The 110,344-nt window shown below is 70.2% G+C and carries 119 protein-coding genes and 1 tRNA gene (1 of these 120 cut by a window edge); 38 read left to right on the forward strand and 82 right to left on the reverse strand.

The genetic code is table 11. From position 1 onward, the window contains the following. Positions 1-36: 36 nt before the first annotated feature. The 4 genes from IE311_RS11705 to IE311_RS11720 all read right to left on the reverse strand — a co-directional run bounded on the left by IE311_RS11705 (position 37) and on the right by IE311_RS11720 (position 4,419). Complete coding sequence (locus IE311_RS11705; RefSeq protein ID WP_189831586.1) at positions 37-1,161, reverse strand: GuaB3 family IMP dehydrogenase-related protein; 1,125 nt, start codon at positions 1,159-1,161, stop codon at positions 37-39. Between the two features lie 106 nt (positions 1,162-1,267). Then, a complete protein-coding gene (gene guaB, locus IE311_RS11710; protein ID WP_189831587.1) occupies positions 1,268-2,770 on the reverse strand; it encodes an IMP dehydrogenase in 1,503 nt (500 codons plus the stop codon). 191 nt (positions 2,771-2,961) lie between these two features. Continuing rightward, entirely contained in the window at positions 2,962-3,564 is a 603-nt protein-coding gene (locus IE311_RS11715; protein ID WP_308439803.1) for a sigma-70 family RNA polymerase sigma factor, read from the reverse strand. Between the two features lie 243 nt (positions 3,565-3,807). Continuing rightward, positions 3,808-4,419 (reverse strand): response regulator transcription factor, encoded by a 612-nt coding sequence (locus IE311_RS11720; protein WP_003948568.1) that lies wholly within the window; start codon positions 4,417-4,419, stop codon positions 3,808-3,810. Positions 4,420-4,852: 433 nt separating this feature from the next. On the opposite strand from IE311_RS11720, the gene IE311_RS11725 reads away from it, so the two are divergent. Beyond that, positions 4,853-5,233, forward strand: a complete 381-nt coding sequence (locus IE311_RS11725; protein WP_189831588.1) for a WhiB family transcriptional regulator — start codon at positions 4,853-4,855, stop codon at positions 5,231-5,233. Between the two features lie 336 nt (positions 5,234-5,569). On the opposite strand, the gene IE311_RS11730 is transcribed toward IE311_RS11725, so the two are convergent. Next, positions 5,570-6,481, reverse strand: coding sequence for a LysR family transcriptional regulator (locus tag IE311_RS11730; RefSeq protein ID WP_189831589.1), 912 nt, complete (start codon positions 6,479-6,481; stop codon positions 5,570-5,572). An 81-nt stretch (positions 6,482-6,562) separates the two neighbouring features. Between IE311_RS11730 and IE311_RS11735 the strand changes: the two genes are divergently transcribed. Both IE311_RS11735 and IE311_RS11740 read left to right on the forward strand, forming a co-directional pair. Continuing rightward, the gene (locus tag IE311_RS11735; RefSeq protein ID WP_189831590.1) at positions 6,563-7,237 is read left to right on the forward strand and encodes an MOSC domain-containing protein; all 675 of its coding nucleotides are present in this window, start codon (positions 6,563-6,565) and stop codon (positions 7,235-7,237) included. A gap of 150 nt (positions 7,238-7,387) precedes the next feature. Beyond that, the gene (locus tag IE311_RS11740; protein WP_189831591.1) at positions 7,388-8,161 is read left to right on the forward strand and encodes an SDR family NAD(P)-dependent oxidoreductase; all 774 of its coding nucleotides are present in this window, start codon (positions 7,388-7,390) and stop codon (positions 8,159-8,161) included. Positions 8,162-8,174: 13 nt separating this feature from the next. On the opposite strand, the gene IE311_RS11745 is transcribed toward IE311_RS11740, so the two are convergent. Together IE311_RS11745 and IE311_RS11750 are read right to left on the reverse strand one after the other, a co-directional pair. Further along, complete coding sequence (locus IE311_RS11745; RefSeq protein ID WP_189831592.1) at positions 8,175-9,698, reverse strand: right-handed parallel beta-helix repeat-containing protein; 1,524 nt, start codon at positions 9,696-9,698, stop codon at positions 8,175-8,177. Further along, positions 9,695-11,581, reverse strand: coding sequence for a DUF2264 domain-containing protein (locus IE311_RS11750; RefSeq protein WP_189831593.1), 1,887 nt, complete (start codon positions 11,579-11,581; stop codon positions 9,695-9,697). Before IE311_RS11750 ends, IE311_RS11745 begins: the two co-directional genes overlap by 4 nt. A 175-nt stretch (positions 11,582-11,756) precedes the next feature. Here IE311_RS11750 and IE311_RS11755 point away from each other — a divergent pair, with 175 nt between their 5' ends. The 5 genes from IE311_RS11755 (at position 11,757) to IE311_RS11775 (ending at position 17,134) form a co-directional block, all read left to right on the forward strand. Continuing rightward, positions 11,757-12,854 carry a LacI family DNA-binding transcriptional regulator gene (locus IE311_RS11755; RefSeq protein ID WP_189831594.1) on the forward strand — a complete coding sequence of 366 codons (1,098 nt, stop codon included), beginning with the start codon at positions 11,757-11,759 and terminating at the stop codon, positions 12,852-12,854. 123 nt (positions 12,855-12,977) lie between these two features. Beyond that, positions 12,978-14,294, forward strand: coding sequence for an ABC transporter substrate-binding protein (locus IE311_RS11760; protein WP_189831595.1), 1,317 nt, complete (start codon positions 12,978-12,980; stop codon positions 14,292-14,294). A gap of 4 nt (positions 14,295-14,298) precedes the next feature. Continuing rightward, positions 14,299-15,243: a carbohydrate ABC transporter permease gene (locus IE311_RS11765; protein WP_189831596.1), complete on the forward strand. Its 945-nt coding sequence runs from the start codon at positions 14,299-14,301 to the stop codon at positions 15,241-15,243. Then, the gene (locus tag IE311_RS11770) at positions 15,240-16,094 is read left to right on the forward strand and encodes a carbohydrate ABC transporter permease (RefSeq protein WP_189831597.1); all 855 of its coding nucleotides are present in this window, start codon (positions 15,240-15,242) and stop codon (positions 16,092-16,094) included. The genes IE311_RS11765 and IE311_RS11770 overlap by 4 nt, the downstream gene beginning before the upstream one ends. A 17-nt stretch (positions 16,095-16,111) precedes the next feature. Further along, entirely contained in the window at positions 16,112-17,134 is a 1,023-nt protein-coding gene (locus IE311_RS11775) for a hydroxyacid dehydrogenase (RefSeq protein WP_189831598.1), read from the forward strand. Here the strand turns inward: IE311_RS11775 and IE311_RS11780 are convergent. Continuing rightward, positions 17,111-20,581, reverse strand: coding sequence for a hypothetical protein (locus IE311_RS11780; RefSeq protein WP_189831599.1), 3,471 nt, complete (start codon positions 20,579-20,581; stop codon positions 17,111-17,113). The genes IE311_RS11775 and IE311_RS11780 overlap by 24 nt on opposite strands. Positions 20,582-20,627: 46 nt before the next feature. Here IE311_RS11780 and IE311_RS11785 point away from each other — a divergent pair, with 46 nt between their 5' ends. Further along, positions 20,628-21,326: an ester cyclase gene (locus IE311_RS11785; protein ID WP_189831600.1), complete on the forward strand. Its 699-nt coding sequence runs from the start codon at positions 20,628-20,630 to the stop codon at positions 21,324-21,326. A gap of 89 nt (positions 21,327-21,415) precedes the next feature. On the opposite strand, the gene groL is transcribed toward IE311_RS11785, so the two are convergent. The 3 genes from groL to IE311_RS11800 all read right to left on the reverse strand — a co-directional run bounded on the left by groL (position 21,416) and on the right by IE311_RS11800 (position 24,813). After that, entirely contained in the window at positions 21,416-23,044 is a 1,629-nt protein-coding gene (gene groL / locus IE311_RS11790) for a chaperonin GroEL (RefSeq protein ID WP_189831601.1), read from the reverse strand. A gap of 132 nt (positions 23,045-23,176) precedes the next feature. Further along, positions 23,177-23,485 (reverse strand): co-chaperone GroES, encoded by a 309-nt coding sequence (gene groES, locus IE311_RS11795; protein WP_017239619.1) that lies wholly within the window; start codon positions 23,483-23,485, stop codon positions 23,177-23,179. 395 nt (positions 23,486-23,880) lie between these two features. Continuing rightward, positions 23,881-24,813: a polysaccharide deacetylase family protein gene (locus IE311_RS11800; protein ID WP_189831602.1), complete on the reverse strand. Its 933-nt coding sequence runs from the start codon at positions 24,811-24,813 to the stop codon at positions 23,881-23,883. Between the two features lie 129 nt (positions 24,814-24,942). On the opposite strand from IE311_RS11800, the gene IE311_RS11805 reads away from it, so the two are divergent. Then, complete coding sequence (locus IE311_RS11805) at positions 24,943-26,130, forward strand: class I SAM-dependent methyltransferase (protein WP_229901864.1); 1,188 nt, start codon at positions 24,943-24,945, stop codon at positions 26,128-26,130. On the opposite strand, the gene IE311_RS11810 is transcribed toward IE311_RS11805, so the two are convergent. From IE311_RS11810 to tsaB, 8 genes are all read right to left on the reverse strand, one after another. Continuing rightward, positions 26,072-26,734, reverse strand: a complete 663-nt coding sequence (locus IE311_RS11810) for a hypothetical protein (RefSeq protein WP_189831604.1) — start codon at positions 26,732-26,734, stop codon at positions 26,072-26,074. The two genes, IE311_RS11805 and IE311_RS11810, sit on opposite strands and share 59 nt — an antisense overlap. A gap of 258 nt (positions 26,735-26,992) precedes the next feature. Continuing rightward, positions 26,993-28,204, reverse strand: a complete 1,212-nt coding sequence (locus IE311_RS11815; protein ID WP_189831786.1) for an RNA polymerase sigma factor — start codon at positions 28,202-28,204, stop codon at positions 26,993-26,995. Positions 28,205-28,285: 81 nt separating this feature from the next. Beyond that, positions 28,286-28,651 (reverse strand): YciI family protein, encoded by a 366-nt coding sequence (locus IE311_RS11820; protein WP_189831605.1) that lies wholly within the window; start codon positions 28,649-28,651, stop codon positions 28,286-28,288. A 98-nt stretch (positions 28,652-28,749) separates the two neighbouring features. Beyond that, the gene (locus IE311_RS11825) at positions 28,750-29,610 is read right to left on the reverse strand and encodes a polysaccharide deacetylase family protein (RefSeq protein ID WP_189831606.1); all 861 of its coding nucleotides are present in this window, start codon (positions 29,608-29,610) and stop codon (positions 28,750-28,752) included. A 65-nt stretch (positions 29,611-29,675) separates the two neighbouring features. Beyond that, positions 29,676-29,915 carry a hypothetical protein gene (locus tag IE311_RS11830; RefSeq protein WP_189831788.1) on the reverse strand — a complete coding sequence of 80 codons (240 nt, stop codon included), beginning with the start codon at positions 29,913-29,915 and terminating at the stop codon, positions 29,676-29,678. Positions 29,916-29,926: 11 nt separating this feature from the next. After that, entirely contained in the window at positions 29,927-31,054 is a 1,128-nt protein-coding gene (tsaD, locus tag IE311_RS11835; RefSeq protein ID WP_189831607.1) for a tRNA (adenosine(37)-N6)-threonylcarbamoyltransferase complex transferase subunit TsaD, read from the reverse strand. Further along, complete coding sequence (rimI, locus tag IE311_RS11840) at positions 31,044-31,514, reverse strand: ribosomal protein S18-alanine N-acetyltransferase (protein ID WP_189831787.1); 471 nt, start codon at positions 31,512-31,514, stop codon at positions 31,044-31,046. Before rimI ends, tsaD begins: the two co-directional genes overlap by 11 nt. A gap of 23 nt (positions 31,515-31,537) precedes the next feature. Then, entirely contained in the window at positions 31,538-32,194 is a 657-nt protein-coding gene (gene tsaB, locus IE311_RS11845; RefSeq protein WP_189831608.1) for a tRNA (adenosine(37)-N6)-threonylcarbamoyltransferase complex dimerization subunit type 1 TsaB, read from the reverse strand. Between the two features lie 96 nt (positions 32,195-32,290). Here tsaB and IE311_RS11850 point away from each other — a divergent pair, with 96 nt between their 5' ends. After that, the gene (locus IE311_RS11850) at positions 32,291-32,857 is read left to right on the forward strand and encodes a L,D-transpeptidase (RefSeq protein ID WP_229901865.1); all 567 of its coding nucleotides are present in this window, start codon (positions 32,291-32,293) and stop codon (positions 32,855-32,857) included. Positions 32,858-32,969: 112 nt separating this feature from the next. Here the strand turns inward: IE311_RS11850 and IE311_RS11855 are convergent, their stop codons facing one another. From IE311_RS11855 to IE311_RS11895, 9 genes are all read right to left on the reverse strand, one after another. After that, the gene (locus tag IE311_RS11855; protein ID WP_037638328.1) at positions 32,970-33,161 is read right to left on the reverse strand and encodes a hypothetical protein; all 192 of its coding nucleotides are present in this window, start codon (positions 33,159-33,161) and stop codon (positions 32,970-32,972) included. Positions 33,162-33,324: 163 nt separating this feature from the next. Continuing rightward, complete coding sequence (gene tsaE, locus IE311_RS11860) at positions 33,325-33,825, reverse strand: tRNA (adenosine(37)-N6)-threonylcarbamoyltransferase complex ATPase subunit type 1 TsaE (protein ID WP_189831609.1); 501 nt, start codon at positions 33,823-33,825, stop codon at positions 33,325-33,327. A 10-nt stretch (positions 33,826-33,835) separates the two neighbouring features. Then, positions 33,836-35,014 carry an alpha/beta fold hydrolase gene (locus IE311_RS11865; RefSeq protein WP_189831610.1) on the reverse strand — a complete coding sequence of 393 codons (1,179 nt, stop codon included), beginning with the start codon at positions 35,012-35,014 and terminating at the stop codon, positions 33,836-33,838. Positions 35,015-35,024: 10 nt separating this feature from the next. Then, positions 35,025-36,173 carry an alanine racemase gene (gene alr / locus IE311_RS11870; protein WP_189831611.1) on the reverse strand — a complete coding sequence of 383 codons (1,149 nt, stop codon included), beginning with the start codon at positions 36,171-36,173 and terminating at the stop codon, positions 35,025-35,027. A 20-nt stretch (positions 36,174-36,193) separates the two neighbouring features. Further along, complete coding sequence (locus tag IE311_RS11875) at positions 36,194-37,075, reverse strand: L,D-transpeptidase family protein (RefSeq protein ID WP_229901866.1); 882 nt, start codon at positions 37,073-37,075, stop codon at positions 36,194-36,196. Positions 37,076-37,299: 224 nt separating this feature from the next. Next, positions 37,300-38,748 (reverse strand): NAD(P)H-hydrate dehydratase, encoded by a 1,449-nt coding sequence (locus tag IE311_RS11880; protein WP_189831613.1) that lies wholly within the window; start codon positions 38,746-38,748, stop codon positions 37,300-37,302. 293 nt (positions 38,749-39,041) lie between these two features. Further along, positions 39,042-39,410 carry a holo-ACP synthase gene (locus tag IE311_RS11885; RefSeq protein ID WP_189831614.1) on the reverse strand — a complete coding sequence of 123 codons (369 nt, stop codon included), beginning with the start codon at positions 39,408-39,410 and terminating at the stop codon, positions 39,042-39,044. 18 nt (positions 39,411-39,428) lie between these two features. Then, complete coding sequence (gene glmS, locus IE311_RS11890) at positions 39,429-41,276, reverse strand: glutamine--fructose-6-phosphate transaminase (isomerizing) (protein WP_189831615.1); 1,848 nt, start codon at positions 41,274-41,276, stop codon at positions 39,429-39,431. Between the two features lie 39 nt (positions 41,277-41,315). Next, entirely contained in the window at positions 41,316-42,065 is a 750-nt protein-coding gene (locus IE311_RS11895) for a hypothetical protein (RefSeq protein WP_229901867.1), read from the reverse strand. Between the two features lie 204 nt (positions 42,066-42,269). On the opposite strand from IE311_RS11895, the gene coaA reads away from it, so the two are divergent. Beyond that, positions 42,270-43,343, forward strand: a complete 1,074-nt coding sequence (gene coaA / locus IE311_RS11900) for a type I pantothenate kinase (RefSeq protein WP_189831617.1) — start codon at positions 42,270-42,272, stop codon at positions 43,341-43,343. 25 nt (positions 43,344-43,368) lie between these two features. After that, positions 43,369-44,319 (forward strand): DUF389 domain-containing protein, encoded by a 951-nt coding sequence (locus IE311_RS11905; protein ID WP_189831618.1) that lies wholly within the window; start codon positions 43,369-43,371, stop codon positions 44,317-44,319. A 79-nt stretch (positions 44,320-44,398) separates the two neighbouring features. Here the strand turns inward: IE311_RS11905 and glmM are convergent, their stop codons facing one another. The 4 genes from glmM to IE311_RS11925 all read right to left on the reverse strand — a co-directional run bounded on the left by glmM (position 44,399) and on the right by IE311_RS11925 (position 48,885). Further along, complete coding sequence (gene glmM, locus IE311_RS11910) at positions 44,399-45,757, reverse strand: phosphoglucosamine mutase (protein WP_189831619.1); 1,359 nt, start codon at positions 45,755-45,757, stop codon at positions 44,399-44,401. Positions 45,758-45,876: 119 nt separating this feature from the next. Beyond that, on the reverse strand, positions 45,877-46,389 hold the full coding sequence (gene rpsI, locus IE311_RS11915; RefSeq protein WP_015035601.1) for a 30S ribosomal protein S9: 513 nt from the start codon (positions 46,387-46,389) through the stop codon (positions 45,877-45,879). Between the two features lie 44 nt (positions 46,390-46,433). Next, positions 46,434-46,877 carry a 50S ribosomal protein L13 gene (gene rplM / locus IE311_RS11920; RefSeq protein ID WP_030318630.1) on the reverse strand — a complete coding sequence of 148 codons (444 nt, stop codon included), beginning with the start codon at positions 46,875-46,877 and terminating at the stop codon, positions 46,434-46,436. Between the two features lie 385 nt (positions 46,878-47,262). Further along, positions 47,263-48,885, reverse strand: a complete 1,623-nt coding sequence (locus IE311_RS11925) for an ABC-F family ATP-binding cassette domain-containing protein (protein ID WP_189831620.1) — start codon at positions 48,883-48,885, stop codon at positions 47,263-47,265. A 56-nt stretch (positions 48,886-48,941) separates the two neighbouring features. Between IE311_RS11925 and IE311_RS11930 the strand changes: the two genes are divergently transcribed. Then, complete coding sequence (locus tag IE311_RS11930; protein ID WP_189831621.1) at positions 48,942-49,946, forward strand: hypothetical protein; 1,005 nt, start codon at positions 48,942-48,944, stop codon at positions 49,944-49,946. On the opposite strand, the gene truA is transcribed toward IE311_RS11930, so the two are convergent. From truA to IE311_RS12095, 33 genes are all read right to left on the reverse strand, one after another. After that, positions 49,917-50,774, reverse strand: a complete 858-nt coding sequence (gene truA / locus IE311_RS11935; RefSeq protein ID WP_189831622.1) for a tRNA pseudouridine(38-40) synthase TruA — start codon at positions 50,772-50,774, stop codon at positions 49,917-49,919. The genes IE311_RS11930 and truA overlap by 30 nt on opposite strands. Positions 50,775-50,854: 80 nt before the next feature. After that, positions 50,855-51,322, reverse strand: coding sequence for a 50S ribosomal protein L17 (gene rplQ, locus IE311_RS11940; RefSeq protein ID WP_189831623.1), 468 nt, complete (start codon positions 51,320-51,322; stop codon positions 50,855-50,857). A 162-nt stretch (positions 51,323-51,484) separates the two neighbouring features. Continuing rightward, positions 51,485-52,507 (reverse strand): DNA-directed RNA polymerase subunit alpha, encoded by a 1,023-nt coding sequence (locus tag IE311_RS11945; RefSeq protein ID WP_024755423.1) that lies wholly within the window; start codon positions 52,505-52,507, stop codon positions 51,485-51,487. A gap of 126 nt (positions 52,508-52,633) precedes the next feature. Then, complete coding sequence (gene rpsK, locus IE311_RS11950; protein WP_003956432.1) at positions 52,634-53,038, reverse strand: 30S ribosomal protein S11; 405 nt, start codon at positions 53,036-53,038, stop codon at positions 52,634-52,636. Between the two features lie 66 nt (positions 53,039-53,104). Next, positions 53,105-53,485 carry a 30S ribosomal protein S13 gene (gene rpsM, locus IE311_RS11955; protein WP_132912418.1) on the reverse strand — a complete coding sequence of 127 codons (381 nt, stop codon included), beginning with the start codon at positions 53,483-53,485 and terminating at the stop codon, positions 53,105-53,107. Positions 53,486-53,689: 204 nt separating this feature from the next. Next, on the reverse strand, positions 53,690-53,803 hold the full coding sequence (gene rpmJ, locus IE311_RS11960) for a 50S ribosomal protein L36 (protein ID WP_003956441.1): 114 nt from the start codon (positions 53,801-53,803) through the stop codon (positions 53,690-53,692). A 63-nt stretch (positions 53,804-53,866) separates the two neighbouring features. Next, entirely contained in the window at positions 53,867-54,088 is a 222-nt protein-coding gene (gene infA / locus IE311_RS11965) for a translation initiation factor IF-1 (protein WP_003956442.1), read from the reverse strand. A 183-nt stretch (positions 54,089-54,271) separates the two neighbouring features. Beyond that, positions 54,272-55,123: a type I methionyl aminopeptidase gene (map, locus tag IE311_RS11970; protein ID WP_189831624.1), complete on the reverse strand. Its 852-nt coding sequence runs from the start codon at positions 55,121-55,123 to the stop codon at positions 54,272-54,274. Positions 55,124-55,219: 96 nt separating this feature from the next. Beyond that, complete coding sequence (locus IE311_RS11975) at positions 55,220-55,867, reverse strand: adenylate kinase (protein ID WP_030318642.1); 648 nt, start codon at positions 55,865-55,867, stop codon at positions 55,220-55,222. Then, on the reverse strand, positions 55,867-57,186 hold the full coding sequence (gene secY, locus IE311_RS11980) for a preprotein translocase subunit SecY (RefSeq protein WP_030318644.1): 1,320 nt from the start codon (positions 57,184-57,186) through the stop codon (positions 55,867-55,869). Before secY ends, IE311_RS11975 begins: the two co-directional genes overlap by 1 nt. A 213-nt stretch (positions 57,187-57,399) precedes the next feature. After that, entirely contained in the window at positions 57,400-57,855 is a 456-nt protein-coding gene (gene rplO, locus IE311_RS11985) for a 50S ribosomal protein L15 (RefSeq protein ID WP_030318646.1), read from the reverse strand. A 1-nt stretch (position 57,856) separates the two neighbouring features. Then, positions 57,857-58,039, reverse strand: coding sequence for a 50S ribosomal protein L30 (rpmD, locus tag IE311_RS11990; protein ID WP_015035589.1), 183 nt, complete (start codon positions 58,037-58,039; stop codon positions 57,857-57,859). After that, entirely contained in the window at positions 58,039-58,641 is a 603-nt protein-coding gene (rpsE, locus tag IE311_RS11995; protein ID WP_017239585.1) for a 30S ribosomal protein S5, read from the reverse strand. The genes rpmD and rpsE overlap by 1 nt, the downstream gene beginning before the upstream one ends. Before the next feature lie 46 nt (positions 58,642-58,687). Beyond that, a complete protein-coding gene (gene rplR / locus IE311_RS12000; protein ID WP_015035587.1) occupies positions 58,688-59,071 on the reverse strand; it encodes a 50S ribosomal protein L18 in 384 nt (127 codons plus the stop codon). 3 nt (positions 59,072-59,074) lie between these two features. Further along, entirely contained in the window at positions 59,075-59,614 is a 540-nt protein-coding gene (gene rplF / locus IE311_RS12005) for a 50S ribosomal protein L6 (RefSeq protein WP_148005764.1), read from the reverse strand. 21 nt (positions 59,615-59,635) lie between these two features. Continuing rightward, positions 59,636-60,034, reverse strand: coding sequence for a 30S ribosomal protein S8 (gene rpsH / locus IE311_RS12010; protein WP_015035585.1), 399 nt, complete (start codon positions 60,032-60,034; stop codon positions 59,636-59,638). Positions 60,035-60,240: 206 nt separating this feature from the next. Beyond that, positions 60,241-60,426, reverse strand: a complete 186-nt coding sequence (locus tag IE311_RS12015) for a type Z 30S ribosomal protein S14 (protein ID WP_003948630.1) — start codon at positions 60,424-60,426, stop codon at positions 60,241-60,243. Between the two features lie 5 nt (positions 60,427-60,431). Further along, on the reverse strand, positions 60,432-60,989 hold the full coding sequence (gene rplE, locus IE311_RS12020; RefSeq protein ID WP_106975815.1) for a 50S ribosomal protein L5: 558 nt from the start codon (positions 60,987-60,989) through the stop codon (positions 60,432-60,434). After that, the gene (rplX, locus tag IE311_RS12025) at positions 60,986-61,297 is read right to left on the reverse strand and encodes a 50S ribosomal protein L24 (RefSeq protein WP_024755412.1); all 312 of its coding nucleotides are present in this window, start codon (positions 61,295-61,297) and stop codon (positions 60,986-60,988) included. Before rplX ends, rplE begins: the two co-directional genes overlap by 4 nt. Before the next feature lie 2 nt (positions 61,298-61,299). Then, positions 61,300-61,668: a 50S ribosomal protein L14 gene (gene rplN, locus IE311_RS12030; RefSeq protein ID WP_003956455.1), complete on the reverse strand. Its 369-nt coding sequence runs from the start codon at positions 61,666-61,668 to the stop codon at positions 61,300-61,302. Between the two features lie 154 nt (positions 61,669-61,822). Then, a complete protein-coding gene (rpsQ, locus tag IE311_RS12035; RefSeq protein WP_030318650.1) occupies positions 61,823-62,104 on the reverse strand; it encodes a 30S ribosomal protein S17 in 282 nt (93 codons plus the stop codon). Further along, the gene (gene rpmC, locus IE311_RS12040; protein ID WP_017239580.1) at positions 62,104-62,328 is read right to left on the reverse strand and encodes a 50S ribosomal protein L29; all 225 of its coding nucleotides are present in this window, start codon (positions 62,326-62,328) and stop codon (positions 62,104-62,106) included. The genes rpsQ and rpmC overlap by 1 nt, the downstream gene beginning before the upstream one ends. Next, entirely contained in the window at positions 62,328-62,747 is a 420-nt protein-coding gene (gene rplP / locus IE311_RS12045; RefSeq protein WP_015035580.1) for a 50S ribosomal protein L16, read from the reverse strand. Before rplP ends, rpmC begins: the two co-directional genes overlap by 1 nt. A gap of 5 nt (positions 62,748-62,752) precedes the next feature. Continuing rightward, complete coding sequence (gene rpsC / locus IE311_RS12050; RefSeq protein ID WP_017239578.1) at positions 62,753-63,601, reverse strand: 30S ribosomal protein S3; 849 nt, start codon at positions 63,599-63,601, stop codon at positions 62,753-62,755. Then, positions 63,601-63,948 carry a 50S ribosomal protein L22 gene (gene rplV / locus IE311_RS12055; protein ID WP_056552397.1) on the reverse strand — a complete coding sequence of 116 codons (348 nt, stop codon included), beginning with the start codon at positions 63,946-63,948 and terminating at the stop codon, positions 63,601-63,603. Before rplV ends, rpsC begins: the two co-directional genes overlap by 1 nt. A 42-nt stretch (positions 63,949-63,990) precedes the next feature. After that, positions 63,991-64,272, reverse strand: a complete 282-nt coding sequence (rpsS, locus tag IE311_RS12060) for a 30S ribosomal protein S19 (RefSeq protein ID WP_024755409.1) — start codon at positions 64,270-64,272, stop codon at positions 63,991-63,993. A gap of 12 nt (positions 64,273-64,284) precedes the next feature. Next, on the reverse strand, positions 64,285-65,121 hold the full coding sequence (gene rplB / locus IE311_RS12065; protein ID WP_030318653.1) for a 50S ribosomal protein L2: 837 nt from the start codon (positions 65,119-65,121) through the stop codon (positions 64,285-64,287). Between the two features lie 40 nt (positions 65,122-65,161). Continuing rightward, the gene (gene rplW, locus IE311_RS12070; RefSeq protein WP_015035575.1) at positions 65,162-65,485 is read right to left on the reverse strand and encodes a 50S ribosomal protein L23; all 324 of its coding nucleotides are present in this window, start codon (positions 65,483-65,485) and stop codon (positions 65,162-65,164) included. Further along, the gene (rplD, locus tag IE311_RS12075; RefSeq protein WP_189831625.1) at positions 65,485-66,135 is read right to left on the reverse strand and encodes a 50S ribosomal protein L4; all 651 of its coding nucleotides are present in this window, start codon (positions 66,133-66,135) and stop codon (positions 65,485-65,487) included. The genes rplW and rplD overlap by 1 nt, the downstream gene beginning before the upstream one ends. A 7-nt stretch (positions 66,136-66,142) precedes the next feature. Further along, complete coding sequence (gene rplC / locus IE311_RS12080; protein WP_024755405.1) at positions 66,143-66,787, reverse strand: 50S ribosomal protein L3; 645 nt, start codon at positions 66,785-66,787, stop codon at positions 66,143-66,145. Positions 66,788-66,798: 11 nt separating this feature from the next. Next, a complete protein-coding gene (rpsJ, locus tag IE311_RS12085) occupies positions 66,799-67,107 on the reverse strand; it encodes a 30S ribosomal protein S10 (protein WP_003948644.1) in 309 nt (102 codons plus the stop codon). 447 nt (positions 67,108-67,554) lie between these two features. Next, positions 67,555-68,796, reverse strand: coding sequence for an RNA polymerase sigma factor (locus IE311_RS12090; protein WP_189831626.1), 1,242 nt, complete (start codon positions 68,794-68,796; stop codon positions 67,555-67,557). Continuing rightward, entirely contained in the window at positions 68,793-69,155 is a 363-nt protein-coding gene (locus IE311_RS12095; protein WP_189831790.1) for a YciI family protein, read from the reverse strand. Before IE311_RS12095 ends, IE311_RS12090 begins: the two co-directional genes overlap by 4 nt. Positions 69,156-69,369: 214 nt before the next feature. Here IE311_RS12095 and IE311_RS12100 point away from each other — a divergent pair, with 214 nt between their 5' ends. Beyond that, positions 69,370-71,349 (forward strand): PIG-L family deacetylase, encoded by a 1,980-nt coding sequence (locus IE311_RS12100; RefSeq protein WP_189831627.1) that lies wholly within the window; start codon positions 69,370-69,372, stop codon positions 71,347-71,349. Positions 71,350-71,468: 119 nt separating this feature from the next. On the opposite strand, the gene tuf is transcribed toward IE311_RS12100, so the two are convergent. The 5 genes from tuf to IE311_RS12125 all read right to left on the reverse strand — a co-directional run bounded on the left by tuf (position 71,469) and on the right by IE311_RS12125 (position 76,786). Further along, positions 71,469-72,662 carry an elongation factor Tu gene (tuf, locus tag IE311_RS12105; protein ID WP_026058274.1) on the reverse strand — a complete coding sequence of 398 codons (1,194 nt, stop codon included), beginning with the start codon at positions 72,660-72,662 and terminating at the stop codon, positions 71,469-71,471. Between the two features lie 150 nt (positions 72,663-72,812). After that, positions 72,813-74,942 (reverse strand): elongation factor G, encoded by a 2,130-nt coding sequence (gene fusA, locus IE311_RS12110; protein WP_189831628.1) that lies wholly within the window; start codon positions 74,940-74,942, stop codon positions 72,813-72,815. A gap of 39 nt (positions 74,943-74,981) precedes the next feature. Continuing rightward, positions 74,982-75,452 (reverse strand): 30S ribosomal protein S7, encoded by a 471-nt coding sequence (gene rpsG, locus IE311_RS12115; RefSeq protein WP_015035567.1) that lies wholly within the window; start codon positions 75,450-75,452, stop codon positions 74,982-74,984. Between the two features lie 2 nt (positions 75,453-75,454). After that, positions 75,455-75,826, reverse strand: coding sequence for a 30S ribosomal protein S12 (rpsL, locus tag IE311_RS12120; RefSeq protein WP_003948652.1), 372 nt, complete (start codon positions 75,824-75,826; stop codon positions 75,455-75,457). 510 nt (positions 75,827-76,336) lie between these two features. Then, complete coding sequence (locus IE311_RS12125) at positions 76,337-76,786, reverse strand: helix-turn-helix domain-containing protein (protein ID WP_189831629.1); 450 nt, start codon at positions 76,784-76,786, stop codon at positions 76,337-76,339. A gap of 232 nt (positions 76,787-77,018) precedes the next feature. On the opposite strand from IE311_RS12125, the gene IE311_RS12130 reads away from it, so the two are divergent. The 3 genes from IE311_RS12130 to IE311_RS12140 are packed head-to-tail and all read left to right on the forward strand — an operon-like array spanning position 77,019 to position 78,377. Beyond that, positions 77,019-77,318 carry a WhiB family transcriptional regulator gene (locus tag IE311_RS12130; RefSeq protein ID WP_229901869.1) on the forward strand — a complete coding sequence of 100 codons (300 nt, stop codon included), beginning with the start codon at positions 77,019-77,021 and terminating at the stop codon, positions 77,316-77,318. After that, positions 77,311-78,180, forward strand: coding sequence for a hypothetical protein (locus IE311_RS12135; RefSeq protein WP_373313831.1), 870 nt, complete (start codon positions 77,311-77,313; stop codon positions 78,178-78,180). The genes IE311_RS12130 and IE311_RS12135 overlap by 8 nt, the downstream gene beginning before the upstream one ends. Further along, positions 78,174-78,377: a MerR family transcriptional regulator gene (locus tag IE311_RS12140; RefSeq protein WP_189831630.1), complete on the forward strand. Its 204-nt coding sequence runs from the start codon at positions 78,174-78,176 to the stop codon at positions 78,375-78,377. The genes IE311_RS12135 and IE311_RS12140 overlap by 7 nt, the downstream gene beginning before the upstream one ends. 68 nt (positions 78,378-78,445) lie before the next feature. Here IE311_RS12140 and IE311_RS12145 read toward each other — a convergent pair whose 3' ends face one another. Then, entirely contained in the window at positions 78,446-79,276 is an 831-nt protein-coding gene (locus IE311_RS12145) for an ATP-grasp domain-containing protein (RefSeq protein ID WP_189831631.1), read from the reverse strand. 305 nt (positions 79,277-79,581) lie between these two features. Between IE311_RS12145 and IE311_RS12150 the strand changes: the two genes are divergently transcribed. The 4 genes from IE311_RS12150 (at position 79,582) to IE311_RS12165 (ending at position 81,535) form a co-directional block, all read left to right on the forward strand. Continuing rightward, positions 79,582-79,992: a hypothetical protein gene (locus tag IE311_RS12150; protein WP_189831632.1), complete on the forward strand. Its 411-nt coding sequence runs from the start codon at positions 79,582-79,584 to the stop codon at positions 79,990-79,992. Positions 79,993-80,128: 136 nt separating this feature from the next. After that, the gene (locus IE311_RS12155; protein ID WP_189831633.1) at positions 80,129-80,740 is read left to right on the forward strand and encodes a phage tail tube protein; all 612 of its coding nucleotides are present in this window, start codon (positions 80,129-80,131) and stop codon (positions 80,738-80,740) included. A gap of 88 nt (positions 80,741-80,828) precedes the next feature. Next, entirely contained in the window at positions 80,829-81,119 is a 291-nt protein-coding gene (locus tag IE311_RS12160; RefSeq protein ID WP_189831634.1) for a hypothetical protein, read from the forward strand. 110 nt (positions 81,120-81,229) lie between these two features. Further along, positions 81,230-81,535, forward strand: a complete 306-nt coding sequence (locus IE311_RS12165) for a hypothetical protein (RefSeq protein ID WP_373313832.1) — start codon at positions 81,230-81,232, stop codon at positions 81,533-81,535. Positions 81,536-81,571: 36 nt separating this feature from the next. Here the strand turns inward: IE311_RS12165 and IE311_RS12170 are convergent, their stop codons facing one another. After that, positions 81,572-82,369 (reverse strand): hypothetical protein, encoded by a 798-nt coding sequence (locus IE311_RS12170; RefSeq protein ID WP_189831635.1) that lies wholly within the window; start codon positions 82,367-82,369, stop codon positions 81,572-81,574. 301 nt (positions 82,370-82,670) lie between these two features. Here IE311_RS12170 and IE311_RS12175 point away from each other — a divergent pair, with 301 nt between their 5' ends. The 14 genes from IE311_RS12175 (at position 82,671) to IE311_RS12240 (ending at position 94,877) form a co-directional block, all read left to right on the forward strand. After that, the gene (locus IE311_RS12175) at positions 82,671-82,883 is read left to right on the forward strand and encodes a hypothetical protein (protein WP_189831636.1); all 213 of its coding nucleotides are present in this window, start codon (positions 82,671-82,673) and stop codon (positions 82,881-82,883) included. Positions 82,884-82,975: 92 nt separating this feature from the next. Then, positions 82,976-83,929, forward strand: coding sequence for a hypothetical protein (locus IE311_RS12180; RefSeq protein WP_189831637.1), 954 nt, complete (start codon positions 82,976-82,978; stop codon positions 83,927-83,929). Between the two features lie 29 nt (positions 83,930-83,958). Then, a complete protein-coding gene (locus IE311_RS12185; protein WP_189831638.1) occupies positions 83,959-85,167 on the forward strand; it encodes a phage tail protein in 1,209 nt (402 codons plus the stop codon). Then, on the forward strand, positions 85,164-86,417 hold the full coding sequence (locus IE311_RS12190) for a phage tail tape measure protein (protein WP_189831639.1): 1,254 nt from the start codon (positions 85,164-85,166) through the stop codon (positions 86,415-86,417). Before IE311_RS12185 ends, IE311_RS12190 begins: the two co-directional genes overlap by 4 nt. Before the next feature lie 105 nt (positions 86,418-86,522). Continuing rightward, entirely contained in the window at positions 86,523-87,446 is a 924-nt protein-coding gene (locus IE311_RS12195) for a phage distal tail protein (RefSeq protein ID WP_189831640.1), read from the forward strand. A 112-nt stretch (positions 87,447-87,558) separates the two neighbouring features. Continuing rightward, on the forward strand, positions 87,559-88,752 hold the full coding sequence (locus IE311_RS12200; protein ID WP_189831641.1) for a hypothetical protein: 1,194 nt from the start codon (positions 87,559-87,561) through the stop codon (positions 88,750-88,752). Between the two features lie 49 nt (positions 88,753-88,801). Beyond that, complete coding sequence (locus tag IE311_RS12205; protein WP_189831642.1) at positions 88,802-89,992, forward strand: hypothetical protein; 1,191 nt, start codon at positions 88,802-88,804, stop codon at positions 89,990-89,992. A 32-nt stretch (positions 89,993-90,024) separates the two neighbouring features. Next, positions 90,025-91,161, forward strand: coding sequence for a hypothetical protein (locus IE311_RS37080; RefSeq protein ID WP_189831643.1), 1,137 nt, complete (start codon positions 90,025-90,027; stop codon positions 91,159-91,161). Between the two features lie 13 nt (positions 91,162-91,174). Beyond that, positions 91,175-92,293 (forward strand): hypothetical protein, encoded by a 1,119-nt coding sequence (locus IE311_RS12215; RefSeq protein ID WP_189831644.1) that lies wholly within the window; start codon positions 91,175-91,177, stop codon positions 92,291-92,293. After that, on the forward strand, positions 92,293-92,874 hold the full coding sequence (locus IE311_RS12220) for a hypothetical protein (RefSeq protein WP_189831645.1): 582 nt from the start codon (positions 92,293-92,295) through the stop codon (positions 92,872-92,874). Before IE311_RS12215 ends, IE311_RS12220 begins: the two co-directional genes overlap by 1 nt. A 34-nt stretch (positions 92,875-92,908) precedes the next feature. Continuing rightward, positions 92,909-93,310, forward strand: a complete 402-nt coding sequence (locus IE311_RS12225) for an ATP-binding protein (RefSeq protein ID WP_189831646.1) — start codon at positions 92,909-92,911, stop codon at positions 93,308-93,310. Between the two features lie 87 nt (positions 93,311-93,397). Next, positions 93,398-94,309, forward strand: coding sequence for a peptidoglycan-binding protein (locus IE311_RS12230; RefSeq protein ID WP_189831647.1), 912 nt, complete (start codon positions 93,398-93,400; stop codon positions 94,307-94,309). A 78-nt stretch (positions 94,310-94,387) separates the two neighbouring features. Further along, entirely contained in the window at positions 94,388-94,627 is a 240-nt protein-coding gene (locus IE311_RS12235) for a hypothetical protein (protein ID WP_189831648.1), read from the forward strand. Next, positions 94,614-94,877, forward strand: coding sequence for a hypothetical protein (locus IE311_RS12240; RefSeq protein ID WP_189831649.1), 264 nt, complete (start codon positions 94,614-94,616; stop codon positions 94,875-94,877). The genes IE311_RS12235 and IE311_RS12240 overlap by 14 nt, the downstream gene beginning before the upstream one ends. A gap of 67 nt (positions 94,878-94,944) precedes the next feature. Here the strand turns inward: IE311_RS12240 and IE311_RS12245 are convergent, their stop codons facing one another. The 10 genes from IE311_RS12245 to IE311_RS12290 all read right to left on the reverse strand — a co-directional run bounded on the left by IE311_RS12245 (position 94,945) and on the right by IE311_RS12290 (position 108,002). Beyond that, a complete protein-coding gene (locus tag IE311_RS12245; protein WP_073910763.1) occupies positions 94,945-98,844 on the reverse strand; it encodes a DNA-directed RNA polymerase subunit beta' in 3,900 nt (1,299 codons plus the stop codon). Positions 98,845-98,953: 109 nt separating this feature from the next. Continuing rightward, a complete protein-coding gene (rpoB, locus tag IE311_RS12250) occupies positions 98,954-102,436 on the reverse strand; it encodes a DNA-directed RNA polymerase subunit beta (protein WP_189831650.1) in 3,483 nt (1,160 codons plus the stop codon). Between the two features lie 549 nt (positions 102,437-102,985). Then, positions 102,986-103,369, reverse strand: coding sequence for a 50S ribosomal protein L7/L12 (gene rplL, locus IE311_RS12255; RefSeq protein WP_189831651.1), 384 nt, complete (start codon positions 103,367-103,369; stop codon positions 102,986-102,988). 109 nt (positions 103,370-103,478) lie between these two features. Further along, positions 103,479-104,006, reverse strand: a complete 528-nt coding sequence (gene rplJ, locus IE311_RS12260) for a 50S ribosomal protein L10 (protein ID WP_189831652.1) — start codon at positions 104,004-104,006, stop codon at positions 103,479-103,481. Positions 104,007-104,254: 248 nt separating this feature from the next. After that, positions 104,255-105,085 carry a hypothetical protein gene (locus IE311_RS12265; RefSeq protein ID WP_189831653.1) on the reverse strand — a complete coding sequence of 277 codons (831 nt, stop codon included), beginning with the start codon at positions 105,083-105,085 and terminating at the stop codon, positions 104,255-104,257. A 112-nt stretch (positions 105,086-105,197) separates the two neighbouring features. Continuing rightward, the gene (gene rplA / locus IE311_RS12270; RefSeq protein ID WP_189831654.1) at positions 105,198-105,926 is read right to left on the reverse strand and encodes a 50S ribosomal protein L1; all 729 of its coding nucleotides are present in this window, start codon (positions 105,924-105,926) and stop codon (positions 105,198-105,200) included. A gap of 78 nt (positions 105,927-106,004) precedes the next feature. Further along, on the reverse strand, positions 106,005-106,439 hold the full coding sequence (gene rplK, locus IE311_RS12275) for a 50S ribosomal protein L11 (RefSeq protein WP_030318720.1): 435 nt from the start codon (positions 106,437-106,439) through the stop codon (positions 106,005-106,007). A gap of 158 nt (positions 106,440-106,597) precedes the next feature. Then, positions 106,598-107,494: a transcription termination/antitermination protein NusG gene (gene nusG / locus IE311_RS12280; RefSeq protein WP_189831655.1), complete on the reverse strand. Its 897-nt coding sequence runs from the start codon at positions 107,492-107,494 to the stop codon at positions 106,598-106,600. Between the two features lie 44 nt (positions 107,495-107,538). After that, entirely contained in the window at positions 107,539-107,826 is a 288-nt protein-coding gene (secE, locus tag IE311_RS12285; protein WP_189831656.1) for a preprotein translocase subunit SecE, read from the reverse strand. Between the two features lie 103 nt (positions 107,827-107,929). Continuing rightward, positions 107,930-108,002: transfer RNA gene (locus tag IE311_RS12290), tRNA-Trp, on the reverse strand. Positions 108,003-108,209: 207 nt separating this feature from the next. Between IE311_RS12290 and IE311_RS12295 the strand changes: the two genes are divergently transcribed. Together IE311_RS12295 and IE311_RS12300 are read left to right on the forward strand one after the other, a co-directional pair. Next, positions 108,210-109,436 carry a pyridoxal phosphate-dependent aminotransferase gene (locus IE311_RS12295; RefSeq protein WP_189831657.1) on the forward strand — a complete coding sequence of 409 codons (1,227 nt, stop codon included), beginning with the start codon at positions 108,210-108,212 and terminating at the stop codon, positions 109,434-109,436. Positions 109,437-109,576: 140 nt separating this feature from the next. Beyond that, positions 109,577-110,344 carry the 5' portion of an adenosine deaminase gene (locus tag IE311_RS12300; RefSeq protein ID WP_189831658.1) on the forward strand. It continues 252 nt past the right edge of the window, so the window shows 768 of its 1,020 coding nt (coding positions 1-768); the start codon lies at positions 109,577-109,579; its stop codon lies off the right edge, out of view.

The raw sequence follows: 110,344 nt of genomic DNA on the forward strand, positions 1-110,344 counted from the left end.
CGACCGGGCGGGGCCCCTTCGCGTACGTACGGAGGATCAGCGCTTGTGCTGGGCGTCCGCGACCGTGACCTCGACGCGCTGGAACTCCTTGAGCTCGCTGTAGCCCGTGGTGGCCATCGCGCGGCGCAGGGCGCCGAAGAAGTTCATCGAGCCGTCCGGGGTGTGCGACGGGCCCGCGAGGATCTCCTCGGTGGTGCCGACGATGCCCAGGTCGACCAGCTTGCCGCGCGGCACGTCCTCGTGGACGGCCTCCATGCCCCAGTGGTGGCCCTTGCCGGGCGCGTCCGTGGCACGGGCCAGCGGGGAGCCGATCATGACCGAGTCGGCGCCGCAGGCGATCGCCTTCGGCAGGTCGCCGGACCAGCCCACGCCGCCGTCGGCGATGACGTGCACGTACCGGCCGCCGGACTCGTCCATGTAGTCGCGGCGGGCCGCGGCCACGTCGGCGACCGCGGTCGCCATCGGGACCTGGATGCCGAGGACGTTGCGCGTGGTGTGCGCGGCGCCGCCGCCGAAGCCGACGAGGACACCCGCCGCGCCGGTGCGCATCAGGTGCAGGGCCGCGGTGTACGTGGCGCAGCCGCCGACGATGACCGGGACGTCGAGCTCGTAGATGAACTGCTTCAGGTTCAGCGGCTCGGACGCGCCCGAGACGTGCTCGGCCGAGACCGTCGTGCCGCGGATGACGAAGATGTCCACGCCGGCGTCGACGACGGCCTTGGAGAACTGCGCGGTGCGCTGCGGGGAGAGCGCGGCGGCGGTGACGACACCGGAGTCGCGCACCTCCTTGATGCGCTGCCCGATCAGCTCTTCCTTGATCGGGGCGGAGTAGATCTCCTGCAGACGGCGGGTCGCGGTCGCCTCGTCCAGCTCGGCGATCTCGTCGAGGAGCGGCTGCGGGTCCTCGTACCGGGTCCAGAGGCCCTCAAGGTTCAGGACGCCCAGGCCGCCCAGCTCGCCGATACGGATGGCGGTCTGCGGCGAGACGACCGAGTCCATCGGGGCGGCCAGGAACGGCAGCTCGAACCGGTAGGCGTCGATCTGCCAGGCGATCGAGACCTCCTTCGGGTCCCGGGTGCGCCGGCTCGGAACGACGGCGATGTCGTCGAACGCGTACGCCCTGCGGCCGCGCTTGCCGCGCCCGATCTCGATCTCAGTCACGATGTGTGGCCTTTCCCTCTACGTCTGCGCCTACCAGTATCCCCGACACAAGCGTGAGGGGCGGTTCCGGCCACATGCCGGAACCGCCCCCACGCGTCGCGCTGTGTTACTTCCTGCTGTAGTTCGGCGCCTCGACCGTCATCTGGATGTCGTGCGGGTGGCTCTCCTTGAGGCCCGCCGAGGTGATCCGGACGAACCGGCCGTGCGCCTGGAGCTCCGGAACCGTGCGGCCGCCGACGTAGAACATCGACTGACGCAGACCGCCCACCAGCTGGTGGACGACGGCCGAGAGCGGGCCGCGGTAGGGCACCTGGCCCTCGATGCCCTCGGGCACGAGCTTCTCGTCGGAGGCGACGCCCTCCTGGAAGTAGCGGTCCTTGGAGAAGGAGCGCTGCTCGCCACGGGTCTGCATGGCGCCGAGCGAGCCCATGCCGCGGTACGACTTGAACTGCTTGCCGTTGATGAAGAGCAGCTCGCCCGGGGACTCCTCGCAGCCCGCGAGGAGCGAGCCGAGCATCACCGTGTCGGCGCCGGCCACGAGGGCCTTGGCGATGTCACCGGAGTACTGCAGTCCGCCGTCGCCGATGACCGGGACACCGGCCGCCTTGGCGGCGAGCGAGGCCTCGTAGATCGCGGTGACCTGCGGGACGCCGATGCCGGCGACGACGCGGGTGGTGCAGATGGAGCCGGGTCCGACGCCCACCTTGATGCCGTCGACACCGGCGTCGATGAGCGCCTGGGCGCCGTCGCGGGTGGCGATGTTGCCGCCGATGACGTCGACGGAGGAGTTCGACTTGATCTTGGCGACCATGTCGCCGACCAGCCGGGAGTGGCCGTGGGCGGTGTCGACGACGATGAAGTCGACGCCCGCCTCGATCAGGGCCTGGGCACGCTCGTACGCGTCGCCGGCGACACCGACGGCCGCGCCGACGAGCAGGCGGCCCTCCTTGTCCTTGGCGGCGTTCGGGTACTTCTCGGCCTTGACGAAGTCCTTGACCGTGATGAGGCCCTTGAGGATGCCCGCCTCGTCGACCAGCGGCAGCTTCTCGATCTTGTGGCGGCGGAGCAGCTCCATGGCGTCCACGCCGGAGATGCCGACCTTGCCGGTGACCAGCGGCATCGGGGTCATGACCTCGCGCACCTGGCGGCTGCGGTCGGTCTCGAAGGCCATGTCGCGGTTGGTGACGATGCCGAGCAGCTTGCCCGCCGGGTCGGTCACCGGGACGCCGCTGATGCGGAACTTGGCGCAGATCGCGTCGGCCTCGCCGAGCGTCGCGTCCGGGTGGACCGTGATCGGGTCGGAGACCATGCCGGACTCGGAGCGCTTCACCAGATCGACCTGGTTGGCCTGGTCGGCGATGGAGAGGTTGCGGTGCAGAACACCGACACCGCCCTGTCGCGCCATGGCGATCGCCATGCGGGACTCGGTGACCTTGTCCATGGCGGCGGAGAGCAGCGGGATGTTCACCCGCACGTTCTTCGAGATGTACGAGGCGGTGTCGATCTGGTCGGGCGCCATGTCGGACGCGCCCGGCAGAAGCAGCACGTCGTCGTAGGTCAGCCCGAGTGTCGCGAATTTCTCGGGCACTCCGTCGACGTTTGCAGTCATGACACCTTCCCCAAATGGCCTTGATCGGTGCGGATGTCCATGCTAACGGGCCGAAGCGGTGTCTCATTCCACGATCAAGATCAGCCGCAAGCTTTGGACGTTCCCACGTGTACGAAAGGGCTCAAAGACCCCGGCAACACTTACTGGTCGGCCATCGCCCACCCTGGTCGGTGCGCGCGGCCCACCCGTCGCTACTGCTCCGCCAGCGCCCTGAGCCGGCTGAGCGCGCGGTGCTGCGCGACCCGGACGGCCCCCGGCGACATGCCGAGCATCTGCCCGGTCTCCTCGGCGGTCAGTCCGACCGCGACACGGAGCACGAGCAGTTCGCGCTGGTTCTCCGGGAGATTGGCGAGCAGCTTCTTGGCCCACTCGGCGTCGTCGCTGAGGAGCGCGCGCTCCTCGGGGCCGAGGGAGTCGTCGGGCCGCTCGGGCATCTCGTCGGAGGGCACGGCCGTGGACCCCGGGTGCCGCATGGCGGCCCGCTGGAGGTCGGCGACCTTGTGCCCGGCGATGGCGAAGACGAAGGCCTCGAAGGGCCTGCCCGTGTCCTTGTAGCGCGGCAGCGCCATCAGGACGGCGACGCAGACCTCCTGGGCCAGGTCCTCGACGAAGTGCCGGGCGTCGCCCGGCAGCCGGTTGAGCCGGGTGCGGCAGTACCGCAGGGCGAGCGGGTGAACCCGCGCGAGCAGGTCGTGCGTGGCCTGCGCGTCGCCTTCGACCGCGAGTCGGACGAGCGCGCCGATCTCCCCCTGCCCGGCAGGCATGGGGGAACCCACGGTCTCGTCGTCGCGCATCGCTCCATGGTGCCCCGACGCCTCGGCGTTCGTGGCACCGCGTCCGTAGTTGTGCACCGAAGCGTTATGAGCAGGTGCGCCGGAACTCATCTCCCGCGCCCTCCCCTCCCGCTCGATCGACTCGTCCCCGAGGAACTCCACATCTCAAGGATGCGGCATTCCGCGGGGAAGTGACACAAGCCCACCCCGTCCACCCCACGACGGGCGCGGACGAGGACGGGGATATGGCCGGTGACCTGCGACTCAGCGGACCAGGCCCCAGCGGAATCCGAGGGCGACGGCGTGCGCCCGGTCGGAGGCGCCCAGCTTCTTGAAGAGACGCCGGGCGTGTGTCTTGACCGTGTCCTCGGAGAGGAAGAGTTCGCGGCCGATCTCCGCGTTGGACCGGCCGTGGCTCATGCCTTCGAGAACCTGGATCTCGCGCGCGGTGAGGGTGGGCGCGGCGCCCATCTCGGCCGAACGGAGCCGGCGCGGGGCGAGCCGCCAGGTCGGGTCGGCCAGCGCCTGGGTGACGGTGGCCCGCAGTTCGGCGCGCGAGGCGTCCTTGTGCAGATAGCCACGGGCACCCGCGGCGACCGCGAGCGCGACGCCGTCGAGGTCCTCGGCGACCGTGAGCATGATGATGCGGGCGCCGGGGTCCGCGGAGAGCAGCCGGCGGACGGTCTCCACGCCGCCCAGACCGGGCATGCGTACGTCCATCAGAATCAGGTCCGAGCGGTCCGCGCCCCAGCGGCGGAGGACTTCCTCGCCGTTGGCCGCGGTGGTCACGCGCTCGACACCGGGCACGGTCGCGACCGCCCGGCGGAGCGCCTCTCGGGCAAGCGGGGAGTCGTCGCAGACGAGGACGGATGTCATGCCTGACCTCCGCGGCTCTCGCAGCTGTAGCGCGTCACCTTGAGCCTCCAGGGCTGTACGTAATCGTCACCTGTGCGATTGACGCTCTCGGACACCTGCCCGATCGCTTGTTCCTTCAACCGCCTCCGCACACTCAACGACGGTCACTCGAAAGAGTTACGGGTCGGACGGCAGCGTTCGGCACTCTACGTGAGGGGCCGCGCACGGAGGAGAGCGACGCGGCCCTTCTGCCCAGAAGCGAAAGCTATGCACCATTTAGCCGGTTTTCTTCCCTTTTCGCGGTGTCTGTGGCTAGATTCGCAATGAGTCATATTTACATCTACTTAGACAGTAGGTGTACCGACCCGGACCCGTCGGGGCCCGAGGAGCCCCGGCCATCAGCCATCCACCCGCCCACCTATCCGTTCGACACGGTTTCAAGGGGACAAGCGCAATGGCAGATTTCTCCCGCCTTCCCGGACCCAACGCCGATCTGTGGGACTGGCAACTGCTCGCGGCCTGCCGCGGAGTCGACAGCTCCCTGTTCTTCCACCCCGAGGGAGAGCGCGGCGCGGCACGGAGTGCGCGTGAGAACTCGGCGAAAGAGGTCTGCATGCGGTGCCCGGTGCGCGCGGAGTGCGCGGCACACGCACTCGCCGTGCGGGAGCCCTACGGCGTATGGGGCGGCCTCACCGAGGACGAACGCGAAGAGCTCATGGGACGCGCGCGCAATCGCCTGATCACAGCGGCGCCACCGACGGCGTCGGTCGCGTCCGTGACATCGATGACGACATCGGCGTCGGCAGCCGGCCGGCCGATTGTGGAGCGCATGTGAAGGAACGTTTCTTCAGCTAAGCGACGACCAGCGATCACCCGCGGGGCGCGCAGGACGCCGCCCCTCGGGCGAGCAGGACAGCATCGGCCGCGCACCGCGCGCGCCGCACGGCGACCACGCGCGCGTGGCGGCGCGGAGGAAACCGCCGCCCACGCGCGTGGCCGTGCGCGTGAGGACGGCCGCGCGCGCGGCCGTACCGGTGAAGGCGGCGGCGCGCCCGGCCGAACGGCTCAGACCTTGCGCGCGCGGCCGAACGACTCAGACCCTTGCGCGCGGGCTCGGACCTTGCGCGCCCGGCCGTACGGCTCGGACGCCTACGTGCGCGCGCCGAACGGCTCAGGCGCCCGCGCGCGTGGCCGTGCGGGTGGCCGTGCGGGTCAGCTCGTCGAGCGTGGCGGCGACCGCCGGGACCTGTGCGAGGTCGGGCAGCGTCAGGGCCACGATCTCCCGCTCCACGGCCGGCTCCACGGCCACGGTCCGCGCCCCCCTGGGCCGTACGGACTCGATGGCCAGCTCCGGCAGGACGGCCACGCCGAGCCCCGCGCCGACCAGGCCCACCACGGCCGGGTAGTCGTCGGTGGCGAAGTCGATACGGGGGGTGAAGCCCGCCTCCTCGCAGACGTCCACCAGCTGCCGGCGGCAGCGCGGGCAGCCCGCGATCCAGGACTCCTCGGCGAGTTCGGCGATGCCCACGGACCCGGCGCCGGCGAGCCGGTGCCCCTCGGGGACCAGGCCCACCAGCCGGTCGGCGAGGATCGGCCGGACGACCAGGTCGTCCCACTCGGCCTGCCCCGCCCCGTACCGGAAGGCGAGGGCCACGTCGCAGTCACCCTCGCGGAGCATCTCGATCGAGCGCGGCGGCTCGGCCTCGACGAGGGAGACACGGGTGCCGGGATGCGCGGCCCGCAGCGCGGCGAGCGCGGTGGGGACGAGCGTGGAACTGCCGCTGGGGAAGGAGACGAGCCGGACCCGGCCGGCCCGGAGCCCGGCGATCGCGGCGACCTCCTCCTCGGCGGCGGTGAGCCCGGCGAGGATGCCGGAGGCGTGGCGGACCAGGACCTCACCGGCCTGGGTGAGGCGCATCTCGCGTCCGGTGCGGATGAGCAGCGGGGTGCCCGCGGAGGCTTCGAGGGCCTTCATCTGCTGGCTGACGGCGGGCTGGGTGCAGCCGAGTTCGCGCGCGGCGGCCGAGAAGGAGCCGGTGGCGGCGACGGCCCGCAGGACGCGGAGGTGACGTGCCTCGATCATGCGCTCCAGCATAAGCGAATCTTGGATTCAGCGCCGAATATTCGCCTACGGCTTTGAGATGCCTGCCCGTAAAGTGCCTCCATGACCTTGCTCAGTGTGAACGTGGGCCGCGCCAGGGCCGTGGACTACACCGAAGCCGCCTCCGGCCTCACCGCCATCGACAAGCGCCCCGTCGACGGGCCCGTGCGGATCGAGGCCCCCGGGGTGCCCGGTGTCGGGACGAGCGGGCTCGCCGGGGACACGGTCTGCGACCTGCGGTTCCACGGCGGCAACGACCGCGCCGCGTACGCCTTCGCCCGCGAGGACCTGGACCGCTGGGAGCGGGAGCTCGGCCGGGAGCTCGCCAACGGCTCCTTCGGCGAGAACCTCACCACCCGCGGTCTCGACGTGAACGGCGCCCTGATCGGCGAGCGGTGGCGCATCGGCGAGGAGGTGGTCCTGGAGGTGACCGGCGGCCGTATCCCCTGCCGTACGTTCGCGGGCTTCCTCGAGGAGAAGGGCTGGGTCAAGCGGTTCACGCAGTCCGAGGCCGGTCCCGGCGCGCTGCTGCGGGTGATCGTGCCGGGCGAGATCCGCGCCGGGGACCCGATCACGGTCGTCCACCGGCCCGACCACGACATCACCGTCGCGCTGCTGCACCGCGCCGCGACCGTCGAACGCACTCTGCTGCCCGGCACCCTGGTCGCCGCCGAGTGGATGGAGTCGGGACTCCTCGCGCTCGCACGCCAGTACACGGAGAAGTACGCCCGCGCGTAGGCACCGGTACGCGGAGAAGTGCGTCCGGCGCGCCGCGCACGACGCCCTCGCGTAGTCGCCCGTACGCGGAGAATGACGCCCGCCCGCCCTCGTCGGCGGGCGGGGTGGCCGCCCGGGCGGGGCCGGTGGACGGGGCACTACCGTGCCCGTATGACGACTGCACTGATTACGGGCGCCACCGCGGGCATCGGGGCCGCCTTCGCACGGAGACTCGCGGCGGACGGCCACGATGTCGTGCTCGTGGCACGGGACATGAAGCGACTCCGGGAGCAGGCGACCGAGCTGCACGACCGGCACGGCGTCGAGGCCGAGGTGCTCGCGGCGGACCTCGCCGAGGAGAAGGGCATCGCCGCCGTCGAGGCCCGGCTCTCGGACCCGAAGCAGCCGGTGGACATGCTGGTGAACAACGCCGGCTTCGGCAACAAGGGCCGCTTCCTCGAAGTGTCCATGGCCGACGAGTTGAAGATGCTCACGGTGCACTGCGAGGCGGTGCTGCGGCTGACCTCGGCCGCCGCCGCCTCCATGAAGGACCGCCACCGGGGCTCCGTGGTGAACGTCGCCTCGGTGGCGGCCTTCGTGCCCCGCGGCACGTACGGCGCCTCGAAGGCCTGGGTCGTGCAGTTCACCCAGGGCGCCGCCCGGGATCTGGCGGGCAGCGGCGTACGGCTGATGGCGCTCTGCCCCGGCTTCGTACGCACCGAGTTCCACGAGCGGGCCGGGATGGGGACCGACAACATCCCGGGCTGGATGTGGCTCGACGCGGACAAGCTGGTGACGGCGGCCCTCGGGGACCTGGAGCGGGGGAAGACGCTGTCGATCCCCGACCCCCGCTACAAGGCCCTCATGGGTGTGGTGAAGCTCGCGCCGCGCGGGTTGCTCGGCGGGGTCTCCTCCCGGGCGGGCCGCAAGTACGGTCCGAAGTGACGGCCGCGGCGTGTTAGTTCACGCCCGGCCCCTCGTACGCCCCGATGTTCGGAACCGACGTCGCCGACACGGCGTTTCCGAACCAGTCCCTGCCGCCGTTGTCCGCGACGAGCGTCCCGGCGGACAGGGCCGGGGAGCCCGCGGAGAGCCGGAGGTCGGGGCGGAGCAGCGGATCGGCTTCGACGCCGCCGGGGTTGGGACGGGTCATGGTGATGCCGTGGAAGAGGTTGTGGGAGAAGGAGAGCCCGGCGGTGGGGTTCTTGAAGGCGTAGCCGCCGCTCTCGCCCTCGTTGACGAAGATGTTGTTGCTGATCGACAGCTCGTGCTGGGTGGTGGCGGGGCTGCCGGCGTCGTCCTGGACGAGATGGGCGGGCACGGTGGTCCGGTTGACGAACGTGTTGTTGTGGATCCGGGTGTTGAGGATGGGTCCCCAGCAGTTCTGGATGAGCCGGGCCCCGTCGTCGACGCTGAGGTTGTAACGGACCACCGTGTCTAGGGTCTTGGCGCCGCTGTAGGGGCAGATCAGCAGGAAGCCGCCCTGGTTGTCGTGGCTGTGGTTGTACTGGAAGACCGTGCCCTTCGAGGCTCCGTCGGCGTCGAAGGACATGCCGTCCTTGGTGCCGCCGCCGCCCGAGACCTCGTTGTACTCGACGACGGTGTCGTCGGTGTTGAAGGTCCAGATACCGGCGTTGGCGGCCTTGGAGCGGAGCTGGAAGCCGTCGAGGCGGTTGTGGTCGATCCGGGCGCCGCTGGTGGTGTCGATCTTGATGCCGTCACCGGCGAGCGAGGTCAGGGTGTTGTGGTGGATCCGCACGTTGCGGCTCGGGGTCCAGGCGCCGGGGTAGGCGTTCGGGTCCTGCTGGTTGCCGACCAGGTCGCGCTTGGAGAAGCGGGACTTGAAGTAGATGCCCTCGCGGTCGACGTCCCGGATGTCGTTGTGGTGGACGGTCAGGCCGTCGTACCAGCTGGGGACGGTGGTGCCCTCGACGGCGATGTGGATCGCGCTGGAGCCGGTGAGGGTCTTGAAGTCGCCGCCGCGCACGTCGTGGATCGACAGGTGGTCGAGGGTGATGCCCTTCGCGGCGCCGAAGTCGGCGAGCCGGAGGCGGACGCCGTTGCGCTCGCTGCCGGGGGCGGCCGCGTTGGTGATCTCCAGAGCGGTGAGGCGCAGGTACTGGGTGTTGGCGAGGAGGACGGCGTCGTGGGCGCCATTTCCGTCGATCACGGCACGGGTCGGGGCGGTCCCGTAGTCGGCGATGGTGAAGGGCCGGGCGGCCGAGCCTGAGCCCCGGGGCTGAAGGGTGCCGACGCAGGTGGTGCCGCGCTTGAGGAGGAGCCGGTCACCGGGGCCGTAGGCGTGGGCGTTGGCCTCGGCGAGGCTGGTCCAGGGGCGCCGGGCACTGCCGTCGCCGGGGTTGGTGGCCGAACAGTCGACGTGGTGGCGGTGACCGGGCGGGGGCGCGGCCTGGGCGGGGGCGGCCGCGAGGAGGGACAGGGTCAGGGCGGCGAGCGCGGTGTACGTACGGCGCTGGGTCACAGATCCTCCGGTTCGGGGGCGTCGCGGGGGTCGGGATCGTGGTGGGGGTCGGGATCCTCGTGGGGGTCGGGGGCGTCGAGCGCGTCCAGGTCCAGTCGGGCGGTGGTTCCGTTCCCCCAGGTCACCCGCAGGGTGCGGCCGGTGACCCGGACGTTCGCGAGCTCGGCCACGGGGGCCGGGTCGGGCTCGGCGGTCAGTGAGGCGAGGGCCACGAAGAGGGCGGCCGGGCCGCCGGTGACGCCGTGCAGGGCGAGGGTGCGACTGCCGGGGCCCTGAAGGGTTTCCCCGGTGGGGAGTTCGACGGCCCCGCCGTCCGCGGGATAGCCGTGGACCGGGTGGAGCTGGGCCGACGGCCCTTCGGGGGTGGTGGCCCAGCCGGTCTGCCGTACGGGGGTCCCCTCCGGGGCGCCGAGGACGAGATGGGCGCGGACCTCGGCGCGGCCGTGGGCGAGGGTCGCGGAGAGGACCCGGACGCCGGGGTGGGGAGTGTGCCGGGAGGCGGCCCAGCCGGGCCCGGTGCCGGCGGGGACGGCGGGTCCCCGGTGGGTGGGCCTCCCTTCGACGACCAGCGCGAAGTGGTTGTCGGCGGGGGTCTCGCCGGTGGTGGGTCCGGTGCGGGTGGAGTAGGCCTGCCGGGCGTAGCCGGGGTCGTCCTCGCCCGCCTCGGCGCTGTGCACATGGTTGCTGCCGTGGTTGTGGAGCCGTACGAGTCCGTCGGCGGCGGTGGTCTGGACGAGCAGCCCGGCCGGGGCGAAGGGGCGGACGGTGTCGGCGCGTTCGGCGGGCAGGGGTTCCTCGGGGTCGTTCCAGGCGGGGTGGTCCGCGGGCAGGAGGAGACCGAGGAACCCCTTGGACGCCCAGTAGGGGGAGCCGGGCCCCGAGTACTCCTGGACGAGCGGCGGGTACGGGCCGTGCCAGCCGAGGGTGAGGAGTCCGTTCGCGTCGGTGGCACCGCGGTCGAGGAAGTGCCGCAGGGTCCCGGAGGCGAGGCGGCGGGTGGCGCCGGGGGTGAGCGGGGTGTGCCCGGTGAGGGTGCCGAGCCAGGGTGCGGCGGCCGCGGCGAAGCGGTAGATCAGGGACCGCCCGTACGGGAGGGGGGCTCCGTCGGCGTCGAAGAGATGGACGTAGTCGTCGAGATGGGCGCGCAGCCGGGACCCGTAGCGGTCGAGGAGTTCCCGGTCGCCGGCGAGGTGGGCGTGGAGGACGGGGTAGAAGTGCAGGGCCCAGGCGTTGTAGTGGTCGAAGGCGCGGTTGTCGCCGTCGCTGTACCAGCCGTCGCCGAGGTACCAGTCGTCCACGCGGGCGAGGGAGCGGGCGATCGTGGCGGCGGCCCGGTCGGTGTCGATGCCGGCGTCCTGGAGGAAGCCGGCGACGGTGAGGCCGAAGAGCCACCAGTTGTTGTCGACGGGGGACGGGCCGAGGGCGGGGCGGAGCCAGTCGGCGACCTGTCGGCGGGTGCGGTCGTCGAGCCGGTCCCAGAGCCAGGGGCGGGTGAGGCGGAGGCCGAGGGCGACGGAGGCCGCCTCGACGATCGCCTGGCGGGTGTCGGTGGTGAGGGGCCAGGAGTCGGGGCCTTCGGTGCCGGGCTTCGCCGTGCCCGCCGCGAGGCCCTCGGCGTAGCGGTCGAGGTGCCCGTACGGGTCCTCCCCCTTGGCGCCGGCGACGCGGAGGGCGGCGAGGAGGAAGGTGCGGGCCCAGCCCTCCAGGCCGTCGGAGCGCGCTCCGGACCAGCTGGGGCGGGGTCCCGGCAGGTCGATCAGTCCGTGCCGCGGCGAGGCGAACGGCCGTACCGCCAGAAGGAGTCGGTCGGCCGTGGTCTCCCAGTGGGCACGGGTCCAGCCGGTGTACGGGCTGAGCTCACGGTTCTCGGGCGGCGTGGGCATGATGCTCCCTGAGGCTCCCTGCGGTGACGTCTGCGTCGCCGGGAATCCTGAACAGGCTCCGATCGAACGTCAAGAGAATCGGAGCGAATGATCGAAACTCCTACCGTTCGATCATTCGGGGCCGGATGTGAACTAGGGTCGGGGAACCACCACCACCGCGAGGGGGAACTGCGCCGTGCGCGAGAGTGCTGCCGAACGACACGACCGACTGCTGGCCCTGGTGCGCGAGCGCGGCACCGCCCGCGTCGCCGAGCTGGCCGAGCGGCTCGGGGTCTCCCCCGTCACCGCCCGCCGGGACGTCGAGCTGCTGGCCGGCCGGGGCCTGCTCGACCGGGTGCACGGTCAGGTGTCCTGGCCCCGGTCACAGGGCGCGCCGGGCGGCGGACGGAGCGGCGAGGGCCTGGTGCTCGGCCTGCTCGCCCCCTCCGCCACGTACTACTTCGCCGAGGTCATCCGGGGCGCCCACGAGGCGGCCGCCCGCGCCGGGGCCCGCCTGGTCCTGCGCGTCTCGGACTACCGCCCGGAGGAGGACCGGGCCCGCACCGAGGGGCTGCTCGCGGCCGGCGCCGAGGGCGTGCTCGTCGCGCCCGGCTGGCGGGGGCCCGAGGACCTGCTCGCGTACGGGGACTGGCTGGCGGAACTCCCCGTACCGGCGGTGCTCCTGGAGCGCCGGGCCGAGCCGGGCAGCCCGCTCGACGGCCTCGACCGGGTCGCCTCCGACCACGGCCACGGCGTCCTGCTCGCCCTGCGCCATCTGCTCTCCCTCGGCCACGCGACGCCGCTGCTCGTGGCCCGCAGGGACTCCCCGACCGCGCTCGCGGTGCGCACCGGCTACGCCGAGGCGCTGGGGACGCTCGGCCTGGAGGAGCCGCGGCCGGTGATCGACTCCGTGCCCGCCGAGGCGGACCCGGAGGGCTTCGAGCGGGCGGTGCGCGCGCTGCACGAGGCGGTCGGTTCGGGGCTGGCGAGCGCGGCCCTGGTGCACAACGACGTGGACGCGATCGAGATCGTGCAGCGCCTCGCCGAGCTGGGCGTACGGGTGCCGCAGGACCTGGCCCTGATCGCCTACGACGACGAGGTCGCGGCGCTCGCCGACACCCCGCTGACGGCGGTGGCGCCGCCCAAGCGGCAGGTGGGGCGGCATGCCACCGAACTCCTGGTGGAGCGGCTGACCGAGGGTCCCGACGAGGACGCGGCGCGTCGCCATCTGGGCCTGCTGCCCCGGCTGCGGGTGCGGGACTCGTGCGGGGCGCGCACGACGCCGTCCGCCTGAGCCCCCGTCGGCTCGTTTCTGATCTTTTTTCGATCAATCAATCTTTCGCTCTTGACTTCGGTCATGAACGGTCACAGGATCACGGCCACAACCTCCCAGCCGCCCGCCCCCAGGAGTCGTGCCGTGACCCGTAGTTGGAGCAGAACGTCCCGTGTCATAGCCGGCACCGCCACCGCCCTCGCCGTACTCACGGCGTGCGGCGGCAGCGGTGACGACACCGCGAACAAGCCCTCCGGGCCCGTGACCATCACCTTCTGGGGCTGGGCCAAGGGCTCCAAGGACGTCGTGGACGCCTTCAACGCCTCCCACACCGACATCCAGGTGAAGTTCGAGGAGATCCCCTCCGGCACCGCCGGCGGCTACGCCAAGATCTCCAACGCCGTGAAGGCCGGCAACGCCCCCGACCTCGTCTCCATCGAGTACTCCTCGCTCCCCGAGTTCGTGAGCTCCGGCGCCCTCCAGGACATCGGCGGCGAGTTCACCGAGGCCGACCGCGCCAAGCTCCTCCCGCAGACCGTCGAACTCACCACCCTCGGCGGCAAGTCCTGGGCCGTCCCGTTCGACGCCGCCCCGCAGGCCTTCTTCTACCGCAAGGACCTCTTCGCGAAGTACAAGGTCCAGGTCCCCACCACCTGGGACGAGTTCAGGAAGGCCGCCGAACAGGTCAAGAAGGCCGACGCCAAGGCCCGTATCGGCACCTTCTTCCCGGACGACCCCACCACCTTCGAGGCGATGGCCTGGCAGGCCGGCGCCCAGTGGTTCAAGGCCGAGAACGACACCTGGAAGATCGACACCACCGACGCGGCCACCACCAAGGTCACCGACTACTGGCAGGGCCTCCTCGACGCCGGGCTCGTCCACAAGAACGCCTCCTTCAGCCCCGAGTGGACCGGCTCCCTCAAGAACGGCACCACCATCGGCTACCTCGGCGCCTCCTGGGGCGCGGGCGTCCTCAAGGGCACCCTGCCCGAGCAGAACGGCAAGTGGGCCGTCGCCCCCATGCCCAGCTGGGACGGCAAGCCCGCCAGCGGCATGCTCGGCGGCACCTCCTTCGCCGTGACCAAGGACAGCAAGCAGAAGGCCGCCGCCGTCACCTTCGCCGAATGGATGTCCACCACCGAGGACGGGGTCAAGGCCCGGATCGCCTCCGGCACCTCCTCCGCCTTCCCGGCCGCCGCCGCACTGCGCCCCGTCGCCAAGAAGGCCTTCGACGCGCGCTACTACGGCGGCCAGGACATCTACGCCCTCTTCGAGGCCGCGGGCGCGTCCATCAGCCCCAACTGGGCCTGGGGGCCGACCACCGGCACCACCAACACCACCATCAAGGACAACTTCGGCAAGATCACCCAGGGCGGCCCCGGCATCGCCGACGCCGTCAAGGCCGGTCACGACGCCACCGTCGCCGAACTCACCAAGCGCGGCCTGAAGGTCGAGGGCTGACCGGATGAAGGCCCGCACCCGCGCCGCCACGATCCTGCTGACCCCCTTCTTCCTGCTGTTCACCGCGGTGATGGTGGTGCCGATCGGATACGCGGTCTGGCTCAGCCTCTTCACCGAGAAGCAGTCCGGACTGGGCTTCGGCGGCACCGAGACCGTCTTCACCGGCCTCGACAACTACACCGCGGCGCTGGGTGACCGGGCCTTCCGCGAGGGCTTCGGCGTCCTGCTCGGATACTGCCTGCTCTACATCCCGCTGCTGCTCGCCGGGGCCCTCGGCCTCGCCCTCCTGCTCGACTCGGCGCTCGCCCGCGCCCGCCGCTTCTTCCAGCTCGCGCTGTTCCTGCCGCACGCGGTGCCCGGCATCATCGCCGCACTGATCTGGGTCTACCTCTACACGCCCCAGCTCAGCCCGGTCGTCCAGGCCATGGAGGCCGGCGGCATCGGCTTCGACTTCTTCTCCCCCGAAGGCGCCCTGCCCTCCGTCGTCAACATCGCCCTGTGGGAGTGGCTCGGCTACAACATGGTCATCTTCTACGCGGCCCTCCAGGCCATCGACCGCTCCGTCCTCGAAGCGGCCACCGTCGACGGGGCCGGCGCCTGGCGCATCGCCTTCTCCGTCAAGATCCCGCTCGTCAAGGCCTCGCTCGCGATGGTCGGCCTCTTCACGATCATCGGCTCCCTGCAGCTCTTCACCGAGCCGCTGATCCTCAACAAGGGCACCGGCTCCGCCGTCACCTCCACCTGGACGCCGAACATGTACGCCTACACCGCGGCCTTCGACCGCAACGACTACGGGCTCGCCGCCGCGGCGTCCGTACTCCTCGCCCTGACGGCGGCGCTGCTCTCCTTCGCCGTGACACGGCTGACCGGCCGCCGCAAGGCGGGAACGGCCCGGAAACCCGCGCCGGCCCGGAAGCCCGTGACCGCGCGGAAGGAGCGCACGGCATGAGCGGCACCCGCTCCCCCAACCGCTGGCTCTCGAAGACGGCCGTCAACGGCGCCCTCGTCCTCGCCGTCGTCTACATGCTCTTCCCACTGGTCTGGCTGCTCACCGCCGCCACCAAGGACGCCGGAGGGCTCCTCGCCGGAAACGCCTTCTCCTTCGAGGGCTTCGACCTCGGCGGCAACCTCTCCCGGCTCGCCGAGTACAACGACGGCATCTACTTCCACTGGTACCTGAACAGCCTTCTCTACGCCGGACTCGGCGCCCTGGCCTGCTCGCTCGTCAGCGTCGCCGCCGGATACGCCTTCCACGTCTACGACTTCCGGGGCAAGGAACAGCTCTTCGGCCTCGTCCTCCTCGGCGTGCTCGTCCCCACCACCGCGCTCGCCCTGCCGATGTACCTCCTGGCCAGCGAGGTCGGCGTCGTCAACACCTACTGGGCCGTCCTGATCCCCGTCCTCGTCAACCCCTTCGGCGTCTACCTGTCCCGGGTCTTCTGCGCCGGCTACATCCCCGACGAGGCCCTGGAGGCGGCCCGGATCGACGGGGCCGGCGAACTGCGGGTCTTCTGGTCCATCGGTCTGCGCATGGTGATGCCCGGCTTCGTGACCGTCTTCCTCTTCCAGTTCACCGCCGTATGGAACAACTTCTTCCTCCCCCTGGTGATGCTGTCGGACCAGAAGCTCTACCCCCTGAGCCTCGGCCTGTACGCGTGGAACAGCAACGCCCACGCCGAACCCGACTTCTACCCCCTCGTCGTCACCGGATCCCTGCTCGCCGTCGTCCCCCTCGTCGTCGCCTTCGTCTCCCTCCAGCGCCACTGGAAGGCCGGTCTGACGGCCGGCAGCGTCAAGTGAGGAGCACAGGTACCACGATGCACCCGACCACTGACAACCGCCCCGCGCTGCTGCTCGCCATGGGGGAAGGGGTGGCCGACCGCCTCCTCACGGCCGCCCACCGCACCCGCCTCGCGACCCTCACCCGCACCGACCCCCACCTCGTGGCCCACGACCTCACCACCCCCGACCCGCGCGTCGCCGCCGCCCTCGCCGAGGCCGAAATCCTCCTCACCTGCTGGGGAGCGACACCGCTCACCCCCGAGATCCTGGACCGCGCGCCGCGGCTCCGGGCCGTGATCCACGCGGCCGGCTCGGTCAAGCACCACATCACCGACGCCTGCTGGGACCGCGGCCTCCGCGTCACCTCGGCCGCCGCGGCCAACGCGCTGCCGGTCGCCGAATACACCCTCGCCGCGATCCTCCTCGCCGGAAAGCGGGTCCTCGGCTCGGCCCAGCGCTACGCCGAACTCCGCACCGACCACGCCTGGCTCACCGAGTCCGCCGCCTGGGGCAACTACCGCCGCACGGTCGGCGTCGTCGGCGCCTCCCGCATCGGCCGCAGGGTGATCGACCTGCTGCGCCCCTTCGACTTCGAGATCCTCCTGTACGACCCGTACGTCGACGTCCCGCCGCCCGGCGTGGAGCTGGTGACGGACCTCGACGACCTCTGCGCCCGCAGCACGGTCGTCTCGGTCCACGCGCCCCAACTCCCGTCCACGTACCGCATGATCGGCGCCGCGCAGCTCGCCGCGATGCCCGACGGCAGCACCCTGGTCAACACCGCCCGCGGCTCCCTCGTCGACGAGACCGCCCTCCTCCCCCACCTCCTCACGGGCCGCCTCCACGCCGTCCTCGACGTCACCGACCCGGAACTCCCCGCCCCCGACTCCCCGCTCTACGCCCTCCCGAACGTCCTGCTCACCCCGCATGTGGCGGGCTCCCTCGGCAACGAACTGCACCGGATGACGGATCAGGCGCTGGAGGAGGTGGGGCGGTACGTCCGGGGCGAACCGTTCGCGGAGGAGGTCAGGGCGTCAGACCTCCAGCGTTCGGCGTAGGCGGTCGGCCTCGTCGAGGACGAGGGGGATCGCCCCGGGCGCATGGTGGAGAACCGCGGGCAGGCCGTCGGACCAGGACCCGAGGTGCAGGGCGAGCGCCACGCACTCCCGGGCCCGGACCGGGTCGGGGTGGACGCGCGCCAGAGCGGCGTAGACGACGGCGCACCGGGGCCCGGAGGAGTGCAGTCCGCCGAGGAGCCGCTCCGCCCACTCATGGGCACCCTCCCGGACGAGGTTCCCGGCGACGGACAGCAGCAGCTCTTCGGCATGGCCGGGCACCGCCTCCCGGGCGTGGCGGCAGGCCTCCTCGTACGAGCCGAGGAGGACGAGGGCCTCGGCAACGTGTCGCGCCCAGTTACTCGGATGCGGCGGCGCGTCCTCCGCCAGGGCCCGGGCCACCAGGCGTTCCGCCTCCTCGCGCCGGCCCAGGGCGAGCAGCACGCGGACACGGTTCGGGAGGAGGTCGTCACCGAACCTGCCGGGCCGGACGGCGCCCGCCTCCGCGAGCCGGTGGGCCGCCTCGTGCCGCCGTCCGGCCCGCGCCAGCGCCACGGCCAGGGTCACGGACATCCGTGCCTGGTCGAACGAGCTGCCCTCCCGCAGCAGGAGCGCGGCCCGGTCCCAGTCCCCCGCCTCGGCCAGGCCTCGAACGGCCGCGTCCAGGGTCCGCCCGGAGGGCAGTCCGCCGCTGCGGGCCAGGCGGACCACCGCGTCGTGGTCCCCCTCCGCGAGACGGGCCTCGATCAGGGTCCCCGTCCACAGGGTCCAGGTCGTGCAGTCCCGGCGGGTGGCCAGCTCCTCCGCACGGTCCACCTCGCCCACCGCCACCAGCGCGGCGGCGAACCGCGGGGCCCGGTCGTCCGCCCGGTGGGGTGCGGCCACGGCCAGCAGGGACCGCGCCGCCGGGAGGTCCGCACCCGCCAGAGCGCGCGCCACCCCGATGAGCGTCTCGGCGATCGTCTCGGGACCGGGGGCCCGCAGCGTCCGTTCGGCCGCGACGAGCAGCTCCCGCGCCGCCGCCCGGTCGCCCATGTCCAGCAGGCCGTCCGCGATCCCCACGCTCACCACGGCGCCCTTCCGGGCGTCGTCCATGAGGGCCCGCGCCCGGTCGCGCCGGCCCGCGCGGCAGAGCTCCCGCGCGTACCCGGCGAGCAGATCCGCGTGCCACTCCCCGGCGAGACGGTCGAGGACCGCACCCGCCCCGTCGAGATCGCCCGCGCGGAGCCGGGCCTTCCCGAGCGTGACCCACAGTCGCACCGGGGCCGCGCGCTCCGACTCCTCCAGTACCGCCTCCGCCTCGTCGAGACGCCAGGCGGCGACGAGCCCCTCGGCGACCCGGTGGAGAATCCTGTCGCCCACCGCTCCGGGCACCTCGGCGGCGGCCTTCCGGGCCCTTTCCCAGAGACCGGCCTCGGCGAACTCGTCGCCCCACCGGCCGGGCCCCGGCTCGTGGAACAGTTCCCGGGTCCAGCGGTCGAGGAAGTCGAGCTCTCCCGCTGCGGCCAGCGCACGCGCCGTCCCGGACCTCTGGCGGGCCCTCGGCTTCGCGCGGACGCTCGCGAGCGCCTCGGAGCGGAGCGCGTCCGCCCGTTCCTCGTGGCCGCCGGCCCGCAGGGCCCGCGCGCCGTCGAGAAGCAGCTCGACGGCGTTGAACGCGTCCCGGGCGGCCGCCTCGCGCACGAGATGCTCGGCCTCCGCGGCGCGGTCGGCCGCGGCCAGCGCTCCCGCCACCCGCGCGACGGCCGCGACCCGGAGCAGGGAGTTCCCGTCCTCGGCGAGCGCGGCGGCCCTCTCGTACCACCCCGCCGCGCAGAGCGCGTCGAGGACGGGCGGCAGCAGGTGCTTGCGCACCATCGCGCTCTCGACGCCCCGCACGTGCCACACGTGCCGCTCGGCACGGTCCAGCTCACCGGCCGCGAGCAGCACCGGCACCAAGTACTCCGTCAGCAGGTCGCGTTCGGAGCGGATTCCCTCGGCCAGGACGAGTCCCTCGGCCTCCGTCACCAGCTCGTCGGCGGCCGGCCGGTCCCCCACCTCCAGCAGTCTGCGCGCGACGGCGCACAGCCCGTGCACCGTCTCCAGCCGGCCCTCGCTCCGGACCAGAGCCGTCGCCCGGTCGATGCGGCCCGCCGCCGCCCATGCCGCCGCCAGCTCGACCGGGGTGTCACCGGCGCGACGCGTCAGCTCGTCGCGCCGGAACGCGAGCAGCAGCATCGTCGTCACGAGCTCCGCCCGGTCGCCGCGTTCGAGGACCGCCTCGCCCGTCGCACGGACCTCCGCCAGTGCCTCGCCGACACCACCGGTCTCCTCCTGGAGCCGGTCGTGCCGCGCCGCGTCGAGGGCGCAGGCGAGCATCCGGTCCAGGTCCCCGGCCGTCCGCAGCATCGGGAAGTACCCGTGCAGGAGGTAGCCCGGAGTGCCGCCGGGCCAGCCGCGGGCCTGCCATTCCTCCGCCCAGGCGTGGAGCACCGCCCGCCACCGCTCCTGCTCGCGGAGGCCCAGCATGTCCCGGGCGCTCTCCGCGAGTTCCTCGTGCGCGAGCAGGTACGCCCCGCCCCGGACCGCGAAGGTCCTCCCCGGTCCCGTGCGGAGGACATCCCTGACCCGGTACGGCACCTCGTCCGTCAGCTCCACCAGGTCGTCCGCCGTCAGGCCGCCGCCCGCCGCCGTGAGAAGGGCGAGAAGCTCGTACGGGAGTCCGCCGCCGGCCATGAGGTGCTTCAGTTCGCGTTCCGCCTCCGTCCGGATCGCCCGCGCCTTCGGCGACGGTGCCAGGAGCCGGACGACCGCCGGATCGCGCAGCGGATGGTCCTCGCGGACGTCGGCCGGGACCGGGGGGTTGAGCCGGCCGGCCACGACGACCGGCAGGTCGTAAGGGAGGAGGGCGGCGATCGAGTGGGCGTCCGGGCCCGTCGTGACACCCCGGTCCTCGTCGAGGCCGTCGACGAGGAGGACCAGTCGCTCACCGCGCGCCGCGCAGGACGCCGCGGCCGCGGTGTACAGGCGCAGGAGGTGCGCCTCCCTGGTCGCGGCGGTCAGCAGCGTCGGCAGGCCCTCGCCCGCGAGCTCCGCCAGCTGCTCCAGGACGACGTCGACGTACGCGGAGACGTCGTTCTGGGAGCCGAGGCGGGCGGTGACGAAGAACGGCACGACCCGCACCCCGGCGGGCGGGTGGAGCGCGAACCAGGCCATGAGCGCCGTCTTCCCCGCCCAGGCGTCCGCCCGCCACCACCGGTACCCGTCCCCCGTACGGCAGAAGGCGGCCAGCTCGGCCAGCTCTTCCTCACGGCCGACGAGTTCGGGTGGGGCGATGCGCCGGACCTGCTTCCGGTACGCCGAGCGGACCGGGGCCCCGGTACCGAACACGACCTGATTGCCGTCGCCGATCACGACGACGCCCGACTCGTTGTCGACCGTGACCGGCCGCTCTCCCCCTGCCCCCGCCATGCACCCAACCTAGACTGGAAAGATCCCACCTGGGTCGGGAGGCGTCATGACGTTCACGCAGATCATCGACTTCAAGACCAGCCGGATCGACGACATGAGTCGGCTCATGGACCGGTGGATCGAGCAGACCAAGGGCAAGCGGACCGCCACGCACAGCATCCTCGGCAAGGACCGGTCCGATGCCACGCATCTGGTGGAGATCGTCGAGTTCCCGTCCTACGACGTGGCGATGCGGAACTCGCAGCTGCCGGAGACCGACCGGATCTTCCGGGAGATGGTGGCGCTCTGTGACGAGATGCCGACCTTCACCGACCTGGACGTGGTCCGGGACGAGGGGCTGTACAAGGGGAACGCCCGGCGGCTCCTGGAGATGTTCGCGAAGGAGCCGGAACTCGCCCTGCTCGACGAGGTGCTCGCCGAGGGGTACCACGACCACGATCCGACCAACGATCAGGACGTCATGGGCATGGACGCGGTCCGGCGCGAGGTGGAGATGTGGCGGGGCGGCTTCGACTTCGCCTTCACCGTCGACGACCAGATCGCCGAGGGTGACCGGGTCTGCACCCGCTGGACCTGGAAGGGCAGCCACACCGGGGACTTCATGGGGCTCCAGCCCACCGGCATGGAGGTGACCATGACCGGGACGGTCATCCACCGCTGCCGGGACGACGGGAAGATCGTCGAGGGCTGGTGGCAGTACGACCTGCTCGGGCTGATGGGGCAGCTGGGCGCGGTCGAGGGGTGAGACGGACCGAGGCCCGGTGCCCCCGCGACGGGGGCACCGGGCCTCGGCGATCAGAGGCGGCGGGCCGCCTCGGTGATCGGTTTCGACACTCAGTGGGAGTGGCCGTGACCGTGGCCGTGGCCGTGGTCCGCCGGCTCCTCTTCCTTCTTCTCCACCACGAGGGTCTCGGTGGTGAGGAGGAGGGAGGCGATCGAGGCGGCGTTCTCCAGGGCGGAGCGCGTCACCTTCACCGGGTCGATGACGCCGGCCTTGACCAGGTCGCCGTACTCGCCGGTCGCGGCGTTGAAGCCCTGGCCCTTGTCGAGCTCCGCCACCTTCGAGGTGATGACGTAGCCCTCGAGGCCGGCGTTCTCGGCGATCCAGCGCAGCGGCTCGACGGCGGCGCGGCGGACGACCGCGACACCCGTGGCCTCGTCGCCGGTCTTGCCGAGGTTGCCCTCGAGGACCTTGACGGCGTGGACCAGAGCGGAGCCACCACCGGAGACGATGCCCTCCTCGACCGCGGCGCGGGTCGCGGAGATGGCGTCCTCCAGACGGTGCTTCTTCTCCTTCAGCTCCACCTCGGTGGCGGCGCCGACCTTGATCACGCACACGCCGCCGGCCAGCTTCGCGAGGCGCTCCTGGAGCTTCTCGCGGTCCCAGTCGGAGTCCGTGGACTCGATCTCGGCCTTGATCTGGTTGACGCGGCCGGCCACCTCGGACGAGTCGCCGCCACCGTCGACGATCGTGGTGTCGTCCTTGGTGATGGTGACGCGGCGGGCGGTGCCGAGCACGTCGAGACCGGCCTGGTCGAGCTTGAGGCCGACCTCTTCGGCGATGACGGTCGCACCGGTGAGGGTGGCGATGTCGCCGAGCATGGCCTTGCGGCGGTCACCGAAGCCGGGGGCCTTGACGGCCACGGCGTTGAAGGTGCCACGGATCTTGTTGACGACCAGGGTCGACAGGGCCTCGCCCTCGACGTCCTCGGCGATGATCAGCAGCGGCTTGCCGGCGCCGGCCTGGATGACCTTCTCCAGGATGGGCAGCAGGTCCTGGATCGAGGAGATCTTGCCCTGGTTGATCAGGATGTACGGGTCGTCGAGGACGGCCTCCATACGCTCCTGGTCGGTGACCATGTACGGGGACAGGTAGCCCTTGTCGAAGGCCATGCCCTCGGTGAAGTCGAGCTCCAGGCCGAAGGTGTTGGACTCCTCGACGGTGATGACACCGTCCTTGCCGACCTTGTCCATCGCCTCGGCGATGAGCTCGCCGACCTGCTGGTCCTGAGCGGAGAGCGCGGCGACGGCGGCGATGTCGGACTTGTCCTCGATCGGGCGCGCGGTGGCGAGCAGCTCGTCGGAGACGGCCTTGACGGCGGCGTCGATGCCCTTCTTCAGGGCGGCCGGGGAGGCACCCGCGGCGACGTTGCGCAGACCCTCGCGGACCAGGGCCTGGGCGAGCACGGTGGCGGTGGTGGTGCCGTCACCCGCGATGTCGTTGGTCTTGGTCGCCACCTCCTTCACCAGCTGGGCGCCGAGGTTCTCGTACGGGTCCTCGATCTCGACCTCGCGGGCGATCGTGACACCGTCGTTGGTGATGGTGGGGGCGCCGAACTTCTTGTCGATGACGACGTTGCGGCCCTTGGGGCCGATCGTCACCTTCACCGTGTCGGCAAGCTTGTTGACGCCGCGCTCAAGGGCGCGACGGGCGTCCTCGTCGAACTTCAGGATCTTCGCCATGGGAGCGGTTCAGCCCTCTCGGAATCGGGGTGGAACGAACCGCGCCCCGGGGCGCCTGGAAGGGGCCTCGGGGCGCAGCTCTGAGCATCTGCTTCAGTGCTCGGTACTTCGGTACTTCAGTACGTCGGTGAATTACTTCTCGACGATCGCGAGCACGTCGCGAGCCGAGAGGACGAGGTACTCCTCGCCGTTGTACTTCACCTCGGTGCCGCCGTACTTGCTGTACAGCACGATGTCGCCGGTCTTGACGTCGAGCGGCAGACGCTCGCCGTTCTCGAAGCGGCCCGGGCCCACGGCCAGGACGACGCCCTCCTGGGGCTTCTCCTTGGCAGTGTCCGGGATGACCAGGCCAGAGGCGGTGGTCTGCTCGGCGTCGAGCGGCTGGACCACAATGCGGTCCTCGAGCGGCTTGATGGCAACCTTGGAGCTGGTGGTCGTCACGATCCGACCTCCCCCTTCGGAGATCTCGGGGTCAACTGTCTGAGGTGGCGACCAGGTGGATCCGTCGTCGCGGGTGCCGGACCTGCCCGTCGCTCTGTTGGCACTCTCCCTTGGTGAGTGCCAGAGCCGAGACTATGACCGCGATTAGCACTCGGTCAAGCGGAGTGCCAATTACTCACCCGTGGCGGTTGCGTACCGGTGGGGAAAAGCCGGTTCCGAGGCCGGCGGCTGCCCGACCGCAGCACGGTCGGCCGGCGGTGCCGGCCTCCCGTCGCGGGGGCCGACCCGTTCGACCGCCTTCCGGCCGAGCCGCTCGATCGAGTCCACGGTCGAGGCGCAGCCGGTCAGTCCCAGCACGAGTGCCGCGGCCACGAGGGGCAGTGCACGCCGTCCGCTCACACGTAGTCCTCGAGCTTCGCGACCGCGTACCCCTTCGACGTGATCACGTTCATCACCCGGCGGATCATGTCGGGCATGGTGCCCTTCCAGTCCCCCTTGCCCCGGAAGTGGGTGAGCACGATGTCGCCGGGGTGCAGGTCGCGGTCCCACTCGCGCCACTCCATGTGGTCGGGGAAGGCCTCGGCGGCCCACAGCGGGACGGCCTCGACGCCGCAGGACTTGGCGGCGCGCAGGGTGTCCTCGTTGTAGTTGCCGTACGGCGGGCGGAAGAGCGGGGGCCGCTTGCCGAATCGTTTCTCGATGACGTCCTGCATGCCGCAGATCTCGCGCTTCTGCTGCTTGTACGAGAGTCCGGGCAGGTAGCGGTGGTTGAGGGTGTGGTTGTGCAGGGACACCCCCGTCTCCTGCGACTTCTGCATCCGGGCGAAGTAGCCGTAGTCGTCCTTGACGACGTAGTCGCTGAGGAAGGCGCTGTAGGGGATCCGCAGCTCCTTCATCATCCGGAGCAGCTCGGGGTCCTTCTCCGCGCCGTCGTCGATCGTCAGGAAGACGACCTTCTGCTTGGTCGGCACGGTGGTGAACACCGGCGGCAGTCCTTCGCCGTCCGTCTCGAAGCCCTTGCGGGTGGTGATCCTCGGCTTGGCGGCCGGCGGGGCGGGGGCTTCGAGCGGGGGCTTGGCGAGGCCCCACTTCTTGGCGGCGACCACGCGCGCGGTGCGCCGCTCGCGGACTCTCTCGACGTACGCGTGGAGCGCGCCGGCCGCGGCCTGGCCCGGGGCCTGTCCGGGCGCCTGCTGCCCCGCGGCGGGGCCGGCGGCGCCGCGGTCCGGCTCGGACGCGCCGGAGCAGGCGGTGGCGGTGGAGGCGAGGGCGGCGACGACGAGCGCGGCCCCGAGCGCCCGATGCGAACGGTGCACACCTTTTGCCATCTTTTTTCCTTTTGTCGTACGAGTCGTATGGCGCCGCATCCTGTCAGCGCGGAAGCCCCGTCCCGGGGTACGACACCGCCGTACATGCCCTCGGTCCCCCGGCCGGCCCACAGCATCACAGGGCCCACAATGGGACGGGTGACCGACCTCGCCTCCTTCGCCCCGCTGCTCACCCCCGAGGGGCAGACGCTCCTCGCCCTCCTGCGCGACCACGACCCCGCCCAGGAACTGGCGGTCGTCTCCCGGCTGCGCCGCGACCACCCCGCCGAGCTGGTCACGGCGGCCGTCGGACAGGCGCGGCTGCGGCAGCGGGCGGTGGCGAAGTTCGGCGCGGAGGACGCGTACCGGATGTACTTCACCCCGAACGGCGTCGAGCAGTCGACGCGCGCCTCGGTCGGCACCTACCGGGCCGGCCGGATGAAGGCGCTCGGGGTCCGCTCCGTCGCGGACCTCTGCTCCGGGATCGGCGGCGACGCGATCGCGCTGGCGCGCGCCGGGATCTCCGTCCTCGCCGTCGACCGCGATCCGCTGACCGCCGAGGTGGCCCGCGCCAACGCCGAGGCCCTCGGCCTCGCGGAGCTGATCGAGGTGCGGTGCGCGGACGTGACCGACATCGACACCGCCCCCTACGACGCGGTCTTCGTCGACCCCGCGCGGCGCGGCGGCCGGGGCCGGATCTTCGACCCCGAGGCGTACTCCCCGCCCCTCTCCTGGGCGGTCGAGGCGGCCCGCAGGGCCCCGCACGCGGCCCTGAAGGTGGCCCCCGGCATCCCCCACGAGGCGGTCCCCGCGGAGGCCGAGGCCGAATGGATCTCGGACGGCGGTGACGTCAAGGAGGCCGTCCTCTGGTTCGGTACGGAGCCGGGCGCGCGCCGCGCCACCCTGCTGCCCTCGGGCGCGGGCGTCACCGGACGCGGCCTCCCCGACCCGGCGGTCCGCCCCGTCGGCCACTACCTCTACGAGCCGGACGGCGCGGTCATCCGCGCGCACCTGGTCGCCGAGGTGGCGGAGGAGCTGGCCGGCGGCCTGATCGACGAGACGATCGCCTACGTCACGGCGGACACGCTGACCCCGACCCCGTATGCCGCCGCGTACGAGATCACCGACGAACTCCCCTTCAACCTGAAGAAGTTGAAGGCCCTGCTCCGGGAGCGCGAGGTCGGCGTCCTGACGGTGAAGAAGCGCGGCTCGGCGGTCGAGCCCGAGGAGATCCGCCGCAAGGTGAAGCCGAAGGGCCCCCACTCGGCGACGGTCCTGCTCACCCGGGTCGCGGGGGCTCCGACGATGCTGATCGGCCGGCCGGCCGGCGGCCGGTGAGGCGTACCGCGAGGCGGTAGTGGCCGACGGCCTTCGCCAGACCCGTCAGGCCGGTGATCCAGAGGATCAGGGCGACGCCCATGCCGTAGGCGACCAGACCGTAGCCGTCCTGGCGGCTGACGCCCGCAGGGACCGCGAAACCCATCCACAGGCCGAGTCCGCACATCGCGAAGGACAGCAGCAGCCAGCAGAGGCTGAGAGCGGGGGCGCGCAGCCGGGCGTCCGTCGCACCGTGGTGGTCCAGGGCCGCCCACTGGGCGAGGCGCTCGCGGACCGTCCGGTCCTGCCGCAGGCTGCGGATCGTCAGCCAGACGGCCGGCACGAGGACACCGATGCCGAGGACCGCGGTGAAGAGCCCCGTCAGCAGCATGAGCGGGTCCGGGAGGGACTGTCCGATCGAGGTGAGCAGGACGCCGACCAGCGACCAGCCCAGTTCGAGCAGGAAGAACCAGAGCAGGAACATCGCGAGCCGCCCGCCGCCGAGCAGTCGCCTGCCGAGCACGTCCAGCGCCAGCGCCCGGTCGGCGAGCCTCGACTCGCGGTCGGGCCAGCTCTGGAGCTCGGCGGGCGGGGGCGGCGGAGGCAGCGGGTTGCGCGGGGACATGCCAAGCACCCTAGACGTGCGCCGGCCGGCCACGACCGGAGCCCCCGGGGCCCGCACCCGTGCGGCACTCCCGGAGAACCCCCGGACCCGCAACCACCCGGCCGGAGAACCCCGGGCCCCGCACCCACGCGGCACCCCCGACGCCCCCCGAAACCCGCACCCGCCCGGCCGGAGAACCCCGAGCCCCGCACCCGCGCGGCGCCCGCCCCTCCCGCCGACAGTCCGCTACGGCGCGCCCGTGCCGCCGCCGACAGCCCGCTACGGCGCGCCCGTTCCCGTCTCGCGGGCCCTGCCCCGCAGCAGCTCCCGCTCGCTCTCGTTGTGGGTGAGCTCCGCCGCCCGCTCGAACTCCGCCCTGGCCTCCTCCGCCCGCCCCAACCGGGCCAGCAGGTCGCCCCGCACGCTCGGCAGCAAGTGGTAGCGCGCCAGGCCCGGTTCGCCGGCGAGCGCGTCGACGATCGGGAGGGCGGCGGCCGGGCCCTCGGCCATCGACACGGCGACCGCGCGGTTCAGCTCGACGACCGGGGAGGGGGCGAGGACACCCAGCTTCCCGTACAGCGCGGCGATGGTCGCCCAGTCGGTCTCCTCGTACGAGGCGGCCCGGGCGTGACAGGCGGCGATGGCGGCCTGGAGGGCGTAGGGCCCGTACGAGCGCCCGTCCCCGGCCCGCTCCAGCGCGGCGAACCCGCGCCGGATGAGCAGCCGGTTCCAGCGCCGCCGGTCCTGCGCGGCCAGCAGCACCGGCCGCCCTCCGGGTCCGGTCCTGGCCGCCGTCCGGGAGGCCTGGAGCTCCAGCAGGGCGGTCAGGCCCTGCGCTTCGCCCTCCCGCGGCACGAGCGCGGCGAGGACCCGGGCGAGCCGCAGGGCGTCCTCGCACAGTCCCGGCCGCAGCAGGTCGTCGCCGGCGGTCGCCGCGTACCCCTCGTTGAAGATCAGGTAGACGACCTCCAGGACGGATCCGAGCCGGGCCGCCCGGTCCTCGCCGTACGGCACCTCGAACTCCACGCCCTCCTTCGCGAGCGTCCGCTTGGCGCGGGTGATCCGCGCCGCGACGGTCGCCTCCGGCACGAGGAAGGCGCGGGCGATCTCGTCCGTGCGGAGCCCGCCGACGAGCCGCAGGGTCAGCGCGGCCCGGGCGTCGGCGGAGAGCACCGGGTGGCAGGCGGTGAAGATCAGCCGCAGCACGTCGTCGTCGATGTCGCCGGGGCCCGAGGGCTCCGGGTCGTACGACTCCTCCGTGAGCGTCCTGCCCACCTCCGCGAGCTTTCGCGCGTACGTCTCGTGGCGTCGCACGAGGTCGACGGCACGGTGCTTGGCGGTGGCCGTCAGCCAGGCTCCCGGCCGCTCCGGGACCCCTGTCCGCGGCCACTGTTCGAGGGCGGCGACGAGCGCGTCCTGGGCGATCTCCTCGGCGATGCCGACATCGCGGACGATGCGCGCCACCGTGGCGATGATCCGCGCCGACTCCATCCGGAAGACCGTTTCCAGCGTCTCCTCGACCGTCTGTGCCGTCACGTCTCACATGACAGCACAGGACGGCCGCGGAACCGGTCAGCCCTCCGGCATCTCCTCGACCTCGCGGACCTCGAGGCCGACCTTCCACTGCGGCGGGTGCACGGCCAGGAACCGCTTGCCCCACTCGACGGCCTCGGCCATGTCCTTGCACTGCAGCATGGCGTAGCCGCCGACGACCTCCTTGGTCTCGGTGAACGGTCCGTCGGTGTACGACAGCTTCCCGTCCGACCAGGTGATCCGGGTGGACTCGGCGGTCGGCCTGAGTCCGGCGGTGTCCACCATGGCGCCGGCCTTGGTGATCTCCTCGAAGAGCGCGCCCATGCGCTCCTCGAAGCCGGGGTCGGCGCTCTCCATGTCGATGGTGTTCTCCTCGATGCGGACGAGGGACAGGAAGCGGGGCATGACGACTCCTCGGTGGTGGGGTGGCGGGGCCGTTCCCCGCCTTCCACACATACGTCGAACGGGCGGAGCCCGCATCGACGACCCGCGAGAACTTTCTTCTAGACGTAGTCCTCCAGGCGCGCCACCGTGAAGCCCTGCTCCTGTATGCGGCGCAGCATCGTCGCCGTCATCTCGGTCATCGTCCGGCCCTTGAGCTCGGACGGGCCGCGGAAGTGGGCCAGGACGATGTCGCCGGGGTGCAGCTTCCGGTCGCCGCGCTGGTACTGCATGTTCTTGATCTGCATGGACTCGCGCCACAGCACGATCGCGTCCACCCCGCACTCCGCCGCCGCCGCGCGCGTGGCCTCGTTCCAGTTGCCGTAGGGCGGGCGGAAGAGGCGGGGCGCCGTGCCGTACCGGTCCTTCAGCTTCGTCCGCTGGCCGCATATCTCCCGGCGCTGGGCGTCCTGGGAGAGGGTGCGCAGGTCGGGGTGGGTGAGGGTGTGGTTGGCGAGCCCGTGGCCCTGGGCGACGAGCGGGGCGAAGTACGCGTAGTCGCCGCGGATGGCGGAGTCGGTGAGGAACATCGTGACCGGGACCCGGAGGTCCTTCATCATCGTGACGAACTCGGGGTCCTTCTCGGCCCCGTCGTCGATCGTGATGAAGACGATCTTCTCGGTGGTCGGTATCTCGCTGATGACGGGGACCTGCCCACCGGCCCCGCGGAGCACCGGCTTGACCGCGGGCGGGGCGGGCGGGGCCGCGAAGGGCTTCAGGCCCCATTTCCGGTACGCGGCGGCGGTGCCCCCGGGAGCACCGGGCGCCTCGTCCCCGGCGGGCGGTTCGACCGCCGGCGCGGTCGTCCTCGCCGGGGCGGGAGCGGCTCCCGGCCCCTCCGCTCCGGGCTGCTGCGCCGAGCAGCCGGTCACCAGGAGGGCGACGGCGGTCAGCGCCGCCCACAGCGCGATCGTCTTCTTCACGCGCTGTGGGATGTCCGATGCGAACGAAAGGTTGCTCCCCGTTCGATCGCATGTCGGTCATTCGGCTATTCGAGCGATTCGAAGCGCCAGCGGTGGACGGGACGGGTGATCAGCTCCGCGTCCGGCTCGGGCAGCTCGGGCAGCTCGGCGTCGAAGGTCTCCGCCTCCCACCAGGTGAGGACGAGAACACGGTCCTGCGGGGCCCGGAAGATCTCCCGGCGGACCGGCTCGCGGGCGAGGACCCGCGCCCGCGCCCACTCCAGGAGCTCGGCACCCCGGCCCTGCGCGGCCCGCGCCTCCCACATGAGGGTGAGCCTCACGAGTACAGGTTCTCCTTGCTGACCTCGTGCACATGATCGTGGTCGTGGGAGTGGTCGTGCTCGTGGGCGTGGCCCTGTGCCCCCGGCACGTGCGGGTCCGTCACCGGCAGCGAGGAGTCCGCCGACAGCTCCAGGTCGGAGGCCGGCCGGTTGCGGGCGACCATCTCGGAGCCGAGGGCCGCGACCATCGCGCCGTTGTCCGTGCACAGGCCCGGACGGGGCACCCGCAGCCGGATCCCGGCCCGCTCGCAGCGCTCCTGGGCGAGGGCCCGCAGCCGCGAGTTGGCGGCGACGCCGCCGCCGATCATCAGGTGGTCGACGCCCTCGTCCTTGCAGGCCCGGACGGCCTTGCGGGTGAGCACGTCCACGACGGCCTCCTGGAAGGACGCGGCCACGTCCCGGACCGGCACGTCCTCGCCCGCCGCCCGCTTGGCCTCGATCCAGCGGGCCACCGCGGTCTTGAGGCCGGAGAAGGAGAAGTCGTACGCGGGGTCCCGGGAGCCGCTGAGACCGCGCGGGAACGCGATGGCGGCCGGGTCGCCCTCCCTGGCGAGCCGGTCGATGACCGGTCCGCCGGGGAAGCCCAGGTCGAGGACGCGGGCGATCTTGTCGAAGGCCTCGCCGGCCGCGTCGTCGATGGTGGCGCCCAGCGGGCGCACGTCGGAGGTGATGTCGGCGGAGAGCAGCAGCGAGGAGTGGCCGCCGGAGACCAGCAGCGCCATCGTCGGCTCGGGCAGCTTGCCGTGCTCCAGCTGGTCGACGCAGATGTGCGAGGCGAGGTGGTTGACCCCGTACAGCGGCTTGCCGAGGGCGTACGCGTACGCCTTGGCGGCCGAGACGCCGACGAGCAGCGCGCCCGCGAGACCCGGTCCCGCCGTGACCGCGATGCCGTCGAGGTCCCTGGCGGAGATCCCGGCCGTCTTCAGGGCGCGCTCGATCGTCGGGACCATCGCCTCCAGATGGGCGCGGGAGGCGATCTCGGGCACGACGCCGCCGAAGCGCGCGTGGGTGTCGACGCTGGAGGCGACGGCGTCGGCGAGGAGGGTGGTGCCGTGGACGATGCCGACACCGGTCTCGTCGCAGGAGGTCTCGATGCCGAGTACGAGCGGTTCGTCAGCAGCCATCAGAATCAGTCTCTGTTCCTTGAACGGTCAGTCGCATCACGAGCGCGTCCACGTTTCCGGGCTGGTAGTAGCCGCGCCGGAAACCGATGGGCTCGAAGCCGAAGCGCTCGTAGAGCTTCTGGGCCCGGGTGTTGTCCACGCGCACTTCGAGGAGGACCTCGTCGCACTCGAAGGCGGTGGCGTGGTGGAGCAGGTCGGCGAGGAGCCGGGCGCCGAGGCCGGTCCCCCACTGGTCGCGGGCCACGGCGATCGTCTGCACGTCGCCGAGTCCGCCGGCCGCGGCGAGCCCGGCGTATCCGACGAGCTCTCCCTCCGTGGTCTCCGCCACGAGGTAGCGGCGGGTGGCCCTCGGCCCGCGCGCGTGCGCGAGCTCCGACCAGAACATCCCCGCCGACCAGGCGTCCTCGGGGAACAGCTCCTCCTCGAGGGCCAGCACCGGGGCGATGTCCCACCAGCGCATCTCGCGCAGTTCCACGGCGCCGGTCACTGGGGTGTGACCACCTTGTAGTTCTTGGGCACCTGCGCGTCGGGGCGGCGCAGGTACATCGGCAGGGGGTCGAGGAAACCGTCGCCGCCGGCCGCCAGCCTCTCCGCCGCGAGCGCCGCGAGCGCCGCCGCGGACTGGTGCTCGGGGTCGCGGGCGTCGGGGAAGGCCTCGGGGTAGAGACGGGCGCCCGCGCCGACGACCGGGAGGCCCGCGAGCCGCTCGGCGATCTCGGCGGGCCGGTCGACGGCCGCGTCGGTCACCCGCGTGCGGGAGTCCTCGTACCGCGCCCAGTAGACCTCCTTGCGGCGCGCGTCCGTGGCGACGGCGAAGGGCTCGTCGATCCCGGAGGCGTACGCGAGGCCGTCGAGGGTGCACAGTCCGTGCACCGGCGCCCCGAGCGCGGAGGAGAAGGCCGCGGCGGTGACGAGACCGACCCGGAGGCCGGTGTAGGGCCCGGGGCCGACGCCGACGACGATCCCGGTGACCGCGTCGAGCTTCAGACCGGCCTCCTTGAGGACCCGGTCGACGGCGGGGAGCAGCAGTTCCCCGTGGCGGCGGGCGTCGACCTGGCTCGACGAGGCGACGACGGCCTCGCCGTCGTGGAGGGCGACGGTGACGGCGGGGGTGGCGGTATCCATGGCGAGCAACAGCACGCGAACAGCCTACGGCTCCCGGGCACGGTGCCCCGCCGCTCGCTCCCCCTGCTGCTACCGTCACCCTTCGATACGTTCGTACGAAAGGTGGGCACGGTGGCACGGAGCAGCTCGGGATTCGTGGCCGGGCTCACGGCGGCGGCCGTCGCCGCGGTCTGTTTCCTGGCGTACCAGGCCTCCGCCAACGCCCCCGCCGACGTGTCGGCGAAGCCCCGGACGTCCGGCAGCGCCGCCCCCTCGACCTCGCCGAGCGGCGGCACCGAGCAGCCGCCCAGGAACCCCCTCGCCCTGCCGGACGCCTCCGGCAAGGGTGAGCGGGTCGTCTACTCGCTCGCCGACCGCCGGGTGTGGCTGGTCGACGGGAAGAACAAGGTCACCCGCACGTTCGTGGTGATGCCGAGCACGGTGCACCCGGCGCCGGGGGCGTACAGCGTGACGTCCCGCTCGGGCTCGGTCCGCGGCTCGGACGGCGTGCAGATCGAGCACGTGGTGCGGTTCGCGACGGCCGAGGACGTGGCGATCGGCTTCAGCGCGGCGGTCGACGGCTCGACGCCGAGCCCCGATCCGTCGAAGAAGACCGGTGGCATCCGCATGAAGCGGGCCGACGGGGACGCGCTGTGGGCGTTCGCGGTGATCGGCGCGAAGGTCGTCGTCGTCGCGTAGGGCGTCGCCGCGCGAGAGCGGCCCGAAGGCCGTCGTCGCGCGAGAGCGGCCCGAAGGCCGTCGCCGCGCAGGGGCCCGCGCGGCGCCGCCCCCGGATGCCGGGCAAGACGGCCTAGGCGGCTCTTCCGCGTACGACCCGCACGATCCGCTCGACCTGCCCGGCCCTCGCCCCGTGTTCCTCGTCCGCCCGGTCGGGGCGCCCGCCCGGCGGGGTCGACACGGCGCGGGCGGCCGCGCAGGACGCCAGCAGCTCACTCATCGAGACGTGGTCCCGGACGGGTTCCGCGCGCTTCGGCGTGGCCATGCATGCCTCCCGTAGGTTAGGTTCACCTAACCAGCTCGTGCATCCATGTCACCACGCCACGTACGAACGACGCAACACCTTCCCGACACGTTGTCGGAAAGTACGTACCCCGCGCGACCCGGCGTACGGCCGGTCGGCGCACAGGGGGCCGGAGCAGGGCCGGTCAGAGCGCTCCCAGGTCCTCGTCCGCCCAGCGCGAGCCGATCCCGCGCAGCACGACCGTGCGCCGGTCGTCGTCGGTGTCGCCGGTCACCCGGTGGATCAGAAGGTGCAGCCGGTCGTCGGTCAGTTCCTCGACCTTGCCGTCGCCCCACTCGACGACCACGACCGACTCGGGCAGCGAGACGTCGAGGTCGAGGTCCTCCATCTCGTCGAGACCGCCGCCGAGGCGGTACGCGTCGACGTGCACCAGCGCCGGACCGCCGACCAGGGACGGATGGACGCGGGCGATGACGAAGGTCGGGGAGGTGACGGCACCGCGGACCCCGAGGCCCTCGCCGAGGCCCCGGGTCAGGGTGGTCTTCCCGGCGCCGAGCTCGCCGGTCAGCATGACCAGATCGCCGGGTCGGAGGATCTTCGCGAGCCGGCGGCCGAACTCCTGCATCTGCTGGGGGGAGTCGACGGAGAGGGTGGCGCCGGAGACGGGCGGGTGCGCTGCTTCCATACCCGCCAACTTAGCCGTTGCGGCTCTCCGGCCTCACCGGGACCGTCCCGGGCACGGCCCCCGCCCGGACCAGCAGGTCGGCGAGGCGGTCGGTGACCGCCTCCGGGTGCTCCAGCATCACCAGATGGCCACCGTCGGGGACGATGACCAGCTCCGCGTCCGGGAGCAGATCGGCGATGGCCTCGGTGTGGGAGCTGGGGGTCACCAGATCGTGGTCCCCGGCGAGCGCCAGCACCGGCAGCTCGCGGAAGACGGGCAGGGCGGCGGCCTTGTCGTGCTCGGCGAAGGCCGGATAGAAGGCGGCGACCACGTCGATGGGGGTGGACTCGATCATCCGCTCCGCGAAACGGGCGACCGCCGGGTCCACGTCCTTCGACGCGAACGAGTACTTCTTGATCAGCCCGGCGAACAGGTCGGCGGTGGCCCGGCGGCCCCGCTCGACCAGCTCCGCCTGGGAACCGAGGGCCCGCAGCACACCCGGCAGAACCCGCCGGACGGCGTTGACACCGGCGATCGGCAGCCCGTACGAGACCTCGCCGAGCTTCCCGGCGGACGTGCCGACGAAGGCGACACCCACGACCCGGTCACGGACGAACTCCGGATACCGCTCGGCCAGCGCCATGATCGTCATGCCGCCCATCGAGTGCCCGACCAGGACCAGCGGACCCTCGGGCGCGGCGACGTCGAGGACGGACCTGAGGTCGCGGCCCAGCCGGTCGATGGTGACGGGCACGGCGTCGGGGCCGGACTGGGAGACCCCCTGCCCCGAGCGGCCGTGGCTGCGCTGGTCCCAGTGGACGGTACGGACCAGCCCGCGCAGCGCGGCCCGCTGGAAGTGCCAGGAGTCCTGGGTGAGGCAGTAGCCGTGACTGAAGACCACGGTGACGGGGGCGGGCTCCTTGCGCCCGAAGAGCCGCCGCCGACGGGCGGGCGCGGCGTCGGCCTCGACCTCGTCCACCTCGTAGTACAGGACGGTCCCGTCGTCGGCGAGGGCCCGGCCGGAGGTCCCCCGCAGACCGCCGTACGGCCCGGTGGCATCGAGGGCGAGCCGCGCCTTCTGCCGCACGGAACGGCCGACGGTCAGCCGCTCGACGGCGACCCCGGCGGCGGCTCCGGCCGCGAGGACACCTATCGCAGCGCCGGCGAATCCGGCGCGCCGCCATGTTCCGGTGCTGCTGGACTCGCCCACGGGGCCCCCTCTATTCGCCCAGGTACACGCGCGGGACGCGCGCGCCGATCCGGGTGACGATCTCGTACGCGATGGTGTCGGCGGCCACCGCCCAGTCCTCGGCGGTCGGTTCGCCCCGGTCGCCGGGCCCGAAGAGCACGGCCTCGCATCCCGGCTCGGGGACGTCCCCGCCCAGGTCGACGACGAACTGGTCCATGGCGACCCGCCCCGCGACCGTGCGGACGACGCCGTCGACGAGGACCGGGCCGCGGCCCGAGGCGTGCCGGGGAACGCCGTCGGCATAGCCGAGCGGGACGAGCCCGAGGGTCGTCTCCGTGTCGGTGACGTAGTGGTGGCCGTAACTGACACCGTGCCCGGCCGGCACCTGCTTGACCAGGGCGACGCTCGCCTTGAGCGACATCACCGGCCGCAGCCCCAGCTCGGCGGAGGTGCCCAGCTCCGGACTCGGCGAGACCCCGTACATGGCGATACCCGGACGGACCAGGTCGAAGTGGGACTCGGGAAGGGTGAGCGTGGCCGGCGAGTTGGCGATGTGCCGGACCTCGGGCTCGATACCTGCCTTCTCGGCGTGGTCGAGCATCGAACGGAAGACATCGAGCTGGGCGGCGATGGAGGGGTGGTGGGGCTCGTCGGCGCACGCGAAGTGCGACCAGAGCCCGGTGACCTTGACGAGACCGTCGGCCTCGGCCTTGAGCGCCGCCCCCACCAGCTCGGGCCAGTCGGCGGGCTGACAGCCGTTGCGCCCGAGCCCGGTGTCGGCCTTGAGCTGCACACGGGCGGTCCTCCCGGTGGCACGCGCCGCCTCGACGACCTCCTCCAGCGCCCACATCCCGCTCACGGCCATGTCGAGGCCGGCCTCGATGCCCCGGTCCCAGGGGTCGCCCGGTGTCCAGAGCCAGCACATGACGGGCACGTCCGTGATCCCGGCGGCCCGCAGCGCGAGCGCCTCGTGCGGAGTGGCCGTACCGAGCCAGTCCGCGCCCGCTTCCAGGGCGGCGCGGGCACAGCGCACCGCGCCGTGTCCGTACGCGTCGGCCTTGACCACGGCCATGATCCGGACGTGGGGGGCGACGCGGGCGCGCAGCGTGCGGACGTTCGCACGCAGCGCACCGAGGTCGATCTCGGCGCGGGCTCTGCGGGGCGGCGGTGTCTCAGTCATCGCGCCCAGTCTCTCAGGTGTCAGCTACCGGGCCGCTTCCCCCAGATGTAGACCCGGTCACCCTTGCGCAGCACGTCCCAGAGTTTCCGGGCGTGGGCATGGCTGAGATTGACGCAGCCGCGGCTGCCGGTGGGCGTGGCGAGCTGTCCGTAGACGGAGTGGAAGGCCTGCCCGCCGCTGAAGAACTGGGAGTAGGGCATGGGGGTGTTGTAGATGGAGGACCAGTGGTCCTTGTGACGCCAGTAGACGGAGTGCCACCCGGTCCGCGTCGCGTACCCGGCGCGCCCGCTCCGGATGTTCACCACCGCGAAGGTGACCTTCTTGTCCTTCCGCACCCACATGAGCTGCCGGTCGAGATCGACGCAGGCCACCGCGTACTTCCGCACGGGGCAGCGCCGCTTCGGGTCGAGGCTCTTGCGGGCGGCCAGCAACTCGGCCCGGGCCCAGGTGACCGGCCCGGCGTACCCGTTGGCGGGCTTGATCTTCTGCTTCACCTGGAAGGCCCGGACGGCCAGACAGTCGGCGGCGGACTGCTTCCCGTCGACCTTCAGCCCGAGCAGCCTCTCGACCTGCCGCTGACGGGTCCCGGTGGCGGCGGTACAGGCGGCCCCCACCGCGCTCCGCGGCATGTGCTCGACCCACTCGTCCACCTCCTCCCCGGGCCGGGGCACGGGCACCTCGCCCTCGGGCTGCAGCGGGGGCAGCACCTGGTCGGGCGTGTCCATCGGATACTCGGGCCCGTCCCCGGCCACCCCGGGCACGAGCGCGTCGCCCTCGCCCGGATCGGGGGCGCCGGCGAGGACCCCCGGCCCGCGTGCCTCCCCCGGACCGGGACCGTCGGCGAAGGCCCCGCCCCCGGACGCGGGCACGAGCAGGACGCCGAGGAGAACGGACAACGACACGGCACGACTTCTCGATCTGATCACCCACCCACCCAATCCCCGGGCGGTCGGGCGGGCGCGCCGGGAGACGCGGGCGGGGCAACGGGTTCGGCCGAGTGGGGGTGAGGGCGGGGAGGTCCCGGGCGCGGGGCGCGGGGCGCGGACCGAGGGGCGTGGGGGCGCGGGGCGTGGGGCGCGGGGCGCGGGGCGTGGGGCGCGGGGCGCGGACCGAGGGGCGTGCCGTCCTAGGACCCCGACGTCACATCCCGCCACGCGCCCCCCAGCGCCCCCGCCACCTCCCCCGCCGTCACCGGCCCCCGTTCCTCCGACACCCGCCGCGCCGCAAGGCCGTGGAGGTACGCCGCGCAGGACCCCGCGTCCAGGGGGCGCAGGCCCGCCGCGAGGAGTGAGCCCGCGAGGCCGGAGAGGACGTCGCCGCTGCCGGCCGTCGCCAGCCAGGCCGTCCCCGTGGGGTTCACCCGTACGGGACCTCCCGAACCGTGCACGAGCGTCGTCGAGCCCTTGAGCAGCACCGTCGCCCCGTACCGCTCGGACAGTTCCCGTACCGCCGCGAGTCGTCCCGCCTCGACCTCGTCCCGGGCCACGCCGAGCAGGGCCGCCGCCTCGCCCGCGTGCGGGGTGAGCAGGGTCGGCGCGCTGCGGGCCCGTACCAGCGCCGGGTCGAGACCGCGGAGCCCGTCGGCATCGACGAGGACGGGCACCTCCGAGGCGAGGACCTCCGCGACGCCGGGCTCGTCGCCGAGCCCGGGCCCGACGACCCAGGCCTGCACCCGCCCGGCCTTGCCGGGCGGCCCCGCGTGGACGAGGGTCTCCGGGTGCCGGGCGATCACCGCGTCGGCGGCGGCTCCGACGTACCGCACGGCCCCCGCTCCGCCCCGCAGGGCCCCCTCGACGGTGAGGACGGCCGCTCCCGGATAGCGGGCGGAACCGGCGACGACGCCGAGGACCCCGCGCCGGTACTTGTCGCTCCCGATGTCCGGTACGGGCAGCAGCCGCGCCACGTCCTGGTGCTGGAGCGCCTCCAGGTCGGGTACGCCCGGCAGTTCGCCGCCGAGTCCGATGTCGACGAGCCTGAGGGCGCCCGCGTAGGACCGCGCCGGGTCGACGAGGAGAGCGGGCTTGTACGTCCCGAAGGTCACCGTCACATCGGCCCGCAGCGCCTCCCCGGCGATCTCTCCCGTGTCCGCGTCGACGCCGCTCGGGAGGTCGACGGCGACGACGACGGCGTCGGAGCCGCGGGCGGCCCGGGCGACGGGTACGGCGGCGGGCCTGAGGCCGCCCCGCCCACCAATGCCGGTGATGCCGTCGAGGACGAGGTCGGCGGCGGCGAGCGGTTCGAAGGGGTCGTCGGCGGCGCTGTCCACGACGCGGCCTCCGGCCGCCCGGAGCGCCGCGAGTCCGCCGTCGTGGGCGCGGTCGCCGAGCAGGACGGCGGTGACCCCGGCGCCGCGCCGGGCGAGCCGGGCGCCGGCGAGGAGGGCGTCGCCGCCGTTGTCACCGCTGCCGACGAGGAGGACGACCCTGGCCCCGTACACCCGCCCCTTCCCGAGGAGTGAGCAGCAGGCGGCGGCGAGTCCGGCGGCGGCCCGTCCCATGAGGGCGCCTTCGGGCAGACGGGCCATGAGGGCGGCTTCTGCGGCCCGTACGGTCTCCACGCGGTAAGCGGTTCGCATGGTCGCAGTCTGCCCCAGCCCTCGGGGCCCTGCCGGGAGGCGAGGGTTGACGCCCACCTCCGATCGACTTAGGTTTGCCTTACCTAAGTGGTCGTCGACGTCCGTCTCCCGGGCGGCACGACCCTCGCCCGACCCGCCGCCGCCCGGCGGCCGGCGAAGGCACCACCCCCTGGGGGTCCCCGAACGCGCGCGGCACACGCAACCCGCCGCCGGCCCTGGCAGCCGCGCGCACACGACCGGGGGCCCGGCCGTCCTCCGACGGCCGGGCCCCCGGCCCCTCGCGCTTCCCGACCTCAGGCCTCCGCGATCACCACCGCGGACGCCACCCCCGCGTCATGACTCAACGAGACGTGCCAGTGCTTCACGCCCAGCTCCGCCGCCCGCGCCGCCACCGTCCCGCTCACCCGCAGCCGCGGCTGCCCGGTGCCCTCGACGTACACCTCGGCATCCGTCCAGTGCAGCCCGCCCGGCGCGCCGAGCGCCTTGGCGACGGCCTCCTTCGCGGCGAACCGCACCGCGAGCGAGGCGGCCCCGCGCCGCTCACCGCTGGGGAGCAGCAGCTCCCGCTCGACAAAGAGGCGCTGGAGCAGCCCCGGTGTCCGTTCGATCGACGCCGCGAAGCGATCGATCTCCGCCACGTCGATCCCCACCCCGATGATCATCTGTTCACGCTCGCACACTCACTCCACGGTCACGGACTTGGCCAGGTTGCGCGGCTGGTCCACCTCGTTGCCCCGCGCGGTGGCGAGCTCGCAGGCGAAGACCTGGAGCGGCACCGTGGAGACCAGCGGCTGGAGCAGCGTAGGCGTGGCCGGGATACGGACGAGATGGTCGGCGTACGGGACGACCGCCTCGTCGCCCTCCTCGGCGATGACGATCGTCCGGGCACCGCGCGCCCGGATCTCCTGGATGTTGGAGACGATCTTGTCGTGGAGGACGGAACGGCCCTTGGGCGAGGGGACCACGACGACGACCGGCAGATCCTCCTCGATGAGCGCGATCGGCCCGTGCTTGAGCTCTCCGGCCGCGAAGCCCTCGGCGTGCATGTACGCCAGCTCCTTGAGCTTCAGCGCGCCTTCGAGGGCGACCGGGTAGCCGACGTGCCGGCCGAGGAAGAGCACGGTGTTCTTGTGGGCGAGGGAGCGGGCGAGGGCCCGGACCGGCTCCATGGTCTCCAGGACGCGCTCGACCTCGTCGCCGATCCTCGCGAGCTCACGGACGACGGCCCGGACCTCGTCGCCCCACTTCGTGCCGCGCACCTGCGCGAGGTAGAGCGCCAGCAGGTAGCAGGCGACGAGCTGGGTGAGGAAGGCCTTGGTGGACGCGACGGCGACCTCGGGCCCGGCGTGCGTGTAGAGGACGGCGTCCGACTCCCTGGGGATCGTCGACCCGTTCGTGTTGCACACGGCGAGGACCTTCGCACCCTGCTCACGGGCGTGCCGGAGCGCCATCAGGGTGTCCATCGTCTCGCCGGACTGGGAGATCGCGACGACCAGCGTGCGCCGGTCGAGGATCGGGTCGCGGTAGCGGAACTCGCTGGCGAGCTCGACCTCGCAGGGGATCCGGGTCCAGTGCTCGATGGCGTACTTGGCGATGAGACCGGCGTGGAAGGCGGTGCCGCAGGCGATGATGACGACCTTGTCGGCCTCGCGGAGCACCGCGTCGGGGATGCGCACCTCGTCGAGGCTGAGCCGCCCGGAACCGTCGATACGGCCCAGGAGGGTGTCGGCCACGGCCTTGGGCTGCTCGGCGATCTCCTTGAGCATGAAGTAGTCGTAGCCGCCCTTCTCGGCGGCGGAGGCGTCCCAGTCGACGTGGAAGGCCCGCACGTCGGCGGGGGTGCCGTCGAAGTGGGTGACGGTGACGCCGTCCCTGGTCAGCTCCACGACCTGGTCCTGGCCGAGTTCGATCGCCGAGCGGGTGTGGGCGATGAACGCGGACACGTCGGAGGCGAGGAAGTTCTCGCCCTCGCCGACACCGACGACGAGGGGCGAGTTCCGGCGGGCGCCGACGACCACGTCCGGCTGGTCGGCGTGCACGGCGACCAGGGTGAACGCCCCGTCGAGCCGCCGGCACACCAGCCGCATGGCCTCCGCGAGGTCTCCCGCGGAGGAGAACTCCTCCGCGACGAGATGGGCCACGACCTCGGTGTCCGTCTCGGACGCCAGGTCGTGGCCGCGTTCCGCGAGCTCCTCGCGCAGGGCGGCGAAGTTCTCGATGATCCCGTTGTGGACGACGGCGACGCGCCCCGCGTTGTCCAGGTGCGGGTGCGCGTTGACGTCGGTCGGCCCGCCGTGCGTGGCCCAGCGGGTGTGTCCGATGCCCACGGACCCGCCGGCCAGCGGCCGGTCCACGAGCTCCTTCTCCAGATTGACGAGCTTGCCCGCCTTCTTGGCCGCGGCCAGCCCTCCGTCGGAGAGCACCGCGACACCGGCCGAGTCGTAGCCCCGGTATTCGAGCCTCTTCAGGCCCGCGACGACCACATCAAGCGCCGACTGCCCGCCGACGTATCCCACGATTCCGCACATGGCGGCAGCCTACGACCGAACACGGCCGAAGGGCCGGAGTCAGGACAGCTTGGCGGCCTGCGCGTCGACGAGGGCCTGCGGCAGCGCCGCGACGCCGCCGGGGGCGAAGCTGATGGTCGAGAACGACGCGAGCGTGTTGCCCTTCCGGAAGACGACGAGCTTGCTGGTGAACGCCTCGCCCTCCAGGTCACTGGTGACGGTGAAGGCGACCGCCTCCTCACCGGCGGTGACGCTCTCCGCCACGACCTTGCTGACCTTGGTGCTCTCCTTCAGGTGGACGACGGAGAAGCCGCCGGCGCACTCGGTGCCGGCCTTCTTCACCGAGGCGAAGGCGTCCTGGGCACCCTGCCCCTCGTACGAACCGAGCGTCACCGCCGTCACCTCGACGCCGAGCGCCCCGGCCAGCGCGTCCTCGGGCTTCGCCGACGCGTCCTTCTTCGGCTCCGCGAGCACCTTGCGCTCGGCCGACGCCGCCGGCGAACCGGGCGAGATGAAGGACATGGCGTGGGCGATCGGCGCGCAGGAGGCCTTGTCGGTGGTGACCTTGTCCGCCGTGACGACGTCCTCGGCCCCGGCCTTCTGCACCTGGTAGCCCTTGAGGTCGGCCTTCTCGACGATCAGCTTGTCGAGCTCGGCCGCGGACAGGGCCTCGGCCGCCGGCGCGGCGGTGGTGGTGGAGGCGCTGGGCGCGCCGCCCTTGCCCTTGTCGTCGCTCTTCTCCCCGCCGCCACAGGCGGTGACGAGCAGGGCGAAGGAGACGGCGGTGGCCGCGACGGCGGCGCTTCTCATGGACGTACGCATCTGAGCTGGCTCTCTGTTCTCTTCGTGAGTTCGTGCTGACTTCGTGCCGCCTGCGGCGGCTCCCCCCCCGCGTGAAGTCCGGAACCCACGCGGCATCAGAATGATCACCCTAGAGGGAGGGTCGGACAACGGCTTTTGCGGCGTGACCGACCCCACGGCCCACGAAGGCCGCCGACCCCCGACAATGGCGGGGTGATCACTTCGCCGCCACGAGGCGCCAACGGGGACGGCCCCGCCGACGGAAGCGGGCCCCGCGCCGCAGCCGGGTCCGGGGGCGCACCCGCCCACGGGGGCCCCCGCCACGGCAACGGCCACCGCCGGCCCTCCGAGGCGACCCCGTACGTCGACTTCACCCGCGCCGAGTGGAGCGATCTCCGCGACAAGACGCCGCTCCCCCTGACCGCCGACGAGGTCGAGCGGCTCCGCGGCCTCGGGGACGTCATCGACCTCGACGAGGTACGGGACGTCTACCTGCCCCTGTCGCGGCTGCTCAACCTGTACGTACAGGCCACCAGCGGACTGCGCGGCGCCCTCAACACCTTCCTCGGCGAGAGCGCCGAGCAGCGCGGCACCCCGTTCGTCATAGGGGTCGCCGGTTCGGTCGCCGTCGGCAAGTCGACGGTCTCCCGTCTCCTCCAGGCCCTGCTCGCCCGCTGGCCGGAGCACCCGCGGGTGGAGCTGGTCACCACGGACGCCTTCCTCTACCCGATGGAGGAGCTGAAGGCCCGCGGGCTGATGTCCCGCAAGGGCTTCCCCGAGTCGTACGACCGCCGGGCCCTGACCCGGTTCGTCGCGGACATCAAGGCGGGCAAGGAGGAGGTCACGGCCCCGGTCTACTCCCACCTCATCTACGACCGCGTGCCCGGCGAGCGGCTCGTCGTCCGCCGCCCGGACATCCTCATCGTGGAGGGGCTGAACGTCCTCCAGCCGGCGCTCCCCGGCAAGGACGGCCGGACCAGGGTCGGACTCGCGGACTACTTCGACTTCTCGGTGTACGTGGACGCGCGCGCGGAGGACATCGAGCGCTGGTACCTCAACCGGTTCCGCAAGCTGCGCGACACCGCGTTCCAGAACCCCTCCTCGTACTTCCAGCGCTACACCCAGGTCTCCGAGGAGGAGGCGCTCGACTACGCCCGCACCATGTGGCGGACCATCAACAAGGTGAATCTGCTGGAGAACGTGGCCCCGACCCGGGGCCGGGCGACGCTCGTCGTCCGCAAGGGACCCGACCACAAGGTGCAGCGGCTCAGCCTCCGCAAGCTCTGACCCCCTGTCTCCGTAAGCTCGGGGGATGCTGCACCTCCGGATGATCGTCCCGCAGGACCGCACCGCCCCCGCGGTCGAGCTGATCGAGTCGACGGTCGGCACCACGCATCTCGTGGTGCTGCCCGGTGCCGCCCGGGATCCCGTCGGCGACCTGGTCATGTGCGACGTGGCGCGCGAGTCGACCGACGAACTCCTGCACGGCCTGCGCGGCATGAAGATCGATCAGGACGGGTCGATCGCGGTGGAGAGCATCGACCTGTCGATGTCCACCCGGGCGGACCGGGCCGAGGAGGACGCCCCGGGCGAGGGCGCGGACGCCGTGATCTGGGAGCAGCTGGCGGAGGCGACCCACGAGGAGTCGACGCTCTCCTTCACCTATCTCTCCTTCATGGGCCTCGCGACGATGATCGCGGCCTGCGGTGTCGTCCTGGACAACGCGATCCTGATCGTGGGCGCCATGGCGGTCGGCCCGGAGTTCGGCCCGCTCGCCGGGGTGTGCACGGCGATCGTGCAGCGGGCACCGAGACTGGCGGTACGGTCCCTGACCGCGCTGCTCGTCGGCTTCGCGACGGCGATCCTGGCGACGACCCTGTTCAGCCTGCTCATGGACTGGCTGAACCAGTTCAGCGAGGAGATGCTGGACGCGGAGCGTCCGCAGACCAGCTTCATCTGGCAGCCGGACCTGTTCTCCTTCGTGGTGGCGCTCCTGGCGGGCGCGGCCGGGACCCTCTCCCTCACCTCGTCCAAGTCGGGCGCCCTGGTGGGGGTGGCGATCTCGGTGACGACCGTTCCGGCGGCGGCGAACGCGGCGGTGGCGCTCAGCTACGGCGAGGTCGGACAGATGTGGGGGTCGATCGAACAGCTGCTGCTCAATCTGCTGGGCATCATGCTGGCGGGCACGGCGACCCTGGCGCTCCAGCAGAGACTGTGGCGCAAGCACCGCGGGCGTCTGAAGCGCCGTCTGCGGCGGGGCTGACCCCGTACACGAGCAGGCCCCGCCGTACCGGACTGCGGTACGACGGGGCCTCCATGCGCATGACGGTGCTTCAGAAAGGTTAGCCCAGCGCCGACTTCACGACATCCGCGAGGCGCTGCGCGACCGCGCGCGCCTGCTCGATGTCGGCGGCCTCGACCATGACGCGGACCAGCGGCTCGGTGCCGGACGGGCGCAGCAGGACACGGCCGGTGGAGCCGAGCTCCTGCTCGGCGGCGGTGACGGCGGCGGCGAGGTCTCCGGAGGTCTTCACCCGGGCCTTGTCGACGTCCGGGACGTTGATGAGGATCTGCGGCAGCCGCTCCATCACCCCGGCGAGGTCCGCGAGGGACTTGCCGGTGGCGGCGACGCGGGCGGCCAGCATCAGACCGGTGAGGGTGCCGTCGCCGGTGGTGGCGTGGTCGAGCACGATGACGTGCCCGGACTGCTCGCCACCGAGCGCGTAGCCGTGCTCCTTCATGGACTCCAGGACGTAACGGTCGCCGACCGCCGTCTGGACGAGGTTCAGGCCCTCGCGCTCCATGGCGAGCTTGAAGCCCAGGTTGGACATGACGGTGGCGACGACGGTGTCCCCGCGCAGCGCACCGGCCTCGCGCATGGCGAGGGCGAGCACGGCGAGGATCTGGTCGCCGTCGACCTCGTTGCCCGCGGCGTCCACCGCGAGGCAGCGGTCGGCGTCGCCGTCGTGGGCGATGCCCAGGTCGGCGCCGTGCTCGACGACGGCGGCCTTCAGCAGCCCGAGGTGGGTGGAGCCGCAGCCGTCGTTGATGTTGAGGCCGTCCGGCTCGGCGCCGATGGTGACGACCTGGGCGCCGGCCCGGGCGAAGGCCTCGGGCGAGACGCGGGCGGCGGCGCCGTGGGCCTCGTCGAGGACGACCTTGAGACCGTCGAGCCGGTTGGGGAGGACGGACATCAGGTGCGCGACGTACGTCTCGAAGCCCTCGTCGTAGTCACGGACCCGGCCGACACCGGCACCGGTCGGGCGCTCCCAGGGGGCGCCGGTGCGGTGCTCCTCGTAGACGGCCTCGATCTTGTCCTCGAGGTCGTCGGCGAGCTTGTGGCCACCGCGCGCGAAGAACTTGATGCCGTTGTCGGGCATGGCGTTGTGGCTGGCGGAGAGCATCACACCGAGGTCGGCGCCGAGGACGCCGGTGAGGTGGGCCACGGCCGGGGTCGGCAGGACGCCGACGCGCAGGACGTCGACGCCGGCGCTGGCGAGCCCCGCCACGACGGCGGCCTCGAGGAACTCTCCGGACGCGCGGGGGTCACGGCCGACCACGGCGGTCGGCCGATGGCCCTCGAAGGTGCCCGCCTCGGCGAGCACGTGCGCCGCCGCGACCGACAGGCCGAGCGCGAGCTCCGCCGTGAGGTCCGCGTTGGCGACACCGCGTACGCCGTCCGTGCCGAAGAGTCGTCCCACAGCTGTCCTCCGAGAAATACGTGCCCAAGCTGATGAAAGAAAAAGGGGTTATGAAAAAACGTACGCCCCGACGGCACGGGCAGTGCCGCCGGGGCGTACGAAAGCAGGCGAGCAGGCGATTAACGCTTGCTGTACTGCGGAGCCTTACGGGCCTTCTTGAGACCGGCCTTCTTGCGCTCGACCGCACGGTCGTCGCGGGAGAGGAAGCCGGCCTTCTTCAGCGCCGGGCGGTTGTTCTCGACGTCCGCCTCGTTCAGCGCACGGGCCACGCCGAGGCGCAGGGCGCCGGCCTGACCGGAGACACCGCCACCCGCGATGCGGGCGATGACGTCGTAGCGGTTGTCGAGCTCGAGCACCTTGAAGGGCTCGTTGACTTCCTGCTGGTGCACCTTGTTGGGGAAGTAGTCCTCAAGGGTGCGACCGTTGATCTTCCACTTGCCGGTGCCCGGAACGATCCGGACGCGGGCGATGGCGTTCTTGCGACGGCCCAGGCCGGCGGCCGGCTGCGGGTCGCCGAAGCGGGACGCGAGCGACTCGGAGGTGTACTCACCCTCGACGAGCTCGGTCTCGGTGGTGTACTCCTCAACGCCCTCGAACTCGTCGACGGGGGTCTCGGGGGTGGTCTCGGCCACGATGCTCCTCAGATTTCTTTCGTTCTTAGGGGGTGTGGCCGGAACTACTGCGCGACCTGGGTGATCTCGAACGGAACCGGCTGCTGCGCAGCGTGCGGGTGGTTCTCGCCCGCGTAGACCTTCAGCTTCGAGATCATCTGACGGCCCAGGGTGTTCTTGGGGATCATGCCCTTGATGGCCTTCTCGACGGCCTTCTCGGGGTTCTTGGAAAGCAGCTCGTCGTAACGGACGGAGCGCAGACCACCCGGGAAGCCGGAGTGGCGGTAAGCCAGCTTCTGGGTCTTCTTGTTGCCGGACAGGTGGACCTTGTCAGCGTTGATGATGATGACGAAGTCGCCCATGTCCATGTGGGGCGCGTAAACCGGCTTGTGCTTGCCTCGCAGGAGGTTCGCAGCCGTGGTCGCCAGACGGCCCAGGACGATGTCCTGCGCGTCGATGATGTGCCACTGGCGAGTGACATCGCCGGGCTTGGGGCTGTACGTACGCACTTCGTAGCCTTCGCTTCTTCAGTGGATGGAGTCCAGACACACCTGAAGCGATCATGCAGCTGGGGCCTGCACTGCCGGGACACCGCCCGTATGCGAGCCACTGGTAACTGCTCCAGGGAACCTGCGTAAGGGCCTTTCGCGTGAAACGACGAAGCCACTACGCATAACAAACGGCAACACTACCCGCGCCACCCCGGACGGGTCAAAACGCCGCGGGCCACCGGACCCGACCGCCGAGGTCACCGCCCCCGACCACCGCCGGTCCCCGGTCGACCGGGGAACACCGACGTCCGACCACCCACCGCCGACCGCCGACGGCCGACGGCCCGCCAACGGTCGACCGCCGACGGCCGACCACCCACCGCCGACCGCCGACCGCCCGAGGTCACCGCGCGCGCTCGACCCGCCGCTCGTCCCACACCGGCTCCGTCGTCTCCCGGACGACCCCGTCCGAGCCGAAGACCAGGAAGCGGTCGAAACTCTTCGCGAACCAGCGGTCGTGGGTCACGGCGAGCACCGTCCCGTCGTACGCCTCGAGACCGTCCTGCAGGGCCTCCGCCGACTCCAGGTCCAGGTTGTCCGTCGGCTCGTCGAGCAGCAGCGCCGTGGTGCCCGCCAGCTCCATGAGCAGGATCTGGAACCGCGCCTGCTGCCCGCCCGAGAGCTTGTCGAATGGCTGGTCGCCCTGCCGCTCCAGCTCGTACCGGCGGAGCATCGACATCGCACCGCCCCGGTCCTTGGCGTGCTCCGTCCACAGGATGTCGACGAGCGGCCGTCCGGTGAGCTCCGGGTGCGCGTGGGTCTGCGCGAAGTGCCCCGGCACCACCCGGGCGCCCAGCTTCCAGGCACCCGTGTGGGCGACCGTCGGATCCCCCGCGAGCAGCCGCAGGAAGTGTGACTTGCCCGACCCGTTCGAGCCGAGGACGCCGACCCGCTCCCCGTAGAAGATCTCCAGCGAGAACGGCTTCATGAGACCGGTCAGCTCAAGGTTCTCGCAGGTCACGGCGCGGACACCGGTCCGGCCGCCGCGCAGCCGCATCTTGATGTCCTGCTCGCGCGGCGGCTCGGGCGGCGGACCCGCCTCCTCGAACTTCCGCAGCCGCGTCTGGGCGGCGGCGTACCGCGAGGCCATCTCGTGGCTGACCGCGGCGGCCTGCCGCAGGTTGACCACCAGCTTCTTCAGTTGGGCGTGCTTCTCCTCCCAGCGCCGCTTCAGCTCCTCGAAGCGGGCGAACCGCTCGCGCCGGGCCTCGTGGAAGGTGTCGAAACCGCCGCCGTGCACCCAGACGTCCGAGCCGGCCGGGCCGGGCTCGACCGCGACGATCTTCTGCGCGCCCCGGGAGAGCAGCTCCCGGTCGTGCGAGATGAACAGCACGGTCTTACGGGTCTCCCGCAGCCGCTCCTCCAGCCAGCGCTTGCCGGGGACGTCGAGATAGTTGTCCGGCTCGTCGAGGAGCAGCACCTCGTCGGAGCCGCGCAGCAGGGACTCCAGGACGAGCCGCTTCTGCTCACCGCCGGAGAGCGTCCGCACCTCCCGGAACTGCGCCTTCTCGTACGGCATGCCGAGCGCGGCCATGGTGCAGATGTCCCAGAGCGTCTCCGCCTCGTACCCCTGCACCTCGGCCCAGTCGCTGAGGGCCTGCGCGTACCCCATCTGCGCGGCCTCGTCGTCGACGGTCATGATCAGGTGCTCGGCCTCGTCGACGGCCTTCGCGGCCTCCCGGATCCGGGGCTGGGCCACCGATACCAGCAGGTCACGGACGGTGGACTCGTCCCGCACGGAACCGACGAACTGCGGCATCACACCGAGTCCGCCGCTGACGGTGACGGAGCCGCCGTGCGGCTGGAGCTCCCCGGAGATCAACCGGAGCAGTGTGGTCTTGCCGGCGCCGTTGGCCCCGACGAGGGCGACGACGGCGCCCTCCCCCACCCGGAAGGAGGCGTCCCCGAGCAGGACCCTCCCGTCGGGAAGGTAGTACTCAAGATGCGCGGCCTCGACATGTCCCATGAGGTGCATTGTCGCCGCCCGCGTCGGCTCGGCCCAACCGGTTTAGGATGCGCGGCATGAGCTTTGGGGGACCGCAGTGGCCGCAGGAGCCGCAGCAGGGCGGGCAACAGGGGTACGGACAGCCGCCGCAGGGACAGCAGGGGTACGGGCAGCAACAGCCCGGCTTCGGGCAGCAGCAGGGCTACGGACAGCAGCCGCCGGCCTTCCCGGGGGCGCAGGGGGCGCAGGGGTCCCAGGATCCCTTCCCGGGCGCCCAGGGCGGCGGCGGGACACCTGACTGGGGCGCCCTGGCCGATGCCTCGGCCTCCCGCAACCGGCGCAAGCGCTGGCTGATGATCGGCGGCGGCGCGCTGGCCGCCCTGGTCGTCGGCGCGATCGTCGCCACCGCCGTGGTGGCCACCGGCAAGAAGAACGACGAGGCCAAGAACGGCGGGGGCCCGACCGGCACGGCCTCCCCCACCGCCTCGGCGACCCCCGAGCCGACCTTCTCCTCGGTGGCGCCGCCGCCTCCGCCGAACCCGAAGGACTACATCTCGGACCCGAAGAAGGACAAGGCTCCGATCTCCGCGGAGGGCCTCTTCCCGGGCAAGAAGCTGACCATGAACAAGCGCCCGTACAAGAAGGGCGCCACCTCGGCGACCAGCGACTGCGCGGCCGTCACCCAGGGCGGCCTCGGCGCCGTCCTGAAGAAGAACGGCTGCCAGAAGGTGCTCCGCGCCACCTATGTGAAGGACGGCGTGGCGATCACCGTCGGCGTCGCCGTCTTCCCGTCGGAGGCCGCGGCCCTGAAGGCGAAGAACCAGGCCACCGGCGGCATCGCCCCGCTGGCCGGCGCGGGCGTGGGCGATTTCTGCCGCGCGACGGTCTGTCTGCGCCGCTCGAACTCGGTCGGCCGCTACGCGTACTTCACCCAGGCCGGCTTCGCCAACGGCAAGAAGGTCACCAAGGCCGACAAGCCGGTCTTCCAGGCCAGCGACGACCTGGGGACCTTCGCCTTCAACCAGATCTACGCCCGCGGCCGCGCCCAGGCCTCAGCAGCAGCCGGCGCTCCCGGGGAGTGACCGCTTGTTCCTGGCCTCCAGATTGCGGGCGGCCAGGAGCTCGTCGGCCGGGTAGCCCACCTCTTCGAGGGTGAGGCCGTGCGGCCGCACGACGTGCACGGCGGAGTCACGGACGCCGGCCGCGAGGACCTTGCCCGGCCAGTCCACCGGCCGGTGCCCGTCGCCGACGAAGAGCAGGGCGCCGACCAGCGAGCGGACCATGTTGTGGCAGAAGGCGTCGGCCTTCACGGTGGCTTCCATCACACCGTCCGCGCGCCGCTCCCAGCGCAGCTCCTGGAGCGTGCGGATGGTGGTGGCACCCTCGCGCTTCTTGCAGTACGCGGCGAAGTCGTGCTCGCCGACGAGCGCGGCGGCGGCCTCGTTCATGGCGTCCATGTCGAGGGCCCAGTCGTGCCAGAGCACATGCCCGCGCAGCAGCGGGTCGACCCCGCCGGGGTTGTCGGTGACGCGGTACGCGTAGCGGCGCCAGATCGCCGAGAACCGGGCGTTGAAGCCGCTGGGGGCCTCGGCGACGGACCAGACGCGCACATCGTGGGAGAGGCGCCCCGCGAGCCGCCTGAGCAGCTTGTCGTGGTGCTCGGCCCACAGCTCGACGGGCAGGTCGACATGGGCGACCTGGCCGCGGGCGTGCACCCCGGAGTCGGTCCGGCCGGCCACCGTCAGCTCGTACGTCTCCTTGGACCGGGTCACGGTCCGCAGGGCGTCCTCGATGTCCCCCTGCACGGTCCGCCGGCCCCCGGCCTGCTTGGCCCAGCCGGAGAAGTCCTTGCCGTCGTACGACAGGTCAAGCCGAACCCGTACGAACCCGTCCTGCACGTCATCGCTCACGCGGAGATCCTCTCAAACACACGGGAACGGGCCCGCACCCCAGGGGGTACGGGCCCGCACACGAGAAACGTCGGGAACGCTTACGCGTCCTTCGACTCCTCGGCGGCCTCGGTCTTGGCGGCCTCGTCGGCCTCCTTGACGGCGCGCACGGTGGCGGCCTCGGCCTCGGCGACGGTCGCCTTCTTGGCGATCTCGCCCTCGACCAGCTCGATCACGGCCATCGGGGCGTTGTCGCCACGACGGTTGCCGATCTTGGTGATACGGGTGTAACCACCCGGACGCTCCGAGTAACGCGGGGCGATCTCGGTGAAGAGGGTGTGGACGATGCCCTTGTCGGTGATCGTCTGCAGCACCAGGCGACGGTTGTGGATGTCGCCCTTCTTCGCCTTGGTGATCAGGCGCTCGGCGACCGGACGCAGGCGACGGGCCTTGGCCTCGGTCGTGGTGATGCGGCCGTGCTCGAAGAGCGACTTCGCCAGGTTGGCGAGGAGCAGCTTCTCGTGCGCGGCGGAACCGCCGAGGCGGGCACCCTTCGCGGGACGCGGCATGGTGTTTCTCCTTGTGATCTGCACCGGCCGTATGAGGTACCGATGTCAGTGTCCGAGCGGGCGGTCACCCGTCGGAGACCCCGCGCCCCAGAGGGGCGCGGGGAACTGCGTGACCGGCCGGAGCCGGCCCGCAGCCAAATCTGGACCGTCGGGCCCGAGCGATCAGTACTGCTCGGTCTCGACGAAGCCGGCGTCCGCGTCGTCGTCCGCGCCGAAGGCGTCGGCGGCGGCGGTCGGGTCGAAGCCGGGGGGCGAGTCCTTCAGCGCGAGGCCCATACCGGCCAGCTTCGCCTTGACCTCGTCGATCGACTTCGCACCGAAGTTGCGGATGTCGAGCAGGTCCGCCTCGGAGCGCGCCACGAGCTCGCCCACGGAGTGGATGCCCTCACGCTTGAGGCAGTTGTACGAACGAACGGTGAGCTCGAGCTCCTCGATCGGCAGCGCGAGGTCGGCGGCGAGGGCGGCGTCCGTGGGGGACGGGCCCATGTCGATGCCCTCGGCGTCGATGTTGAGCTCGCGCGCCAGACCGAACAGCTCGACCAGGGTCTTACCGGCGGACGCCATGGCGTCACGCGGGCGCATGGCCTGCTTGGTCTCGACGTCGACGATCAGCTTGTCGAAGTCGGTGCGCTGCTCGACACGGGTCGCCTCGACCTTGTACGTGACCTTGAGCACCGGGGAGTAGATGGAGTCGACCGGGATACGGCCGATCTCCTGGCCCGCCTGCTTGTTCTGCACGGCGGAGACGTAGCCGCGACCGCGCTCGACGGTCAGCTCCATCTCCAGCTTGCCCTTGCCGTTGAGCGTGGCGAGGACGAGGTCGGGGTTGTGCACCTCGACACCGGCCGGGGGCGCGATGTCGGCGGCGGTGACCAGACCCGGGCCCTGCTTGCGCAGGTACATCACGACCGGCTCGTCGTGCTCCGAGGAGACGACCAGCTGCTTGATGTTGAGGATGAGGTCGGTCACGTCCTCCTTGACGCCCGGCACGGTGGTGAACTCGTGCAGGACACCGTCGATGCGGATGCTGGTGACAGCGGCACCCGGGATCGAGGAGAGGAGGGTACGGCGGAGGGAGTTGCCGAGGGTGTAGCCGAAGCCCGGCTCCAGCGGCTCGATCACGAACCGGGAGCGGAACTCGTCGACGACCTCTTCGGTCAGCGAAGGACGCTGAGCGATCAGCATGTCTGTATTCCTTCAGTCGTGGACGCCCACTATTTGACGCCCTACGGAGTTGTTGCTACTGCAAGAGTACGGGCGGCACGGTCCGAAGAGCCGTACCGCCCGAATTCTGTGTCAAGCAGCCGTGCGTCAGACGCGGCGGCGCTTGGGGGGACGGCAGCCGTTGTGCGGCGTGGGGGTGACGTCCTGGATCGAACCGACCTCGAGGCCCGTGGCCTGGAGGGAGCGGATCGCGGTCTCGCGGCCGGAGCCCGGACCCTTGACGAAGACGTCAACCTTGCGCATGCCGTGCTCCTGCGCGCGGCGGGCGGCCGACTCGGCGGCCATCTGCGCGGCGAACGGGGTCGACTTGCGCGAGCCCTTGAAGCCGACGTGGCCGGCGGAGGCCCAGGAGATCACGTTGCCCGAGGGGTCCGTGATCGAGACGATCGTGTTGTTGAACGTGCTCTTGATGTGCGCGTGGCCGTGAGCGACGTTCTTCTTTTCCTTGCGGCGCACCTTCTTGGCAGCGCCCTGACGACCCTTGGGGGGCATCTATATCTCCTACGGGAGGTGGTCGGTCCTACAGCGAAGACCGCTTGGTCAAGCGTCCGCTGAGGACTACTTCTTGCCCGGCTTCTTCTTGCCGGCGATGGCGCGACGCGGGCCCTTGCGGGTACGAGCGTTCGTGCTGGTGCGCTGGCCGCGGACGGGCAGGCCACGACGGTGGCGCAGACCCTGGTAGCAGCCGATCTCGACCTTGCGGCGGATGTCGGCGGCGACCTCGCGACGGAGGTCACCCTCGGTCTGGAGGTTGGCGTCCACGTACTCGCGGATCTTGACGAGGTCTTCCTCGGCAAGGTCGCGGACACGGGTGGACGGGTTCACGCCGGTCGCGGCGAGAATCTCCTCGGACCGGGTACGCCCGATGCCGAAGACGTAGGTGAGTGCGACCACCACACGCTTTTCGCGCGGGATGTCAACACCGGAAACGCGTGCCATTCAATGGCTCCTGTGTTCTCGGGGGTCTCTGCAGAACCGCTCCCGACCGCCGACTCCCCGAAGATTCGAGGAGTGGTACGTCCGGGTCCCCGGCCCCCGCCGGAGGTGCCGTCAACCGTGGAACACGGCCCGACGGGCTCTGCGTATGTACGTATTGCTATGCGTCGCGCGAAGAACTGCGAAATGCAGGTCGGTCGGCGTGCGTCAGCCCTGGCGCTGCTTGTGGCGCAGGTTGTCGCAGATGACCATGACCCGGCCGTGACGGCGGATCACCTTGCACTTGTCGCAGATCTTCTTGACGCTCGGCTTGACCTTCATGGGATGTGAGGTTCTCCGGGTCAGTGCCACCACCCGCGCACGGAGGCGGGGTGCGGGCAAGATCTACTTGTACCGGTAGACGATCCGGCCACGCGTCAGGTCATAGGGAGAGAGCTCCACCACGACCCGGTCGTCCGGAAGGATTCGGATGTAGTGCATCCGCATCTTGCCGGAGATGTGCGCGAGGACCTTGTGACCGTTCTGGAGCTCCACCTTGAACATGGCGTTCGGGAGGGACTCGATCACGGTGCCCTCGATTTCGATGGCACCTTGCTTCTTGGCCACGCTTCGCCTTTCGAATCGGCTACCTTGATCGACTCTCGCCGCCGTATGCGGACACACGGGTACACGAGAGCCGACGCATCAGTCTACGTCAGGCCCCAGGAAAAGACGAATCGGGAAGTCTGCCCACCCCGACTGATCCTTACGCAAGGCACCACGCCGTAGAAATTCCACACCGCTCCGCCACTACGCGAGCGGATCGGGCGCCGCCACGACACCCAGCTCCGCCAGCTTCGCCCGGCCTCCGTCGACCGCGGTCAGGACGAGCGGCCCCTCCTCGGTCAGCGCGATGCTGTGCTCCCAGTGGGAGGACCAGGTGCCGTCCGTGGTGATGACCGTCCAGTCGTCCTTCAGGACCTCCGTGTGCGGGGTGCCCAGGGAGACCATCGGCTCGATCGCCAGGCAGAAGCCGGGAACCAGCTTCGGGCCCTTGCCGCGCTTTCGGGAGACGTAGTTCAGCAGGTGCGGGTCCATGTGCATCTCGGTGCCGATGCCGTGGCCGCCGTAGTCCTCGATGATCCCGTACCGGCCCAGGCTGTGGTCGCCGACCGGCGGCCGCGGCTGGCGCTTGATGTAGGTCTCGATCGCCTTGGAGACGTCCACCAGACGGTTGCCGACCTTCATGGCGGCGATGCCGGCCCACATCGACTCCTCCGTGACACGGGAGAGCTCGACGAGCTCGGGCGCGTGCCCGGTGCCCACGAAGGCCGTGAAGGCGGCGTCACCGTGCCAGCCGTCCACGATCGCGCCCGCGTCGATGGAGATGATGTCGCCGTCCTTGAGGACGGTCTTCTCGTCGGGGATGCCGTGGACGACGACCTCGTTCACCGAGGTGCAGATCGTCGCGGGGAAACCGCCGTACCCGAGGAAGTTCGACTTCGCGCCGTGGTCGGCGATGACCTTCCGCGCCACCTCGTCGAGGTCGCGGGTCGTGGCGCCCGGCACGGCCGCCTCACTGGTCGCCGAGTGAATGGCGGCGACGACCAGCCCCGCCTCGCGCATCTTCGCGATCTGCTCGGGGGTCTTGATCTGCACCATCGTGGCCGCGGCCTTTCCATCGAGTACGGGGAACAGAACAACGATACGGCCGCGGCGCCCCCGAGGGGCACCGCGGCCGTATCGAACGAACCGGGGTTACTTCTTGAGCGCGGCCATCGCCTTCGCGGTGACCTCGTCCACCTTGCCGAGCGCCGAGATCGTCACGACCAGGTTCTGCGCCCGGTAGTAGTCGATGATCGGCTCGGTCTGCGTGTGGTAGACCTCCAGCCGCTTGCGGACCGTCTCCTCGGAGTCGTCCGCACGCTGGTAGAGCTCGCCGCCGCAGGCGTCGCAGACGCCCTCGGTCTTCGGCGCGTTGTACTCCACGTGGAAGACGTGCGCGCTGTCGTTGCGGCAGATGCGGCGACCCGCGATCCGCTTCACAACCTCGTCCTCGGGGACCTCCAGGTCCAGGACCGCGTCGAGCTGCATGTCCTCGGCCTTCAGGACCACGTCCAGGGCCTCGGCCTGAGCCACGTTGCGGGGGAACCCGTCCAGCAGGAAGCCGTTGACGGCGTCCGACTGCTCCATCCGGTCCTTGGCCATCCCGATGGTCACCTCGTCGGGCACCAGGTCGCCGGCGTCCATGAACGCCTTGGCCTTGAGACCAAGCTCCGTGCCCTGAGAGATGTTGGCGCGGAACAGGTCGCCCGTGGAGATGTGCGGGATGTCCAGGTTCTTGGCAAGGAACGCAGCCTGCGTTCCCTTGCCGGCACCGGGCGGTCCGACGAGGACGATTCGCATCAGCGGAGGAACCCTTCGTAATTGCGCTGCTGGAGCTGGCTCTCGATCTGCTTCACGGTCTCCAGCCCCACACCCACGATGATGAGGATGCTCGTCCCACCGAAGGGGAAGTTGGCATTGGCGCCACCGAAGCCTGCCAACGCCATCGTCGGCACAAGAGCGATCAGACCCAAGTACAGCGAGCCCGGCCAAGTGATCCGGTTGAGCACGTAGCTCAGATACTCGGCAGTAGGTCGACCAGCCCGGATACCCGGGATGAAGCCACCATACTTCTTCATGTTGTCGGCGACTTCCTCGGGGTTGAACGAGATCGCCACATAGAAGAAGGCGAAGAACACGATCAGGAGGAAGTACGTGGCGATGTAGTAGGGGTGGTCACCCTTGACGAAGTGGGCTTCGATCCAGGTCTTCCACCCTGCGGTGGAGTTCGAGAACTGCGCGATCAAGGCCGGGATGTAGAGCAGCGACGAAGCGAAGATGACAGGAATCACACCCGCCTGGTTCACCTTCAGCGGGATGTACGTGGACGTACCGCCGTAGGAACGCCGGCCGATCATGCGCTTCGCGTACTGCACCGGGATCCGGCGCTGGGCCTGCTCGACGAAGACCACGAGGGCCACCATCACGAAGCCGATGAGGATGACGGTGCCGAACTCGATCCAGCCCTTGGCGAGCTTGCCGCTCTCCTTGATGGCCCACAGGGCGCCCGGGAAGCCGGCGGCGATCGAGATGAACATCAGGATCGACATGCCGTTGCCGATGCCGCGGTCGGTGATGAGCTCACCGAGCCACATGACGATGCAGGTACCGGCGGTCATCGTGATGACCATGGTGGCGATGGTGAAGATCGAGGGGTCGGGAACGACCTGGTCCGCGACCCGGCAGCCACTGAACAGCGCACCGCTCTTGGCGGTGGCCACGAGACCGGTGCCCTGAAGCACGGCGAGGGCGACCGTCAGGTACCGGGTGTACTGCGTGATCTTGGCCGTACCCGACTGACCCTCCTTCTTGAGGGCTTCGAGACGCGGGATCACGACGGTCAGCAGCTGCAGGATGATGCTGGCCGTGATGTACGGCATGATGCCGAGCGCGAAGATGGTGATCTGCAGCAGCGCTCCGCCACTGAACATGTTGACCAGGCCGAAGAGGCTGTTGTTGCCCTCACTGGCCTGCTTCACACACTGCTGGACGGCCTCGTAGCTGACGCCGGGAACCGGGATGTGGGCCCCGAGGCGGTACAGCACGATGATGGCGAGCGTGAAGAGCAGCTTCTTGCGCAGGTCGGGCGTCTTGAACGCCCGGGCGAACGCGGTGAGCACGGTGCCTCCTGCGACCCCCGCGCTAGGCGTCAAGGGTGACGGTCTTGAGGTTCGACGAATAGGTATCGGTCTTCAATTCCGTGCGGGCATACCGCACGGAGTCTAGACAGTGCACGCCACCTTACCGGCGACCATGCCCCCCTAGGAACGACCAATCGGGGATGCCCCTTTTGGGAGGCATCCCCGATCGGATGTTCAAGCCATCGAGTCGTCTCAGACGAGCTCGGTGACGGTGCCACCGGCGGCGGCGATCTTCTCCTTGGCGGAGCCGGAGACGGCGTCAACCGTCACCTGCAGCGCCACGGTGATCTCGCCGGTGCCGAGCACCTTGACAAGCTGGTTCTTGCGAACCGCACCCTTGGCGACCAGATCGGCCACCGTGACCTCGCCACCCTGCGGGTAGAGCGCGGTGAGCTTGTCCAGGTTCACGACCTGGTACTCGGTGCGGAACGGGTTCTTGAAGCCCTTGAGCTTCGGCAGACGCATGTGGAGGGGCATCTGCCCACCCTCGAAGCGCTGCGGAACCTGGTAACGGGCCTTGGTGCCCTTGGTACCACGACCGGCCGTCTTACCCTTCGACGCCTCACCACGACCGACACGGGTCTTCGCGGTCTTGGCACCGGGGGCGGGACGGAGGTTGTGGGCCTTCAGCGGGTTGGTCTCCGCCATGTCAGTCAACCTCCTCGACCGTCACGAGGTGGCGGACGGTGTGAACCATTCCGCGGAACTCGGGGCGGTCCTCCTTGACAACCACGTCGTTGACCTTCTTGAGGCCGAGCGAACGCAGGGTGTCGCGGTGGTTCTGCTTGCTGCCGATGTACGACTTCGTCTGCGTGACCTTGAGGCGAGCCATTACGCACCCGCCCCGGCACGCGCACGGAGGAGAGCCGCGGGAGCGACGTCCTCGAGGGGCAGACCACGGCGAGCCGCGATCTCCTCGGGACGCTGCAGGCCCTTGAGGGCCGCCACGGTCGCGTGCACGATGTTGATCGCGTTGTCGGAGCCGAGCGACTTCGACAGGATGTCGTGAACGCCGGCGCACTCGAGCACGGCGCGCACCGGGCCACCGGCGATAACACCGGTACCGGGGGAAGCCGGCTTGAGCAGGACGACGCCCGCGGCCTTCTCGCCCTGGATCGGGTGAGGGATGGTGCCCTGGATGCGGGGAACCTTGAAGAAGTTCTTCTTCGCTTCCTCGACACCCTTGGCGATGGCCGCGGGAACTTCCTTGGCCTTGCCGTAACCGACACCTACGGTGCCGTCACCGTCGCCCACCACGACCAGCGCGGTGAAGCTGAAGCGGCGACCACCCTTGACAACCTTGGCGACGCGGTTGATCGCGACAACGCGCTCAACGTACGCGGTCTTCTCGGCGGCAGCGCCACCGTCGCGGCCCTTCCGGTCCCGCCGCTCGCCGCCACCGGCACCGCTTCCGCGGCGCTGGGGTCCAGCCATTGGATTTACCTCTCTCTGTTACGTCCGTTAGTCCCGGAACCGGGGCTTAGAACTTCAGCCCGGCTTCGCGGGCGGCGTCAGCCAGAGCGGCAATGCGCCCGGCGTACCTGTTGCCACCACGGTCGAACACGACAGCCTCGACGCCAGCGGCCTTGGCGCGCTCGGCGACAAGAGCGCCGACCTGCTTGGCCTGCGCGGACTTGTCACCCTCGCCACCGCGGATCGAAGCGTCCAGGTTCGACGCGGACGCAAGGGTGTGACCCTTGAGGTCGTCGATGACCTGAGCGGTGATACCGCGGTTCGAACGCGTCACGACGAGGCGCGGACGCTCCGCCGTACCCGACACGTTCTTGCGGATGCGGATGTGGCGGCGCGCCTTGGCGGCACGCTTGTAAGCGTCGCCCTTGGCGATCTTCACACCGTATGCCATGGCTTACTTACCAGCCTTTCCGACCTTGCGGCGGATGACCTCGCCGGCGTACTTGACGCCCTTGGCCTTGTACGGGTCGGGCTTCCGCAGCTTGCGGATGTTCGCCGCGACCTCGCCGACCTTCTGCTTGTCGATGCCCTCGACCGAGAACTTGGTCGGCGACTCGACCTTGAACGAGATGCCCTCGGGCGCCTCGACCAGGATCGGGTGGCTGTAGCCGAGCTGGAACTCCAGGTTGGAGCCCTTCGCGGCCACGCGGTAACCGACACCGCTGATCTCGAGCGCCTTCACGTAACCCTGGGTCACACCGGTGATCATGTTGGCCACCAGCGTGCGGGACAGGCCGTGAAGGGCCTTGTTCTGACGCTCGTCGTTCGGACGGTTGACGTTGAGCACGCCATCCTCGCCCTTAACGATCTCGATCGGAGCGGCGACGGTGTGGGTCAGGGTGCCCTTGGAACCCTTGACCGTGACCGTGCGGCCATCGATGGTGACGTCCACGCCGGCGGGAACCTGGATAGGCAGCTTGCCAATACGCGACATTAGCTATTCCTCCGTTCCCGACTACCAGACGTAGGCGAGGACTTCCCCACCTACGCCCTTCTTGCCTGCCTGCTGGCCGGTCAGGAGACCGTGGGACGTGGAGATGATCGCCACGCCCAGGCCGCCGAGAACCTTCGGCAGGTTGGTGGACTTCGCGTAAACCCGGAGACCGGGCTTCGAGATCCGCTTGATGCCCGCGATGGAGCGCTCACGGTTCGGACCGAACTTGAGCTCGAGGACGAGGTTCTTGCCGACCTCGGCGTCCTCGACCTTCCAGCCCGTGATGAAGCCCTCCTGCTGGAGGATTTCCGCGATGTGAGACTTGATCTTGCTGTGCGGCATCGTCACGGAGTCGTGGTATGCCGAGTTCGCGTTACGCAGACGAGTCAGCATGTCCGCGATCGGATCAGTCATGGTCATGAATTGGCCTTCGGCCTCTCTCGCCGGGGTTTCCAGTGCGCCATCCCTCTCCCCACACAGGGGCGGGACGGGTGCGGCGCGGGGACCTACGGCGTAGTAAGTCGTACGGGCGACGGACGCCCAACCCTCCTAGCCTAAGCCATGGAGGGATGGGCATCCGACAACCCAGTGCTTACCGAGAGACTCCGGTCATCCCAAGTAAGGGATTACCAGGAGCTCTTGGTCACGCCCGGCAGCTCGCCACGGTGAGCCATCTCACGAAGGCACACGCGGCACAGGCCGAACTTGCGGTACACGGAGTGGGGACGACCACAGCGCTGGCAGCGCGTGTAGCCACGCACGCCGAACTTGGGCTTGCGTGCAGCCTTCGCGATGAGAGCCTTCTTCGCCATCTCGCTTACGCCTCCTTGAAGGGGAAGCCGAGGTGACGCAGAAGGGCACGGCCCTCGTCGTCGTTGGTCGCCGTGGTCACCACGGTGATGTCCATACCCCGGACACGGTCGATCTTGTCCTGGTCGATCTCGTGGAACATGACCTGCTCCGTGAGACCGAAGGTGTAGTTGCCACGCCCGTCGAACTGCTTGGGGGACAGACCACGGAAGTCGCGGATGCGCGGAAGCGCGAGCGACAGGGTGCGGTCCAGGAACTCCCACATGCGGTCGCCACGGAGGGTGACGTGCGCACCGATCGGCTGGCCCTCGCGAAGCTTGAACTGCGCGATGGACTTGCGGGCCTTGGTGACGGCCGGCTTCTGACCGGTGATGGTGGTCAGGTCACGGACGGCACCGTCCATGAGCTTCGAGTCACGGGCGGCGTCGCCGACACCCATGTTGACCACGATCTTCACGAGGCCGGGAACCTGCATGACGTTCTCGTAGGAGAACTCCTCACGCAGCTTGCCCGCGATCTCCTCGCGGTACTTCGTCTTGAGACGCGGAGTGGTGGTAGCCATCAGATGTCCTCACCCGTCCGCTTGGCAACGCGGATCTTGTTGCCCTCGTCGTCGAAGCGGAAACCGACACGCGTGACGACCTTCTTGCCGTCCTTCTCCACGACCAGCTGGACGTTGGAGACGTGGACCGGAGCCTCGGTCGTGACGATGCCACCGGCCTGCGACGGGCCGGCCTTGGTGTGCTTCTTGACCCGGTTGACACCCTCGACGAGGACGCGGTTCTCGCGGGGGAAGGCCGTGATGACCTTGCCCTGCTTGCCCTTGTCCTTACCGGTGATGACCTGGACCAGGTCGCCCTTCTTGATCTTCATGCTTACAGCACCTCCGGCGCGAGCGAGATGATCTTCATGAACTTCTTCTCGCGCAGCTCACGGCCGACCGGGCCGAAGATACGGGTGCCACGAGGGTCGCCGTCGTTCTTGAGAATGACAGCGGCGTTCTCGTCGAAGCGGATGTACGAGCCGTCCTGGCGGCGGCGCTCCTTGACGGTGCGAACGATGACCGCCTTGACGACGTCACCCTTCTTCACGTTGCCACCGGGGATCGCGTCCTTGACGGTGGCGACGATGACGTCACCGATGCCCGCGTAGCGGCGACCCGAGCCACCGAGAACACGGATGCAAAGGATCTCCTTGGCACCAGTGTTGTCGGCGACACGCAGTCGCGACTCCTGCTGGATCACGTCTATCTCCTGATTTGTCTGCCGGTTCCCGGCGGGGTTGCGCCAAGTGATCAGCGCAACCCCACCGAGCCTGGCGGAACTGACCTGAGGGGCCCCCCATATTTCTTATGAGGGCCTCAGGCTGAACTTGTGGATTTCCCTTGCGGGAAATTCCTTACTTGGCCTTCTCGAGGATCTCGATGACGCGCCAGTGCTTCGTCGACGACAGCTTCCGGGTCTCCATCAGGAGGACGCGGTCACCGATGCCGGCAGCGTTCTGCTCGTCGTGAGCCTTGAGCTTGTTCGTACGGCGGATGACCTTGCCGTACAGCGCGTGCTTGACGCGGTCCTCGACAGCGACGACGACGGTCTTGTCCATCTTGTCGCTGACGACCAGGCCCTCGCGGACCTTGCGAGCGTTGCGCTCGGTCTTCTCAGTCACGTTGCTCTCGCTCATCAGGCGTTCTCCACCGTCTCGATGCCCAGCTCACGCTCACGCATCAGGGTGTAGATCCGGGCGATGTCCTTACGGACGGACTTGAGCCGACCGTGGTTCTCGAGCTGGCCCGTCGCCGCCTGGAAGCGGAGGTTGAACAGCTCTTCCTTGGCCTCGCGGAGCTTGTTGAGAAGCTCCTCGTTGCCCAGCTCGCGCAGCTCGGACGCCTTGGTACCGGCCGACATCACAGCTCACCTGCTTCGCGCTTAACGATCTTGCACTTCATCGGCAGCTTGTGGGCCGCACGGGTCAGGGCCTCGCGCGCGATCTTCTCGTTCGGGTAGGACAGTTCGAACATCACCCGACCCGGCTTGACGTTCGCGATCCACCACTCCGGAGAACCCTTACCGGAACCCATGCGGGTCTCGGCGGGCTTCTTCGTCAGCGGGCGGTCCGGGTAGATGTTGATCCAGACCTTGCCGCCACGCTTGATGTGGCGGGTCATCGCGATACGAGCCGCCTCGATCTGGCGGTTGGTCACGTACGCCGGCGTGAGGGCCTGAATGCCGTACTCGCCGAACGCAACCTGCGTACCACCCTTGCTCATACCCGAGCGCTTGGGGTGGTGCTGCTTGCGGTGCTTGACCCTACGGGGGATCAGCATTTCGGTCAGGCCTCCGTTCCGGTGCTCTCAGCCGGAGCGGCAGCGGCGGCGGGAGCGTCGGCCTTGGGGGCCTCGGCAGCCGGCGCGGACTGCTGCTGCGGCTTGCGGCCGCGGCCGCCACGCTCGCCACCGCGGCCACCACGGCCGGCCGGGCGGTCGCCAGCGCCGGCGCCACGGGCCGGGCGGTTACCCGCACGGGCCGCAGCGTTCTCGGCGCGGACCTCGGCGATGTTCTTGACGTCGCCCTTGTAGATCCAGACCTTCACGCCGATACGGCCGAAGGTCGTCTTGGCCTCGAAGAAGCCGTAGTCGACGTTCGCGCGGAGCGTGTGCAGGGGCACACGGCCCTCGCGGTAGAACTCCGAGCGGGACATCTCGGCGCCGCCGAGACGGCCACCGCACTGGATCTTGATGCCCTTGGCGCCGGCCTTCATCGTGCCCTGCATGCTCTTACGCATGGCGCGACGGAAGGAGACGCGGGAGGAGAGCTGCTCGGCGACGGCCTGAGCAACCAGCTGAGCGTCCATCTCGGGGTTCTTGACCTCGAGGATGTTCAGCTGGACCTGCTTGCCCGTGAGCTTCTCGAGGTCACCGCGGATGCGGTCGGCCTCGGCGCCACGGCGGCCGATGACGATGCCGGGACGCGCGGTGTGGATGTCCACCCGCACGCGGTCACGGGTGCGCTCGATCTCAACCTTCGAGATGCCGGCGCGCTCCATGCCGGACGTCATCATCCGACGGATGGCGACGTCTTCCTTGACGTAGTCCTTGTACAGCTTGTCGGCGTACCAACGGGACTTGAAGTCCGTGGTGATGCCGAGCCGGAACCCATGCGGGTTAACCTTCTGGCCCATTACCGGGTTCCTTCCTTGCTGCTGACGACCACGGTGATGTGGCTGGTCCGCTTACGGATCCGGTAGGCACGGCCCTGGGCACGCGGACGGAACCGCTTCAGGGTCGGGCCCTCATCCACGAACGCCTCGCTGATGACCAGCGAAGAGGCGTCGGTGTGGTCGTAGTTGTGTGCAGCGTTGGCGATGGCGCTGTCCAGCACCTTGCCAACCGGCACGCTCGCGGCCTGCGGGGCGAAACGCAGGACCGCCTGAGCCTCCGTGGCATCCATGCCACGGATAAGGTCCACCACGCGGCGGGCCTTCATGGGCGTGACGCGGATGTACCGCGCCTGGGCCCTGGCTTCCATGGTTGTCCTTCCAGTGTCTGTCATGGTCATTCCACCCCGCTACTAGCGGCGCTTCGACTTCCGGTCGTCCTTCACGTGACCCCGGAAGGTGCGCGTCGGCGAGAACTCGCCGAGCTTGTGGCCGACCATCGACTCGGTGACAAACACCGGAATGTGGGTCTTGCCGTTGTGCACCGCGATCGTGTGGCCGAGCATGGCCGGGATGATCATCGAGCGACGGGACCAGGTCTTGATGACGTTCTTGGTACCGGCTTCGTTCTGTACGTCCACCTTCTTTACGAGGTGTCCGTCGACGAAGGGTCCCTTCTTGAGACTGCGCGGCATCTAAACCCGCTCCTAGCGCTTCTTGTTCGTCTTGCGGCGGCGGACGATGTACTTGCTCGAAGCCTTCTTCGGCGAGCGAGTACGACCCTCCTTCTGACCCCACGGGGAGACCGGGTGGCGACCACCGGAGGTCTTACCCTCACCACCACCGTGCGGGTGGTCCACCGGGTTCATCGCCACACCGCGAACGGTCGGGCGAACGCCCAGCCAGCGCTTACGGCCGGCCTTGCCCCAGTTGATGTTCGACTGCTCGGCGTTGCCGACCTCGCCGATCGTGGCGCGGCAGCGGGCGTCGACGAGACGGATCTCACCGGACGGCATACGAAGGTGGGCCATCGTGCCCTCCTTCGCGAGCAGCTGCACGGAGGCACCAGCGGAGCGCGCGAACTTGGCGCCGCCACCGGGACGGAGCTCGATCGCGTGGATCGTGGTACCGACCGGGATGTTGCGGAGCGCCAGGTTGTTGCCGGGCTTGATGTCAGCGCCGGGGCCGTTCTCGACGCGGTCACCCTGCGTCAGACCCTTGGGGGCGATGATGTAGCGCTTCTCGCCGTCCACGTAGTGGAGCAGCGCGATGCGCGCCGTGCGGTTCGGGTCGTACTCGATGTGCGCGACCTTGGCCGGCACGCCGTCCTTGTCGTGACGACGGAAGTCGATCACACGGTAGGCGCGCTTGTGTCCACCACCCTGGTGGCGAACGGTGATCCGACCGGTGTTGTTACGGCCGCCCTTGCTGTGCAGGGGGCGAACCAGCGACTTCTCCGGCGTGGACCGCGTGATCTCGACGAAGTCGGCTACGGAGGAGCCACGACGGCCCGGCGTAGTCGGCTTGTACTTGCGGATTCCCATTTCTCAGTCCTCGTCCGATTCCGGACGATCCAGACCGCCCTTAGGCGGTCGGACCGCCGAAGATGTCGATACGGTTGCCCTCAGCAAGGGTCACGATGGCGCGCTTGGTGTCCTTGCGCTTGCCGAAACCGGCCTTGGTGCGCTTGCGCTTACCCTGGCGGTTGATCGTGTTGACCCCGGTGACCTTGACCGAGAAGACCGCCTCGACGGCCTGCTTGATCTGGGTCTTGTTGGAGCCAGGCGCGACGATGAACGTGTACTTGTTCTCGTCCAGCAGAGCGTAGCTCTTCTCCGAAACGACCGGCTTGATCAGAATGTCGCGCGGGTCCGAGAAGGTCTTGCTGGTGACGACGGCCTCAGTCATCAGGCGTCGCTCCCTTCGGTCTCAGCGGTCTGGGGGCCAGACACGAAGGACTCGAGGGCGGCCTTGGTGAAGACCACGTCGTCGGAGACGATCACGTCGTACGTGTTGAGCTGGCCCGGCTCCAGGATGTGCACCTGGGGCAGGTTACGAGCGGACAGCCACGCGGCCTCGTCGGAGCGCTCGACGACCAGGAGCAGGTTCTTGCGCTCCGAGATCTTGCCGAACAGCGTCTTCGCGGCCTTGGTGGAGATGTCACCCTCGACCACGCCGGTCACGACGTGGATGCGGGAGTGCGTGGCCCGGTCCGAGAGGGCACCGCGGAGGGCGGCGACCTTCATCTTCTTCGGGGTCCGCTGGGAGTAGTCACGCGGCTGCGGGCCGTGGACGACGCCACCGCCGACGAACTGCGGGGCGCGGGTCGAACCCTGACGGGCGCGGCCGGTGCCCTTCTGGCGGTAAGGCTTCTTGCCACCACCACGGACCTCGCCACGACGCTTGGTCTTGTGCGTGCCCTGACGGGCCGCGGCCAGCTGCGCGACGACGACCTGGTGGATCAGCGGAACGCTGACCTTGGCGCCGAAGATCTCCTCGGGGAGCTCGACGGTCCCGGTCTTGTCGCCTGCCGGCGAAAGGATGTCAATGGTGCTCATCGGTTCCTCAAACCCCCTTGGCCGCAGTGCGGACCAGGACGAGGCCACCGTTAGGGCCGGGGACGGCGCCCTTGATGAGCAGCAGACCCTTCTCGGCGTCAACGGCGTGGACGGTCAGGTTCTGGGTGGTCACACGCTCGTTGCCCATGCGACCGGCCATCTTCATACCCTTGAAGACACGGCCCGGGGTGGCGCAGCCACCGATCGAACCGGGCTTGCGGTGCACGCGGTGGGCACCGTGCGACGCCTTGCCACCACGGAAGTTGTGGCGCTTCATGACACCGGCGAAGCCCTTGCCCTTGCTCTTACCGGTGACGTCGACCTTCACGCCGGCCTCGAAGAGCTCGGCGGTGATCTCCTGGCCGAGCGTGTACTCGGAGGCGTCAGCGGTACGGAGCTCCACCAGGTGGCGGCGCGGGGTGACGTCGGCCTTGGCGAAGTGACCCTTGAGGGGCTTGTTCACCTTGCGAGGGTCGATCTCGCCGAAGGCGATCTGGACCGACTCGTAGCCGTCGACGTCGTTCGTACGCACCTGGGTCACGACATTGGGGCCGGCCTTGACGACGGTCACCGGGACGACCCGGTTGTTCTCGTCCCAGACCTGCGTCATGCCGAGCTTCTCGCCCAGGATGCCCTTGATGTTCTTAGCCATCTCGCGCGCCCTCAGAGCTTGATCTCGATGTCAACGCCCGCCGGGAGGTCGAGACGCATGAGCGAGTCAACCGTCTTCGGCGTGGGGTCGAGGATGTCGATGAGGCGCTTGTGCGTGCGCATCTCGAAGTGCTCGCGCGAGTCCTTGTACTTGTGCGGCGACTTGATGACGCAGTACACGTTCTTCTCAGTGGGCAGCGGCACCGGGCCCGCGACCGACGCACCAGTGCGGGTCACCGTCTCGACGATCTTCTTCGCCGAGGAGTCGATGACCTCGTGGTCGTAGGCCTTGAGCCGGATGCGGATCTTCTGTCCCGCCATGGCTACTAGTAGTCCTTTGTCTCGTAACGCTCTGGAACCCGGTCGGCTTCGCTTACTGAAAAGCGTTGTCGTGTCTCCGACCCACGCGGTCGGGCGTGTCGCACTCCCTCTACGCAGAAATCCCGAAGGATTTCCCAACCAAGGGGGCACGGTCGCCATGAACCGCGAGCCGGGGGCACGACACCCACCGGGAGCCTGGTCTGCACCCCGCTGACGCTTCCCAGAAGATTCCCGTACGTCCGCCCCTGACTGGGGGCGACGAGTACTGTGGGACTCGCTTCCGGTCCTCCCGACGGGAGGCGCGCAGCATCGGCACTCAACCGAGCAACCCCGACAGTCTGCCATACGCGGCCTTCCCGCCGCCAATCGGGAGCGAAGACTGTACCCCACGTCACGTACGGTCATGCGCCGGGGCGCATACGCCGGGCTCGGCCGCTCCCTCGCGATTCAACTCAAGCGCCGTGCGCGCTCGGTGAGATGGCGGCGCTCGGGGGCACTGGTCGTCCGGCGCGCCGCCTCCCGGTAGACGGTGGCGGCGGTCTCCCCGTCGCCGAGGAGTTCGAGCAGATGCGCCCGGGTCGCCAGCAGACGGTGGTGCCCGGCCGTGCGCCTGTCCCGCGCCAGCTCGTCCAGGAGGGCGAGACCGGCCGCCGGACCGTGGACCATCGCGACGGCCACCGCACGGTTGAGAGTGACCATCGGATTCGGCCCGACCCGCTCCAGGAGCTCGTAGAGCGCGAGGATCTGCGGCCAGTCGGTGGCCCCCGCGCTCGCCGCCTCGTCGTGGACGGCGGCGATGGCCGCCTGGAGCTGGTACGGACCCACCTGTCCGCGCGGCAGGGTACGGCTGATCAGCTCCACACCCTCCTCGACCAGCCGGGCGTCCCACCTCCCCCGGTCCTGCTCCGCGAGCGGCACCAGCTCTCCGTGCGGGCCCGTGCGGGCCGGCCTGCGGGCGTCGGTGAGCAGCATCAGGGCCAGCAGACCCGCCGTCTCGGTGTCCTCGGGCAGCAGCCGGTGGAGCAGCCGTGCGAGCCGGATCGCCTCCGTGGACAGCGCGGGAACGGTGAGCTCGTCGCCGCCGCTGGCCGTGTAGCCCTCGTTGAAGACCAGATAGAGCACGTGCCGCACCTCCGCGAGGCGGGCGGTGCGGTCCTCCCCCGCCGGCAGCGCGAGGGACCCGCCGGCCGCCTTGATCGTCTGCTTGGCCCTGCTGATGCGCTGCGCCATCGTCGACTCCGGGACGAGGAAGGCGGCGGCGATCTGCGCGGTGGTGAGGCCGCCGACGGCACGGAGGGTCAGCGCGATCCGGCTGGGCGGCGACAGGTCCCGGTGACAGCAGAGGAAGAGCAGGGCCAGGGAGTCGTCCCGGTCGGTGCCGGGCTCCTCGTCCGCGGCGTGCGCGAGGAGTTCCGAGGCGGGGGTGGCGAGGGCGAGGGAGTCCTCGCGGCGGCGGCGCGCGGCCTCGCTGCGCACCTGGTCGACGAGCCTGCGGGCGGCGACGGTGACCAGCCAGCCCCGCGGGTTGTCGGGGATCCCCTGCGCGGGCCACTGCCGGGCGGCGGCGATCAGGGCCTCCTGGACGGCGTCCTCGCAGGTGTCGAAGGTGCCGTACCGCCGGACGAGCGTGCCGAGGACCTGCGGCGCGTACGCGCGCAGCAGGTCCTCGACCTCGGCGGGGCCGCTCACACGTCCGCCGCGGACTCGTGCGGGACCGGCCACAGCTCGACGGGGTCGACGTCCGCGAAGGGCATGTCCGCGGCGATCTCCTGGGCCCGCTCCTGGCTCTCGCAGTCGAGCAGATAGAAGCTGGCCAGATACTCCTTGGTCTCCAGGTACGGCCCGTCGGTGACCGCGGGGGCGCCGCCCTCACGGCGTACGAGCCGGGCGGCCGCCGCGTCGGCGAGCCCGTACGCGCCGATCAGCTCGCCGCTCTCGCGGTACTTCCGGTTGAAGGCCTCCTGGCGGGCGATCGCCTCGGGCCAGTCCTCGGCCGGGAAGGAGTCCCACTTGGCCTGGTTGCCGTAGATCATCGCGACGTACTTCATCCGGGTGTCCTCCCCGTCCCGCGCGCCCCTGCGGCGCGCTGTCACCCTTCGGTCGGTACCGAGGACCTGTCCTCGACATCTTCGACGGCGATCTCCGAAGAATTCTCGTCCGGCGGCCAACTCCGCGCAGCCCGGCGCCGATTCGAACACAACCTCGACAACCGGATATCCGTCTAGCAGAGGAGACCGAGAACCCGAGGGACGGACCGCGTACGTGACCACTGCACCCCGTCGCCGGACGGTGCTCGCCACCGCCCTCGCCGTCACCTCGGCCGTCGCCGGGTGCTCCGTACCGGAACCCCGCAGGACCGCGCCGACCGTCGACCCGGCCCCCGGGAAGCCGATCGCCTCCGCGCGCACCCGCCGGTCCCTGCTCCTCCAGGTGTCCGCGCACCCGGACGACGACCTGTACTTCATGAACCCCGACACCCAGCGGCTGCTGGACTCCGGGATCCCGCTGGTCTCCGTGTACGTGACGGCCGGCGAGCACACCGGCCGCAACCGGATCGACGGGATGCCCGAGACTCCCCCGGACCGGGCGGCCTACTCCTCCGCCCGCCACCAGGGCCTGCGCCAGTCGTACGCGGAGGCGCTCGGCCTGCCGAGGTTCACGCCCTGGCGGCGGGAGGTGCTCACCCTCCCCGGCGGCCGGCGGGCAGAGGTCGACACGCTCACCCACGGCGGCCGCCGGACCGAGCTGGTCTTCCTGAACCTGCCCATGCACACCACCCGGCGCTACATGGCCGTGCCCGCGCTCTGGCACGACCGCGCCCTGGAGCTGCGGACCCATCTCCCGGCCGGTTCGCCGCTGACCCGCTCGGACACCTACGACTACGACCAGCTGGTCGGCGTCCTCGTCGACCTGCTCCGCCGCCACCGGCCCACGGTCGTGCACACCCTGGACCCCGATCCCGACATCCAGACCGGCGACGAGGCCACCCGGAGGCGGGACTCCGAACAGCCGGGCTACTCGGACCACGGGGACCACACCGCGATCGCCTGCTTCACCTGGGCGGCGCTGAGCCGCTGGGTGTCGGACGCGGTCCGGGACGGCGAACCCATACCGGCGTTCACCACCACCGCCTTCCGCGGCTACTACAACCGGCACTGGCCCAAGAACCTCCCGCCGCGGGTGCTCCGGGAGAAGGCCGCCCGCCTCGTCCCGTACGGCGGGGACCCGACCTGGCAGTGCGGCAATCCCTCGGGCTGCGGCGACTACGGCGTCGGCGGCGACCGGCCGCTCACCAACCGCAAGGGCTGGGTGCGCTCCACCCACCACCGCTGGCCGAGCGCGGGCCCCGCGCTCGCCCAGGAGCCGGACGGCTCCCTCACCGCGTACGGGGTGCTCGGGCTGCGAGCGGTCCGCTGGCGCGAGACGGCACCCGGCGTCTGGAGCGAACCGGCCGACCTCGGCGGCGGCCCGCTCGCGCCCGCGCTCGGCTCGGCCGTGCTCGGCGACGGCCGGGTGCTGCTCTTCGGGGTGCGCTTCGCCGCACTCGACGGGCACGGCGGGCCCAACCGGCGCGAGCTGGTGCTCCTGGAGCAGCGCTCCCCCGGCGGCCCGTTCCTCGCCTGGCGGGGGCTCGGGAACCCGGAGCGCACGGACGACCGGGGGCGCCGGGTCGGCGCCCCGGTGGCCGTCGCGGCCCCCGACGGCCGGGTCCATCTCTTCGTACGGAACGCGGACAAGGGCGTCTCGACCCGGGTGCGGGCGGCGGACGGGGCCTGGGGTCCCTGGCGGACGCTGCCCGGTGCGGCGGAGGTCCAGGACGGGCTCGCGGTGTCGCTCGACGCCGCGGGCGCGGTGCACGTCCACGCGGCGGGGCGGGAGTCCGTACGGCACTGGGTGGACGGCGCGGAGCGGGCGGAGCCGCTGCCGCTCTCCGGGTCCACGGTGGCGGCGGCCGGCGGCGCCCTGTACTACCGGCCGCCGGCGTCCGGGGAGCTCCTCGGCCCGGAGGGCGACGCCGGTCTGGACGGCTACGGCGGTGTGGTGGCCGCGCGCTCCCCCGCGCTCGGGACCGTGCTGCTCGGCACGGACACCCACGGCCGGGTCCTCGTACGGGTCGGCGGCCGGCCGCACACCCGTACGACGGGACCCTCGGCGGTGTACGCGGCCCTGCACCTCGGCTCGCGCCGGGCGACCGTGGTGGGCCTCGGCGCGGACGGCCACCCCTGGAGCTGGCGGCCGTAGGCCGTCTCCTCCGGATCCCGCCGGCCGGGCCGGGAACGCGAGAAGGCCCCGCACCTTTCGGTGCGGGGCCTTCCCTCACTGCTCAGCAGCTCGCTGGAGCTACCAGGTCAGATCACAGATCAGGCGGTGATCTTGACGACCTGGCCGGCGCCGACGGTCCGGCCACCCTCACGGATGGCGAACTTGAGGCCCTCCTCCATGGCGATGGGCTGGATCAGCTCAACGCTCATGGCGGTGTTGTCGCCCGGCATGACCATCTCGGTGCCCTCGGGGAGGGTCACGACGCCGGTCACGTCCGTGGTACGGAAGTAGAACTGCGGGCGGTAGTTGTTGAAGAACGGGGTGTGACGGCCACCCTCGTCCTTCGACAGGATGTAGGCCTGGGCCTCGAAGTTCGTGTGCGGCGTGACCGAACCCGGCTTGATGATGACCTGGCCGCGCTCGACGTCCTCACGCTTGATGCCACGGAGGAGCAGACCGACGTTCTCACCGGCCTGGCCCTCGTCGAGCAGCTTGCGGAACATCTCGATACCGGTGACCGTGGTGGTGGTCTTCTCGGTCTTGATGCCGATGATGTCGACGGTCTCGTTGACCTTGAGGATACCGCGCTCGATACGACCGGTGACGACGGTGCCACGACCGGTGATCGTGAAGACGTCCTCGATCGGCATCAGGAACGGCTTGTCGACGTCACGCTCGGGCTGCGGGATGGACTCGTCCACCGCGTGCATGAGGCCGAGGAGCTTCTCGCCCCACTCCTTGTCGCCCTCGAGCGCCTTGAGCGCCGAGACACGGACGACCGGAAGGTCGTCGCCCGGGAACTCGTACTCGGAGAGGAGCTCACGAACCTCGAGCTCGACGAGCTCCAGGATCTCCTCGTCGTCCACCATGTCGGCCTTGTTCAGGGCGACGACGATGTACGGAACGCCGACCTGGCGGGCCAGGAGCACGTGCTCCTTGGTCTGCGGCATCGGGCCGTCGGTGGCGGCGACCACGAGGATGGCGCCGTCCATCTGCGCGGCACCCGTGATCATGTTCTTGATGTAGTCGGCGTGACCCGGGCAGTCGACGTGCGCGTAGTGACGCGACTCCGTCTGGTACTCGACGTGCGCGATCGAGATCGTGATACCGCGCTGGCGCTCCTCGGGAGCCTTGTCGATCTGGTCGAAGGCCGAGGCCTCGTTCAGGTCCGGGTACGCGTCGTGCAGCACCTTGGTAATGGCGGCCGTGAGGGTCGTCTTACCGTGGTCAATGTGACCGATGGTGCCGATGTTGACGTGCGGCTTAGTCCGCTCGAACTTTGCCTTCGCCACTGAATCCTCCTGCGGAGTGGTTCTGTACGCCTTGCTCATCGGCGCCAGGTGATCTTTGCTGGGATGCCATCCGCCGGGACCCGATCCCTCGGGTTTCGGGGGCTGAGCCCCGGCGACTGGTGTCAAGCCTAAAGCGTGAACTCGGAAGAGTTACTCGCCCTTGGCCTTCGCGATGATCTCCTCGGCGACGTTCCGCGGAACCTCGGCGTAGGAGTCGAACTGCATCGAGTAGCTTGCGCGACCCGAGGTCTTGCTGCGGAGGTCGCCGACGTAGCCGAACATCTCCGAAAGGGGCACGAGGCCCTTCACGACGCGAGCGCCGCTGCGCTCCTCCATGGCCTGAATCTGACCACGGCGGGAGTTGATGTCGCCGATGACCTCACCCATGTAGTCCTCGGGCGTGGTGACCTCGACGGACATCATGGGCTCGAGGATGACCGGCGAAGCCTTCCGCGCGGCCTCCTTGAAGGCCTGCGAACCGGCGATCTTGAACGCGAGCTCGGAGGAGTCGACCTCGTGGTAGCCACCGTCGAGAAGGATGACGCGGACGCCAGTCATCTCGTAGCCGGCCAGGATGCCGAACTGCATGGCCTCCTGCGCACCCGCGTCGACCGAAGGGATGTACTCCTTCGGGATGCGGCCACCGGTGACCTTGTTCACGAACTCGTACGAGGCGTCGCCGCCCTCGATGGGCTCGATCGCGATCTGCACCTTGGCGAACTGACCGGTACCACCGGTCTGCTTCTTGTGGGTGTAGTCCACGCGCTCGACGGCCTTGCGGATCGTCTCGCGGTACGCGACCTGCGGCTTGCCGACGTTCGCCTCGACCTTGAACTCGCGACGCATACGGTCGACGAGGATGTCGAGGTGGAGCTCGCCCATACCACCGATGATGGTCTGGCCGGTCTCCTCGTCCGAGTGCACCTGGAAGGAGGGGTCCTCCTCCGCGAGACGCTGGATGGCGACACCCAGCTTCTCCTGGTCACCCTTGGACTTGGGCTCGATGGCGACCTGAATGACCGGCGCCGGGAAGTCCATGGACTCCAGGACAACCGGGTTCTTGTCGTCGCACAGCGTCTCACCGGTGGTGGTCTGCTTGAGGCCCATGACGGCGACGATGTCGCCGGCGCCCACCGAGTCGATCTCCTCACGCTTGTTCGCGTGCATGCGGTAGATCTTGCCGATGCGCTCCTTCTTGCCCTTGACGGAGTTCAGCACCGCGGTGCCGGCCTCCAGGCGACCGGAGTAGATCCGGACGAAGGTGAGCTTGCCGAGGTGCGGGTCGCTCGCGATCTTGAACGCGAGCGCCGACAGCGGCTCGTCGTCGGACGGCTTGCGCTTGACGACGACCTCGGCGTCCCGCACGTCGTGACCCTCGATGGCCTCGACGTCCAGGGGCGACGGCAGGTAACGGACGACAGCGTCGAGCAGGGGCTGAACGCCCTTGTTCTTGAACGCGGTGCCACAGAAGACGGGGGTGACCGTCTTCTCGCCGTTGCCCTTGCCGGAAGCGATGGTGATACGACGGACAGCCGCGTACAGCTGCTCCTCGGTGGGCTCGACGCCCTCGAGGAAGAGCTCCATGAGCTCCTCGTCGTTCTCCGCGACGGTCTCGACCAGCTTGGCGCGCCATTCCTCGGCGAGCTCGGTGTGCGAGGCCGGGATGTCGACGACGTCGTACATCTCGCCCTTGCTGGCCTCGGCGGACCAGACGAGAGCCTTCATGCGGACGAGGTCGACAACACCCTGGAAGTCCATCTCGGACCCGATGGGGAGCTGCATGACGATCGGGACGGCGCCGAGGCGGTCCACGATCATGTCGACGCAACGAAGGAACTCGGCGCCCGTACGGTCGAGCTTGTTGACGAAGCAGATACGCGGAACGCCGTAGCGGTCCGCCTGACGCCAGACAGTCTCGGACTGGGGCTCGACGCCGGCCACACCGTCGAACACGGTGACAGCACCGTCGAGCACGCGCAGCGAACGCTCCACCTCGACGGTGAAGTCGACGTGACCCGGCGTGTCGATGATGTTGATCGTGTGATCGACATTCTCGAGCGGCCAGTGGCAGGTCGTCGCGGCAGACGTGATCGTGATGCCGCGCTCCTGCTCCTGCTCCATCCAGTCCATCGTGGCAGCGCCGTCGTGGACTTCACCGATCTTGTACGAGACACCGGTGTAGAACAGGATCCGCTCGGTGGTGGTCGTCTTGCCCGCGTCGATGTGAGCCATGATGCCGATGTTGCGCACCTTGGCAAGGTCAAGCGAAGTGGTAGCCATATCGGCTCAGTCTTCTCTCGGTCTCGATGTGGGTTGCGACTACCAGCGGTAGTGCGCGAAGGCCTTGTTGGACTCGGCCATCTTGTGCGTGTCCTCGCGCTTCTTGACCGCAGCTCCGAGGCCGTTCGAGGCGTCGAGGAGCTCGTTCATGAGGCGCTCGGTCATGGTCTTCTCGCGACGGGCGCGGGAGTAACCGACGAGCCAGCGGAGGGCCAGCGTGGACGCGCGGCCCGGCTTGACCTCGATCGGCACCTGGTAGGTGGCGCCACCGACACGGCGGGACTTGACCTCGAGGGCCGGCTTGACGTTCTCGAGAGCGCGCTTCAGCGTGATGACCGGGTCCTGGCCGGTCTTCTCACGAAGACCCTCCATGGCGCCGTACACGATGCGCTCGGCGGTGGAACGCTTGCCGTCCAGCAGGATCTTGTTGATCAGCGAGGTGACAAGAGGAGAGCTGTAGACCGGGTCGATGATGACCGGGCGCTTCGGGGCGGGGCCCTTACGAGGCATTCTTACTTCTCCTTCTTGGCGCCGTAGCGGCTGCGAGCCTGCTTACGGTTCTTGACGCCCTGCGTGTCGAGGGAACCGCGGATGATCTTGTAGCGAACACCCGGCAGGTCCTTCACACGGCCACCGCGCACGAGCACGATCGAGTGCTCCTGCAGGTTGTGACCCTCACCCGGGATGTAGGCCGTGACCTCGATGCCCGAGGTCAGACGCACACGCGCGACCTTACGGAGGGCCGAGTTCGGCTTCTTCGGGGTGGTCGTGAACACACGCGTGCAGACGCCGCGACGCTGAGGGGAACCCTCGAGTGCGGGCGTCTTGTTCTTCTCGACCTTGTCCTGCCGGCCCTTCCGGACCAGCTGCTGGATCGTAGGCACTACTTCTCCGGTTTCTGTGTGCCGTCGGTGAAACTAACCTGGAACATTCGCCGACCCACGCGGTCGGGTGTGTCGAATCTCGTGCACCTCTCCGCAGAGCGGAGAGAGCTCGGATCACGGTGGCCGATATATGACTCGCCTTGCGGTTGAGGACACGCACGCGAGCCCAGGCACACCCCAGGCACAAGGCTTGAGCGTACCTATCGCATGGACTCCGGTCAAAACAAATGCCCACGCGCACGTGGCCCCGACCTCGGGAGGCCGGGACCGGGCGGGATCGGGGCGGGGGCCGGGTTCAAGATCCACCCGGCCCCGGGCCGGGGCGCCGCGCGGTCCCGGGGCGCGCGGCCGAGCGGCGAGGGATCGCCCGGTGTCCGGCACGGGCCGCGGACCGGTCAATTCCGTTCCGCGCGGCGGCCGATGCCGGTCCGGGCCGACGCCCGTTCCGGCCGCGCGGCGAGCGACGTCGGACCGTGCCGCGGCCGGCCCCGGGGGGCCGCCTCCCGGCGGTCAGTCCCGGGCGGTACGGCGGGGTTCCGGCGCCCCGGCGGGCTGCTCCGCCTCCGTGTCCGGCTCCAGGAACTGGTTCACGACCTTCACGAAGACGCCCATGCGCTCGTCGGGCACCCCGAGCCAGCGGGCGAAGTCCTCCATCGAGGGCTGCCAGTCGCTCGGCGGCAGCAGATCCGCCGCCATCGGGAGCTCCTCGGGAGTCACCCGGCCGGACCGGATCAGCATGTCGCGGACCGAGACGCCCAGCAGCGGGGCGATCCTGCGCATGGTCTCCAGGTCGGGCATGCTCTGCCGCTGCAGCAGGCGCGTCACGGCCGCGCGATGCACCCCGGCCTCGTCCGCGATCCGGGACTTGCCGCCGCCGCGCGGGCTGTCGATGTCGTAGCCGCGCTGTCGCATCAGGCCTTCGACCCAGCCTGCGAACTCGTCCAGCCCACGAGTGGTCATGTACAGCTCCTCACTCCACTCCTCCAGGCTTCAACTCTAGCGTGCTTGCGCGCACAGAATTACTTGGTTTCGGGTACGCAACGTGTCGAATCAGTGAAGGCGCCCGGGAGGTACCTCCGAAATATGTTGCGCGCCCGCACGCAACATGTAAGTCTGGCTCGCCGCCGCACTCGTCGGCCCCCTGAGCCCCAATGGCCCCACCGGCCCCACGGAGCCCCGGAGGCCCCGGACCGTGGAGAACCTCTTGTTCCCGATCGACCCCACCCCCTGGCAGGCCGCCGCCGCGTGCGCCGGCCTCTCCCCGTCCGTCGTCTTCGCCCGCCGCGCCAAGGAGGCGGCCCCGGCGCTGCGCGCCTGCGCCGACTGCCCCGTCCGCCGTCAGTGCGAGAGCGCGGTGGCCCCGGCCGAGAGCTACTTCGACGGCGTCTGCGCCGGCCGACTGTGGCGCAACGGACGCCCGGCGGACGCCGCGCGCGTGGCCAAGGCGGTCGCCCTCGCCCCGACGCTCGCCCGGAGCGGCCGCCGTGGCTGACCGCACCGCCCGGACCACCGACCGGCCCGACCGCCCCGCCGCCTGCGTCGCCCGGACCGACCGCACCGTCGCCGACCGCCCCGCCGCCGGCGTCGAGCCGGTGCTGCGTGACATCGCGCTCTGGACCACGTCGCTCGTACGCCAGTTCCCCGAGCTCGCCGAGGAGCTCGCGCCCGGCCGCCGCGGCCCCGCCGGGAGCGCCCCGACCCTTTCCCCCGCGGCCCGCGACGAGCAGATCCGCGAGGAGCGCCGCGAGGCCCTGCTCCTCCAGCAGCGGCACGGTCTCGCCGTCCCCGGCCACGGCGCCGCCCCGATCCGGCTGCACGTCTCCGACGCCATCCGTGACATCACCGACGGGGTGGTGGAGCTGGAGGAGGCGGTGTGCGCCCGGCTCGCGCTGCCCCGGCCGCCCCGCGCCGGAGTGATCGACCGGCTCCGCCGGATCGTGGGGCTGCTCGACGCCATCGCCTCCGAACCCGACCTGGCCCGGCACGTACGGGACGAGATCCGCCGGATGGCACGGCGGTGCGCCCGGACCCTCGGCGACTCGGAGACGGTCGTCCGGGTGGCGGGCCGCTGCCCCTGGTGCGACTCGGTGTCGCTGCGGGCGTTCCCCGACCGGCGCGCGGTGCTCTGTGTGAACCCGGCCTGTGTGTGCGCGGACGGAATGTGCGGCTGCCAGGACGATCCCGCCTACCGGCATCTGTGGCCGGAGCGGGAGTGGGCGGAGCTCGCGGCCGCCTCGGGAGCCCGCACCGAGGAGATCGAGGCGGCGATGGACGCGACGGACACGCCGGCGAACACACCGGCGGCCCCGTCCACGGACACGACGACGAACGACACCGAGGAGACCCCGTGCTGAGCTCGATCGCCCTGCCGGCCCTGATTCCGGGACCGCTGGCCGCCGAGGAGGCGGGCGTCGCCCCCGCCACCATCCGCAAGTGGGTCCAGCTCGGTCATCTGCGGGCCGCGGGCAAGGCGGGCCGGGCGCAGCTCTTCCGCCTGGAGGACGTCTTCGCCGCCGAGCGCACCGCGCGCCGCCGTGCCCGTACCGCCTGACCCCCGTTCGCACCCGTACGCACCCGTACGCCCAGCGCCCCGCGTCCTTCCGGACGCGGGGCGCTTTCTCATGCCGCCAGGAAGCGGTGGAGCGAGTCCGTGAAGGCGGCGACGAAGCGGTCGCGGGCCTCCTCGGGCACACGGTCCAGGGAGAGATAGGGGTTGAGGTCCTCCAGTTCGACGAGGAGCAGCTCGCCGCCTGGGGCACGGCAGGCGTCCACGCGCTGGATGCCGTGGTCGAGGGTGTTCCAGTCGACGAAGCGGCGGGCGAAGGCGAGGTCGTCCTCGGTGGGTTCGTACGGCTCAAGGACCCAGCGCCGCTCGGGGTCGGGGGCGTACAGGGCGTACTGGAAGAGGTCGTCGACGTAGTAGAAGGAGACCTCGTAGCGGAAGTCGACGCGCGGCTGGACGAGGAGTTCGCCGTGTTCGAGGCCGAGGCCGGTGAGTTCCTCGCGGGGCAGGAAGACCAGGCCTATGGAGTCGGCCCCGGCCTTGGGCTTGACCGCGTAGCCGGCCGCGTCGGGGAGCAGGTGGAGGTCCTCGGGCCGGTCGACGGTGGGGATGACGGGGTACGCGGCGGCCGTCAGGTCCAGGAGGTACTGCTTGCCGGCCATGTCGCCGCGTCCGTGGAGCGGGTTGTAGACGCGGGTGCCGCGGGCCAGGGCGCGCTCGCGGAAGGCGTCGTACTCCTTCTGGTAGCCGAGGACCGGACCGCTGTTCCGTACGACGACGGCGTCGAAGCCGTCCATGAGGGCGGCGGCGTCGAGCGGGTGGCAGAGCGCCAGGTCGAAGTTCTCGCGCAGCCGGGCGGTGAGGTGGATGTCCTCGTCGCAGTAGCGCCGTCCGCGGGCCGGGTAGGCGAGGTCGGTGACGTAGAGAAGGCTGGGGCGGGCGGTCACGGGGCGGCTCCTCGGTCGGTGGCGGCCAATTTATCGGGTGCCCGTCCGGGGCCCGTGGGCCGATGCGGGAGGACGGGCGGGCAGCCGTCCGGGAGGCCCGTACGGAAGGAGCGCGGAGGAGCGTCCAGAACTAGTTGCGTGCGCGCACGCTCTCTGTCACAGTTGGTGCAGCGGCGGAGCTGCGCCCGAACGAAGGGCGGCGGCTTCGCCGTTCGCCGTCCGGGCGTGGCTCCGCGCCCCGCCCCCTCCCGCGGGAGCCCCCGGGCGGCGCCCCGTCCCGTACCCCTCTCCGAGGAGAACCCGTCATGACCACTCCCCCGAGTGCGTTCCCGGACGTCGAGAAGCTGGTCGTCGACGTCCTCAAGGCCGATCCCGCCCTGGCCGGCGCGACCATCGCGGTGAACGCGCCGGCCGGCTTCGACGGCACCCAGGCGGCCGTCCTGGTCAACCGCCGCGGCGGCGCCTGGATCGGCGACCTGCACGTCGACATGCCGCTGATCGAGTTCGAGGTGTACGGGCCGACGAAGAACGCCGCCCACGTCCTCGCCAACGGCGCCCGCCGCGCCCTGCTCGCCACCATCGGCAAGCAGATCGGCGCCAACAACGTCGTCCACGACGTCGAGGAGCAGGACGGACCGCGCTGGCTGCCCGACTACCTCTACCGGGGCGCCAACCGCTACCTCTGCGTCATCCGCCTCTCCCTGAGCGTCTTCTGAGCCCTGCGCTCCCGCGCACCGCCGCTCGAAGCACCGCTCACCCACAGACCAGGCCCCGCCGTCCGGCGGGGCCTTTGCCGTACCCGGATCCCACGCCGGGGCGGCGCCCTCACCCCATCACAAGGAGAGATCCACCATGGCAGGAAACAACTCGGCCGAGATCCGCGTCGCCGGCACCGGCAAGCTCTACGTGGCCGCCGCCGGCTCCGCCGCCCCGACCACCTTCGGCGCCGACGCCGCCGCCGACTGGACCGGTGCGGGCTGGAAGGACCTCGGCTTCACGACCGGCGACGGCGTGACCTTCGCCAAGAAGGACAAGCTGGAGCCGATCGACTCGTGGCAGTCGGTCTCCCCGGTGCACTTCATCTACTCCAGCCGTGACCTCTCGCTGAAGTTCTCCATGCTCCAGTTCAACGAGCTGACGCTGCCCTTCTTCATGGGCGGCGGCAAGGTCGAGGCCGATCCGGCCACGTCCACGGAGACCTACAAGTACGAGATCGCCGAGCGTCCGTTCGCGGACGTCCGCGCCCTCGGCCTGGAGTTCACCGACGTCAAGGCCGGTGGCACCACCGCGGTCACCTACCGCTTCATCATCCCGCGCGGCCAGGTCACCGCGTCCGACGACATCAAGCTGGCCCGCAAGGCCGCGTCCCAGCTGGGCGTGACCTTCACGGCCATGTCGCAGGGCGACGGCAAGCCGCTGGCGACCTTCCTCATGAAGGACGGCCAGTACGGCGCCACCGTCTGATCCCGCTCCACCCGGGGCGGGACGGCCGACCGCCGTCCCGCCCCGCCCTCTCCTCCTCTCTTCACCCGAACAAGGAGTACGCATCACCATGGCCCGTTTCGACGTCAACGCCGCCCGCGCCCAGCGACAGGAGGCCCACGGCCGCAAGTGGTCCTTCGAGCTGGACGGCGAGTCCTACACCCTTCCGACGGAGCTGAGCCGCGCCACCGCCAAGGGCCTGCGCAAGCTCGACGACAACGACGTGGACGGCCTGCTCGCGCTCCTGATGGGTGAGGAGCAGTTCAGCCGGTTCGAACAGCACGACGTCACCATGCAGGACATCGCCGCCATCCTGGAGGCCTACGGCAAGGAGACCGGGCTCGGCCTGGGGGAAGACTGAGCCTCGTCGCGTTCATCGAAGAACACGCCGAGGCCCTTGAGGCCGACTTCATCCGTCACTACGGACTCGATCTCCTCGACTGGCACCGCGGAGAACTGTCCAGCCGGCGGGTGCTGGCACTGATCAAGCATCTGCCGCGGGACAGCGCCCTTCAGCGCGAGCTCCACGGCGAGACCGCGGAGTGGTCGATCACCGACCATCTGCTCGCGGCCACGGTGGACCATCTGGCTGTCGCGAACTGGATGTTCCAGTGCGTCAACGCGTCCGAGGACGGCGACCAGCCCGATCCGCCCCAGCCCGTTCCCCGTCCCGGCTCCCAGGACGAGGACGAGGAGACCGAGGTCCCGGGCGAGCGCTCCCCCGGGGCGGAGACCCCCGAGGTCTCCCCGGGACAACTCGCCCGGTTCTTCGGCTGAAGCCGTCCCGCCCCCGGCCCCCGGACTCCTCTCCCGTCAGGGAGCGGACTCCGGGGGCGCTTCCTGTGCTCGCTCGGAGGTCAGGTCCTCCTCCAGCGCCCTGGCCCGGTCGGAGAGCCGGCGCCCCTTGCCCGCGCGCGATTCCGGGCCGGCGGACTCGGCTCCCCGGCGTTCGCCGCCGGACGCGGACTGGGCGGGCACACCGAGGGGTGGCACGATCGGGCGGCCCCCCTTGCCGCGGACGACCTTGCGTACCGGCTGGGCGTTCCTGCGGGTACGGCTCTCCTGGGCGCTGACGAGGACGTCCGGCTCCGCGTCCGGAGCCGTCCCGGTCTGCTGCGCGGGCTCGGGCTCCCTGTGGTGCTCGGGCTCGGCCTCCCGGTCCCGTTCGACTCCGGTCCGCTGTTCGAACAGCTCGCGTTCCCGCCGCACCCTCTCCTCGGCCTCGACGACGGCGGCCGGCGGTTCGAGGAGCCGGGCGAAGGGCAGTGCGATGACCCGGGCACCGTCCCGTCCGTTGTCGACGCGCCGCTCGGGGCGGCGGACTCCCCGCGCGTCACCCTGCCCCTGGGTGTAGGCGTCGGCGACACGCTTCTCGTACTCCCGTCGTATACGCGGGAGTTCCTCCGACACGGCCTCGGCCCAGCCGGCGGTGAACGCGGCGGTCTCCCGGCGGTCGACCTCGGCCCTGGGCAGCACGACGAGGTCCTCGGTGGCGTACCCGTGGACCAGGACGAGTTCGGAGAGACGTGCGAAAAGGTGAGGCAGATCGGGGTGGGAGGCAAGCCAGTCGACGACCCTCTCCCGACGGTTGGTTCCCGACTCCGTTTCCATGCGTCAGTACTGCCTTCCAGCCCCCTGGGGTCCCCGCGCGCCCCTCGCGCCCCCCGCGCCCCGAGGTGGTCCGATCCGGAGAGCGTCTTCCAGGTTACCCGGTCGAACAGAACCCCGTTCAGCCGCCAACCCGTTCGGGGAACAAGCCAAAAGACACACCGTCAGACGTTTCCCGCTCGACAAACACCGAACAAGTGTTCCACACTCTGTTCGCACAACAGTTCGAACACGTGGTGCCCCCGCTCCTCACTCCGCGGCGCCGCCACACACGCACGGGCAAGCAACCGGAAGGCAGGCGTCCATGACTCAGCAGGCCGAGGCATCGCGACCGCACATCCCGCTCCAGGACCGCCTCCGCCAGCTCCTCGACGGACCCGTCGCCCTCGACAAGAGAGCGTTGCTCGGCAGCCTGTACGCCGAGGTCTCCCGCTGCGAGACCGTCGCGTACGCGGCGGGCTGGAACGACGCGCTCGCGACCGTGCGCCGCGGCCCCCGCCGGGACGAGGACGCCTAGCCCCACCCGCTGCCCCAGACGAACAAGCCCTTGCCGAAACCGGCAGGGGCTTTTCGGCGCTTGGCCGTCACCGGCCGGAAGCGGAGCAACTCATGGCAAAGACCATCGACGACCTCTCCAAAGAGATCTCCGACCTCACGGGCGTCCTCCTCACGGCCGACTCGAAGGTCTCCCACAAGGTCCCCAACCCGACCGATGACGAGGAGGCGAAGGAGAAGACCCCCTTCGTCGACGGCTCATCCATGGTCTCCAAGCTCAAGAAATCCCTCGTCGGCGACCCGCCCAAGATCCTCACGGAGGAGAACGCGGCGCCGTTCATCAAGGAGATCACCGACATCCACGAGGAGGTCGTGAAGGCCCCTCTGACGGAATGGCTCGAGGCCGCGGGCCTCGACGGCGTGGCGGCCGGCGTCGAGAAGATCTACGAGGGGAAGGACAACTGGTGGACCTACTTCATCGCCGCCTTCATAGGCCTCGCCATCCCGGCCATCGGCCTCCTCCTGGTCTCCAAGTTCACCGACTGGTCCCGTTTTCTCCAGTCGAAGGTCTTCGGCGGACAGGCATACGCCCGCAACGAGGCCGGCACCTGGAGCCGACAGGACCTCCAGGCCATCAACGACCGTGAGACCAGGGTCTTCAACGGCGGCGGAATCAGCGCCATCCCGTCCGAGGACAGCCTCCGCGGCGTCCGCGAGGAACTCGAGAAGCTGACCGAGAAGATCACGATCTTCAATCGCAAGGCCGGGGGGTTCCGCACCAAGTTCAACAAGATGCCGTCGGCTCGCGCGATCAAGAAGTCGGCCCAGGGGATCGAGGCCATCGCCGACGCTCTCGACAGGATCACCATCTCCGACGTCGGGGCGATGGCCACGCAGGCCGACGAGCTCAAGAGGGCCATGGAGGACTTCAAGCCCGGCAAGATCCCCCAGGACCTCCAGACGACCCGAACCGAGACCCGAAACCTCGGCAGGACCGTCGACGAGCTGAAGGCCTCGTTCCAGAGGCTCAAGGACGAGACCGTCCTCGTCACCAGGGCCCTCGCCTGACCCCCACCCACCCCGAAAGGAGGTAACCCATGTCTCTCGCCAGTTCCCTCAAGAAGTCGTCCGACTCCCTGCGCGCCCTCAAGACCCAGGCATCCGGCGCCGGCACCTCGGTCAAGAAGATCGGCGACGCCGGCAAGTCGGCCTCGGGCCAGCTCAAGACACTCCGCACCAACGCCCAGGGCTCCACCACCCAGCTCAAGAACCTCAAGACCGCCTCCGAGCAGGCCGAGCGCGCCATGAAGAAGGCCGGCGACACCGCCCAGTCGGCCGGCGGCAAGCTCGGCAAGTACGAGTCCGGCGCCGGCAAGGCCGCCAAGGGCCAGGACAAGCTCAACCGGTCCATGAAGGGCAACTTCCTGGTCCGCCTGCTCGAACTCTTCATGCCGCTCATCGAGGCGATCGTCGACATGGCGCTTCGCTCGAAGACCATGCAGACGGTCCTGAAGAAGGCCTTCAGCGCCGTCAAGAGCGTCATCAGCTCCGTCATGAAGGCCATCGGGCCGATCATGAAGAAGGCCGGCGACCTGATCAAGACGGTCTGGAACGGCATCAAGAAGGCCGTCTCCACCGTCGTCAAGGCCGTCGCCACCGTCATCAAGACCTACGTGAAGATCTGGAAGACGGTCATCACCACGGTGATGAACGCGATCAAGACGGTCATCGGAGCGGTCTGGAAGGGCATCAAGGCCGTCATCGTGCCGGTCGTCGACTGGATCAAGTCGGCGATCCCGAAGGCGTTCACCGCCGTCAAGGACAAGATGTCGTCGGTGTGGAACGGCCTCAAGGACATCGCGTCCCGGGCGTTCGACGGCATCAAGAGCGGCGTGAAGGGCCCCATCAACGCAGTCATCGGCCTCATCAACTCGATGATCGGCAGCCTCAACCGCGTCAAGGTCAGCGTCCCCGGCTGGGTTCCGGTCGTCGGCGGCAAGACCTTCGGCGTGAACATCCCGACCATCCCCATGCTCGCCACCGGTGGTGTCGTCATGCCCCGCACGGGCGGTGTCCCGGCGATCCTCGCCGAGGCCGGCGAGGCCGAGGCCGTCCTCCCGCTCTCCAAGCTGGACCGGCTGCTCGCCCAGACCGCGCGGCGCGCCCGCATGTCCCAGGGCGGCCAGGGCGCGGCCGCCGGCCCCGGGCTGCACATCGAGCACTACCACGCCGCCCGGAACAGTGACCCGCACGCGACCGCCAGTGCGCTCATGTACCTCGTGAAGGCGCGTGGAGCACGCGCATGAGTGCCGCGCTCGTCGCCATGCCGAGGTTCCGCGTGGTCGTCGCGCCGATGAGCAACCTGCGGCAGGGACTCGGCGGAACGGCCGGCTCGCTGAAGAACCTGCGGCAGCGCGTCCAAGGGGCGGCCGGCGGCATCGACGCCCTCGCCACCGCCGCCCGCACCGCCGGCACCCCCCTGCGCGCCCTCGGTCAGCACGCCTCCGGCGCCGCCGGCGCCGTCACCAGGATCAAGCGGTCCACCGCCCCCGCCGGGGTCAAGCGGATCGGCACCGCCGCCGGCAAGGCCCGCACCGCCGCCCGCAGGATCGGCACCGGGGCGGGAATCGTCCTCGGCATCCTCCTGCCGCTGCTGCCCGTCACGGACGTCATCTCCGGCCTGATGGGCACCTTCGGCACCGTCATGACCGTCGCCTCCATCGCCATGACAGGCATCAACGTCGCCATGCGGGCCAACCCGCTCGGCTTCGTCGTCGGCCTGATCGTGCCCATCGCGGCGTACCTCATCGAGCTGGCCCTCAACTCCGAGACCGGCCGGCGGATCATGAAGCAGGTCTTCCAGCAGGCGCTGAAGGGCTTCCAGGCGGTCTGGAAGTTCATCCAGCCGTTCATGAAGCTCCTGGGCGAGGCCGTGGGCAGGTACTTCAAGGCGTACCTGACCGTCTTCAAGACCGGCCTCAAGGTCGTCGGAGCGGCCATCGACGGCATCTCCAGGATCGGTTCCGCCGTCCGTTCCGCCTCGAACGCGCTGAGCGGCATCGCCTCCCGCACCATCGGCGGCATCAAGAGCGCCGTACGGCCGGTCGTCGACTGGATCACCGACAAGATCCCCGGCTTCTTCCGGACCGCAAAGGACGCGGTGAGCAAGGCGCTGCGCGGCATCGGCGACCTGGTCAAGGGCGCCCTGAGCGCCGTGATCGGCGTCGTCAAGGGACCGATCAACGGTCTCATCGCCTTCGCCAACTGGATCATCGACGGGCTCAACAAGCTCAGCTTCGAAATCCCCTTCACCGGCAAGAAGTTCGGCGTCGAGCTCGACAAGCTGCCGATGCTCGCCGAGGGCGGCATCGTCTCCCCCGGCAACGCGGACGACTACCGCATCGACTCGCTCTCCCAGCTGGAGAACCGTCGCGTCCCCGCCCTCACCGAGCCGCTCCCGAAGCCGCACCGCGTCCGGGACTTCCACGAGGAGCCCGGGGCCGGTCCGCGGTCGACCGCCGAGGACCTGCTCTTCCTCGCGACCGCCGCCCGCTGACGCGCGGGCCCGGCCCCGCCGCCGCCCCGTCCACGGGCCGGCCCGCGCCTCAACCCGCGCCCGTCCGCCCACCGCTGACCCCATCCCAAGTGAGGTGACGGCCCCATGGCCGAGACCACGACCCCGTTCGCCGGAAACTCCTACATCGCCGACCTCGCGCCCGGCTCGCTCATCACCCAGGACGGGCAGATGCAGTGGGCCGGACTCCTCATGGGCCCCGGCACCCCCTTCGCCGTCGACAAGTCCGGTCTGTCGGGCTGGGAGGACCTGCCCGAGTACGACTCCTCCGACGCCGACCGTCCCACCTCCCACGGCGCCTGGCCGGGCTCCCGGTACGCCAAGCCGCGCAAGGTCGGCGGCACGATCGTGCTGATGCCGGAGTACGGCGGCACCGCCGGGGCCGTCCGCGCCCTGCGACAGTCGCTCGCCCTCCTCGACGAGGAGCGGTGGCTCACCGTCCGGCTGCACGGCGAGCTGCTCACCGTCCGCGCCCGGATCGCCCAGCGGGTGGTCCCCGCGGACCAGGGCTTCGCCACCCAGGGCAGCTCCCGCATGTCGGTCCAGTGGCTGGCCGCCGACCCCCGCCGGTACGTCGTCAACGAGCAGATCGCCACGACCAGCCCCCCGCAGCCGGAGTCGGGACTCACGTGGCCGCTGACCTGGCCGCTGAAGTGGGGCCAGGCCAAGAGCACCGGTGACGCCGTCGTCGAGAACACCGGTTCGGCCCCGGTCCACCCGGTCATCGTCTTCCGCGGCCCGTGCTCCATGCCGACCGTCACCGAACGGGTCAGCAGGCGCCGGCTGCGGTACGCCATCGACCTGACCGCCGGCGACGAACTGACCATCGACACGCGCGCGGGCACGGTCATGCTCAACAACTCCGCCTCCCGCCTGCACACCGCGATGGCCGACTCCACCCCGGAAGAGCTGTTCGTGCTCGACCCCGGTCGGACCGACCTGTCCTTCCGGCCCGAAGAGGGCACCGCGGATTCGCTGATGACCGTGCGCTGGCGCAGCGCCGAGTGGTGACCAGGACGCGCCGAGCGTCCGCCGCCGTCCGCCGGTCGCCCCCGGGCACCGGCGGGCGGCGGTCCCTCCCCACCGACCACCCCGCCCAGACCCCTTCCGGAGAGGTGAACCCATGACCGTACGCGCCGCTTGGCTCCCGTCCACCGGCCAGACCCGCGAGGACACCCGCCTCACCCTCGCCGCCCTGCTCACGCCCAGCGGCCAGAGTGCCGACGAGACCCCCCTGCGCTCCCGCGCGGGCATCGTGCCGGGCGGATTCGCGCTGACCGGCGGCTCGCCCATGCAGGCCACCATCGGCACCGGTCGCGCGATCGTCCAGGGCAACGACACCGCCCAGGGCGCCTACCTCGTCGCCGCCACCGCGCCGGAGAGCTTCACGATCGAGGACGGCGACCCGCAGTACGACCGGATCGACCTGATCGAACTGTCCGTGATGGACGACACCTACGACCGGTCGGGCGCCACCGAGGCGGTCGTACGGCTCGTCAAGGGCACCCCCCAGGCCACGCCCACCGTCCCGCAGACCGGGCCGGGCAGCACGATCCCGCTCTACACGATCCGGGTGCCGAAGGGCGCCTCGGCGGGCACCGGCGGAATCGCGTGGACCACCGCCGTCACCACCATGCACTGGCCGGTCGTCGCACTCGGCGGCATCCTGCCCGCCAGCGGCTTCAAGGGCGCCTACGTCGGCCAGTACCGGGACACCGCTGGGCTCCTCCAGCGCTGGGACGGCACGACCTGGGTCTCGTACCCCAAGCCCATCGGCGGCATCGCCCCGAGCGGCACGGCCGCCGGCGGCTACACCGGCCAGTACCGGGACAACAACGGCGGACTGCAGCGCTGGAACGGTACCGCCTGGCAGTACGTCCAGGGCGCCTCGACCCTGCTGTTCAGCGCCACGCAGTGGCAGACGGCCCAGGCGCAGAGCGTCGCACCCAACACCTGGACCGTGCTCAACCTGCCCACCGTCGAGGTCGACGACGCCGCCGGCTGGACCTCGAACACCACCTACATCGTCCCGCGTACCGGCTGGTGGCGGATCTCCGCGCACGCCACCTGGGCCAACGACGCCCAGACCGGCATGCGCGGCGCCCGTGTCGTGGTCGGCGGCGTCGGACAGGCCCGGCTGACCTGGCTCACCCCCGCCGGCAACGGCGCCATCTCCGTCGGCGGTGGCGGCCTGGTCCGGCTCGTCGCGGGCGAGACCCTCCAGCTCGCCGGCTTCCACAACCACAGCGCGGCGATCAAGACCCTCGGCGGCTCGGGCTACGCCTGCAGCCTCACCGCCGAATGGGTCAAGTCCTGACGCCCCCGACCGCCGAACCGTCCCTCGACTCCCCGAACGGAGAAACCCCATGAACCTGCGCAGCAGTTGGGTCGCCGAGACCGGCCAGACCCGCGAGGACACCCGGCTCACCCAGACCGGTGTCACCACCATGACCAACCCCGTCCAGGTCCGTTCCGGCGTCCTGCCCGGCTCGTACGGCGGCCAGTACCGGCTCTCCGGCTTCTGGACCTTCGGCTCCGCCGCCATGTCGGCGACCGTCTCCGAGGGCCGGGCCGTCATCCAGGGCGAGATCTCCCAGGGCGTCTTCCCGGTGACCCTGCCGGCCTCCGAGGTCGTGACCTTCGCCCCGGGCAACGCCCTGTACAACCGCGTCGACCTGCTCGTCCTGAAGATCTACGACAAGCTGTACGACGGCGGGACGCGCACCGAGGCCACGATCGAGATCATCCAGGGCGCGGCCGAGCAGAACCCGAAGACCCCGGTCGTCCCGCCGCGCTGCCTCCCGCTGTACGAGGTGACCGTCCCCGCCGGTGCCAGCGCGGGCAACGGCGGCATCCCCTGGGACAGCGCGCTCAAGGACCTGCGCACCCCGGTCGTCGCCCTCGGCGGCATCCTCCCGGTCGAGGGCGCGTCCCTGCCGGGCGCCTACCCCGGCCAGTACCAGGACGCGAGCGGCGCGCTCCAGCGCTGGGACGGCGGCGCCTGGGTCTCGTACCCGTCGGCGCTCGGCGGCATCGTCCCGTCCTCCGCGTCCACCACGCCGGCGAGCTACACGGGCCAGTACCGCGACTCGACGACCGGCAAGCTCCAGCGCTGGGACGGTTCCACCTGGGTCCCGGTCGTGGCGGGCCCGTACTTCGTCGACAACCGCGACTACGGCGACACCACGTCGACCACCTACACCTCCACGCTCGCGGGCCGCATCACCAACCCGCTCACGCTCTCCTTCGTCGCCCCGCCGTCGAAGGCGGTCGTCATCAGCTTCGGCGCGAAGCTGAGGTCGACGAGCCCCGACCACTACGCGTTCATGGCGCTCAGGCTCACCCAGGGCTCCACGGTCATCGCCGACCTCGAGGACGACTACGCGGCGCTCGCCGCCAGCCAGAACATGGTCTCGGTGGCCACCTCGACCCGCCAGTCCGGCCTGACCGCGGGCGCGACGTACACCCTCACGGCCTTCTTCCGGGTCGTCCCCGCCACCCCCGCCCTCAAGGCCGGCTACGACAACACCTTCATCAGGGTCGACCCGCTGCCGTAGCCCGGATCCACCCATTCGACAGGAGAAACACCATGGCACTGCGCAGCGGCTGGCTCCAGCCGACCGGGCAGACCCGAGTCGCCACCCGCCTCACCGCCCTCGGCGCCACCACGCCGGCCAACCCGCTCGCCTCGCGGTCCGGCATCCTGCCCGGCACGATCGACGGCAAGTACCGGGTCGGCGGCCTCTGGATGAGTGGCAGCGGCCCCATGAGCGCGACCGTCTACGCCGGCCGCGCCGTCGTCCAGGGCACGAACGCCCAGGGCGCCTACCCCGTCACCCTCGACGCGGACACCGTCCTCACCTTCGGCGACGGCGATCCGCTCAACCCGCGCGTCGACCTCGTCGTCCTGCGCGTGTACGACGACGAGTCCGACAACTCGACCAGGAGCGAAGCCGCCCTGGAGATCGTCAAGGGCGCGCCGAAGGCACAGCCCTCCGCCCCGGACGCACCGGCGCTCTCCCTGCCCCTCTTCTCGGTCAGGGTGGAGAAGTCGGCCTCGGCCGGCACCGGCGGCATCGCCTGGGCGGGCGGGGCCGTCACCGATCTGCGGACCACCCTCGTCGGCGCGGGCGGCATCCTGCCCGTCTACAACAACGCGGGTGTGCCCGGTTCCTACCCCGGTCAGTACCAGGACAACGACAACGCCCACTACCTCCAGCGCTGGGACGGCAACGGCTGGGTGGCCTACCCGAAGGAGATCGGCGGCATCGCCCCCGGCGGCACGATCTCCACCGGCGGCTACACCGGCCAGTTCCGCGAGAACAACGGCGTCCTCCAGCGCTGGAACGGCAACTCCTGGGCCAACTACCAGCCGCCGGTGGAGGTGGAGACCACGTCGAGCGGTGTGACCCCGCTGGCCAACTGGACGGTGGTGTCCTTCTCCGCCCGACGCTCCCGCGGCCTCGCGACCGTCCTCGTCACCGTCACCCGCAACGGAGCCCAGGTCAACGCCGAGAGCGCCGGCAACATCGCCGACGAGCCGCTGTGCACCCTGCCCGCCGGATGGCGCCCGGCCTTCGACTACGAGGCCTCCGCCTGCGACGGCTTCGGCAGCGGCGGCGCCTACATCTCGGCCGGCGGGCAGATCAACCTGCGCACCTGGTCGTCCAACGGCGCCCTCGTCGCCGGCCGGAACATCCGCATCTCCGCGACCTACGTCCTCTGAGGGAGGTTGTCCCATGGCACTCGACACGCCCTACCGGGCCATCTTCTGCGACCTCGTGAGCGACACGACCCTCGACATCCTGCCGCTGCGGGACGTCTCGTTCGAGGACTACATCGGCCGGGCCGGCTCCCTGTCCGGCACGGTCCCCGTCCCCGACCGGGCCATCGCCGAGCGGGCCCACAAGATCAAGCCGGGCCGCACCACGGTCTACCTGGAACGCGGCGGGGACCTGTGGTGGGGCGGCATCGTCTGGACCACCAACCTGCAGTCCAGCGACCGAGGCGTGGTGACCCTGGGCATTCAGGCCTCCACCTTCGACTCCTACGCGGGCCGGCGGCGCATCCGCACGGACCGGTTCGAGACCCGGTTCGTCGACCCGCCGGCCGACCAGTTCACCATCGCCCGCGCCCTCTGGTCGGACCTGTCGGACGGCCTGGGCATGAGCAGGATCGACGTCGGCGACGAGACGGAGGAGTCCGGCGTGCCGCGGACGGCCTCCTGGCGGTCCGGCGACGAGACCGTCTACCAGGAGGCGCTCGACCAGCTCGGCGCCCAGGAGAACGGCTTCGAGTACCAGATCCTCGTCTACCGCGACCCGGGCGACGGCGGGCGGATCCGCCAGCTCCGGCTCGGCTCGCCCAAGATCCGTACCGGCGCCACCGACATGATCTTCGACCGGCCCGGCACGATCCTGTCGTACTCCCTTCCGGACGACGCCACCCGCGGCGGCACCGTGGCCCTGGCCCGCGGCGCCTCGACCAACAGCAACGCCGGCACCGAGTCCCGGCCGACCGTGTCCGACCCCAAGACACCGACGAAGCCGCTCCCGGACCTCTGGCCGCAGCTCGACCTGTCCTCGGACCACAACGACGTCAGCGACAGGGCCACGCTGAACTCGCTCGCCCAGGCCGCCGTCGACGAGGCCTCGGGCCATGTGCAGATCCCCGAGATCAGCATCCGGCTCGGCGGGATCGTCCCCCCGGCGCTCCTCGGCCGCACCGCCCGCGTCCGCATCACCGACGAATGGCACCCGACGGGCCTCGACGCCCGCTACCGCATCGTCGGCGTCAAGGTCCGGCCGGCCGAGCGAGGCCGACCCGACACCGCCGAACTCGCCCTTGAGGAGGCCTGATGGCCCTGCTGCCCGAGGACATCATCGACCGCCTGATCCAGATGGAGCGCCGCATCCAGGCCCTGTCCACCGCGGTCAACACCCGTCCGCCCCTCAACGAGATCCGGCCCGTCCCGACCGCCTCCACCCCCACCCCGGCCAAGCCGGTCCTGCGGATCTTCGACGGCTACAGCCACGAGGTGTTCGCCGACGACATCACGACCGGTGGCCTCGCCAGGCCGTGGCTGCAGCTGATGCCTCCGGTGGACCACCTGAAGGAGGCGAAGTGGCCGTCCACCACGAGCACGTCCTTCACCCCCATCGCCCAGTCCTTCAATCCGGTCTGGCAGCCCAAGATGCGACTGGCGATGTACACGAAGGTGTCCAGCGGGGCGACCGGTCAGGTGAAGGTCATGGTCGACGGCCAGCAGTTCGGCCCCACCGTCACCGCGGGCCAGACCTTCGACCACACCGGTCTGCTGCCGGGCGGTGTGGCGACCAAGTTCGGCAAGGTCATGACCGTCGAGATCCACGCCGTGGTCACCAGCGCGAGCGGCACGGTGTACGCCCAGCCCGTCAGCATGTACGGCACCCAGTCCTGACGACCCGCCCCGCGCGGCCCACGAGGAGCACACCATGAACATCGACCCCACCCAGCCCTGGGGCGTGGTCATCGACTACGCCGGGCGCGCCTCCGTCGACGAGAACGGCCACACCCTCTCCGTACGCGTCTACGACAACGGCCTCGGCCACTACCTGGAGCGGGACCCGATCACCGGCGAGTACCCGTCGGTGCACGTCAGCGCGGAGTTCGCCAGGGCCGGCGCGGGTGACGCCACCCTGCGCGGCTTCGGCCTGGCGGTCGTCGAGGCGAAGGACGGCGTCCCCGCCGTGCCCGACCCGACCGCCGTCCAGCGGGCCGTCGCCGCCGCGCTCGCCGACTTCGAGAACCGCCGGGCGTCCTACGCCTCGCTCTGCGCCACCTGGGCCCCGCCCCCGGAGCCCGAGCCGGCACCGGAGCCCACGCCCGCCCCGTAGCCCCGGCACCGGGGAGACCGCTCCCCCGCCCACCCCGTACGCCGCCCGCCCTCCGTGCGGGCCTTTTTCATGTCCGGAGGACACCAGATGGCCACTCCCCTCTCCGCGGACCGGCTCGTCGCCGCGCTCCGCGCCGAAGGCGTCACCGTCGTCGAACACCCCGGCTGGCGCTCCCGCAACCGCAACCACACCGGCGCCTGGGGCCCGGTCACCGGCGTGATGATCCACCACACCGTCAGTACCGGCACCGCCTCCTCCGTCGAGCTCTGCTTCAACGGCTACGAGGGCCTGCCGGGCCCGCTCTGCCACGGCGTCATCGCCAAGGACGGCTCCGTCCACCTCGTCGGCAACGGCCGCGCCAACCACGCCGGCGGCGGCGACCCGTCCGTCCTCCAGGCCGTGATCACCGAGACGTACGGGGACCGGCCGCCGGCCCCGCGCGTCCACCAGGGCAGCCCCGGCGCCGTCGACGGGAACTCCCGCTTCTACGGCTTCGAGTGCGTCAACCTCGGCAACGGCACCGACCCGTGGCCGGCCGAACAGCTCGACGCGATCGAGCGGGTCTCCGCCGCCCTGTGCCGGGCCCACGGCTGGGGCGCCAAGTCCGTCATCGGCCACCTGGAGTGGTCCGACTGGAAGAGCGACCCCAAGGGTTTCGGCATGCCGACCCTCCGCGGAAGGATCCAGACCCGGCTGGGCAAGGCCCCCGCCAAGAACACCGCCGGCAGTGGCAAGCCGGCCCCGCCCCGTCTCCAGCCGTTCCCGGGCACCTCGTTCTTCCGCAAGGAGACGAGCTCCCCGGTCATCACGGCCATGGGCCGCCGTCTCGTCGCCGAGGGCTGCTCCGCGTACACCGTCGGCCCGGGCCCCCGCTGGGGGGAGGCCGACCGGCTCAGCTACGCGAAGTGGCAGCGCAAGCTCGGCTTCCGCGGCTCCGACGCCGACGGCGTCCCCGGTGCCGCGTCGTGGAGCGCGCTCAAGGTCCCGCACACGAAGTGACCGAAGGGGCCCGGGCCCGTAACCCGCCTCGGGCCCGGGCCCGTACCCCACACCCCCCGCAGGAAGGGAGAAGTTCCGATGTCCGATGCCGCCAAGCGCACGGCCCGCACCGTCCTCCAGTCCGCCGTCGGCATCGCCGTCGTGCTCCCCGCGATCGTCGACGCCTCCGGCCTCCCCGAGACCCTCCCCTGGGTCGCCGGAGCCCTGGCCGTCGCCGGCGGTCTCACCCGGGTGATGGCCCTCGACGCGGTGCAGAACCTGCTGCCGTCCTGGCTCCGCAGCACCCCGGCCGAAGGCGGCGCCGATGACCGATCCTGATCCGAACGACCCCGTGGCCGTCGCCCTCGAACTGGAACGGCTGCGCGGCACCCTGGAGGCGGGCTTCGCCCGGGTCGACGGCTCGCTCGCGCTGCTCGTGCAGCGCAGCGACCAGACCGACAAGCAGCTCGCCGACCACGAGGCCCGCCTCGACGCGCTGGAACGCGCCCGCTGGCCGCTGACCAGCATCGCCGCACTGGCCGCGAGCGCCGGCGTGCTCGTCGCGGTCTGGGAACTGGCCGCCCGCTGACGACGGCCGGACACGCCGAAGGGCGGCCACCCCATCGGGGTGACCGCCCTTCGGTCAAGCGACTCGCTTACTGGTTGTACGGACCGTAGTCGTAGTCCTCCAGCGGAACGGCCTGGCCGGAGCCCGAGCCGAACGGCGAGTAGTCGATGTCGTCGTAGCCGACGGCCGAGTACATCGCGGCCTTGGCCTCCTCGGTCGGCTCGACCCGGATGTTGCGGTAGCGGGACAGACCCGTACCGGCCGGGATGAGCTTACCGATGATGACGTTCTCCTTGAGGCCGATGAGGCTGTCGGACTTGGCGTTGATCGCCGCATCCGTCAGGACTCGGGTCGTCTCCTGGAAGGAGGCGGCCGACAGCCAGGATTCCGTCGCCAGCGAGGCCTTGGTGATACCCATCAGCTGCGGACGGCCGGAGGCGGGGTGACCGCCCTCGGTGACCACACGACGGTTCTCGGTCTCGAACTTCGAGCGCTCGACGAGCTCGCCCGGCAGCAGCTCCGCGTCGCCGGACTCGATGATCGTCACACGGCGCAGCATCTGCCGGATGATGATCTCGATGTGCTTGTCGTGGATCGACACACCCTGCGAGTTGTAGACCTTCTGGACCTCGGCGACCAGGTGGACCTGGACCGCGCGCTGACCGAGGATCCGCAGCACGTCGTGCGGGTTGGTGGCACCCACGGTGAGCTTCTGGCCCACCTCGACGTGGTCGCCCTCGCCCACGAGCAGACGGGCACGCTTCGAGATCGGGAACGCCGTCTCGTCGGTGCCGTCGTCCGGGGTGACGACGATCTTCTTGGTCTTCTCGGTCTCCTCGATACGGACGCGGCCGGCCGCCTCCGAGATCGGGGCGACACCCTTGGGCTGACGAGCCTCGAAGAGCTCGACGACACGGGGCAGACCCTGGGTGATGTCGTCACCGGCCACACCACCGGTGTGGAAGGTACGCATCGTCAGCTGGGTACCGGGCTCACCGATGGACTGGGCGGCGATGATGCCGACCGCCTCACCGATGTCGACCAGCTTGCCGGTGGCCAGCGAACGGCCGTAGCAGAACGCACAGGTACCGACGGCGGACTCACAGGTCAGGACCGAGCGGGTCTTGACCTCCTCCACGCCGGCGCCCACGAGGGCGTCGATGAGCACGTCACCCAGGTCGACGTTGGCAGGCGCGATGACCTTGCCGTCGACGACGACGTCCTCGGCGAGCATCCGCGCGTACACGGAGGTCTCGACGTCGTCCGTCTTGCGCAGCACGTTGTCGGCGCCGCGCTCGGCGATCCGCAGCTTCAGACCGCGCTCGGTGCCACAGTCCTCCTCGCGGATGATCACGTCCTGCGAGACGTCCACCAGACGACGGGTCAGGTAACCCGAGTCGGCGGTACGCAGGGCGGTGTCCGCCAGACCCTTACGGGCACCGTGCGTGGAGATGAAGTACTCCAGAACGGTGAGGCCCTCACGGAAGGACGCCTTGATGGGACGCGGGATCGTCTCGTTCTTGGCGTTCGACACCAGACCACGCATACCGGCGATCTGACGCATCTGCATCATGTTTCCTCGGGCACCCGAGTCAACCATCATGAAGATGGGGTTCGTCTTCGGGAAGTTCGCGTTCATCGCCTCGGCAACCTCGTTGGTCGCCTTGGTCCAGATCGCGATGAGCTCCTGAGTGCGCTCTTCCTTGGTGATGAGACCGCGCTCGTACTGCTTCTGGACCTTCTCGTCCTGCTCCTCGTAGCCCTTGACGATGGCCTTCTTGGCCTCGGGCACGACGACGTCGGAGATGGCCACGGTGACGCCGGAACGGGTCGCCCAGTAGAAGCCGGACGCCTTCAGGTTGTCGAGCGTCGCCGCCACGATGACCTTGGGGTACCGCTCGGCGAGGTCGTTGACGATCTCGGAGAGCTGCTTCTTGCCGACGGAGTAGTCGACGAAGGGGTAGTCCTCGGGCAGCAGCTCGTTGAAGAGCGCGCGGCCCAGCGACGTCCGCAGACGGAACGAGTCACCCTGCTGCCACTCCGGCTCGCCCTCCTCGGCGACCGGGGGAACCCAGCCACGGGGAGCGACGGTGCCGACCGGGAAGCGGATGTCGATCTGCGACTGCAGAGCGAGCTCGCCGGCGTCGAACGCCATGATCGCCTCGGCCGTGGAGCCGAACGCGCGGCCCTCGCCCTTGGTGTCACGGAGCTCACCGTCGGTGGTCAGGAAGAACAGACCGAGGACCATGTCCTGGGTCGGCATCGTGACCGGACGGCCGTCGGCGGGCTTCAGGATGTTGTTCGAGGACAGCATCAGGATGCGGGCCTCGGCCTGCGCCTCCGCGGAGAGCGGCAGGTGCACGGCCATCTGGTCACCGTCGAAGTCCGCGTTGAACGCGGTGCAGACGAGCGGGTGGATCTGGATGGCCTTGCCCTCGACCAGCTGGGGCTCGAAGGCCTGGATGCCGAGGCGGTGCAGCGTGGGCGCACGGTTCAGCAGAACCGGGTGCTCGGCGATGACCTCTTCGAGGACGTCGTACACGACCGTGCGGCCGCGCTCGACCATCCGCTTGGCGCTCTTGATGTTCTGCGCGTGGTTCAGGTCGACCAGGCGCTTCATCACGAACGGCTTGAAGAGCTCCAGCGCCATGGCCTTGGGCAGACCGCACTGGTGCAGCTTCAGCTGCGGACCGACGACGATGACGGAACGCGCGGAGTAGTCCACACGCTTGCCGAGCAGGTTCTGACGGAAACGACCCTGCTTACCCTTCAGCATGTCGCTGAGGGACTTCAGCGGACGGTTGCCGGGGCCCGTGACCGGGCGACCACGACGGCCGTTGTCGAAGAGGGCGTCGACCGCCTCCTGGAGCATCCGCTTCTCGTTGTTCACGATGATCTCGGGGGCACCGAGGTCGAGCAGACGCTTCAGACGGTTGTTGCGGTTGATCACGCGGCGGTACAGGTCGTTCAGGTCGGAGGTCGCGAAGCGGCCACCGTCCAGCTGCACCATCGGACGCAGGTCCGGCGGGATGACCGGCACGCAGTCGAGAACCATGCCCTTGGGGCTGTTCGCGGTCTGCAGGAACGCGGAGACGACCTTGAGGCGCTTGAGCGCACGGGTCTTCTTCTGGCCCTTGCCGGTACGGATGATCTCGCGGAGGCGCTCGGCCTCCTCCTCCAGGTCGAAGGACTCGAGACGCTTCTGCAGCGCCGCGGCACCCATCGAACCGTCGAAGTACGTGCCGAAGCGGTCACGCAGCTCGCGGTAGAGGAGCTCGTCGCCCTCCAGGTCCTGGACCTTGAGGTTCTTGAAGCGCGACCAGACCTCGTCCAGACGGTCGATCTCGCGCTGCGCACGGTCGCGCAGCTGCTTCATCTCGCGCTCGGCACCCTCGCGCACCTTGCGGCGCACGTCGGCCTTGGCGCCCTCGGCCTCGAGCTCGCCGAGGTCGTTCTCGAGCTTCTTGGCGCGGGCCTCCAGGTCGGAGTCGCGACGGTTCTCGATCTGCTGACGCTCGACGGAGACGTGCGCCTCCAGCGAGGGCAGGTCACGCGTACGACGCTCGTCGTCGACGTACGTGATCATGTACGCCGCGAAGTAGATGACCTTCTCGAGGTCCTTCGGGGCGAGGTCGAGCAGGTATCCGAGGCGCGACGGGACGCCCTTGAAGTACCAGATGTGGGTGACGGGAGCGGCGAGCTCGATGTGGCCCATCCGCTCACGGCGCACCTTCGCGCGGGTGACCTCGACGCCACACCGCTCACAGATGATGCCCTTGAAGCGGACACGCTTGTACTTGCCGCAGTAGCACTCCCAGTCCCGGGTCGGACCGAAGATCTTCTCGCAGAAGAGTCCGTCCTTCTCGGGCTTGAGCGTGCGGTAGTTGATGGTCTCCGGCTTCTTGACCTCGCCGTGGCTCCACTGACGGATGTCGTCAGCGGTGGCCAGACCGATCCGGAGCTCGTCGAAGAAGTTGACGTCGAGCACTATGCGTCAATCCCTCTCAGGGTTGTAAGGCTTAGGGGTCTGATACGGGGGTCCTGGGGCCGGCCGGGGACTCAGCGGTGAAATCGCCGAGCCCCCGACCGAACTCCCGTCAGACCTCTTCGACGCTGCTCGGCTCGCGCCGGGACAGGTCGATGCCGAGCTCCTCCGCTGCGCGGAAGACGTCCTCGTCGGTGTCGCGCATCTCGATGGACATGCCGTCCGAGGACAGCACCTCCACGTTGAGGCACAGGGACTGCATCTCCTTGATGAGCACCTTGAAGGACTCGGGGATGCCGGGCTCAGGGATGTTCTCGCCCTTGACGATGGCCTCGTAGACCTTCACGCGGCCGGTCACGTCGTCGGACTTGATCGTCAGCAGCTCCTGGAGGGCGTACGCGGCGCCGTATGCCTCCAGCGCCCACACCTCCATCTCACCGAAGCGCTGGCCACCGAACTGGGCCTTACCACCCAGCGGCTGCTGGGTGATCATCGAGTACGGGCCGGTCGAACGCGCGTGGAGCTTGTCGTCGACCAGGTGGTGCAGCTTGAGGATGTACATGTACCCGACGGAGATCGGGTCCGGGAACGGCTCGCCGGAGCGGCCGTCGAACAGCCTCGCCTTACCGGTCGGGAGCACCATGCGCTCGCCGTCGCGGTTCGGGATGGTGTGGTTCAGCAGACCCGCGAGCTCGTCCTCACGCGCACCGTCGAAGACGGGGGTGGCGACGTTGGTGCCCGGGGCGACCTGGTCGGCGCCGATGGCCTGGAGGCGCTGCGCCCACTCGTCCGCGAGACCGGAGACGTCCCAGCCGCGGCTGGCGAGCCAGCCGAGGTGGATCTCCAGGACCTGTCCCGGGTTCATTCGGGACGGGACACCCAGCGGGTTGAGGATGATGTCGACCGGGGTGCCGTCCTCCAGGAACGGCATGTCCTCGATCGGCAGGATCTTCGAGATGACGCCCTTGTTGCCGTGACGGCCGGCGAGCTTGTCACCATCGGTGATCTTGCGCTTCTGGGCGACGTAGACGCGGACCAGCTGGTTCACGCCCGGGGGAAGCTCGTCGCCCTCCTCGCGGTCGAAGACGCGCACGCCGATGATCTTGCCGATCTCGCCGTGCGGCACCTTCAGCGAGGTGTCACGGACCTCACGCGCCTTCTCACCGAAGATCGCGCGGAGCAGACGCTCCTCCGGGGTCAGCTCGGTCTCACCCTTGGGCGTGACCTTGCCGACGAGGATGTCGCCGGCGACGACCTCGGCACCGATACGGATGATGCCGCGCTCGTCGAGGTCCGCGAGGACCTCCTCGGAGACGTTCGGGATGTCCCGGGTGATCTCCTCCGGGCCGAGCTTGGTGTCACGGGCGTCGACCTCGTGCTCCTCGATGTGGATCGAGGAGAGGACGTCGTCCTGCACGAGGCGCTGCGACAGGATGATCGCGTCCTCGTAGTTGTGACCCTCCCACGGCATGAACGCCACGAGCAGGTTCTTGCCGAGCGCCATCTCGCCGTCTTCGGTGGCGGGACCGTCGGCGAGGACCTGGCCCTCGATGACGCGGTCGCCCTCGTCCACGACGACCTTCTGGTTCACAGAGGTGCCCTGGTTGGAGCGCGAGAACTTGTGCAGGCGGTACGTGATGTACGTGCCGTCGTCGTTGGCGACGGTGACGTAGTCCGCGGAGAGCTCCTGGACGACACCGTCCTTCTCGGCCTTGAGCACGTCGCCGGCGTCGGTGGCGCAGCGGTACTCCATGCCGGTGCCGACGAGCGGGGCCTCCGACTTAATCAGCGGCACCGCCTGACGCATCATGTTCGCGCCCATGAGGGCACGGTTGGCGTCGTCGTGCTCGAGGAACGGGATCATGGCGGTCGCGACCGACACCATCTGGCGCGGCGAGACGTCCATGTAGTCGACCTCGGCCGGCAGGACGTAGTCGACCTCGCCGCCACGCTTACGCACCAGAACGCGGTTCTCGGTGAGCTGCATGTCGTCGTTGAGCGCGGCGTTGGCCTGCGCGATGACGAAGCGGTCTTCCTCGTCGGCGGTGACGTAGTCGACCTCGTCGGTGACCTGGCCGTCGACGACCTTGCGGTACGGCGTCTCGATGAAGCCGAACGCGTTGACGCGGCCGTACGAGGCGAGCGAACCGATCAGACCGATGTTCGGGCCTTCGGGGGTCTCGATCGGGCACATGCGTCCGTAGTGGGACGGGTGCACGTCTCGGACCTCGAAGCCGGCCCGCTCACGGGACAGACCACCGGGACCCAGCGCCGAGAGACGACGCTTGTGCGTCAGACCCGACAGCGGGTTGTTCTGGTCCATGAACTGCGACAGCTGGCTGGTGCCGAAGAACTCCTTGATGGAGGCGACGACCGGCCGGATGTTGATCAGGGTCTGCGGCGTGATCGCCTCGACGTCCTGGGTGGTCATGCGCTCACGCACGACGCGCTCCATACGAGCCAGACCCGTGCGGACCTGGTTCTGGATGAGCTCGCCGACGTTGCGCAGACGACGGTTGCCGAAGTGGTCGATGTCGTCGGTCTCGACGACGATCTCGTTGCCGTTCTCGCCGATCGTCTCGGTCTCGCCCGCGTGGAGCTTCACCAGGTACTTGATCGTGGCGATGACGTCGTCGGTGGTGAGCACGCCGGCGTCCAGCGGCTCGTCGGCGCCGAGCTTCTTGTTCACCTTGTAGCGGCCGACCTTCGCGAGGTCGTAGCGCTTCGGGTTGAAGTAGAGGTTCTCGAGCAGCGTCTGAGCGGCCTCGCGGGTCGGCGGCTCGCCCGGACGCAGCTTGCGGTAGATGTCGAGCAGCGCGTCGTCCTGGCCCTGGGTGTGGTCCTTCTCCAGGGTGGCGCGCATGGACTCGTACTCGCCGAACTCCTGGAGGATCTGCTCGGTGGTCCAGCCGAGAGCCTTGAGGAGGACGGTGACGGACTGCTTGCGCTTGCGGTCGATGCGGACACCGACCAGGTCGCGCTTGTCGATCTCCATCTCCAGCCAGGCACCCCGGGACGGGATGATCTTGGCGGAGAAGATGTCCTTGTCGGACGTCTTGTCGATGGAGGAGTCGAAGTAGACACCCGGCGAACGGACCAGCTGCGACACCACGACACGCTCGGTGCCGTTGATGACGAAGGTGCCCTTGTTCGTCATGAGCGGGAAGTCGCCCATGAAGACCGTCTGGGACTTGATCTCGCCGGTCTCGTTGTTGGTGAACTCGGCGGTGACGAAGAGCGGGGCGCCGTACGTGAAGTCACGGTCCTTGCACTCGTCGATCGAGTTCTTCGGCGGCTCGAAGCGGTGGTCGCGGAAGGTCAGCGACATCGACCCGGAGAAGTCCTCGATCGGGGAGATCTCCTCGAAGATCTCCTCCAGACCGGACTTCCTGGGGACGTCCTGTCCCGACTCGAGAGCAGCCTCGACGCGAGCCTTCCAGGCGGCGTTGCCGAGCAGCCAGTCGAAGCTCTCGGTCTGCAGCGCGAGGAGGTTCGGAACCTCGAGGGGCTCCCGGATCTTTGCAAAGGAGATGCGCAGCGGGGCGGTGCTTGCGCCGTTGTTCGTATTGGTCGAGGCGTTGCGCGAGGCGGCCAAGAGGGGGTCCTTCCGAGGGCTCGGACTCACTACGCGCGTACCGGTCCCCTGCAGCGCTTCACGGCAGACTTTTCCTGAGATGACCAAAAGGCCAGATCAGACGGGGTCGGTCCACGAAGCGGATGCGAAGGTATGCCCCTGGTGACGGGCAGGGGGCAGCTAACAGGCAGCGCAAAGGGTCAGTGTAGCCACTTGGCTCACTGATGTCCAGGGCGAATAATTCGCGACCCTCGTTGCTCTCAACTCCGCGGTACCTCGCGCCGTGCGGCGCACCTCGATACTGCCCGTTCAGTCGTCGATCCATGCCTCGGAAACGGATCGTTGTGACGACGCGTCCTGAGAATTGCGCGCTGCGTGCGGTTCGTCAAGGCCCCCCGGTCTGCGGGGCGCACGGCGAAGATCACCATACTCCGCTTCCGGCGGCCCTCGGGCCCCCCGCCACGCCCTTCCCGGGGAACGCCGAAAGGCGACCACCCACATGGGTGATCGCCTTTCGGTGCCCTCGCGTTACACGGGGGCGGGAGTCAGCTTCAGCGACTCGAAACGGTCTTACTTGACCGTGACGGAGGCGCCGGCGGCCTTGAGGGACTCGGCAGCCTTCTCGGCGGCCTCCTTCGCGACCTTCTCGAGGACCGGCTTCGGGGTGCCGTCGACGAGGTCCTTGGCCTCCTTGAGGCCCAGGGAGGTGAGCTCGCGCACGACCTTGATGACCTGGATCTTCTTGTCGCCGGCACCCTCGAGGATGACGTCGAACTCGTCCTGCTCGGCCTCGGCCTCGGCGGCCGGGCCACCGGCGGCGGGGCCGGCAACGGCGACGGCCGCGGCGGCGGTGACGTCGAACTTCTCCTCGAAGGCCTTCACGAACTCGGAGAGCTCGATGAGGGTCATCTCCTCGAACTGGGCGAGGAGGTCGTCCTGAGAGAGCTTCGCCATGATGGGCGATCCTTCCACTAATTCGGCAAGTGCCGGATGTATAGAGAGGCGGGCGTTACGGCCCGCTACGACCTGCGCCTAGGCGGCGCAGATCATGACGCGAGCCGAATTACTCGGCACCGCCCTCGGCGAGCTTGACGCGAAGCGCCTCCGCGGTGCGGACGAACTTCGACGGCAGCGCCTGGAAGAGCGAGGCAGCCTGAGACTGCTTGCCCTTGAACGCGCCGGCCAGCTTGCTGAGCAGAACCTCGCGGGACTCGAGGTCCGCGAGCTTCTTGATCTCATCGGCGGAGAGCGCCTTACCATCAAGGACACCGCCCTTGATGATGAGGTTCGGGTTGTCCTTGGCGAAGTCACGCAGGCTCTTCGCCGACTCCACCGGGTCACCGGTGATGAAGGCGACCGCGGTCGGACCAGCGAAGTGCTCGTCCAGCGCGGTGATCCCGGCCTGGTTGGCCGCAATCTTGGTCAGCGTGTTCTTCACCACGGCGTACTGGGCGTTCTCACCGAGCGAACGACGCAGCGTCTTGAGCTGCGCGACGGTGAGACCCCGGTACTCGGTCAGCACGGCGGCGTTCGAGCTGCGGAACTGGTCCTCAAGCTCGGCTACCGCGGCAGCCTTGTCGGGCCTTGCCATAGAGCGTCGGCCTCCTTCCGGGTGATGAGGACCGCTCAGAAGGGACTGACAAAACAAAACGCCCCGGCGCAGGCGCTCGGGGCTCAGCTCAACCGCATCACAAGGATCCGGGAACTCATCCACAATCACCTGCGCGGGTCGTTCGCGTCTCAGCGAATCCTTCGGCCACCGCACCTTGACGGCACAGTGACGACCAGCGGTCTTTGGCTTCCTCGGAAGAGTACGCGACCGACGCGCCCGGGGGCAAATCAGGCCTGACCGCCCCCGGCCAGGAACTTCTTCAGCAGTTCCACGAAGTCGACGGTGTCCTCGGCGGGCGGCGCCCGGAAGCCGGCCTCGGCGCCGTAGTCCGCGTACTTCGTGGTGAGCGACGTGACGGACTCGCCGGCCTCCGTACGGACGACGCTCTTCACCGGATACCCGTCCGGGCCGATCCAGACCTCCATGCCCCGGCCGTCGGGGAGCTTCCCCCGGTACACCTCCGCCTCGGCGTCGCCGCCCTTCGCGGGTCCGAGGTGCTCGACGCCCGACGACCCGGCGAGCAGGCCGAGCTCCTTGGGCAGGTCCATGTTCACGGCGGCCAGGCCGCCGGTCAGCTGGAGCATCAGCTCGTCCCCCGCGGCGACGCCCTCGGCCTGCGCCTTCAGCCAGCGCTTGCCGCCCGTCTGCGCGGTCAGGTCCGCGCCCAGGTCCACGTAGGTGGCGCCGCCGGTCGTGACCATGCGCGTCTCGACGGGTGCGCCGGGGATGTCGGCCAGGTACGAGGAGTCGGAGACCTTCAGTTCGGCGGCCTGCGGGCCCCACGCCTGGACGCCGGTGAACGTGCTGCTGCCGGGCGCCGTGCCGCCCGCCACCTCGAGCCGCATCTCGACCCTGGCGCTCTTCGCCCCCGAAGCCTTGGCGTAGGCGGCCCGGACGGCCTCCGCGGCCTGCTCCGGACTCTGCGTCCCCGGCTTCGCCGTGGCGGAGGCGCCGGAGGACTTCGTCCCCGTGCCGGCGTCCTGGCATCCCGCGACCCCCGTCACGAGGGCCGCGGCCGCCAGGGCCACCACGGCGCGCTTCCACGCGGACCTGCTCATGTCGTCCCCACTCTTGATCGACGATCTCCGTCCCCCGGACCGTAACAAGAAACCGGCCCCGCACCTCGGAAGAGGTGCGGGGCCGGTTGACCACTCAGCGAGCCTGTGGGGCTCAGACCGCGGCCGGGTCCTCCTCGACGAGGAGGTTGCGGGTGCGGTTGGAGTCCAGCGGGATGCCGGGGCCCATCGTCGTCGTGATGGTCGCCTTCTTGATGTAGCGACCCTTGGCGGCGGACGGCTTCAGACGGAGGATCTCCTCGAGCGCCGCGGCGTAGTTCTCGACCAGCTTCGTGTCATCGAAAGAGACCTTGCCGATGATGAAGTGCAGGTTCGAGTGCTTGTCGACGCGGAACTCGATCTTGCCGCCCTTGATGTCGTTGACAGCCTTGGCGACATCGGGGGTGACGGTGCCGACCTTGGGGTTCGGCATGAGACCACGCGGGCCGAGGACGCGGCCGAGGCGGCCGACCTTGCCCATGAGGTCCGGGGTGGCCACAACGGCGTCGAACTCGTTCAGGCGGTTGCCCTTGGAGATCTCGTCGATGAGCTCGTCGGAGCCGACGATGTCGGCGCCAGCGGCGATCGCGGCCTCGGCACGGTCACCGGTCGCGAAGACCAGGACCCGGGCGGTCTTGCCGGTGCCGTGCGGGAGGTTCACGGTGCCGCGGACCATCTGGTCGGCCTTGCGCGGGTCGACGCCCAGGCGGAAGGCGACCTCGACGGTGCCGTCGAACTTCGTGCTGGAGGTGTCCTTGGCGAGACGGACGGCCTCGAGAGGAGCGTAGAGCTTCTCGCTGTCGATCTTGGCGTCCGCTGCGCGGAGGGTCTTGCTGCGCTTCACTGCTTCTCCTGTTGGTTCAGGTGTGGAGTCGTGGTGCGGGCCGGCGCTGGCCCTACCACTAGGTCACGAGGGGGGTGATCAGCCCTCGACCGTGATGCCCATGGAACGGGCGGTGCCAGCGATGATCTTGGACGCGGCGTCCAGGTCGTTGGCGTTCAGGTCGGGGAGCTTGACCGTGGCGATCTCGCGGACCTGGGCAGCCGTGAGCTTGGCGACCTTGGTCTTGTGCGGCTCGCCGGAGCCCTTGTCCACACCAGCGGCCTTGAGGATCAGCTTGGCGGCCGGCGGAGTCTTGGTGATGAAGGTGAAGGAACGGTCTTCGTAGACCGTGATCTCCACCGGCACGACCATGCCACGCTGCGACTCGGTCGCGGCGTTGTAGGCCTTGCAGAACTCCATGATGTTGACGCCGTGCTGACCCAGCGCGGGGCCGACCGGCGGGGCCGGGTTGGCCGCACCGGCGTTGATCTGGAGCTTGATAAGCCCCGTGACCTTCTTCTTCTTGGGAGGCATTGCTCTCTCCGGGTCCTAGTGAGAGTGTTCAGCCCGCCATCCGGTCATCCGGATGCAGGCATACCGCACCACGATAACGGGTATAGCGCTGCGGCCAAAAACCGACCAGGTCAGAGCGGCTGCGAGAGCCACTCTGACCTGGTCGGAAAACTATGGGATCAGTTCTTCTGGATCTGGTCGAAGCTGAGCTCGACCGGGGTCTCGCGACCGAAGATCTCGACGAGGCCCTTGACCTTCTTCGAGTCGGGGTTGATCTCGTTGATCGTCGCCTGGAGGGTGGCGAAGGGGCCGTCGGTGACGGTGACCGAGTCGCCGACCTCGAAGTCCAGGACCTGGACCTCCAGCTTGCGGGCCGGAGCCGGCTTGCCCTCGGCCTCGGCGGCCTCGCGGGCGGCCTTCTCCTCGGCCTCCGGGGCGAGCATCTTGACGATCTCGTCCAGGGTCAGCGGGTACGGGTCGTAGGCGTTGCCCACGAAGCCGGTGACGCCGGGGGTGTTGCGGACGACGCCCCAGGACTCGTTCGTCAGGTCCATGCGGACGAGAACGTAGCCGGGAAGCTTGTTCTGCTTGACGTTCTTCCGCTCGCCGCCCTTGATCTGGACGATCTCTTCCTCGGGGACCTCGGCCTGGTAGATGAAGTCCTCGACGTTGAGCGAGACGGCACGCTGCTCGAGGTTCGCCTTGACGCGCTTCTCGTAGCCCGCGTAGGTGTGGATGACGTACCACTCGCCGGGCAGGGTGCGCAGCTCCTCACGGAGCGCGGCGACCGGGTCGACCGGGGCGGCCGGCTCGGCCTCCTCCTCGGTCTCTTCCTCGGCGTCCTCGACCTCGTCCTCGACGGACTCGTCCTCGTCGCCCTCGGCGACGTCCTCGTCCTCGTCGGTCTCCGGCTCGCCCTGGTCCTCGTCCTCGACCTCGAGAGCGGCTTCCTCGGCGGCCTCGCCGGCAGCGTCGTCAGCAGCGTCGGCCTGGTCCTCGTCGGCGGCCTCGACGATGTCCAGCTCGTCCTCGACGGACTCGGACTCGAAGGCGTCGTTCAGGTTCGCGTCAGACACGGTGGCTGCTTCTTCCTGCGATACAGATGGGGTGGAACAAAAAGTCAGCCGAAGACGTACTTGACTGCTTCCTGGAAGCCATAGTCAATCACGGTGACAAGGCCGATCATGATGACGACGAAGACAATCACCACGGTGGTGTACGTCGAAAGCTGGCTGCGCGTGGGCCAGACGACCTTGCGGAGCTCGGCGACGATCTGTCGGTAGAAGAGCGCGAGACGGCCCAGGGGGCCCTTCTTTCCGCGCTTGCCGCCCTTGCGGGACTTCTTCTTCGAGTCGGAGGCCTCGTCATCGGCATCAGGCATGTCGATGGAGCCTACGGCGTCCGTCACGATCTCTCACCTGATTCCGGGTCGGCCGTGCCGCGCCCGGGTGGAGCCGCACGGCGGTGCAATGAAGTACGTACATGCGCACAACACCTGGCGGTGTGTGTAGCAGGGCCGGAGGGACTTGAACCCCCAACCGCCGGTTTTGGAGACCGGTGCTCTACCAATTGAGCTACGACCCTTTGTTGGTGTCCCTCAACGTACCGCATCGTGAGATGTGGTCGGTGCGGGCCAACGAGGAGTGAGCATACGTGGTCAGAGGGCCCCGCGTCGAACAGAAACCACGACGGACCCGCCCCCGGACGCGCGTACGACCGGGAATGACCGTTCCTGTCCGGTCCGTGAAACCTGTGTGCCGGGCCTTGAAGCGGTCTGGGACGATGGGCCGCATGAGCGCTGCTACCCCTCCCACCGAGCGTCGGGTCTCCGCCCGCATCGGTGCGATCTCCGAGTCCGCCACCCTCGCCGTCGACGCCAAGGCCAAGGCCCTCAAGGCCGCCGGGCGCCCGGTGATCGGTTTCGGCGCGGGTGAGCCCGACTTCCCGACCCCGGACTACATCGTCGAAGCGGCCATCGAGGCCTGCAAGAACCCGAAGTTCCACCGCTACACGCCGGCCGGCGGCCTGCCGGAGCTGAAGAACGCGATCGCCGCCAAGACGCTGCGCGACTCCGGTTACGAGGTCGACGCCTCCCAGGTCCTGGTGACCAACGGCGGCAAGCAGGCGATCTACGAGGCGTTCGCCGCCATCCTCGACCCGGGCGACGAGGTCATCGTCCCGGCGCCGTACTGGACGACGTACCCCGAGTCGATCCGCCTCGCGGGCGGTGTCCCGGTGGAGGTCGTGGCCGACGAGACCACCGGCTACCGGGTCTCGGTGGAGCAGCTCGAGGCGGCCCGGACGGAGCGGACCAAGGTCGTCCTCTTCGTCTCCCCGTCCAACCCGACCGGTGCGGTGTACCCCGAGGCCGACGTCGAGGCGATCGGCCGCTGGGCCGTCGAGCACGGCCTGTGGGTCCTCACCGACGAGATCTACGAGCACCTCGTCTACGGCGACGCGAAGTTCACCTCGCTGCCCACCCTCGTCCCCGAGCTGCGCGACAAGTGCATCGTGGTCAACGGTGTGGCCAAGACCTACGCGATGACGGGCTGGCGCGTCGGGTGGATCGTGGGCCCGAAGGACGTCGTGAAGGCCGCGACGAACCTGCAGTCGCACGCCACGTCCAACGTGAGCAACGTCGCGCAGATCGCCGCCCTGGCCGCCGTCTCGGGCAACCTGGACGCCGTCGCGGAGATGCGCACCGCCTTCGACCGTCGCCGTCAGACGATCGTCCGGATGCTCAACGAGATCGAGGGCGTGTACTGCCCGACGCCGGAGGGCGCGTTCTACGTGTACCCCTCGGTGAAGGGGCTGCTCGGCAAGGAGATCCGCGGCAAGCGCCCGCAGGACTCGGTCGAGCTGGCCGCCCTGATCCTGGACGAGGCCGAGGTCGCGGTCGTCCCCGGCGAGGCCTTCGGCACGCCGGGCTACCTGCGGCTGTCGTACGCGCTGGGTGACGAGGACCTGGTGGAGGGCGTGTCCCGGATCCAGAAGCTGCTCGCCGAGGCGAAGGCCTGATCGGGACCACCCCAGCGACATCGCGAGCTGGTGACGGGCCCCCGGTTCTCCGGAACCGGGGGCCCGTTCTTGCGTTCTAGCAAGGTCCCGATCGGGGAAAGGGGCTGCGTTCGTCCATTCGGGTGCGGCAGGATCGGGCGATGGAGCACGTTCGCGATCTCACCCTGTTGCCCAAGGCCCATCTGCACCTGCACTTCACCGGTTCGATGCGGCCCACGACGCTCATCGAGCTGGCCGACAAGTACGGCGTGCACCTCCCCGAGGCGTTGAGCAGCGGTACGCCTCCGAAGCTGCGGGCGACCGACGAGCGCGGCTGGTTCCGCTTCCAGCGGCTGTACGACATCGCCCGCTCCTGCCTGCGCTCCCCCGAGGACATCCAGCGGCTCGTCCGCGAGGCGGCCCAGGAGGACGTCCGGGACGGCTCCGGCTGGCTGGAGATCCAGGTCGACCCCACCTCGTACGCCCCGCACCTCGGCGGGCTCATCCCGGCCCTGGAGATCATCCTCGACGCGGTCGACGCGGCCTCGCGGGAGACCGGTCTCGGCATGCGGGTCCTCGTCGCCGCGAACCGGATGAAGCACCCCCTGGAGGCGCGGACGCTCGCCCGGCTCGCGGTGCGGTTCGCGGACCGGGGTGTGGTCGGCTTCGGGCTCTCCAACGACGAGCGGCGGGGTCTGGCGCGGGACTTCGACCGGGCCTTCGCCATCGCGCGCGAGGGCGGTCTCCTCGCGGCCCCGCACGGCGGCGAGCTGACGGGTCCCGCGTCGGTACGGGACTGCCTGGACGATCTGCGGGCCTCGCGGGTCGGCCACGGGGTGCGGTCGGCGGAGGACCCGCGGCTGCTGCGGAAGCTCGCGGAGCGCGGGGTGACCTGCGAGGTCTGCCCGTCTTCCAATGTGGCGCTCGGG

The organism is Streptomyces zaomyceticus, assembly GCF_014656215.1.
GTDB lineage: Bacteria > Actinomycetota > Actinomycetes > Streptomycetales > Streptomycetaceae > Streptomyces > Streptomyces zaomyceticus.

Coding starts and splice junctions, on each gene's coding strand:
- IE311_RS11895 (WP_229901867.1), bottom strand. CDS start 42,065: ATGAGAAGCGCCGCCGTCGCGGCCACCGCCGTCTCCTTCGCCCTGCTC.
- IE311_RS12150 (WP_189831632.1), top strand. CDS start 79,582: ATGACCACTCCCCCGAGTGCGTTCCCGGACGTCGAGAAGCTGGTCGTC.
- IE311_RS11925 (WP_189831620.1), bottom strand. CDS start 48,885: ATGGGACATGTCGAGGCCGCGCATCTTGAGTACTACCTTCCCGACGGG.
- rplF (WP_148005764.1), bottom strand. CDS start 59,614: ATGTCGCGTATTGGCAAGCTGCCTATCCAGGTTCCCGCCGGCGTGGAC.
- IE311_RS12015 (WP_003948630.1), bottom strand. CDS start 60,426: ATGGCGAAGAAGGCTCTCATCGCGAAGGCTGCACGCAAGCCCAAGTTC.
- IE311_RS11880 (WP_189831613.1), bottom strand. CDS start 38,748: ATGCGAACCGCTTACCGCGTGGAGACCGTACGGGCCGCAGAAGCCGCC.
- tsaD (WP_189831607.1), bottom strand. CDS start 31,054: ATGGCTGCTGACGAACCGCTCGTACTCGGCATCGAGACCTCCTGCGAC.
- IE311_RS11750 (WP_189831593.1), bottom strand. CDS start 11,581: ATGCCCACGCCGCCCGAGAACCGTGAGCTCAGCCCGTACACCGGCTGG.
- rpmC (WP_017239580.1), bottom strand. CDS start 62,328: ATGTCGGCCGGTACCAAGGCGTCCGAGCTGCGCGAGCTGGGCAACGAG.
- rimI (WP_189831787.1), bottom strand. CDS start 31,514: ATGCGCTGGTGGGACATCGCCCCGGTGCTGGCCCTCGAGGAGGAGCTG.
- IE311_RS12220 (WP_189831645.1), top strand. CDS start 92,293: ATGGCCCTGCTGCCCGAGGACATCATCGACCGCCTGATCCAGATGGAG.
- IE311_RS11780 (WP_189831599.1), bottom strand. CDS start 20,581: ATGGCGGGGGCAGGGGGAGAGCGGCCGGTCACGGTCGACAACGAGTCG.
- tsaE (WP_189831609.1), bottom strand. CDS start 33,825: ATGGAAGCAGCGCACCCGCCCGTCTCCGGCGCCACCCTCTCCGTCGAC.
- IE311_RS11725 (WP_189831588.1), top strand. CDS start 4,853: ATGGCAGATTTCTCCCGCCTTCCCGGACCCAACGCCGATCTGTGGGAC.
- IE311_RS12265 (WP_189831653.1), bottom strand. CDS start 105,085: ATGAGCAGGTCCGCGTGGAAGCGCGCCGTGGTGGCCCTGGCGGCCGCG.
- IE311_RS11810 (WP_189831604.1), bottom strand. CDS start 26,734: ATGTCCCCGCGCAACCCGCTGCCTCCGCCGCCCCCGCCCGCCGAGCTC.
- rplB (WP_030318653.1), bottom strand. CDS start 65,121: ATGGGAATCCGCAAGTACAAGCCGACTACGCCGGGCCGTCGTGGCTCC.
- fusA (WP_189831628.1), bottom strand. CDS start 74,942: ATGGCTACCACTTCGCTTGACCTTGCCAAGGTGCGCAACATCGGCATC.
- IE311_RS11775 (WP_189831598.1), top strand. CDS start 16,112: ATGCACCCGACCACTGACAACCGCCCCGCGCTGCTGCTCGCCATGGGG.
- rpsM (WP_132912418.1), bottom strand. CDS start 53,485: ATGGCACGCGTTTCCGGTGTTGACATCCCGCGCGAAAAGCGTGTGGTG.
- rpsK (WP_003956432.1), bottom strand. CDS start 53,038: ATGCCCCCCAAGGGTCGTCAGGGCGCTGCCAAGAAGGTGCGCCGCAAG.
- IE311_RS12175 (WP_189831636.1), top strand. CDS start 82,671: ATGACTCAGCAGGCCGAGGCATCGCGACCGCACATCCCGCTCCAGGAC.
- IE311_RS12195 (WP_189831640.1), top strand. CDS start 86,523: ATGGCCGAGACCACGACCCCGTTCGCCGGAAACTCCTACATCGCCGAC.
- IE311_RS11820 (WP_189831605.1), bottom strand. CDS start 28,651: ATGCCCCGCTTCCTGTCCCTCGTCCGCATCGAGGAGAACACCATCGAC.
- IE311_RS11905 (WP_189831618.1), top strand. CDS start 43,369: ATGCTGCACCTCCGGATGATCGTCCCGCAGGACCGCACCGCCCCCGCG.
- IE311_RS12095 (WP_189831790.1), bottom strand. CDS start 69,155: ATGAAGTACGTCGCGATGATCTACGGCAACCAGGCCAAGTGGGACTCC.
- rpmJ (WP_003956441.1), bottom strand. CDS start 53,803: ATGAAGGTCAAGCCGAGCGTCAAGAAGATCTGCGACAAGTGCAAGGTG.
- rpsH (WP_015035585.1), bottom strand. CDS start 60,034: ATGACCATGACTGATCCGATCGCGGACATGCTGACTCGTCTGCGTAAC.
- IE311_RS11765 (WP_189831596.1), top strand. CDS start 14,299: ATGAAGGCCCGCACCCGCGCCGCCACGATCCTGCTGACCCCCTTCTTC.
- IE311_RS12225 (WP_189831646.1), top strand. CDS start 92,909: ATGAACATCGACCCCACCCAGCCCTGGGGCGTGGTCATCGACTACGCC.
- rpsE (WP_017239585.1), bottom strand. CDS start 58,641: ATGGCTGGACCCCAGCGCCGCGGAAGCGGTGCCGGTGGCGGCGAGCGG.
- rpsG (WP_015035567.1), bottom strand. CDS start 75,452: ATGCCTCGTAAGGGCCCCGCCCCGAAGCGCCCGGTCATCATCGACCCG.
- IE311_RS12160 (WP_189831634.1), top strand. CDS start 80,829: ATGGCCCGTTTCGACGTCAACGCCGCCCGCGCCCAGCGACAGGAGGCC.
- rpsQ (WP_030318650.1), bottom strand. CDS start 62,104: ATGAGCGAGAGCAACGTGACTGAGAAGACCGAGCGCAACGCTCGCAAG.
- map (WP_189831624.1), bottom strand. CDS start 55,123: ATGGTGCAGATCAAGACCCCCGAGCAGATCGCGAAGATGCGCGAGGCG.
- IE311_RS12205 (WP_189831642.1), top strand. CDS start 88,802: ATGAACCTGCGCAGCAGTTGGGTCGCCGAGACCGGCCAGACCCGCGAG.
- IE311_RS12235 (WP_189831648.1), top strand. CDS start 94,388: ATGTCCGATGCCGCCAAGCGCACGGCCCGCACCGTCCTCCAGTCCGCC.
- IE311_RS12200 (WP_189831641.1), top strand. CDS start 87,559: ATGACCGTACGCGCCGCTTGGCTCCCGTCCACCGGCCAGACCCGCGAG.
- IE311_RS11720 (WP_003948568.1), bottom strand. CDS start 4,419: ATGACATCCGTCCTCGTCTGCGACGACTCCCCGCTTGCCCGAGAGGCG.
- IE311_RS12170 (WP_189831635.1), bottom strand. CDS start 82,369: ATGGAAACGGAGTCGGGAACCAACCGTCGGGAGAGGGTCGTCGACTGG.
- IE311_RS12190 (WP_189831639.1), top strand. CDS start 85,164: ATGAGTGCCGCGCTCGTCGCCATGCCGAGGTTCCGCGTGGTCGTCGCG.
- IE311_RS11730 (WP_189831589.1), bottom strand. CDS start 6,481: ATGATCGAGGCACGTCACCTCCGCGTCCTGCGGGCCGTCGCCGCCACC.
- IE311_RS11800 (WP_189831602.1), bottom strand. CDS start 24,813: ATGGCAAAAGGTGTGCACCGTTCGCATCGGGCGCTCGGGGCCGCGCTC.
- rpsC (WP_017239578.1), bottom strand. CDS start 63,601: ATGGGCCAGAAGGTTAACCCGCATGGGTTCCGGCTCGGCATCACCACG.
- IE311_RS11885 (WP_189831614.1), bottom strand. CDS start 39,410: ATGATCATCGGGGTGGGGATCGACGTGGCGGAGATCGATCGCTTCGCG.
- rplK (WP_030318720.1), bottom strand. CDS start 106,439: ATGCCTCCCAAGAAGAAGAAGGTCACGGGGCTTATCAAGCTCCAGATC.
- IE311_RS12240 (WP_189831649.1), top strand. CDS start 94,614: ATGACCGATCCTGATCCGAACGACCCCGTGGCCGTCGCCCTCGAACTG.
- IE311_RS12155 (WP_189831633.1), top strand. CDS start 80,129: ATGGCAGGAAACAACTCGGCCGAGATCCGCGTCGCCGGCACCGGCAAG.
- rplX (WP_024755412.1), bottom strand. CDS start 61,297: ATGAAGATCAAGAAGGGCGACCTGGTCCAGGTCATCACCGGTAAGGAC.
- rplV (WP_056552397.1), bottom strand. CDS start 63,948: ATGGAAGCCAGGGCCCAGGCGCGGTACATCCGCGTCACGCCCATGAAG.
- rplW (WP_015035575.1), bottom strand. CDS start 65,485: ATGACTGAGGCCGTCGTCACCAGCAAGACCTTCTCGGACCCGCGCGAC.
- IE311_RS12295 (WP_189831657.1), top strand. CDS start 108,210: ATGAGCGCTGCTACCCCTCCCACCGAGCGTCGGGTCTCCGCCCGCATC.
- IE311_RS11975 (WP_030318642.1), bottom strand. CDS start 55,867: ATGCGAATCGTCCTCGTCGGACCGCCCGGTGCCGGCAAGGGAACGCAG.
- IE311_RS11805 (WP_229901864.1), top strand. CDS start 24,943: ATGGGACGGGTGACCGACCTCGCCTCCTTCGCCCCGCTGCTCACCCCC.
- IE311_RS11830 (WP_189831788.1), bottom strand. CDS start 29,915: ATGTGGGAGGCGCGGGCCGCGCAGGGCCGGGGTGCCGAGCTCCTGGAG.
- rplP (WP_015035580.1), bottom strand. CDS start 62,747: ATGCTGATCCCCCGTAGGGTCAAGCACCGCAAGCAGCACCACCCCAAG.
- IE311_RS12230 (WP_189831647.1), top strand. CDS start 93,398: ATGGCCACTCCCCTCTCCGCGGACCGGCTCGTCGCCGCGCTCCGCGCC.
- rplQ (WP_189831623.1), bottom strand. CDS start 51,322: ATGCCGCGTCCCGCGAAGGGTGCCCGCCTCGGCGGTTCCGCCGCGCAC.
- IE311_RS11815 (WP_189831786.1), bottom strand. CDS start 28,204: ATGGAGTCGGCGCGGATCATCGCCACGGTGGCGCGCATCGTCCGCGAT.
- IE311_RS37080 (WP_189831643.1), top strand. CDS start 90,025: ATGGCACTGCGCAGCGGCTGGCTCCAGCCGACCGGGCAGACCCGAGTC.
- alr (WP_189831611.1), bottom strand. CDS start 36,173: ATGACTGAGACACCGCCGCCCCGCAGAGCCCGCGCCGAGATCGACCTC.
- IE311_RS11855 (WP_037638328.1), bottom strand. CDS start 33,161: ATGGCCACGCCGAAGCGCGCGGAACCCGTCCGGGACCACGTCTCGATG.
- IE311_RS11740 (WP_189831591.1), top strand. CDS start 7,388: ATGACGACTGCACTGATTACGGGCGCCACCGCGGGCATCGGGGCCGCC.
- IE311_RS11715 (WP_308439803.1), bottom strand. CDS start 3,564: ATGCGCGACGACGAGACCGTGGGTTCCCCCATGCCTGCCGGGCAGGGG.
- guaB (WP_189831587.1), bottom strand. CDS start 2,770: ATGACTGCAAACGTCGACGGAGTGCCCGAGAAATTCGCGACACTCGGG.
- rplC (WP_024755405.1), bottom strand. CDS start 66,787: ATGGCTAAGAACATCAAGGGCATCCTGGGCGAGAAGCTCGGCATGACG.
- IE311_RS11785 (WP_189831600.1), top strand. CDS start 20,628: ATGACGTTCACGCAGATCATCGACTTCAAGACCAGCCGGATCGACGAC.
- IE311_RS12180 (WP_189831637.1), top strand. CDS start 82,976: ATGGCAAAGACCATCGACGACCTCTCCAAAGAGATCTCCGACCTCACG.
- IE311_RS12215 (WP_189831644.1), top strand. CDS start 91,175: ATGGCACTCGACACGCCCTACCGGGCCATCTTCTGCGACCTCGTGAGC.
- IE311_RS12185 (WP_189831638.1), top strand. CDS start 83,959: ATGTCTCTCGCCAGTTCCCTCAAGAAGTCGTCCGACTCCCTGCGCGCC.
- rplL (WP_189831651.1), bottom strand. CDS start 103,369: ATGGCGAAGCTCTCTCAGGACGACCTCCTCGCCCAGTTCGAGGAGATG.
- rpmD (WP_015035589.1), bottom strand. CDS start 58,039: ATGGCTCGCCTCAAGGTCACGCAGACGAAGTCGTACATCGGCAGCAAG.
- IE311_RS11945 (WP_024755423.1), bottom strand. CDS start 52,507: ATGCTGATCGCTCAGCGTCCTTCGCTGACCGAAGAGGTCGTCGACGAG.
- rpsS (WP_024755409.1), bottom strand. CDS start 64,272: ATGCCGCGCAGTCTCAAGAAGGGACCCTTCGTCGACGGACACCTCGTA.
- IE311_RS11735 (WP_189831590.1), top strand. CDS start 6,563: ATGACCTTGCTCAGTGTGAACGTGGGCCGCGCCAGGGCCGTGGACTAC.
- rplO (WP_030318646.1), bottom strand. CDS start 57,855: ATGGCGGAGACCAACCCGCTGAAGGCCCACAACCTCCGTCCCGCCCCC.
- rplR (WP_015035587.1), bottom strand. CDS start 59,071: ATGGCATACGGTGTGAAGATCGCCAAGGGCGACGCTTACAAGCGTGCC.
- rplD (WP_189831625.1), bottom strand. CDS start 66,135: ATGAGCACCATTGACATCCTTTCGCCGGCAGGCGACAAGACCGGGACC.
- IE311_RS12125 (WP_189831629.1), bottom strand. CDS start 76,786: ATGACCACTCGTGGGCTGGACGAGTTCGCAGGCTGGGTCGAAGGCCTG.
- groL (WP_189831601.1), bottom strand. CDS start 23,044: ATGGCGAAGATCCTGAAGTTCGACGAGGACGCCCGTCGCGCCCTTGAG.
- rpsJ (WP_003948644.1), bottom strand. CDS start 67,107: ATGGCGGGACAGAAGATCCGCATCCGGCTCAAGGCCTACGACCACGAG.
- rplJ (WP_189831652.1), bottom strand. CDS start 104,006: ATGGCAAGGCCCGACAAGGCTGCCGCGGTAGCCGAGCTTGAGGACCAG.
- IE311_RS11770 (WP_189831597.1), top strand. CDS start 15,240: ATGAGCGGCACCCGCTCCCCCAACCGCTGGCTCTCGAAGACGGCCGTC.
- glmS (WP_189831615.1), bottom strand. CDS start 41,276: ATGTGCGGAATCGTGGGATACGTCGGCGGGCAGTCGGCGCTTGATGTG.
- IE311_RS11930 (WP_189831621.1), top strand. CDS start 48,942: ATGAGCTTTGGGGGACCGCAGTGGCCGCAGGAGCCGCAGCAGGGCGGG.